The following is a 112,487-nucleotide window of genomic DNA, read 5'->3' as shown; positions in this document are numbered from 1 at the left end:
GCGCGTGCGCTGGTGAATCGCCCGGGCTGCGTGCTTGGTGACGAGCCGACCGGCAATCTCGACGAGAAGACCGCTGCGACCGTCTTCGACCTCATGCTCGCGCTCAATCGCGAGCAGCGCACGAGCCTGGTGCTGGTGACGCACGACCGCAGCCTGGCACGCCGACTCGATCGCGTGCTCGAACTGCACGAAGGTCGATTGCGAGAACTCGCGCCGGACGAGGTTTAGTCCGGCATGAACGCGGCAAGGACGCCGCTCCTCACTCCGATCACTGCAGTCGCACTCCTTGCGGGTGTCTGCGCGTGCCTGTCGTTGCCGGCGGTCCCGCACGTCGTGCTGTCGATCGTGTTGGCGCTGGGCGGGATTGGGCTGACGTGGTTCTACTCGCGTCGCCGGTGGATCGGCGTGTTCGTGCTGGGCTTCGCGATCGCAGGGCTGCACGCGGCCCACGCGCTGGCGGTGCAATTGCCCGCGGAGCCCGCCCAGCAGGAAGCATCGCTCACCGGTCGGATCAGCGACCTTCCGCACCGCGAACCTCGCCGCGAAGCCTTCGTTTTCGACGTCGAGTCCTCGACATTGCCGGCCCTAGCGGGACGGACGTTGCGCCTGTCGTGGTATGGCGACCGTAACGGTGATGCGCCGCTGCTACGCGCGGGCGAAGGCTGGCTATTCACGGTGCGGCTGCGCGCACCGCGTGGGCTGCGGAACCCGGGTGGTGCTGACGGCGAGATGCATGCATTCGCCGATCGTCTGGCCGCGACGGGCTACGTCCGCGCGGGCGAGCGTCTGACAGCCGCATCCGGCCTACAGGGCTGGCGCGACGGGACGTCGAACCGAATCGCGAGAGAAGTGACGCGGCCTTCCTCGCGCTTCGTCCGTGCACTCGCGCTGGGTGACGCGCGCGATCTCACCGATGCCGACTGGACGGTGCTGCGCGCCGACGGCCTGACGCACCTCATCGCCATCAGCGGCTTCCACGTCGGCATGGTCGGCAGCGTCTGCGCGCTGTTGATGCGCCTGCTGTGGTGGTTGGTGCCCGGGCTCGGACGACGGGTGCCGGCGCGCCACGCCGCTGCGATCGCGGGTCTTGTCGGGGCGATCGGCTACGCCGCAGCCTCAGGCTTCTCGCTGCCGACCGTACGCACCTTGCTGATGATCGCAGTGGTCGTCGCTGCGCAGCTGTCGCGTCGCGCGGTCGGCATGACGCAGGTACTCGCCATCGCGGCAATAGCGATGCTGCTCGTCGATCCGCTTTCGGTGCTGTCGGCCGGGTTCTGGCTCAGCTTCGCTGGCGTCGCGTGGCTGCTGTGGTGCATGCCGCGCAGTGGCACGTCCGCCGTTCGCGAACTCGCGAAGGCGCAGGCGGTGGCGACGATCGGCCTGCTCCCGCTCACCGTCGTTCTGTTCGGGCAGGCATCACTGGCCGGCCCGGTCGCAAACCTGCTCGCCGTGCCGTTGTGGAGCCTGGTCGTCGCGCCCCTGTCGGTCGCCGGCGTCGCGCTCGACGCCGTGCACCCCGCGCTCGGTGCAATGGCATGGCGACTCGCCGCGTGGGTGTTCGACCTCGCCTGGCCGCTGTTCGACCGCCTCGCGCACACGCCGCTCTCGCTCTGGTACGTGCCCGAGCCGTCATCGCTAGCGATCATCCCCGCGCTCATCGCCGCGGCCTGGTGGCTGATGCCACGCGGCACGCCCGGCAAGGCGCTGGCGATCCTGCTGTGGCTACCGCTGCTGTGGCCGAATCGACACATGCCAGCGCAGGGCGATGTCGAAGCCACCGCGATCGACGTGGGGCAGGGGTTGTCGGTCCTCGTTCGCACGCATTCGCACGTGCTGCTGTACGACATGGGCCCCGCGGTGCCCGACGGTTTCGACGCCGGCGAGCGTGCCGTGATTCCGGTACTGCATGCGCGCGGCGTGTCGCGGCTGGACCGGATGGTCGTCAGCCATGCCGACCTCGACCACGTCGGCGGCCTCGCCGCGGTGCGTCGCGAGATGCCGTCGTCCGACCTGCAAGCGCCATTCGGCGCCGGCGTGGACGGATCGCGGCCCTGCAGCGCCGGCCAGGAGTGGACGTGGGATGGCGTGCGCTTCGTCTTCCTCAATCCGGCGCCGCAGACGCCCTACGTCGCCAACGATTCGAGCTGCGTGCTGCGGATCGAAAGCCGCAGCGGTGTCGTGCTGCTCACCGGGGACATCAGCAGCCTCGTCGAGACGCGTCTGGCGGCCGAAGACCCGGCGGCGGTGCAGGCGGACGTCGTATTCGTCGCCCATCACGGCAGTCGCAACTCGTCGGCCGAAGGCTTCGTCCGCGCGACCGGCGCCCGCGACGCGGTGTTCTCGACCGGCCACGCGAACCGTTTCCACCATCCCGCACCCGACGTCGTCGACCGCTGGCAGGCGGCCGGCGCACGGACATGGAACACGGCCGAAGACGGCGCGGTGACGTTCCGTCTTGAACCGGAAGGCATCGTCACAACCGGCCAGCGCGACCTCCATCGCCGGTTGTGGGACGCGGCGCGGCGGGGCGGAACGGACGCTGGGCTATCCTATCGACGCGATTGAACGCCTGCGGAGGCGACGTGCTCGAACTCGTGAAGTCCGGCGGCTGGCCGATGATCCCGTTGCTGCTGCTGTCGGCGCTGGCGCTGGCGCTCATCGTTGAGCGTGGATGGACGCTCCGTCGCAGCCGGGTCATGCCCGCCAAGCTCGGCGACGAAGTACGCGTCTGGGCCGCCCGCGGCAATCTCGACCCCGCGCATATCGAATCATTGCGGCAGACCTCGCCGCTGGGTGCACTGCTCGCCGCAGTGCTCGACATGCGCAACCGCTCGCGCGAAGTGATGCGCGAACGCGTCGAGGACGTCGGCCGCCATCTCGTGCATCGCATGGAGCGCTACCTGAACACGCTCGGCACGATCGCCGCGGCCGGCCCGCTGATGGGCCTGTTCGGCACCGTCGTCGGCATGATCCAGATGTTCCTCGGCATCCTCGACTACGGCATCGGCGACGTGAACCAGCTCGCCGGCGGCATCGGCAAGGCGCTGGTGTGCACCGCGACCGGCATGATCGTAGCGATCCCGGCGCTGATCGCGCACCGCTGGTTCCGTGGCCGCATTGCCGAATACATCATCGACATGGAGCACGAGGCCATTGCGCTGATGGACGTCGTCGAGTCGCGCACGAGCCAGCCGGCACCGCAGGCGGCCTGACGTGCGCATCGGCGGTCATCGTCCGGTCGACGAACCGGAGATCAACCTGGTTCCGCTGATCGACGTCATCCTGACGCTGGTCATCTTCTTCGTCGTCACCGCGACCTTCGAAGGCCGCTCCGCGCTGAAGCTCGAGCTGCCGAAGGCGAGCGGCGAAAGTGCACAGGCACGCGACCCGCTGGTCGTGCTGGTAAACGCGCAGGGCCGCTATTTCGTCGCCGATCGTGAAGTGCTTCGCGACGACGCCGCATCGCTCAAGGCGTCGATCAGCGAACTCGGCGGCAGCGATCGCGAGCGGCCGGTGATGCTTCGCGCCGATGCGCGCACACCGTATCAAGCAGTAATCACCGCGCAGGAAGCGCTCGGCCAGCTCGGCTATCGCCACATCCTGCTCGCCGTCGCGACGCCCACCGAGAAGAAGGCGGCGTCGAAGTGAGCGAACACACGTCGGCGTGGCCGACCTACAGACGGCTTCAGCAGTTCGGCAAGCCGTATCGCGCGCTGATGGTCGTCGGCTTCATCGCAATGGCGCTTGAGGCCGCAGCGGGCGGCCAGTTCACGCGCCTGATGCAGCCGATCATCGACCGCAACTTCGTCCATCGCGCTGCGAGTTTCGACTGGACGCTGCCGTTGCTCATCGTCGGCCTGTTCGTGGGACGTGGCATCGCCGGCTACATCACCGACATGGCGATGGCGCGTGCGGGTCGAAGCATCGCGCGCGACCTGCGCGTTCGTGTTCTTTCGAAATACCTGCGACTGCCGGGCCTACGCTTCGACAGCGAGCCCGTGCCGTCGATGCTCACGCGTCTTGGCTCCGACAGCGACCAGGTCGCGCTCGCGGCCGTCGACGCGATGAAGGTGATGCTCCAGCAGTCGTTCCAGGTCATCGCGATGCTCGCGGTAATGCTGTGGGCGAGCTGGAAGGTGACGCTCGCGGTGCTCGTACTTGCGCCGCCGCTGGGCTGGGTGATGGACAAGGTCGGTCGTCGCTACCGGCGCATCGGCCACCGTATCCAGGAGAGCGGGGCGCAGCTGTTGCAGCTCGCCGACCAGTCGCTTGGCAACCATCAGGAAGTGAAGGTCTACGGCGCGCAGGGCGTCGAAACCGCGCGCTACCAGTCGCAGGCCGATAGCTACCTCAAGCTGTCGCTGAAGGTCGAATCCACGCGCAGCATCTCGTCGGCGATGGTGCAGCTGATGGGCGCGATTGGCTTGGCCGCGCTGCTCGTGCTCGCAGGCCACGAAGCTGCGGCCGGTCATCTCACCGCCGGCGGTTTCGTCGCGCTGATGATGTCGATGATGGCGATCATTCCGGCGATCAAGCAGCTCACCAACGTGCAGGGCATGCTCCAGCGCGGCGTCGCATCCGCCGATCGTCTGTTCGACGTGCTCGACATGCCGGACGAAGTCGACAGCGGCACGGTTCCGATCGAACGTGCGCGTGGCGAACTCGAGTTCCGTAGCGTCGTCGCGCGATATCCGGAACAGGCGGAGCCCGCGCTGTCCGATATCAGCTTCGTCGCGCGTCCCGGCACGGTCACCGCGATCGTGGGGCGTTCCGGCAGCGGCAAGTCCACGCTGATCAAGCTGATCCCGCGGTTCTACGACGTGGAATCGGGCGAGATCCTGCTCGACGGCCGACCGGTCGGCGACTACCGCCTTGCGGACCTGCGCCGACAGATCGCGCTGGTCGGGCAACAAGTGATGCTGTTCGACGGCTCGGTCGCTGCGAACGTTGCGTACGGCGAACTCGGCCAGACAACGCCTGATCGCCTTCGTGCAGCCATCGAAGGCGCGAACGCGGCGGAGTTCATCGATCGCATGCCGCAGAACGCGGACACGTCGATCGGCGTGCGCGGTGGGCGTCTCTCCGGCGGCCAGCGCCAGCGGCTCGCGATTGCGCGTGCCATGCTGAAGGATGCGCCCATCCTCATCCTCGACGAAGCGACGGCAGCACTCGACACCGAGTCCGAACGCCTCGTGCAGGACGCGCTGGAGCGATTGATGCCCGATCGCACCACGCTTGTCATCGCGCATCGCCTGTCGACGATCGAACACGCCGACCAGGTGCTGGTGCTCGACCAGGGCCGCATCGTCGAGCGCGGCACGCATGCCGAACTGCTCGCGCATGGCGGGCTATACGCACACCTGCACCGGATGCAATTCCGCGAGGCCAGCTGATGGCCGCTACGCCGCGCCACTGGTACGGCGGCGCGCGGGTGCCGCTCGCAGCGCGTTTCATCGAGCCGCTGTATGCCTTCGTGACCCGCACGCGCACGTCGCTGTACGCGCGTCGCGTCCTGCGATCGCGACATCCGGGCGTTCCGGTAATTGTCGTCGGCAACATCACGGCGGGCGGCACGGGCAAGACGCCGCTGACGATTGCACTGGCCGAACGCTTGCGCGACGCGGGCTGGAGGCCCGGCGTCGCCACGCGCGGCTACGGGCGCGAAGGCTCGACGCCGCTCTGGATCGAAAACACGACGCCCGCGCATCAGTCGGGCGACGAACCGCTGCTGATCGCGCAACGCACGGGCGCAAAGGTGCGTGTCGACCGCGATCGCGCGCGCGCCGCAAAAGCGCTTGCGGAAGCCGGTTGCGACATCGTGGTCTGCGACGATGGTCTGCAGCATTACCGCCTCGCGCGCGACATCGAGATCGAAGTGATCGACGGTTCGCGCCGCTACGGCAACGAACGCCTGCTCCCCGCAGGTCCGTTGCGTGAGCCCGCGCTGCGCGCGCAGCGCTGCGACTTCCGCGTCGTCAACCTCGGCGACGCCGGACAGCTCGACAGCGGATTCGGTGAGTGGCCAATGCGCCTCGCGATCCACGACGCCGCGCCGATGCACGGACGTCGCGCGCGTCCGCTCGCGACATTCGCCGGCCAGCGCGTGCATGCGGTTGCGGGCATCGGCGATCCCTCGCGCTTCTTCAACATGCTCAAGGGTCGCGGCATCGCGGTCGTGCCGCATGCATTCCCCGACCACCACGCATACCGCGCCACGGACCTCGCGTTCAACAGCCCGCTGCCGGTGCTGATGACCGAAAAGGACGCGGTGAAGTGCGCGTCATTCGCGCCCGAGGACAGCTACGCCGTACCGATCGCGGCCGAGTTGCCGGAAGCGTTCTGGACCGCGCTGCTCGACCGCGTCGACCGACTCCGCAGGACATCCACATGACCGATTTCGTCGTCGCCATTCCCGCGCGTTACGCCGCGTCGCGTCTGCCCGGCAAACCGCTGCGTCTGCTCGGTGGTGACCCGCTGGTGCTGCATGTCGCGCGTCGCGCATTGGAAGCCGGCGCACGCGGCGTCTGGGTGGCGACCGACGACGACCGCATCGCGCAGGCACTGGCATCGACGGGCGTGTCGGTCGCGATGACGTCCGCCGACCACGCGTCGGGCACCGATCGTCTGGCGGAATGCGCGCGCATCGCCGGCTGGAGCGACGACACGATCGTGGTGAACCTGCAGGGCGATGAGCCCTTCGCACCCGTCGCCGGCATTCGATCGGTAGCCGGCTTGCTCGAAACTTCGTCCGCACCGATGGCGACGCTCGCTGCCGTGATCGACGACGTGGACCAGTTGCTCGATCCGAACGCGGTGAAGGTCGTCGCGGACGCCACCGGCCATGCGCTGTACTTCAGCCGGGCGCCGATTCCGTGGCCGCGAGACGCGTTCGCGCGCTCCCGCGACGTACTGCCTTCGGTCGGCCCGTGGCTGCGGCATATCGGCATCTACGCCTACCGCGCGGGCTTCCTGCAGACGTTTGCATCGATGCCGCCGGGTGGCCTTGAAGCCATCGAATCGTTGGAACAGCTGCGCGTGATGGAGGCCGGGCACCGCATCGTCGTCGCGGTCACACCGGAGCCGTTCCCGCCGGGCGTCGACACGCCGGACGACCTCGAGCGCGCGGAACGCCACCTCGCGTCGCGCGCCGGCTGAACGCGTTACCGCGCGGTGCGGGCCCGCGTTCTCACCCGCTGCGCTTGCCTGCCGGATAATCAGCCCCATCTCGCGCTGATGGCGATTTCCCGCATGACCCGACGCAATGCGCGCAGGCCAGGGGCCGCAGGACGATGAAGCCGTCCGCTCCCGCCTTCGACGCCAAGGACTTCGTCCGCCATCTGAGCACCGCGCCGGGCGTGTACCGGATGATCGCGGCGGACGACGCCGTGCTCTACGTCGGGAAGGCGAGCGCGCTGAAGAATCGCGTGTCGAGCTACTTCAACAACACGCCGAAGTCGCCGCGCATCGCATCGATGGTGTCGCAGATCGCGCGCATCGAAGTCACCGCGACGCGAACCGAAGCGGAAGCGCTGATCCTCGAGAACGAGCTGATCAAGTCGCTGAAGCCTCGCTACAACGTGTTGCTGCGCGACGACAAGAGTTATCCGTACGTGCTGCTGACGGGTGAGGAATACCCGCGTATCGCCGTGCATCGCGGCCCGCGCGCGCTGCAGGGCAAGTATTTCGGCCCGTACGCGAGCGTCGGTGCGGTGCGCGAGACGCTGAACCTGATGCACAAGCTCTTCAAGCTGCGCAGCTGCGAGGACACCGTCTTCCGCAACCGCTCGCGACCATGCCTGCAGTTCCAGATCGGACGTTGCAGCGCGCCCTGCGTGCAATTGATTTCGAACGACGAGTACGCGCAGAGCGTGCGCCGTGCGTCGATGATGCTGGAAGGTCGCAGCGACGAGCTCACCAACGAACTCGCGCGCGGCATGGAGCAGGCGAGCGCGAACCTCGACTTCGAGGAAGCCGCGCGCCTGCGAGATCTCGTGTCGTCGATCCGCACGCTGCAGGCGCGCCAGTACGTCGACGGCCGCGCGGCGGATCTCGACGTGCTCGCCATTTCCATGCAGGGCGCGAACGCCTGCGTCGTGCTGATGGCCTTTCGCGATGGCCGCAACCTCGGAACGCGTGCGTTCTTCCCGAAGACGAACGGCAGCGACCAGTGCGACGAGGTGCTCGGTGCGTTCGTGTCGCAGCATTACGTGGACAAAACGCCGCCGCGCGAGATCGTGATCGACCGCGATATTCCCGACCGCGAATTGCTCGAGCAGGCGCTGTCGATGTCCGGCGAACGCAAGGTGCAGATCCGTTGCAGCGTTCGCGGCGAACGCGCCGGTTATGTCGACATCGCGCGTCGCAATGCGCAGATGGCGCTCGCGTCGGAAATGACGAGCGCCGCGGCGCAACGGGCACGCGTCGAGTCGCTGCGCGACCTGCTCGGCATGGCCGACGTCGCGCACCGCATCGAATGCTTCGACATCTCGCACACGATGGGCGAGGCGACGGTTGCGTCCTGCGTCGTATTCGACGCCGAAGGCGCAGTGCGTTCGCAGTACCGGCGCTACAACATCACCGGCATCACGCCGGGCGATGACTACGCCGCGATGCACCAGGCGATCCATCGTCGCTTCCGTCGCTCGATGGAAGCGCGCGACGTCGAAATCCAAACGACTGCGCAGGCCGCAGCTGCCGTACTGCCGGACGTCTTGCTGATCGACGGTGGCGCGGGGCAGGTCGCGCAGGCGAAAGCAGTGCTCGACGAACTTGGCGTCACCGGTGTTCAGATCGTCGGCGTCGCGAAGGGTCCGGAGCGTCGGCCCGGCGACGAAGACCTTCTGCTGCCCGACGGCCGTGCTGTTCATCCGGGCGCACAGTCGCCGGCGTTGCAGCTCGTTCAGCAGGTGCGTGACGAAGCGCACCGTTTTGCGATCACGGGGCACCGCGGAAAGCGGCAGAAAGCACGCACCACCAGCCGTCTGGAGGATATTCCGGGTATTGGTCCGCGCCGCCGCGCTGCACTTCTCAAGCACTTCGGCGGGTTGGGTGGACTGAAGGCGGCGGGCGTCGAGGAAATCGCGCGCGTCGAGGGCGTGAACGAGGCCCTCGCGCAGCGGATCTATGACACCCTGCACGGGCTGGCGCCGTCGGACGGCGCGGAGTAGGGCATGCGCATCACCGTTCCGACCATCCTCACCCTCATCCGGATCGTACTGATCCCGGTGCTCGTGGTGGTGTTCTACCTGCCGTATCCGTGGACGAATTTCGCCGCGGCCGCGGTGTTCGCGATCGCGTCGATCACCGACTGGCTCGATGGCTGGATCGCCCGCGCATACAACCAGTATTCCGCGTTCGGCGCGTTCCTCGATCCGGTGGCGGACAAGCTGATGGTCGCTGTCGCGTTGCTGCTGATCGTGCAGGTGCATCCGACGAAATGGATGGCGCTGTGGGCCGCGGTGATCATCGGCCGCGAGATTGCGGTGTCCGCGCTGCGCGAGTGGATGGCCGAGCTTGGCCAGCGCGCGAAGGTGAAGGTCGCGGCGATCGGCAAGCTGAAGACGATCGTGCAGATGGTCGCGCTCGAGTGCCTGCTGTATCAGGCGAAATTCCTCGGCCTGCCGATCTTCTCGATCGGCGAATGGCTGCTCGCCGCTGCGGCTCTTCTCACGCTGTGGTCAGGATGGGCGTACCTGCGCGCGGCGTGGCCCGTGCTGACCAAGGACGTGCATACGCGCGCGGCATAACCGCGTTCATGTCGTGCTTCAGGTGTTGACACGGCCGGCTGCACCCGTAAAATGCGCAGCCTGTTCCGCGGGAATAGCTCAGTTGGTAGAGCACGACCTTGCCAAGGTCGGGGTCGAGGGTTCGAGTCCCTTTTCCCGCTCCAGATTCATCGGAGCCAGAGCATCGGAACCGTTTGACAAGACCCCGCTCGCGGGGTCTTGTCTTTTCAGGGGCACGCTTCGATAGTGCGCCTGACGCCTCCCGGCCGGGTGGCAGAGTGGTTATGCAGCGGACTGCAAATCCGCGTACGCCGGTTCAATTCCGACCTCGGCCTCCAGATCAGAACCCCGCAGCGATGCGGGGTTTTGTTTTTTCCGACGAGGCTCGCGCCGGTCGTAAGCTATGCACGTGCCCGGATGGCGAAACCGGTAGACGCAGGGGACTTAAAATCCCCCGACCATGTCGTGCGGGTTCGAGTCCCGCTCCGGGCACCACAATTCACGCTGCATGCCGTGCATCGTCGCGGCATCGATGGATGTCTCCGCCTTTGCGATCAGGTCGACGTCTTCGTTGCGTCACGTAATGTCGCAACTGCCGTACGCCAGGCGGCAGGAAGTCCCGACTGCGAATGCTATCCGCGTGATGCAGCGCGACGACTGACGATCAGCGCGTCGACTCCAGCGGATGCAGTTCCGCTCCAGCCACGTCCGATACCATTCGCCACCACGGCGCGCCGGGATGCGGTGCCTCGAGTTGCACGCGCTCGCCGAACGCGGGTGTCGTCAGTGGGATGCCGCGCGCGTGCGCGAGCGCGGTGACGCGTTCGAACGGCTCGTACCAGGCGTGCATCGACAGGTCGAACGTGCCGTTGTGGATTGGCAGCAGCCACGCGCCGCGCAGATCCTCGTGTGCTTGCACGGTTTCCTCAGGCTGCATGTGCACGCCCGGCCAGTTCTCGTTGTAGGCGCCTGTTTCCATGCACGTCACGTCGAACGGACCAAAGCGTTCGCCGATGGTGCGGAAACCGCTGAAGTAGCCGCTGTCGCCGCTGAAGAACAGGCGGAAGTCGCCGTCCTCGACCACCCATGAACACCACAGCGTGGTGTTGCGGTCGCTCAATGAGCGTCCCGAAAAATGCTGCGCGGGCGTCGCGGTGATGCGCAGGCCGTCGATGTCCGCGCCTTGCCACCAGTCGAACTGCTGGATCTGCGCGGCGGGCACGCCCCAGCGCGCGAGTCGATCACCGACGCCGAGCGGCATGTAGAAACGTGCGCCGGCTTTCGCGAGCTTGCGAACCGCAGCGCGATCGAGATGATCGTAGTGATCGTGCGACAGCAGCACGCCATGGATCGGCGGAAGGTCGCCGATTGAAATCGGCGGCTCGTGGAAGCGTCGCGGGCCGGCCCATTGCACAGGGGAGGCGCGCTTCGCGAAGACCGGGTCGGTCAGCCACCAGCGTCCGCGAAGCTTGATCAGCAGCGTGGAATGACCGAGCCGATACAGGCTGCGATCGGGCGCGGCCTCGAGCTCGGCGCGGGACAGCGTTCGCACCGGAATCGGGGCTGCGGGGACGGTGTTCTTCGGCTTGTTGAAGAAGAAGTCCCACATGACGTTGCGATCGGTCGCCGGCGCGGGTCGCTCGGGGTCGATGTTGCGGAAGCGACCGTCGGCGCGTTGCGCGGCGGACGGGATGCGATTGGTGTTCGACATACGGGACATCCGTGCGAGTAAGCGGCTTTAGCCGTCGCGCTTATGCGCGTCGCGGCAAGCTCGACCTTTTCGACGTGGGGACGCACGGATCGAACGCAACGGCCCGTTCGTTTGCAGACGGAATCTAGTCAGCGACGGGCAACCGGGCAGGGCGCAGCGATTCTTCCGACGCGTCCGCTGATCGAAGACAGAACGTCGCCGCTAGACCCGACGCCGCGCCGACTCCGCACCCACCTGCGACAACACATCGAGCAGCCGCACGTTATCGAGCGGCTTGACGAGGTGGTAATCGAGACCGGCGTTGCGCGACGCGTCGTAATCCTGCGGCTGCCCGTAACCCGACAGCGCCGCCAGCACGCCCGTTTCATCGCCGAGGCGCGCACGGATTTGTCGCGCGAGGTCGTAGCCGGTGATATCGGGCAGACCGATGTCGAGGAAGGCCACGTCCGGCGGTTCGTCGACGATGCCGTCGAGCGCCTCGAGCGCACGATGGAAGACGCGCACGCGGTGGCCGAGCGCCTGCAGCAGCGTCTGCAGCGTCTGCGCCGCATCCACGTTGTCATCGACCACGACGACATCGAGTACCGGCGTGTAGTCATGCGTGGGCTCGACGTCCTGCACTTGGCCCGACGCGGGCGCGTCAACCAGCGGCAGGCTGACGGCGAAGGTCGCGCCCTGGTTGCGGCCCGCGCTTTCGGCCGTGATCACGCCGCCATGCAGCGACACCAGGCTTCGCACGAGCGCGAGGCCGATACCGAGGCCGCCCTGGGTGCGATCGGGCGAGCGCTCGGCCTGCGTGAACAATTCGAAGATCTGCGGCAGAAGGTCGGGGTCGATGCCTTGGCCGCTGTCGCGCACGCGTACCGTGACGCCGGTGCCGGCGACTTCCGCATCGAGATTGAGTTCGCCGCCTTCCGGCGTGTACTTCGCGGCGTTGTTGAGAAGGTTCGTCAGGATTTGCGTCAGCCGCGTGCGGTCGCCGTGTACCCACAACGCGCCGACCGGAAGCCGCGTGCGCAAGGCATGGCGTCGCGCGTCGATCAGGGGCCGAACCTGCTCGATCGCGCTGCCGATGACGTCTTTCAGGTTTACCGTCTCCATCTCGAGATGGACCAGGCCGCGCGTTACCCGCGACACGTCGAGCAGGTCGTCGACGAGTTCGGTCATGTGTCGAACCTGTCGCGTGATCACTTCGCCGGCTGCGCGCACGCGCGATGGGTCCGACGTAAGCATCAGCAATTGCGATGCGGTGCTGATCGGCGCGAGCGGATTGCGCAGTTCATGCGCGAGCATCGCGAGGAACTCATCCTTGCGGCGATCGGCCTGGCGCAGCGCGCGTTCGCTGCGTTCCAGCGCGTTCTGCGCGAGGCGCTGTTCGTGGATGTCGGTGCAGGTGCCCAGCCAGCGGATGATCGTGGCGCTCTCGTTGCGCACCGGAACGGCGCGGCCCAGCACCCAGCGGTATTCGCCGGAATGGTGGCGCAGCCGGTACTGGACCTCGTAGTCCTCGCCAGTGGCAAGGCTGTGCGTCCATCGTGCGAGCGCGTCCGGCTGGTCGTCGGGATGCAGCGCGCGCGCCCACTTGTCGCCGTCCGCATCGCCCTCGGTCGTGCCGGTGTACTCGTACCACTGGCGATTGAAATAGTCGGCGTGACCATCGGGCCGCGCCGACCACACCATCTGCGGCATCGCGTTGGTGATCGTGCGGAAACGCGCTTCGCTCGCACGCAGTTCGACCTCCGCGCGCACGTGGTCGCTGATGTCGGTCTGCGCGAGTACCGCGCCGTTGAGCTTGCCGTCGTCGAGATGGATCGGCATCGCCTGCAGCAGCAGGGTGCGACGCGGCAGGTCACCGAACGGCTGGATTTCGACGACGTCGCCACGCACCACTTCGCCGCGCAGTGCGCGGGCGAGCGCCCAATCCTCGGGCTGCAGCGGTTGGCCTTGCCGCTCCGAGCCGTCGGCCCACCAGCCTTGCCACACGCCGTATTCCTCGATGCCGGATGACATCGGGTGCATGCCCCAGATCTCGCGGTTCGCGGCGTTGACGCGCATCAGGGCGCCGTTCGGATCGGCAAGCACGACACCCGACGGCAGCGATTCGATGACCGCATCGAGGCGACGGCGCTCGGTCTGCGCATCACGCTCGGCCGCGGCCTGTTCGGTGATGTCGGTGCCCTGGATGAAGATGCCATCGATGCGGCCTGCATCGTCGACGATCGGCTGGAACACGAAGTCGACGATGCGTTCTTCGATCTCCCCGTTCGCGCGCCGGATCAGCCCGACCGGAATTCGACGGCCGATGTACGGCACGCCCGTATCGAAGACCTCATTGAGCTGGTCGACGAACTTCTGGTCGAGTTCGGGCAACGCTTGGCGTAGGGGCAGGCCAATGATGTTATCGCGCCCGACGAACTCGAAATACGCGGGGTTGGCGATCTCGTAGACGTGCTGCCGGCCACGCGTCAGCGCGAACAGGCCGGGCGCCTGCTCGAAGAGCGAACGAAGGCGCTGCATCTGCGCGTCGCGCGTCTTCTCGGCGGTGACGCTGTCGGTGGTCTCGGTGCACGCGCAGTACATGCCGGCGACATCGCCCTGTTCGTCGACCACGGGCGAATACGAGAAGGTGAACCATGTCAGCTCGTCGTAGCCGCGGCGTCGCATGACCAGCGGCAGGTTTTCCATGTAGACGGCTTCGCCGGCCATCGCGCGCTCGGCGAGCGGGCCGATGTCCTGCCAGATCTCGGACCAGATGTCCTGGAACGGGCGGCCGATCGCGTCCGGATGCTTGGTGCCGAGGATCTCCGCGTACGGATCGTTGTAGAGGAAGCCCAGCGACGGCCCCCACGCGACGAACATCGGAAACTTCGAATGCAGCATCAGGCTGACGACGCTGCGCAGCGACTGTGGCCACTGCTCCGGTGGCCCGAGCGGCGACTGACTCCAGTCGTGCGCGCGCAGTAATGCCGCGACTTCGCCGGGCGCGTCGAGAAAGCGCAGGTTCGAGCCTGGATGCATGGAATGGCCGTGCGGGTGGAACCCCGCCGGATTATGCCGAGCGGTCGTGATGCCGAATGTCACGACGGCGTGTACGCGAGGGTGGCGCCGGCTGTTGTCACGCGTGGGATGCGCGCGACTCGTCGGGTGTTTTCAGGCGCGTGCGACGGTCTCGGACGGCAGCCCGAACCCGAACGAATCCATGGACAGCGTTCCGTAGGTCATGCCGCCTTCGACGAGGTCGCGGCGGTCGCCGGCGTCGCTTGCACCGATCGCGACCAGCAGCGGCAGGTAGTGCTCCTCGGTCGGGTGCGCACGGGCGGCATGCGGTGCGCGTTCGCGGTAGTGCACGAGCGCGTCGGCATCGCCACGCGTGACCGCATCGGCCACCCAGTCGGCGAACTGCTGGGCGTATTCCGGGTCGTCGATGTGCTGGCGGAACTCGTAGAGATTGTGCGTGAGGCTGCCGGAGCCGACGACCAGCACGCCGTCGTTGCGCAATGGCGCGAGCGCCGCACCGAGCTTCAATGCACCCGCCGCGTCGATGTCCTGCGGCAGCGATACCTGCAGCACCGGCACGTCCGCCGTCGGCTTGAGGTAACGCAGCGGCACCCACGCGCCGTGGTCGAGCCCGCGACGCGCGTCGATCGCGGCGTCGAAGCCCGCGGCCTGCAGCATCTGCACGACGCGCGATGCGAGTTCAGGCGTGCCATGTGCCGGGTACTGCAGCGTGTACAGCTGAGGCGGGAAGCCGCCGAAGTCGTGGATGGTCTCCAGCGCAGGGGCACCGGTGACGCGCACGCCACGTGTCTGCCAGTGCGGCGACACGACGACGATCGCGCTCAGCGAGGGCAGGCCCGCGCCGATGCGCTGCAAATTGGGGCCGAGCAGGCCGGGCTCGACGGCGAACATCGGCGAGCCGTGGGAAATGAATAGCGACGGGGCGCGGGACATGGCGGCTCCAGTAGGCGTAAATCCTGCAATGGGCCTGATCGTTGGACGATTCGCGCCAACTCGGCCCGCGTCAACGCGGCGATGGCAGTCCGAGGCTACGCCACCTCCGGTTACGGAAAGTTCGCGACTGTCCCGGCCAACCAGGCGACCGCCGCATCGCGATCTTCGAAGCGCGCGAACTCCAGCTTCGCGACGGTGGCGGCAAGGGTCGCCGGCTCGGCCTGTGCCGGGGTGATGCCCAGCATCGCGATGCGACGTCCGACGAAGAACGGGTGCGTGATCATCGTCGCCATGTAGTCGGCGCGATGTTCGTTTTCGACATCCGCGGCGATGTTCGTATCGAGGAAGTTGATGAGCACGGGCGCGGCCGGCAACGTCGTGCTGTACGCGTCGGACATCGCGGTCAGGCCATCCAGGCGGTCGCGGTAGCCGACGCGCCCGAGGTACCGGATTTCGAGATACCCCGGCCTGCGACTGATTTCATGCGCCACGTGTTTCCTCCGCGCGAGTCGTTGAGATAGTAGGAGTGAAGCGGCGGCTGTCAAAGGCGGCTGCACGACCGACGCGGCAATCGACGCCGCCGCGAAAGGCAGGACGCGGTGCGACAGCCGTGCCGCCGTCGCGACACGTCAGATTGAACGCGAAAAACTCGGGCGGACGACGTCGGCTTTGGTGTCGAGGTAGGCGTCGAAGCACATGGCGATATTGCGCAGGAGGAGTCGGCCGCGCTGGGTGGCGACGATGCGCTCGCCGTCGCGCCGCACCAGCCCGTCGGACTCCAGCGGCGCGAGGCGTTCGAGGCAAGGGCCGAAGTAATCGTCGAAGTCGATGCCGTAGCGGCGCTCAAGCGCATCCGTCGGGATTTCACCGCTGCACATCAGCGCCTGGATGAGGTCGGCACGCAGGTGGTCGTCTTCCGACAGATGCAGGCCGCGGAACACGGGCAGGCGGCCTTCGTCGAGCGCGGCTTCCCAGCTCGGCAGGTCGCGCGGGTTCTGGCTGAATACGTCGCCGATATGGCTGATTGCGCTGACGCCGACGCCGACCAGATCACTGTCGGCATGCGTCGTGTAGCCCATGAAATTGCGATGCAGGCCGCCGCGTGCCTGCGCACGCGCGAGGTCGTCGTCGGGCAGCGCGAAGTGGTCCATTCCGATGTAGAGGTAGCCGGCCTGCGTGAGGCGCTGGATCGCCATCATCAGCAGCGAGAGCTTCGCGTCGGCCGATGGCAGGTCGGACTCGTGGATGCGTCGCTGTGCGCGGAACAGCTCGGGCAGATGCGCGTAGCTGTAGACGGCGAGCCGATCGGGGCGGATCGCGAGCACATCGTCGAGCGTCTGCGAGAAACCCTCGGGCGTCTGCTTCGGCAGGCCGTAGATCAGGTCGATGTTGACCGAGCGGAAGCCGTGCGCACGGCAGGCGTCGACCACCGCGCGCGTCTCGTCGACGCCCTGCACGCGGTTCACGGCCAGCTGCACGTCGGGGTCGAAATCCTGCACGCCGAGGCTGGCGCGATTGAAGCCGATGTGTGCGAGTTCGCGGATGTCGTCGGGCGTGACGAAGCGCGGGTCGAGTTCGATCGAGATGTCGCGATCGGCGGAGTGCGAAAAGCGGAAGGCGCGACGGATCGCGTCGACGCAGTCGCGCAGTTGCGACGGCGACAGGAAATTCGGCGTGCCGCCGCCGAAGTGCAGCTGGATCAGCTCGCGGTCGGTGTCGAACTGCGGCGCGATCATCGATATCTCGCGGTAGAGATGCGCGAGGTATGCGTCGCCACGCGCCTTGTCGCGCGTCACCACGCGATTGCAGCCGCAGTAGAAGCACGGGCTGCTGCAGAACGGCACGTGGACGTAGACCGACAGCCGCCGCGGGATCGGGTCGCCGTTGCTGGCGGCGATGGCGGCGCGCAGGTCGGCGTCACCGAAATGCTCGCGGAAATGCGGCGCGGTCGGGTACGAGGTGTAGCGCGGGCCCGGGCGGTTGTAGCGCTCAAGCAGGCCGCGGTCGATCGGGGCATCGTTCATCGCCATGCCGGAAACGATAGGGACGCGCGCTCGCGGCGACTTGATCCGGATCAACCGTGACTGGCTAAGCGGGTATGCGAAGTTTCCCCAAAGGGCAACGCCCGACCTCGTGGCCACCCGCTAAGCTGTGACTTGTTTGGATTGCGGATCGCCGCGACATGGCAGCACCGGCCATCGACGTCGTCACCCTTCGCCACGATTGCGCGCACTGCTCGCTGCAGCAGTTGTGCCTGCCGGCGGGCATCGGGCGCGAGGGTCTGGAAGAACTGGAGCAGATCGTGCGTCGCAAGCGCCCGGTCGAGGCCGGCGAACGCCTGTTCCGACAGGGTGATCGCATGGGCGCCGTGTTCGTGGCGCGCGACGGCGCATTCAAGACGGTGGTGGTGAGCGAGGACGGCGAGGAGCGCGTTCTCGGCTTCCATCTTCCCGGCGAGTTGATCGGGCTGGATGCGTTGGGTACCGGCCACCATCGCTGCGAAGCGGTGGCGCTGACGCTCGCCAACGTCTGCGAAGTGCCGTTCGAGGAACTGGGCGACGTCGCATCGCACGTGCCCGCGCTGCATCGCCAGTTGATGCGCATCATCGGCCAGAGCGTTGGGCGCGATCAGGACCATCTGGAAATCCTGTCGCGGCGCCAGGCGAACGAACGCATCGCGCTGTTCCTGCACGGGCTGATCGAGCGCCTGCGCACGATCGGCGAGCCCACCGAACGGGTGCGCCTGCCGATGAGCCGCGAAGACATCGCGCGCTTTCTCGGCCTCGCGCTGGAGACGGTGAGCCGCGGGTTCACGCGTTTGCAGGAGGACGGCGTGATCGCCGTGCACGGCCGCAAGGTCGAGATCCTCGACGCCGCCGAACTCGAACGCCTTGCACATGGCGACGGCGCGCCCGTCGACCCGCGCGCACGCCAGCGCGCCTGATCAGGCGCCGGAAACGCAGCCCAGCGCAGCGAGTGGGCCGTGCAGTCGCGGCATCGATGCGACCAGCCATGGCGCCGTGATCGTCAGGACGCCGGCAGTTGCAACGAGTAGACCCGCAACTTCGCGAAGCCGGCCGCGAAGCAGGCGTCGACCCAGCTGCTGACCGGACCACGTCAGCGGCAGCATCACCGGCAGCGTGCCGAGGCCGAACGCCGCCATCGTCGTCGCGCCGCCAACGGCGCTCGCCTGCATCCATGCCGCCGCCAGCAATGTCGTGCTGAGTCCGCAGGGCAGCCAGCCCCAGAGCGCGCCGAGCGCGAGGCGTCGACCGGTCGTCGTGGCTGGGAGCAGTCGTCGCTGCAGCGGCTTGAGCAGGCGCCATAGGCCGCTGCCGAGCGTGGAATAGGGCGACGTAGATCCGCTGCCGCGCCACAGGCGCAGGCCAACGATCAGCAGGACCAGGCCCGTGCCGACGCGCAGTGCGATGCGTAGCGTCGGCATCGACGCGACGCCGACGATCGCATGGCCGAGCCCGCCGGCGATCGCGCCCGCCATTGCATAGCCGAGTACGCGGCCGAGGTTCGGCTCGACGACATAACGCCAGCCCGCATGTGGTGCCATCGCCGGAAAACCCGTGGCGATGCCGCCGCACATCACCGCGCAGTGGCCGCTGCCGACGAGCCCCGTCAGCAGCGCGGATGCGAGCGTGAGCCAGGCGATCTCCACGTCAGTCCTGCCGCGGCGGCTCGTCGCGCAGGATGTCGATCGCGGGCGTGTCGAGGTCGTCGAACTGGCCGCGCTTCACCGCCCAGCAGAACGCGGCGATCGCAACACCCAGCAGCATCAGGCTCAGCGGGATGAGCAGCAACAGGATGGTCATGCGGGCCTCCGGGCAAGTCGCAATGCGTTGAGCGTGACCGCGAGCGACGACAGGCTCATGCCGAGCGCGGCGAGCCACGGCGCGACGTGCCCCGTCACCGCGGCGGGCAGCGCGAGCACGTTGTAGGCGAGCGCCCAGCCGAGGTTCTGCCGCACCACGCTGCGCGTGCGGCGCGCGAGAGCGACGGCCTGTGCGAGGCGCGACAGCGAGCGGCCGGTCAGCACGAAATCCGCGGCACGCTGCGCGAGTGCCGCGCCCGTGCCGATCGCGATGGAGACGTCCGCACCCGCGAGCACCGGTGCATCGTTGAGGCCATCGCCCACCATCGCGACGACGCGGCCTTCGCGTTGCAGCTCACGTGCGAAGGCGAGCTTGGCTTCGGGCGTTTGGCGTGCGCGTGCACTGTCGATCGACAGGCGCGCTGCGACGGCGTCCACACGTTCGTGTGCATCGCCGCTGGCGAGGTGTACGCGCAGGCCCTGGTCGCGCAACGCATTTACGGCGGGCGACGCGTCGTCGCGCAGCGATTCGTCGAGCTCGAAGCGCGCGATTGCGATGTGGCCATCGCCGAGCCACAGCGCGCCGTCGTCCGCGCGACCTGCAGCGAAGTCCGCGCGGCCGATGCGCCATGCGCGGCCGTCGACGAGGCCTTCAAGACCATTGGCGGCGACCACGCGCACGTCGGTCGCCGCGGGCGCGTCGATACCGGCGAAGGCCGCGGCGAGCGGATGCGTCGAGTCGCGTTCGAGCGCGGCGGCGATGCGAAGCGCGGTGGATTCGTCGAAGTCGAATGCCTCGACGCGAACGCGTTGCGCGCCACCGTCGGTGAGCGTGCCGGTCTTGTCAAACACGATGTCGTCGGCGCGCGCGAGGCGGTCGAGCGCGTCGGGTCGAGTCGCGAGCAGTCCGATGCGCGCCAGGCCGCCGTGCGCCGCAGCGAGCGCCGCCGGAATCGATAGAGACAACGCACACGGGCACGAGATCGCGAGCACCGCGAGCGTCACCTCGAGCGCGCGCGACGGGTCGTGCATGCGCCACGCGACGAAAGTCCCGGCCGCGACGACGAGCATCGCCACGACGAACACGCCCGCGATGCGATCGGCAACCTGCGCAAGCCGCGGGCGATGCGCCTGTGCCTGTTCCACCAGTCGCGTGAGTTCGGACAGCCGCGTGTCCGCGCCAACGCGCGTCACGAGAACCCGTGCCGTTCGATCGCGACACAGCGTGCCGGCGTAGATCGGGTCACCCGACCGATGCGCGACCGGGTGCGGTTCGCCGGTGAGTAGCGCTTCCTCGAAGCGCGCTTCGTCGTCGAGCAGGGTGCCGTCCGCCGGGGCCGGCTCGCCCGCGGCGACGCAGGCGACATTGCCGACCTGCAACGCGCTCACCGGAATCGTCTCGCGCGTGCCGTCGGCCAGCTCGCGCGTCGCGAGCACCGGGCGTGCGCGTGCGAGCGCATCGACCTGTGCGTTCGCCGCGGCGCGGGCGCGCTCTTCCAGCGTGCGTGCGACGAGCAGCAGGAAGACGAACATCACGGCAGCGTCGTACCAAACCTGCGGACCGCCGCGCAGGGTTTCGACCACGCTCGCGACGTACGCCAGCAACGTCGAGGTCGCGACCAGCACGTCCATGCCGAGTCGGCGATGACGGATCTCGCGCCATGCGCCTTCGAGGAATGGCCAACCCGCGTAGAACACGACCGGCGTCGACACGAGGAACGTGATCCAGCGGAGGAAGTCACGCGTCGCGATCGGCATGCTGCCCGACGTGTCGAGGTATAGCGCTTCGCCGAACATCATCGCCTGCATCGCGCCGAGACTCGCCAGGCCGATGCGCAGCAGCGAGCGGTTTCGCGCGCGTCGGCGTGCATCTTCGTCGACGATGCCACCGGCGAGGTAGGGACGGTAGCCCAGTAGCGCGAGGCGACGCAGCGGTGCGGACAGCGTCGTGAGCGCCGGGTCCCACGTCAGGCGGATGCGCCCGGTGACCGCGTTGGCGCCGACATCGCGAACGCCGGGTTCGTTCGACAGCGCGCGATCGATCAGCCATGCACATGCGGCGCAGCGCATGCCGTCGGTGACGACGGTGATCTCGCGCAGGCCGTCGACCTCGCGCACGTGGCCGGCGACCACGTCGTCGCGATCCCACACGGCGGAGTCCGCGGGCTCGGTGCCGACGCGCGATGGACGTTCGCTGCGCAGCCGGTAGTAGTCGTCGAGGTTGGCGTCGCGGATCCATTGCGCAGCGGCCGCGCAGCCGTCGCAGCAGAACGCGCGGGTCGCGTCGTCCAGCCGCACGTAGGCGGGCGTGTCGGGCAGCGGCTCACCACAGTGCCAGCAGCCGGTGGCCGCGGTCGGTTCGACCGGGGCGGCGCGCATGTCCACGTCAACCGTTGTCCGTCAGCGCGGGCGAAAGCAGCACGGCCTTCTGGCCTTTCGGCAGCCGCCCACCGATGCGCCAGCGACCATCGAGCGGCTCGAGTCGCACGTTCCATTCGCGCGATGCATCGACGTCGTGCGGCAACTCCCAGCCGTCGGGCGACGGCGCCAGCGTCAGCGTTTCGTCGGCGGACGAATGCGCGGGATGCAGCAGGCGCAGCGTGAGCGGCGCGCGCCGGTCGAAATCACCGTTGACCGGAATGACCTGCACGGCACCGGCGCCGACGCGCACCACGGCGCTCAAACGATGCTGCTGCGCGTACGCATCCGGCCCGAGATCGGCGACCTGCATTTGCGCGGTGCGGTCGACCTTGTCGACGATCGCGTCGTCCGAATCGCGGTTGGCAATGACCGCCAGCCCGATGCCGAACACCATCGACACCAGCGGCAGGCCGATCACCAGCCACATCACCGGGTTGGCCCACTTCGAGGGTTCGTGCTCGTCCATCACATGGGTCCGAAGAAGCTGCTGTCGACGGTGTCGCGCACGCTGCCGTCGGTCGACTCGACGATGAAGCGCAGGCTGCGGCGGCCCTTGGCGTCGCGCGGCCCGTGCACGAGCACTTCGACCGGCACGACGGTTTGCGCGGGGACCGCGACCGCAGCCGGAACGCCGCGGATTTCAAGGCCCGTCGGCGCACCATCGAGGCGAATGCGATAGAGCTGCGCGGCATCGGTCTTGTTCGCGAGCTTGAGCGTGTAGCCGTTGTCGACGCCGTCGGCGACCGGGCGATACAGCGCATTGCGATCGCGCATGGCTTCGACGGTAAGCGGTGCGCGGTGCGTGACACCCCAAGCCCAGCCGAGGCTCAATGCGAACAGCAATGCGCCGTAGACGAACACGCGCGGCCGCAGGACGCGGCTGCGGCGCCCGTCGATCGCGTTCTGCGTGGTGTAGCGGATCAGCCCTTTCGGATACCCGACCTTCGCCATCACGTCGTTGCAGGCGTCGATGCATGCGCCGCAGGCGATGCATTCGTATTGCAGGCCGTTGCGGATGTCGATGCCGGTGGGGCAGACCTGCACGCAGATCGTGCAGTCGATGCAATCGCCGAGGTCTTCGGCCGCGAACTTCGGCAGCGGCTCGGCGACGACGCCTGCGCCCGCGAAGGTGATCGTGCCGCCCGCGCCGGTCGCGGCGGCCGCCGCGGTCGGATGCTGCGCGGCGCGGAAGACGTAGTCGTAGGCGAGCGCCTTTTCGAGCAGTCCGCGTGCGCGTTCCAGCGCGCTCGGCAGGCCACGCCTGCGCGGGCCGCGTGGCTCGCCGCGCATCGGGTCGTAGGCGATCAGCAGCGTATTGCGGTCGAACATCGCGCTCTGGAAGCGCGCATACGGGCACATGTACTTGCAGACCTGCTCGCGCAGGAAGCCCGCGTTGCCCCATGTCGCGACGGCATAGAACAGCACCCAGAACGTTTCCCAACCGCCCCACGCGAACGGATGCAGGCGCGCTGTGAGATCGGTGATGGGAGTGAAGAAGCCGACGAAGGTGAGGCCGGTCCACAGCGCGAACGTCGCCCACAGCACGTGCTTGGCGGACTTGCGCAGGATCTTCTCGCGCGTCCACGGGCCGGCGTCGAGCTTCATGCGCTTGGCGCGGTCGCCTTCGGTCCAGCGCTCCATCCACAGGAACGTTTCGGTCCACACCGTCTGCGGGCACGCGTAACCGCACCAGAGGCGGCCGGCGAGGGCGGTGAAGAAGAACATTGCGAGCGCGGCGACGATCAGCAACAGCGCGAGGAACAGGAAGTCCTGCGGCCAGAAGGTCAGCGCGAACACATGGAACTTGCGCGCGGGCAGGTCGAACAGCACGGCTTGCCGGCCGTCCCAGCGCAGCCACGGGAACACGTAGAACATGCCGAGCAGCCATGCGACGGCGATGACGCGCAGCCTCGCCAGCGGCCCGGACACCGAGCGCGGATATACCTTGCGTTCGCTGACGTAGAGGCCTGACGGCTCGTCGAGCATTTCAAGCGGAATCGAACGGCTCATCACACGTCGTCGGGCAGCGGGCGGTTGAAGCGGCTCGCCGGCCTCAGCAGGATCCAGGTGAACAGGCTCGACGCCGACGTCGCCAGCCAGAAGGTGAAGAAGCCGAGCGTGTAGCCGAACTCGCGCGTCATCGGCATCTGCGGAAACGTCATGTCGCGCAGCGCGAGCGGGTCGACGTAGGCGAAGAACACCATCGTCGCGACGCCCGCGGCGAAGAAGCTCGGCCACAGGATGGCGCCGACGCGCTGCGCCATCGGACGGGGCGGGTGGTCGAATGCGGGCGAGATGCTCATGCGCGTTACTTCGCCGCGACCTGCACCGGCGGGTGCGAGAGCGACCACACGTACGCGGCGACCAGCCGCGCACGCGTGTCACCCAGCAGCTCGCGATGCGCGGGCATCACGCCGTGGCGGCCGTTGGTGATCGTCGCGACGATCTGCGCGGGCTCGCCACCGTAGAGCCAGTAGTCGTCGGTGAGGTCGGGCGCGCCCATCTCCTTGTTGCCCTTGCCATTCGGGCCGTGGCAGGCAACGCAGACGCCGTCGTACAGCGTCTTGCCTTGCGCGGCCATGTAGTTGTTCTGCAGGCCGTTCGGATCCGACAGCGACTGCACATAGCTCGCGACATAGTCGACCGCGTTCGGGCCGCCCATGCCGGTCAGCACCTTGCCCCATGGCGGCATGACGCCGTCGCGGCCGTTGAGCACGGTTTCGAGGACGCGATCCGGCGCGCCACCCCAGTGCCAGATGTCGTCGGTGAGATTCGGGTAACCGATCGCCCCACGCGCCGACGAGCCGTGGCAGCCCGAGCACGTGTTGGCGAATATCGAGTGGCCGATCGACACCGCATGCGGATCACGTGCGATGACGTCGATCGGCTTGCCGGCAAAGCCCGCGAACGCCTCGTTGAGCTTGGCGTCCTCCGACGACTTCTGCAGTTCGTGCTCGCGCTGCGACGACCAGCCGCTGTAACCCTTCAGCGCGCCGAGTCCGCCGTACCAGAAGACGTAGCCGATCGAGAACACGATCGTGATGTAGAAGAGGTTGATCCACCACCGCGGCAACGGCTTGTTGTATTCGGTGAGATCGTCGTCCCAGATGTGGCTGGTGTCGGTCGGCTTGGGGTCGCCGGGGCGGCGACGCGACGTCCACCACAGCAGCCACACGCAGCCGACGATATTCAGCGCGACCAGTGCGATCACGTACCACGACCAGCTGGCGCTCATCGCGGAGTCTCCTCGAAATCGATCAGCGGCAGACGCGCGGCGGCGTCGAACTCACGCTTGCGTGCGGGCCGCCAGGCCCAGATCCAGCCGCCGATGAACAACACCAGGAGGATGGCGGTAACGATGCCTGCGACCATGGCTCAACCTCCCCTCGGTGCGTTCTTGCCCAAGCCCTGCAGGTAGGCGACCACGGCGTCCATTTCGGTCTTACCGGACACTGCCTGTGCAGCGCTCGCGATGTCGGCATCGGTGTACGGATCACCGATCGAGCGCAGCGCTTTCATGTGCGCGGTGATGTCGTCGCCGTCGACATTGTTCGCCTCGAGCCACGGGAACGCCGGCATGTTCGATTCGGGCACGACGTCGCGCGGATTGTTGAGGTGCACGCGATGCCAGTCGTCGGAATAACGACCACCGACGCGCGCGAGGTCGGGCCCCGTGCGCTTCGAACCCCACTGGAACGGGTGGTCGTAGACCGATTCGCCTGCGAGCGAGTAGTGGCCGTAGCGCTCGGTCTCGAAGCGCAGCGTACGCACCATCTGCGAATGGCAGTTGTAGCAACCTTCGCGGATGTAGACGTCGCGGCCGGCGAGCTGCAATGCGGGGTAGGGTTTGACGCCGGGCAGCGGCTTGATCGCCTCGGCCTGGTGCATCAGCGGGACGATCTCGGCGAGTCCGCCGAACGAGACGACCACCGCGATCAGCATCGCCATCAGGCCGACGTTCTTCTCGACCTTCTCGTGTGCATGGTTGCTCATGGGAATCCTCAGGCGCTCGCCGGCTGCAGCAGTGGCAGGGCGGCAGCCTCACGGCCGACCGCGAGCGTCTTCAGCACGTTCCAGGCCATCAGGAACATGCCGCTGAGCACCAGCAGGCCGCCGCCGAGGCGGATCAGGTAGTAGGGATAGGTCGCGTTGAGTGCTTCGACGAAGCTGTAGGTGAGCGTTCCGTCGGGGTTGGTCGCGCGCCACATCAGGCCCTGCGTCAGGCCGGCGATCCACATCGCGACGATGTAGAACACGACACCGACGGTGTGCAGCCAGAAGTGCGTGTCGATCGCGCGCGTCGAATACATCTTCTCGGCGCCGACCAGCTTGGGCAGCATCGCGTAGATCGAACCGACGCTGATCATCGCCACCCAGCCGAGTGCGCCGGCATGCACGTGACCGATCGTCCAGTCGGTGTAATGCGAGAGCGAGTTGACCGTCTTGATCGACATCATCGGCCCCTCGAACGTGCTCATCATGTAGAAACTGAGCGAGACGATGAGGAACTTGAGGATCGGGTCGGTGCGCAACTTATGCCACACGCCCGACAACGTCATGATGCCGTTGATGGCGCCGCCCCATGACGGCGCGAGCAGGATCAGCGAGAACACCATGCCGAGGCTCTGCGCCCAGTCCGGCAGCGCGGTGTACTGCAGATGGTGCGGGCCGGCCCACATGTAGACGGCGATCAGCGCCCAGAAGTGCACGATCGAAAGTCGATACGAATAGATCGGGCGTTGTGCCTGCTTCGGAACGAAGTAGTACATCATCCCGAGGAAGCCGGCGGTCAGGAAGAAACCGACCGCGTTGTGGCCGTACCACCACTGCACCATCGCATCGACGGTACCGCTGTACACGCTGTACGACTTGAACGCGCCGGCCGGGATCGCGATGTTGTTGACGATGTGCAGCAGCGCGACGGCGATGATGAAGCTGCCGTAGAACCAGTTCGCGACGTAGATGTGCGGCGTCTTGCGCTTGGTGATCGTGCCGAAGAACAGCACGCCGTACGCGATCCACACGACGGCGATCAGGATGTCGATCGGCCATTCCAGCTCGGCGTATTCCTTGCCCTGCGTGAGTCCCATCGGCAGCGTGATTGCGGCCGACACGATGACGAGCTGCCAACCCCAGAACACGAACGCGGCGAGCCTGTCGGAAATAAGCCGTACGCCGCAGGTGCGCTGCACCACATGCAGGCTGGTCGCCATCAACGCTGACCCGCCGAACGCGAAGATCACCGCGTTCGTATGCAGCGGACGCAGGCGACCGTAGCTGAGCCACGGAATGCCGTGGCCGATGTCGGGCCAGTACAGCTGCGCCGCGATGAACGCACCGACGGCCATGCCGACGATGCCCCACAGCACGGTCGCCAGCGAAAACTGGACGACGACGCGGTCGTTGTAGCCCGACGCAGACGGCGGGCGGGGTGCGCGCGTCGCAGCCGACGCGGGCAGGGCAGCGGGATCAGCCATGGCGGGGCCTTCCGGGAAGGGAATCGCGAGTCATGGCGCGAATTCTCGGCATCGGCCGCTGGCCGGACTTGATCGGGATCAAGTCCGGTGGGTGACATGCGACGGACGCGGATCGGACCTGCGTCGGATGAGCCTGCTGCGGGCCCGACCGGACTTCGCAGTGGACGCCGCGCGGACGGGCCGCCCGTCATGACGCGCCGCGTCATTCCCTTTCGTACAGCAGGCGACGTCGCCGTGCATCGCTACGGTCGCGCTTGGAGTCGATACCCGGCGCAGTGCCGGCAGCTCCTCGGGAGTGGACATGCGTCTTGCCGGAAGAATGCTCGTCGTTGCGTTCGCGCTTCTCTTCGCCAGCGGCACGCAGGCGGCGTGTCGCGACTCCGTCGTGCTCGTGCACGGCAACACAGGTTCGCCATCGGACTTCAATGCGACGTACAACGAACTGATCGCGCGAGGCTACACGTCGTCGCAGATCTTCCGCCCGAGCTGGGGCAGCAAGACCTGCGCGGCCTGCAACGATCACGACGGCAGCGAGGAGACGCCGGTGGTCAATGCGCTGGTCGACGCTGCGGCCGCATCGTGCACCGGCAAGATCGACGTGATCGGCCATTCGATGGGCGCGACGCTCGCCGCGCGCGAGATCTATCGCAACGGCCTGGCGTCGCGCGTCGATGCATTCATCGGTATCGCGGGCGCATTCCGCGGGCTGTGGTCGTGTGGCACGTACCCGTACAACGTCGCGACGGCGACGTGCGGCTACTACGGGCTGTCGGTGTCCAGCCCGATGCTCAACGGCCTGTACGGCAAGCGCTTCGGCTCGCGCATGTACTCGATCAAGTCATATGCCGATGAGGTCGTGTGCTATGGCGGCATCTGCACGGTCAACGGCGTGCACTCGTCGTCGATCTGGAACGAGAACGCGAGCTACACGTACATCTACGGTCATTACGGGCTGCTCTGGTACACCGCGGCCAAGCAGGTCGACCTGATCCAGTAAACGCGTCGACGACCCGCGGCCATGCAGGCTGTCGCCATGGTCCAGCCTGCTTCGCCCGTTGCGGTCACGCCGGACGGCCGCTACATCGTCGTAAGGGGACGGCTGTGGCGTCGTCCCGATCCGGCCCTGACGGATGAGGAACGCGAACGCCTCACGCATGCGCTGATGGATGCGCGTCGCGATGTGCGGCGTGCGCTCGCCAGCGGTGACGGCGCGGCCGAAAAGCTCGCGCGCCAACAGGTGCACGCGGCGAAAGTGGCGCTGGGTGAGCGTGGCGACGTCTGGTGGGACGACGGCAGCCCCGACTTCAACCGCCGCCTTGCGCGAAACACGCCGTACGCCGGCTGGTATTCGTCGCTGGAATAGCCCGGAGCCGGCGAACACGGCCGTCCACCCGCCACCCGGTATGCTCCGCGCAACCAGGAGGCCGCATGCGCTACTCGCTCTACATCGCCGTCATGGCGGCGACGTTGTTCGCCATCGGTTGGTTCGTAGTCGTGCACGAGGGCGTTATTGCCGTCGCGATCCTGCTGCCGCTGGCCGTACTCGGCACGGTCGACATCCTGCAGACGCGCAGCGCGTTGCGGCACAACTATCCGTTGCTGGCGCACTTCCGCTACGGGCTGGAAGCGATCGGCCCGGAGATGCGGCAGTACTTCATCGAGGCCGATACCGCCGAGGTGCCGTTCTCGCGACAGGAGCGTGCGCTGGCCTACCAGCGATCGAAATCGGTGCTCGACACGCGCCCGTTCGGCACGCTGCAGGACATCTACGGCACGCAGTACGAATGGATCAACCATTCGCTGCAGCCGTCGGAATACATGGAGCACGACTTCCGCATCACCATCGGCGAAGGGCGTGCGCAGCCCTATTCGGCGAGCGTGTTCAACATCTCGGCGATGAGTTTCGGCTCGCTGTCGGCCAACGCCATCCGCGCGCTCAACAAGGGCGCGAAGCTCGGCGGCTTCTATCACGACACCGGCGAAGGCTCGATCTCGCCGTACCACCGCGAGTTCGGCGGTGATCTCGTGTGGGAAGTCGCGTCCGGTTATTTCGGCTGCCGCAACGACGACGGGACTTTCAGCGAGGAGAAATTCTCGGCGGCTGCGGCCGATCCGCAGGTGCGCATGATCGAGGTCAAGCTGTCGCAGGGCGCCAAGCCCGGCCACGGCGGCGTGCTGCCGGGCGCGAAGGTGACGCCGGAGATCGCGGTGACGCGCGGCGTGCCGGTGGGCGTCGACTGCGTGTCGCCGGCGCGCCATTCCACGTTCGACTCGCCGAAGGGCCTGCTGGAATTTGTTGACCGCCTGCGCACGCTGTCGGGCGGCAAGCCGTCGGGCTTCAAGCTGGCAATCGGCCACCCGTGGGAGTGGTTCGGCATAGCCAAGGCCATGCACGAGACCGGGCTGGTGCCGGATTTCATCGTCGTCGACGGTGCGGAAGGCGGTACCGGCGCGGCACCGGCGGAGTTCATCGACCACGTCGGCGTGCCGATGCACGAGGCCTTGATCCTCGTGCACAACACGCTGGTCGGCCTCGGCCTGCGCGACCGCATCCGCATTGGTGCAGCCGGTCGCGTCATCAGCGGCTTCGACATCGCGAAGACGATGGCGATGGGCGCCGACTGGTGCAATGCCGCGCGCGGCTACATGTTCGCGATCGGCTGCATCCAGTCGCAGAGCTGCCACACAGACCGCTGCCCAACAGGCGTTGCCACGCAGGACCCGAAACGCTGGAAGGGGCTGGACGTCGCCGACAAGTCCACGCGCGTCGCGCACTTCCACGACAACACGCTCAAAGCACTGCGCGACCTCATTTGCGCGGCCGGTCTGCGTCATCCCGGCGAGCTGGGGCCGGAGCACATCCTGCGCCGCATCTCGCCGACCGAAGTGCGTTCGCTCGCTGCGATCTACAACTTCCTCGAGCCCGGCGCGCTGCTGCAGGGCGTGCCGCCGCATGCCGTCTTCCAGCAGTACTGGGAGGACGCGCGCAGTGACTCATTCGCGCCGCCCTCGCGTGTGGCCGCGCTGCGGACCAGCAAGCTGATCTGAGCGTCAGCGTTCGTCGAACAGCTCGAGCACGCGTTCGGGCGGACGGCCGATGACTGCGCGGTCGCCGCGTACGAGGATCGGCCGTTCGATGAGTTCGGGATGCGCGGCCATCGCTGCGATGAGCGCGTCGTCGCTGCTGGTGTCGTCGAGCCCGGCCGTCGCATAGGCCGCTTCGCTGCTGCGCATGAGCGCGCGAACGTCACCGCCGGTCAGGCGGACAATCTCGCGAAGCTGCGCTGCGTCCAGCGGCTGTAGCGTCAGGTCGACGACGTCCGGCTCGATGCCGCGTGCACGCAGCAGTTCCAGCGCGCCCGCGCATTTCGAGCAACTGGACTTGTTGTGGAACAGCACGGGTCGGTCGGACATTCGCGTTTTCCTTCGATTAACGGCCGACGCCATTATCGCGCGGCCGCTTCACCCGATGCGGACGCCGGCTGCGCGACGTTTCCGTAAACCGCTGGAGACACGTCCCATGGCGAGGCCCATCTGGACCGGCTCGATTTCGTTCGGCCTGCTCAACATTCCGATCCAGTTGATGTCGGGCGAGCGCCGCACCGACATCCATTTCCGCATGCTCGATTCGCGCAACAACGCGCCGATCCGCTATGAGCGCGTCAACGCCGAAACCGGCGAGGAAGTGCCGTGGAAGGAGATCGTCAAGGCGTACGAGTTCTCCAAGGACAATTACGTCATCCTCAAGCCCGAGGATATCGAGCGCGCGGCGACTGAGAACCACGAAACGATCGCGATCGAGTCGTTCGTCGATGCCAAGTCAATCTCCATGTCCTACATCGAGAAGCCCTACATCCTCGTGCCCGGCAAGAAGGCGGAGAAGGGCTACGTGCTGCTGCGCGAAGTGCTGAAGAAGAACGGCCGCGTCGGTATCGGCCGCGTCGTCATCCGCACCCGCGAATACCTCTGCATGCTGGTACCGCAGGGTGATGCGTTGATGCTGATGTTGATGCGCTTCCCGCAGGAGCTGGTCGACGTGTCGGAGTACGAGCTGCCGTCCGGCAGTGCGCGCGCCTGGCACGTCACGCCGCGCGAGATGGAAATGGCCGAGATGCTGATGGAGTCGATGACCGACGAGTTCGCGCCGGCCGACTACAAAGACGAGTTCCGCGAGAAGCTGTCGCAGGTCATCAAGGAACGCATCAAGCAGAAGCACACGACCGAGATCGAGGACGACAAGGACGACGACGATGCGGAAACCGCGACCAACGTCGTCGACTTCATGTCGCTGCTGAAGAAGAGCCTGGACAAGAAGGGCGGCTCGGCGACCAAGGCCACCAAGAAGACCTCGCGCGCTGCGACCAAGACACCCGCAAAGCCCAAGAAGCGGGCGACGAAGAAGCGGGCCTGACGCATGGGCCTGCAGGAATACAACCGCAAGCGCGAGTTCTCCCGCACGCCGGAGCCCAAGGGCGAGGCGCCGCGGCGTCGCGGCGGGCCGCTGTCGTTCGTCGTGCAGCTGCACCACGCACGTGCGCGGCACTACGACTTCCGATTGGAGATCGACGGCGTCCTGCGCAGCTGGGCGGTGCCGCGCGGGCCGTCGTTCCGTCCCGGCGAGAAGCGCCTCGCCGTCGAGACCGAAGACCATCCGCTGACCTATTCGCACTTCCAGGGCCTGATTCCCGAAGGCGAGTACGGCGCCGGCCACATGGCCATCTTCGACCATGGCACGTGGATCCCGGATGGCGACCTGCATGAGGCGCTGCGCAAGGGGCGCATCGATTTCGCGATGGATGGCACGCGGCTCAAAGGCCGCTGGACGCTGATCCGCACGCACCAGAAGGGCAAGCGCGCGCAGTGGATGCTGCTCAAGCGCACCGACGAATACGCCGCCGACCTCGAGGCGGACGACCTCATCGGCGAGCTTCCGCCGCCGCCGCCCGATGCACCCGGCGCGTCGACACGCGAAGGCCTCGAAATCCGCGCCCGCAAGGGCTTCGACACGGAGCGCGCCATGCCTACGAAGAAGTCGGCGTCGACACGCGGTGCCACGGCGAAGCGCGCCGTAGCGAAGAAGGCGGCCGCTCGCAGTGTCGCAGCACCTGCCAAGCGGGCGAGCGCAACGCGCGATCTCGCCGGCGTCAAGCGCGTCGCGAAGAAGCTCGCGGACGGCAACAAGTTCCCGCTCGGCGAATTCGTCCAGCCCATGCTGACGGTGTCGTCGGAAAACGCACCCGCCGGCGACGAGTGGTTGCACGAATGGAAGTGGGACGGCTACCGGCTGATCGGGCAGAGCGGACGCTCGCCGATGCTGTGGTCGCGCAACGGGATTCCGTGGAACGAACGCGCGCCCGAGCTTCTTAAACTGCTGCGCGAGTTCGGCACGACGGCGGTGTTCGACGGTGAACTGATCGCGGTGGACAAGAACGGTTACAGCGACTTCAACGCGCTGCAGAAGGCGCTGTCCGAAAAAGACGCGAGCAACATGCGTTACGTGATCTTCGACCTTCTCGCGGTCGACGGGCAGGATTTGCGCGATGCACCGTTGATCGAACGCAAGGCGCTGCTCGAAGAGCTGCTCAAGGGCGCCGACCCGCGGCTGTTCTACAGCTCGCACATCGTCGGCCGCGGCCCTGAAGTGTTCGATGCGGCGCGCGAACGGGGCATGGAAGGCATCATCAGCAAGCGCATCAATTCGACGTATGTCGACGCGCGATCGGCCGAGTGGCTGAAGGTCAAGACGTCGGAGACCAAGGACTTCGTCGTCGTGGGTTACACGCCGCCCAAGGGCTCGCGGCAGGGCCTCGGTGCGCTGATGCTCGGCCAGTATCGCGACCGCACGCTGGTGTACGCCGGCCGCGTCGGTTCGGGCATGAACAACGATTTCCTGCTTGATCTGATCAAGCGACTCAAGACGCTCGAGATCGCGGAGCCGGTGGTCGAGATTCCCAAACACGTGCCTCTGCCGAAAGGCCGCATCCATTGGGTGAAACCGAAGACGGTGGTCGAAGTCTTCTTCCGCGGCTGGGGCAAGGAAGGACTGGTGCGGCAGGCATCGTTCCATCGCCTGCGCGACGACAAGCCGGCGACGCCGGAAGCATTGGAGCAGCCCGAGACCATGCCAACGACCAAACGCGCGACGTCGAAGTCGGCCGCTACGGCGAAGAAGGCCGCGGCGAAGAAGGTTGCTGCGACGCCCGCGGCCAGGAAGGCGGTCGCGAAGAAAACCGCAGCGCGGAAGACGGCGAAGCGCGCGACGGCGAAGATCGATCTCGACACATCGAACCTGCCGAACCTCAGCAGTCCCGATCGCGAGGTGTATCCGGCGCAGGGCTATACCAAGCAGGACGTGTGGGACTACTACCTCGCCGCGGCGCCGCAGCTGCTCGAGGACATCGGCGGTCGGCTGCTGTCGATCGTGCGCTGCCCGGATGGCATCCAGGGCCAGCACTTTTTCCAGAAGCACGTGAAGCATGGTTTCAGCGACGCGGTGAAGTCCTTCACGATCACCGAAAACGATGGCGACAAGGCCGACTACTTCTACGTCGACAGCGTCGAAGGCCTGATGTCGCTGGTGCAGATGAATGCGATCGAGCTGCATCCCTGGGGTTCGCGCATCGATTCGATCGAACAGCCGGATCGAATCGTGTTCGACCTCGATCCCGATCCGTCGATCGAATGGCCGCAGATACGCGCGGCTGCGAAGGAAGTGCGCGATCGCCTTCTCGACGCCGGGCTCGAGTCGTATCCGAAGTTGTCGGGCGGCAAGGGCGTGCACGTGGTCGTGCCGCTGCAGCCGCAGGCGGATTGGGAGGACGCGCGTCGCTTCTGCGAAGCGTTCGCCGATGCGATGGAGCGCCAGTCGCCCGATCGATATGTCGCGACGATGAGCAAGGCGAAGCGCAAGGGCCGCATCTTCATCGACTGGTTGCGCAACGGGCGCGGTGCCACCAGTGTCGCGGCCTGGTCGCTGCGTGCACGCGACGGCGCACCCGTTGCGGTGCCGGTGACGTGGGCGGAGTTGTCGCGTGCGAAGAGTCCGGCGCGCTACACGCTGGCCGATGCTGCGAAGCGTGAGCTTCCCGACGAAGCGCGGGATGTGATCGCGCGGGCGAAGCCTTTGCCGGTGTGATCGGAGGCGATGCGATCGCGCCCCGTCACGGGCGCGGTTGCATCGTCGTCTCCAAGCAAACATCGCAATAACGACGCGCAATAAAAAACGGCGGCCGAGGGCCGCCGTCGAGGTCGACTGCTGCGTAGCTGTTACGGGGTTGGCGGCGTGGTCGACGAGCTGCCGTTGTTCTGCTGGTTCGCGTCCGTGCCGGTCGTGCCGGTGCCGGTACCCGTGCCGGTCGTACCCGTCGTGCCGCTACCCGTACCCGTGCCGGTGCCCGTACCAGCGCCCGTGGTGTCGGTGCCCGTGCCGGTCATGCCGGTGCCGGTTCCAGTGCCGGTGCCCGTACCGGACATATCGGACGACGTACCCGTCGTGCCGGTCGCGGTGCCCGTGGTGTCGGTGCCGCTCATGGTGCCGCCGGTGGTGTCGGTCGCCGGCGCGGTCGCCGTCGTATCCGCACCTGCGGCCGTGGTGTTGGCGGACTGGTCGTCAGCGTCCTTGTGGCAAGCCGTCAGCATCAGCATGACGGCGGCGATGGCCAGAGTCTTCTTCATGGTCGTTTCTCGCTCGTGAGGGGGAGGGCCTCGCGGCCCCGTTGAACTCTCGCAAACCGTATGACAGCGCCGCGTCAAACGCGCGTGATCGCGATGTTTTTCGTCGCACGTCGCATGCAAGCGCACGCGCATGATTCAAAACGCGCAGTGCGAGCGAGTGCGGAAAAATATTCCCTCGGTCGAAACATGCGCAGAAACATCGCGTGAAAAAAGACGCGTCTACAGGCTCTGCAATTGGCATGGACCTTGCGCTCTTGGGTGCGTCGCTGTCAGGCGGCGAATTCCACGCGATCGAGATCCGAACACGGAGGACAGCTCAGTGCGTGATCAACAGTTGGGGCGCCAGATACGCGAAGTCGCGAACGATGTGATGCGACTCGGTGCGGAGGCGTTTAGCGCAAGTCGAAACTGGATCAACGAGAGGAAACAGGACATGCAGAACAACGAACACGGTCAACAGTCCAGCGGCCGCCAGGGCAGCCAGCAGGGCTACCAGTCCGAGAACTCGCAGGCGTCGCGCCAGGGCGCGGGCCGCGAGAGCGGGCAGTGGGAACCGGCGTACTCGAACCAGATGAATCAGGGTGAGATGTTCGGCCGCGGCAACCAGTACGGGCAGAGCAACTACGGCACATCCGACTACGGCCAGCAGAGTTCGCAGGGCCAGGGCTCGCGGCAGTTCGGACAGGGCCAGCAGTACGGCCAGCAGCATGGTTCGATGGGACAGGGTTACGGCTCGTCGCAGCAGTACGGGCAGGGCGGTTACGGCGGCTCGCAGCAGTCGCAGTACGGACAGGGTTCGCAGGGCTCGCAGGGCTACGGCTCGTCGCAGTACGGCTCGCAGGGTTCGTCGCAGCAGCGGCAGTCGCAGGGCTTCGGTGAGCAGCACGGCCGCACGCCGGGCTACGGCGCGTACGGCGGCGAAAGCCAGGGCTCCGGCGGCCGCTCATACGGACAGGGCTACGGTTCGGGCTCCGGTTCCGAATACGGTTCGCAGGGCAGCTACGCGCAGCAGTACGGCGGGCAGAACAGCAGCTACGGCCAGCAGGGCGGCGGCTTCGGCGGTGGCGATGCAAATCGCGACCGCGACTACCTCGTGGGCGGCTACGGCGCATCGCAGACGGGCGTGCACGGCGGTTACAGCAGCCCGTACATGCAGCACGAGTCCAGCTTCAACAGCTGGCGCGGGCAGGGCGACTACGGTTCGACGCAGATGTCGGGCCAGGGTTCGTCGCAGCAGTACGGCCAGGGCGGTTCGAGCGGATCGCAGCAGTACGGACAAGGCTCGTCGCAGCAGTACGGGCATAGCGGTTACGGCGGCTCGCAGCAGTCGCAGCACGGCTCGCAGGGTTCGCAGCAGGGCTATGGCTCGTCGCAGCAGTACGGGCAGGGTTCGCAGGGCTACGGCCAGCAGGGCAACGGCTTCGGTTCGTCGCAGTACGGCACGGGCCAGTCACAGTTCTCCGGCAGCCGCGGTTACGGCGACGGCGGTTACTCGAACCGTTCGCAGTCCACGTTCTCGGGCGACAGCCAGTCGCAGTACAACCAGGGCTCCGGCTCGTCGCAGTTCGCGCAGGGCAGCCAGGGCGGCATGTACGGCTACGGCCAGCAGTCGCAGGGCGGACAACAGCAGTCGCAGCGCGGCCGCGGCCCGAAGAACTACGTGCGTTCGGACGAACGCATCATCGATGACCTCAACGAGCGCCTGTCGAGCGCGCACGACATCGATGTGTCGGACGTTGAAGTGCGTTCGGAAGGCGGCAAGGTGGTACTGGAAGGCAACGTCGACCAGCGCTGGATGAAGCACCGCATCGAGGACATCGCCGAGTCGTGCGCCGGCGTGCGTGACATCGACAACCGCATCCGCGTGACGTCGGGCTCGCAGTCGCAGTCCCAGTCGCAGGGCCGTTCGCAGTCGTCCGCCCAATCGTCCGGCCAGTCCGCGGCGATCCAGGGCGGGCAGAGCAGCTCGCAGTCGTCGCTGACCGGTAGCTCGGGTTCGTCGTCGCTGTCGGGATCGCAGTCGTCGCAATCCAGCAGCGACCAGTCGAAGTCCGCAAGTGGTCAGTCCGGTTCGTCGGCAAGTGGCTCGCAGTCGTCTTCCTCGGAAGGCGACGAGGCGACACGTCAGGCCGGTGGTTCGAGCGCGGCAGGCGGATCGGGAGCAGCGGGTTCGTCCGGCTCGACCGCGTCGACGTCGTCCACGCAGAAGAAGGACGGCGGTGCATCGCGTTCTTCCCCGCACTGAAGCTGATGCGTGACGGAAAAGGCCCGCTTTCGCGGGCCTTTTTCTTTGCGTCGGCTCAACCCGGAAGCGGCATCTGTTGCAGCAACTCGATGCAGCGCTGCCCGGATTCTTCGGCGCGCGCCATGTTGAGCATCGCCGCGTGCAAGTCGCCGATCTCGATCATGCGACGCGCCGCGGCGGTCGCCATCGTCAGTGCATTCACTTCGTTCGAGATGTCGTGTCGCCAGCGCACGGCGGGATGGGGCGCTGGCGGTGGATACGGCGGAAACGGCTCAGACATGCGGCATGGCGGTCTCGCCCGACACGGCGAGTCGCGCAAGCTGGTTGTGGATGGTGCGCACGCTGACGCCGAGGATGCGCGCCGCTTCGGTCTTGTCGCCATCGACCTTCGCTAGCGTCTTCGTCAGCATTTCGCGCTCGACATCGGCGTAGCTCATGCCGACGTGGAAGACGATGCTGCTGTCGTCCTGATGCAATGGAATTGCACGACGGCCGAGCGTCGGAATGCGCACCAGCGGGCCATCGCTCAGCAGGTACGCGCGCTGCACGACGCTGCGGAGCTCGCGGATATTGCCCGGCCAACCATGGCGCATCAGCATGCGCTCGGCGTCGTGTGCGAGTTGCTTGACCTGACCGTGCTCCGCGTTGAGTCGTTCGACGAACACGTTGGCAAGCAACACCACGTCGTCGCCACGTGCACGCAACGGCGGAAGCGCCATCACGAAGTCGGCAAGGCGGTAATAGAGATCCTCGCGCAGCACGCCCTGCTCGATGCTCTGGATCGGGTCGCGATTCGTCGCCGCGACGATGCGCACGTCGACCGGAATCGTTTCGCTGCCACCGACGCGCGTGATCTCGCCGGTTTCCAGTACGCGCAGTAGGTAGACCTGCAACGCGGGCGGCATCTCGGTGATTTCGTCGAGGAACAACGTGCCGCGATTCGCCTGCTCGAAGTAACCGACGTGGCGCTGCTGCGCACCGGTGAAGCTGCCGCGCTCGTGGCCGAACAGATGGCTCGCGAGAAGATCGGGTGCGATCGCGCCGCAATTGACCGCGACGAACGCGCCGCGTCGATGGCTGCGCTCGTGCACGGCGCGCGCGACGAGCTCCTTGCCGGTGCCGCTCTCGCCGGTGATCAGCACCGACACGCGCGTCTGCGCCACGCGCTCGAGGTCGGCTGCGAGCTGACGGATCGCCTCGCACTCGCCGATGATGCCGTCGGGCCGCGCGCCGGCAATCTGCGCGAGCGCACGCGCCGACGCCTGGCTCAGCAGTGACTCGAACTGCTGCGGGCACAGCGGCTTGATCAGGTAGTCGAGGACCGGCAATCCCACCGCGCGGCGGGCGGTCTCGAGCGACGTTTCACCGGTCATCAGCGCGATGCGGCTGTGCTCGCGCGCGTCGAGCTCGGCAAGCAGGTCGAACGCGGTACCGTCCGGCAGGGTCACGTCGAGCATGGTGAGGTCGCTCATGCCGCGGCCCATGGCACGGCGCGATTCCTCGAGCGAATGCGCGATGGAGGTCTGGAAGCCGTGCGCACGCGCGAAATCGGCGGCAGCGGAAGCGAACGTGGCATCGTCATCGACGATGAGTACGGAGGGCTGCAGCTGCTGCGCGTCGGCCATGACAGGTCCCGTGAATCCAATCCGCGGGAGGCTAGACGCGATCCGGTTAACGTCACGTCAGAAGGTGAAGGCTTTGCTAAGCCGTGAAATATGTGCACAACCGGCCGTCGGCGCCCTGGAGACGTCTATTGGCCTACACCCGATTGCCTGGCTACCGCCGCAGTTTGCCGGTTCGCGCGGGCGCACGCGTCGTACGCCGCCCCAGTGCGCGCGGCTGTGCAAGGCTGAAGTAGCGGAAGCGCAACCGACCAGTCCATTGCGGAGTGGACTGGCGCCGCGTTCTGGTCAAGTGCTGCCGTAGAGGCACTACGGATCGAGCCAGCAGTCGTGGGCACGGAAGCGGGGGTAGCGGGCTCCTGAGGCTGGCACGCGCTACAACAGATGGCGACAGCGAGCAGAGTCGAAGCGCGCATTAGAAGTTGCGACCGGAAACCACATCCCAGTGTGAGGGCGGATAAGCCCCGATGGCCTCGGCGGCGAAGTCCGAGCCCCCTAGGCCGCGCCAAAGCCACAGTTCACTACGGTCGGTGCTGCGCCACACGACGTCCGCGAACGAATCGCCATCGAAATCCCCGGTCTCTACAACTTCATAGCGTGCGGCGACAGATTTAGACCCGACAGCGGTCCGGGTCCGCCCCGCCATCGTCCACCAATCGACGCGCTCGGCCGTTGCGCTTTGCCAGATTATGTCCGAACGTCCGTCGTTGTCGGCGTCTGCAATCCCGACGACTTCCCAATCGGACGCGGGATAAGAATCGACCCACTCGACCGCAAAGTCGGCTCCCGTGCTGGTCCACTCCCAAAGCTGCGATCGTCCGTCGTCCTTCCAAAGGATGTCGGCGCGCCCGTCGCCGTTGAAGTCGCCCAAGCCCGCGACCGAATAGATCGAAGACACGTACTTCGAGCGATACTCGACTGATCTGGGTTCCCTGCATTGTCCACCAGTCGACCTGCTCGAGCTGCTTGTTGCGCCACAGGATGTCAGCGCGCCCGTCACCGTTGAAGTCGGCGCAACCTGCGATCGTCCAGCCCGCAGGAGGGTACTCGCGTATCCACTTCACGTCGTAACCGCTTTGCGTACCTGCGTTACTGAGCCACGCCCATAATTCCGTGTTGTTGTCGTCGCGCCAGAGAATGTCCAAACGCCCGTCCCCGTTGAAATCTGCGGTTCCGGCGACGCGGTACTTCGGATTGACGGCCCACGAACCAACGCTCTTCAGCGACGATCCGCTCATGTGCCAGATGTCGACTTGGCCGGCCGTCGTGCTATGCCACACAATGTCCGACTTCCGGTCGCCGTTCCTGTCGGCCGCGCGTCGTGCGCTTGGGGCGATGCGGGTCAGGAAGTTGCTGAAAGCGCCGCGCGGCGTCTTCTGATAAGCCCGCGTCGTCATGAGGTCGACGGATCCCGTATCTCCTGCGAGCAACAGAGTTCCGTCGGGGGCGAGCGCAACGTCCTGCCCGTAGTCGTAAACGCTTCCACCGAAAAACGTGCTCCAGAGCAAGGCGCGTCCGTTTGACGAGATCTTGCTTACGAACGCGTCCCCGCCCCCGCCCAAGGCCGCCTGAATCGGCCCGATCAGCGGAAAACTTGTCGATGGTGACTCGGTGTTCCCGCTGACAATAGCGTTGCCTGAGCCGTCGACGACCAGTCCATGCACTTGCTCGATGCGTGTCCCGCCGAGGTAAGTGCTAAAGATGAGTTGCTTGCCATCGGCCGAAAAGCGCGAGATGAACGCGTCGGATTCGCCGCCGAACTTTGCCTGCAGCGCATTGACTATTGGGAAACTGCCGATGTTCGTGGGGAACGACCCGGCGGAGGATGTGTTTCCCGCCACGTAGATCGTCCCGTCGGGTCCGAGGGCGATGGTGCGGGCTTCGTCGGACGATCCCCCACCGAGGTAGCTCGCAAAAACTGTCGCCGTCCCACTTGCGTTTAGCTTGGCGACGAACGCGTCGGGGCAGATCCCACCCGTATACGGAACGCAAGCCGAAGGGGTCGTTTGATATCCGCCTTGTGCTGGCAGGTCCGCCGACACCGTGTGCCCGGCAATGTATGCCGCACCTTGGTTATCTAAGGTCAACGCGAATAGCGTGTCATCACCACTTCCACCGAATAGCGTGCTCGAAGCGATGGTCCGGCCATCAGCTTGGAAGCGCGTCACGAAAGCGTCCTTCCCGAACACTTGGGTTCGACTAGCGCCTGAAGTGACGGGGAAGTTGCTGGAGTACGTGCTACCGGCGACTACTACGCTACCACTTGCATCGATAGCAACTGCGCTTGCACCGTCGGCTGACGATCCACCGAGAAAACTGCTGTACACCAATGCGCCAGAGGGATCGAGCTTGGCAAAGAAGGCATCGTAATTATTGGCGCCGTTAACGATGTTGATCGTGTTCTGATAAGCGTTCTTCAACGGGAAATTTGGAGAATTGGTATCGCCCACGACGTATGCATTGCCGGCGCGGTCGACGGCAATGTCATACGCGTGGTCGATCCCGGTACCGCCGAGGTACGTGCTGTAGATGAGCCGCGTGCCTGTCGGATCGAACTTTGTTACCGTCACGTCGCACGCGCCGCCGCTGGTCGACTGTATCGGCGACACGGTCGGAAAGTCGGTCGACCGCGTGCAGCCCGCGATGTATATACTGCCCGCGGAATCTGTGGCCATTGCCTCCGTATAGTCGTCGTCGCTACCGTCAAAGTAGGTGCTCGACAGGACGACCGGGTCGATGACAAGAGGCCGTGACGCATCGAACGCGCCTACCTCGAAGCCGACGAGGTGTCCGACGAGCCTGAAACCTACCGATACCGGGATGCGCACGCCGTCAACCACCTGGAAGGCAAACGGTTTGGCATGTGTGAGCACGCGCGCTGGTGTCCCGAGGCCAAGGCGACCCTCCGCATCGATCCAGACGCGGCGTGCTTCAGGGAACCGCATCAGGATTTGGGACGCATTTCCACCCGGACGGACTTCAAAATCATACTCGAGCTGGCCTTGCGCCAATCGGTAGACCAAGTCGATGCCGGTGTAGGCGTCAGGTTGCCGCAGTTGGTCGAAGCGGGGCACGTTGGCTGCGTGAAGCTGCCTCGGCCCGCCCAGATAATAGTTTGAGGCCGAGACGGACGGTTCGTCGCCGACGATTTTTGTCGGCAAACGCGCGCCTGCCAGACGCAAGCTGACTGGCGCCGGCGACCCGCCCCTGGCCTTGATGAGAAAACCGTCCGAGACGATTTCGGCCACATAGCTAGGCGTGCGTGCGACGAATCGAACGTCGCTCGGCGTATCGGCAACCTGTCCGACGCTAGGTTCGAAAGCTGTAGGGGCGAGGGATCCGTGCGCGCGTGCCTTGGCCGCCAGTTCGGACGACGGCTTCAAACTGCAGCTAGCAAGGCAAGCGATGGCGACCGTTACTAAAATCGCCCGATGGCCCTTCGCGGCCAATAAGTTCATGTTCGTCCCCTAACAGCGCCCCCGCGCCGAGACGGAACTTTAACAGGCAGTGGGCGCAGGGTCACATTTCACGGCCGAACGCGGCGCGGTGGCTTCCGCTTACTCGCAAATGCTGCAAACGACGAAGCCGCCCGGAGGCGGCTTCGTGATCGATCTGGTGGGCGGTGCAGGGTTCGAACCTGCGACCCTTGCCGTGTGAAGGCAATGCTCTACCGCTGAGCTAACCGCCCGGGGCCGCGCAGTATAAGGGCCGCCCGCGGACTCGCCAAGCCTTCGCGCCGGTTTCACGTCGCCGCGCGGCCGTCGCGTGCAGGCTGCGCGGATCGCGTTCCACCTCCACCCTACGGCTGCGCACTGAGAAGATCACGCGGCAGCCGCTAGACTCGCCCGCTTTCCCCCGCGCCATACCGATGACCCGTCCTTCTTCCTTCGACCGCGACCAGCTGCTGGCCTGTGCGCGCGGCGAAATGTTCGGCCCCGGCAACGCCAAGCTGCCCGCGCCACCGATGCTCATGTTCGACCGCATCACCGAAATTTCGGAGACCGGCGGTCGCAACGGCAAGGGCGTGATCCGCGCCGAGCTCGACATCAATCCCGACCTCTGGTTCTTCGGCTGCCACTTCCTCGGCGACCCGGTCATGCCGGGCTGCCTCGGCGTCGACGCCATGTGGCAGCTCGCGGGCTTCTACCTGCCGTGGCTCGGCGAACCCGGCCGTGGCCGCGCACTCGGCGTTGGCGAGGTCAAGTTCAGCGGTCAGGTGCTGCCGGATGCGAAGGTCGTGTCGTACGAGATCGACATCCGACGCGTGATGCGCGGCAAGCTCGCGCTGGTGATCGCCGACGGCCGCACGTATGTCGACGGCCGCGAGATCTACGTCGCGAAGGATCTGCGCGTCGGCCTGTTCGGATCGACGGAGGGCTTCTGATGCATCGCGTCGTCGTTACCGGCATGGGCCTGACGTCGTGCCTCGGGCGCGAGCTCGACACGGTGTCCGAGTCGCTGCGCGAAGGACGCGCCGGCATCCGCTACATCCCCGAATACGAAACGCTTGGCATGCGCGCCCGCGTCGCAGGCGACCCCGCCATCGACCTCGACGCGATCATCGACCGCAAGCTGCGCCGCTTCATGGGCGACGCCGCGGGCCATGCGTACGTCGCGTCGATGGACGCGCTCGCGCACGCGGGTCTCGGCCCCGATGCGCTGCGCACGCCGCGTGCGGGTGCGATCGCGGGCTCCGGTGGCGGTTCCGCGCAGTGGCAGATCGAAACCGGCGACCTTCTCAAAACCAAGGGCGTGCGTCGCATCGGCCCGTACATGGTGCCGCGCACGATGTGCTCGACCGTGTCGGCCGCGCTCGCAACGGGCTTCGGCATCCAGGGCGTCAGCTATTCGATTTCCGCCGCCTGCGCCACGTCCGCGCATTGCATCGGCGTCGCGGCCGACATGATCCGCCACGGCATGCAGGACATCATGCTCGCGGGCGGTGGCGAAGAATTGCATTGGGGCATGACCTCGCAGTTCGACGCGATGGGTGCGCTGTCGACCTCGTTCAACGACACGCCCGAACGCGCGTCGCGTCCGTACGACGCCGATCGCGATGGCTTCGTCATTGCGGGCGGCGGCGGCATGTTCGTGCTCGAGTCGCTGGAGCATGCGCAGGCGCGCGGCGCTCCGATCGTCGCCGAGCTGATCGGTTATGGCGTGACGTCGGACGGCGTGGACATGGTCGCGCCGTCCGGCGAGGGCGCGGTGCGCTGCATGCGCATGGCGCTGACGGGCGTCGATCGCCCGATCGATTACCTCAATACGCACGGCACCTCGACGCCGGTCGGTGACATCACCGAGTTGCAGGCCGTGCGCGAAGTGTTCGGTGACGGGATTCCGCCGCTGTCGTCGACCAAGGCATTGAGCGGTCACTCGCTCGGTGCGGCGAGCGTGCACGAGGCGATCTATTCGCTGCTGATGATGCGCGACGGCTTCATGGCCGCGTCGTACAACATCTCGAACCTCGACGAGCGCGCGGCGGGCTATCCGATCCTGCGTGAAACCCAGTCGGCGCAGCTGCGTACCGTGATGTCGAACAGCTTCGGCTTCGGCGGCACCAACGCGTGCCTGGTGTTCTCGCGCTTCGAAGGCTGATGGCGTAGTCAGTAGACCGCGCACTGCATGAAACGCACCGGTCGGGCGCTGCCCGCCGGGCTCTGGATCTGCAGTCGCGACGAGCGCAGAAGCTCGTGGCGCTTCATGACGCCGCAGATCACGTCGTCCGTTGCCACGGCCGGATCGTTGAGGAAGACCTGCAGCGTCGAGCGCGTCGACCACAGCGTCTTGTCCACGCCGGGTAGCTTGCGGATCTCGTCGACGATCGCTTCGCGTTCCTCGTCCTCGGTCATCGGCGCAACAGGCGTCGGGACGGTGCTGAGCGCCGCGTGCGGCGTGGTGCGAGCAGTCGTCGTCGCCACGGAAGAGCCCGACGACTCTTCGTCGTCACCGACCACGCGGCTCAGGCCGAAACCCAGCGCGAAACCAACGACGACGGAGATCGCGAGCGCGGTGCCCGTCGAGCGCAACGCACGTGCACGGGCACGCGAAGCGACTTCGCTATGCACGCTGCCGGGAAGCAACGGGCCGACGAGCTTCCACAGCTCCGTGCCGTCGACCAGTTCGATGTTCGGTGCGACGAGGCGTGCGTCCGGCTCGACGCGACCCGGCGTCACGATCACGCCGCCGGCTGCATTGACGTTGCGGACGGAGCGCGCGAATTCCTCGGCGGCGGCGCGCGTCACGACATGGTTGACGCCCTGACGGCAGATCAGGATCCACGGGCGGCCATCGCGATAGATGTGCACTTCGCCCTGCGAGCCGCGCGCGGCCTGCTGTTCGGTGGTCTCGCGTTCGAAGCCCGAGCCGCCCAGCGCATCAACCACCAGGTTCGACAGCTCGCGCCAGCGCATGCCCGAGAGGATCGCGAGCCCTTCGGCGGCGTCGAAGCGGGCCAGCCCGACCTTCCAGATCCAGCCGATCCAGCCCGCCGCGACGATCAGGGCGAGCACGACTCCGGTGATCAGGGCAATGGCTGCAGACATGGGCGAGGGTGTGGTTCCGGGGCTGCGACTATAACCGTCGGGCTACACGCCCGGCAGCGGAAATCAGCGGAAGCGTTCAGCGAGCACGCGCCGGATTTCGTCTTCGATCGTGCCTTTCATCGCACCCAGCAGGAAGCCCAGCTCGGCGGTGACGCGTACCGCGCCGGGCTCGAGGTGCACCCTGCCGTCCACGCCGCTGCGCTTGAACATCAGCGAATCGCCTTGCCAGCTCTGGGTGACGCCGAAGCGCTGCGCGAGCGTGTCGGCGATGTGCTGCACGGCCTGGCGTGCCTGCGCGGGATCGAGGCTGTGCGTATGGCGAATATCGATGGTGGGCATGCGGCCTCCGGTGCGTGCGGTGGCGGGCATTGTGGCGCAGGGGCCGGCAACGCCGCGTCGGCATGCTAGATTCCGGCCGCGTGACAGCCCTCCGACTTCGACAGACCGATCCCGGCCGCGACCTGCTCGATCTCGAGCCGGGCGTGCATCCGATCGTGTCGTCGATGCTCGACGGACGGCATGCGGGCGACACCGAACCCGTCGCGCATATCTACGTCGATTCGCGCGGCGTCTGGCTGCAGGTACGCGACGGCGTGCGCGGCGTGTACGTCAACGGCCGACCGATCCGGCGCATGGCGATGCTTCGCGCGGGTGATTCGATCTTCCTCGCCGGCGTCGAATGCGTGCTCGTCGGACGACGCCCGGAGTCGGCCGACGTCGCGGCCTCGGCGCGCACGGAAGGGCGTGCGGTGTTGCGGGCGATCGCCGGCCGTCATCACGGGCGCTGCTTTCCGCTCGATCGCGACTGCGTGCTCGGACGCGCGACCGACAGCGATATCCCGGTCGACGACGAAGCCGTGGGCCAGCGCGAGCTCACCTTGCGCGCGACTGCGAAAGGCGTGCGCGCGACGACATCAACAACCGCCGCGCCCGTCTGGGTCAATGGTCATTCGCTGTCGAGCGCGCTGTTGCTGCCGGGCGATCAGCTCGTGATCGCCGGTCAGCATCGTTTCGTTGTCGAAGCCGCACGTCCGCCCGACGTCGAGCCGGAACGCGAGCGACGCCCCAGTGGTCGTGCACCCGCGCCGCCGCAATTGCGACGCGCCGCGCGACGCATGCCGTGGTTGATCGTCGCGGCCGTGCTGCTCGCCGGCGCGCTCAGCCTGTTGTTGCTGTACGGCGCGGGCTAGCCGGTTTCAGGCGCTTCCACAGGCGCCACCCGAACAGCAGCGCGGCGATAGCCGCGTACAACGCCGGCTCGCGGATGTCGGATTTCACCAGCCACCAGAAATGCAGCACTGCGAGGATCGCGATCACGTAGATCGCGCGATGCAGCTGGCCCCAACGTCGACCGAGTGCACGCATCGCACGCTGGAATGACGTCGCCGCGAGCGGCACCAGCAGCAGCCACGCAGCGAAGCCGACGGTAATGAAGGGCTTCTTCGCAATTGCCGCGCCGATCTGCGATGCGTCGAGTCGCAGGTCGAGGATCATCCACGCCGCGAAGTGCAGCGTCGCGTAGAAAAATGTGTACAGCCCGAGCATGCGACGAAAGCGCAGCAGCACGGCCTTGCCGGTGAGCTGGCGAAGCGGCGTCACCGCGAGCGTGATCATCAGGAAGCGGATCGCCCACAGGCCGAGGAAATGTTCGATCGCCGCGACGGGGTCTGCCCCAAGCGCGCCGGTGCCGAGCTGCACCTCGTTGCGGATCTGCCACGCCAGCCATGCCGCGGGCAGCAGCGCGAGCACATGCACGACAGCCTTCGCGATGACGACACCCGGTTCGGTGCGTCGACGCACCGGGCGCGCGACCGCCGCGCTCAGAACCACTTCCTCAGGTCGAGGCCGGCGTACATCGATCCCACCTGTTCCGCGTAGCCGTTGAACAGCTTGGTCGGGATGCGATCGGCGAACAGCTTGCTGCCGGTGCCCGCGATGCGGCGCTCGGTCTTCTGGCTCCAGCGCGGATGGTCGACGGCCGGATTGACGTTCGAAAAGAAGCCGTACTCGTCCGATGCCTGATCGTTCCAGCTGGTGAACGGCATCCGCTCCACGAACGTGATCGCGACGATCGACTTGATCGACTTGAAGCCGTACTTCCACGGCAACACGAGCCGCAGCGGCGCACCGTTCTGCTGCAGCAGCGGCTTGCCGTAGATGCCCGTCGCGAGCAGCGCCAGCGGGTTCATGGCTTCGTCGATGCGCAGGCCTTCGCGATACGGCCAGTCGAGCGCCGGATACGAAAGGCCCGGCATCTGTTTGCGGTCGGCCAGCGTAGTGAACGCGACGAACTTCGCCTTCGACGTCGGCTCGAAGCGCCTCAGCACGCTGCCGAGGGGCACACCGAGCCACGGAATCACCATCGACCAGCCTTCGACGCAGCGATGGCGGTACACGCGTTCTTCGGACGTCAGACCTTTCAGCAGGTCGTCGATGCCGATGCGTCCCGGCTTCGCGCATTGCCCGCCCACCGCCACGGTCCACGGGCGTGTGCGAAGGGTGCGCGGCGCGTTCGACGGGTCGGCCTTTCCGGTGCCGAATTCGTAGAAGTTGTTGTAGGTCGTAACGTCTTGGTATGTCGTGCGCGTTTCGTTCGTGGTGAACCCGGCGCGCATGCGCGCGGGGTCGATCTTCGCGGCCGCGGGTGCGGCCGGTGGGTCGGCCTTCGCACAGCCGGACAACGTGAGTGCACCCGATGCGGCGAGCGCGGCAACGACCCGGCGGCGGTCGCGGTAGACGGCTTCCTCAGTGATGTCGCGAGCGTGAATCCGCAGGGCGTCGTGCAGGGACATGGGGGCGTCTCCCGGGTTCGATAACCGATTAGACGAGCGTCATGATGAAAAAGATGCAGGGGCGGCCGCCCGCCGTGCTGCGCTGCGGCATACTCGGCCTTCACCCCGATCGCAGGTGCCCCATGTCGCGCGTCTTCAACTTCAGTGCCGGTCCCGCCACCCTCCCGGAAGCCGTGCTCGAGCAGGCACGCGACGAGTTGCTGGACTGGCGTGGCGTGGGCGCGTCCATCGTCGAGCTCAGCCATCGCGGCGCCGAGTTCATGGGCGTGGCGGCCGAGGCCGAGGCCGACCTGCGCCAGCTGATGTCGATCTCCGACGACTACGCGATCCTGTTCCTGGCCGGCGGCGCCACCACCGCGCAGGCGCTGGTGCCGCTCAACATTGCGACGCACGGACAGCGCGCCGACTACGTCGTGAGCGGCCATTGGGGCAAGACGGCGATCAAGCAGGCCAAGCCGTATGTAGACGCGCAGGTCGCGGCGACGAGTGAGGCCGGCGGTTTCCGCGACATTCCGCCGCGCGGCGACTGGCAGCTGTCGCCCGACGCGGCCTACGTGCACATCACTGCGAACGAGACCATCCACGGCGTCGAGTTCCGCGACGTGCCCGACGTCGGCAATGTCCCGCTGGTCGCGGACTTCAGCTCGAACATCGCATCGGAGCCGCTGGATGTGTCGAAGTTTGGCGTGATTTACGCCGGTGCGCAGAAGAACCTCGGGCCGGTCGGCGTCACCGTCGTGATCATCCGCCGCGACCTGCTCGACCGCGCCGGGCAGCCGCGCGCCGACATCTTCGACTACCGCTCGCACGTCAAGGGTGAGTCCATGCTCAACACGCCGCCGACGTGGAACTGGTATCTCGCCGGCCTCGTGTTCAAGTGGATGCTCAACGAAGGCGGCGTCGAGGAATTCGCGCGTCGCAATGCGCGCAAGTCCAAGGCGTTGTACGACGCGATCGACGGCTCGGGCGGCTTCTATCGAAACGAAGTCGCGACCGCCGTTCGTTCGCGAATGAACGTGCCGTTTTTCCTGCACGACGAAGCGCTCGACAAGCCGTTCCTCGCCGAATCAGTGAAGGCCGGGCTGATTGGGCTCAAAGGGCATCGCGCGCTCGGCGGCATGCGTGCATCGATCTACAACGCAATGCCGGAAACCGGCGTCGCTGCGCTGGTCGAGTTCATGGATGACTTCAGGAGGCGACACGGATGAGCGCGGGATCACCGGAGGAACTCGCGCGACTGCGCGAACGCATCGACGGCATCGACCGCGACATCCAGTCGCTGATCAGCGAGCGCGCGCAGTTCGCCGCGCAGGTGGGGCGCGCGAAAGGCGAGCTGGCGCGCGCGGTGGATTACTACCGGCCGGAGCGCGAATCGCAGGTGTTGCGCCGCGTGGTCGATCGAAACGAAGGCCCGCTTGATAACGCGGTGCTGGTGCGGGTGTTCCGCGAAATCATGTCGGCCTGCTTGGCTCAGCAGGAGCCGCTGAAGGTCGGTTATCTCGGCCCGGAAGGCACGCATACGCAGCAGGCCGCGCTGAAGCATTTCGGACATTCCGTGCGTTCGCTTCCGCTCGCGAGCATCGAGGAAGTGTTCCAGGAAGTCGCCGCCGGCAATGCCGATTTCGGCGTCGTTCCCGTCGAGAACTCCACGCAGGGCACGATCCAGTCGACGCTCGACATGTTCCTGTCGTCCGACGTGCGCATCTGCGGTGAAGTCGAACTGCGCGTGCATCAGCACCTGCTGTCGCGCACCGGGCGCATCGAGGACATCGAACGCGTGTACTCGCATCCGCAGTCGTTCGCGCAATGCCGCGCGTGGCTGCGTTCGCATCTGCCCGCCGTGGAAATGATTCCGGCGTCGAGCAACGCGGACGCGGCACGTCGCGCGCGCAACGCGGACGACGCGGCAGCGATTGCCGGCATCAGCGCGGCGTCGGTGTACGGCCTGAAGGTGGTGCAGGGCCCGATCGAGGACCGCGCCGACAACACCACGCGCTTCCTCGTGCTTGGACGCGAGCTGTTCACGCCGTCGGGCAATGACCGCACGTCGCTGCTGGTCTTCATCAAGGATCAGCCGGGCGCGCTCTACAGCGTGCTGGAGCCGTTCGCGCGCAACGGGCTGAGCATGACGCGCATCGAATCGCGCCCCGGCCATGCGCAGCCGTGGCAGTACGCGTTCTTCATCGATATCGACGGGCACGTCGACCAGCCGGCGATGACCCAGGCGCTGTCGGGCCTCGGTGAGTTCGCGCAGGAGGTTCGCGTACTCGGTTCGTACCCGGTAGCGATCGGATGACGCCGGCGTACGACGAAGCCTGGTTCGCGTCGCGCGCCACGGCGGGGATCCGAAGCCTGAAGGCCTACGACCCGGGGCACGACGTTGTGGGCATGCGTGCGCGCACGACGTGGTTGGTAGAGTTGGGCTCGAACGAGAATCCATACGGGCCGTCGCCGCAGGCACGTGCCGCGGTGCTCGACGCGTTGCATCTGATGCATCGCTATCCCGATCCGCGCGGTGCGTCGTTGAAGGCGGCGCTTGCAGAGCTGCACGGCGTTGACGCATCGCGCATCCTGCTGGGCAACGGCTCGCACGAATTGCTGATGCAGTTCGCACAAGTATTCGCTGGCGCGGGCGATGACGTCGTCTACCCGCAATACGGCTTCGCGGTGTTCGCGCTGGCGACGCGTGCATCCGTTGCGAATGCACGCGTCGCACCCGCGCTGGCGGACGATGCTGCGATGCCGCTCGGCCATGATGTCGATGCGCTGCTCGCTGCGATCACGCCTGCGACGAAGCTTCTTTATATCGCCAACCCCAACAACCCGACTGGCACCTGGCTCGACCGCTACACCCTGGCTCGCTTCCTCGATGCCGTCCCGCCGCACGTCATCGTCGTCGTCGACGAGGCGTACGCGGAAATGGCCGACGCACCGGACTACGCGAGTGCGCTGTCGATCGCGAAGGACCGCGGCAATGTCGTCGTCACGCGTACCTTCAGCAAGGCGTATGCGCTTGCGGGTCCGCGATGCGGTTACGCGATGGCAGCGGAAGGCCTGGTCGCGGTCATGGAGCGCGTACGCGAGAGTTTCAACGTCAATTCGCTCGCGCTGGCCGCGTGCGAGGCCGCACTGGCAGATCGCGAGCATCTCGACTGGTCGCGCGATCGCAACTCCAACGAGCGTGCGTCGCTATCGGCTGCGTTGCAGACCCGTGGCATTAGCGTGCTCCCGTCGCAGACGAATTTCGTGCTTGCGCATTTCGGCCAGCGCACCGCGTCTGTGGAAGCTGCGCTGCTCGAACGTGGCGTCGTGCTGCGACCGATGGGCGGCTACGGCCTGCCGGCATACAGCCGCATCACCGTCGGCACCACCGACGAGAACCGTCGCCTGCTGCAAGCGCTGGACGAGGTGCTGTCGTGAGTCTCGATTGGCTCGCATCGTCTGGCGCGCCGCTACGCGGCCGCATACGCGTGCCGGGCGACAAGTCGATTTCCCATCGCGCCGTAATGTTCGCGGCGATCGCCGAAGGCACGAGTCGCATTACGGGCTTCCTCGAGGGCGAGGACACGCGTGCGACCGCGCGCGTGTTCGCGCAGCTCGGCGTGCGTATTGATTCGCCGGCACCGAGCGAACGCATCGTCCACGGTGTCGGGCTGCGCGGCTTGCGCGCGACGAATACGCCGCTCGATTGCGGCAACGCAGGCACCGGCATGCGCCTGCTCGCCGGGTTGCTCGCCGGACAGCAGTTCGACAGCCTGCTGGTCGGCGACGAGTCGTTATCGAAGCGACCGATGCGTCGGGTCACCGAGCCGCTGTCGGAAATGGGTGCGCGCATCGACACGGTCGGCGGGCTGCCGCCGCTGCATATCCATGGCGGCTGCGCGCTTCGCGGCATCGATTACCCGTCACCGGTCGCCAGCGCGCAGGTAAAGTCGGCCGTGCTGCTTGCCGGCCTGTACGCCGAAGGGCAAACGCGCGTTGTCGAACCACACCCAACCCGCGATTACACGGAGCGGATGCTCCGAGCATTCGGTGCAGACATCGAATTCGCGCCAGGCGAAGCCACGCTGACCGGACGCCAGACACTACGCGCAACCGACGTCGATGTGCCCGCGGATTTCTCGTCGGCAGCATTCTTCCTTGTCGTCGCAACCATCGTGCCGGGCTCGGACCTGCTGATTGAAGCGGTCGGAATGAACGCGCGACGCACGGGCCTGCTCGAAGCGTTGCGACTCATGGGCGCCGACATCACCGTCGAATCGTCGCGCGAGCAGGGCGGCGAACCGGTGGCGGACCTTCGCGTGCGTGCGGCAGCGTTGCGGGGCATCGACGTCCCGACCGCGCTCGTGCCGGACATGATCGACGAGTTCCCCGCGCTGTTCGCAGCCGCCGCATGTGCCGAAGGACGCACGACGGTGAGCGGCGCGGCCGAATTGCGCGTCAAGGAATCGGACCGCCTTGCCGCAATGTCGGCGGGCTTGCGCGCGCTCGGAATCACGGTCGACGAACGTCCCGATGGCGCGGTCATAGAGGGCGGACAACCGCACGGCGGCGACGTCGACAGCCTGGGCGATCACCGCATCGCGATGAGCCTTGCGGTGCTCGCACAGCGCGCGAGCGGAGAGGTTCGGATCCGTGACGTCGCGAACGTCGCGACATCGTTTCCGGGTTTCGTCGAACTGGCTGGTGAAGCAGGCCTGCGGATCGAGTCGATCAGTCCGACAGCTTGAAGTCGATCGGCACGACGACGTCGCCCACGGTCGGGTGGCCGTCGCCGATCGCGGGCTCGAAGCGCCAGCGGCGAACGCCCTGCAGCGCGGCGCGATCCAGCTCACGCGAGCCGCTCGACTGGGCGAGTTCAGTCGCGGTCGGTACGCCGTCCGGGCCGATGTGCACCAGCACCAGCACCGTACCGGTTTCGCCGTCGCGTAGTGCGCGCATGGGGTAGTCGGGCGCGGGCGTCTGGCCGGGAATCGGGCGCGCCTTGCGGTCGGCGACCGCAGCGGGGCGTGGTTCGGGGGCGGGTCGCTCGATCGGCGCAGGTGCCGGGACCGGTCGCGCGACCGGCGCTTCGGAGGCCACCGGCGGCGGAGGCGGCTCCAGCGAGCCGATGCCCGATCCACTGTCGCCCGCCTGAGGTGCCGGCAGCGGCGTGTAGTCGGGTTCGGCGGTGGACGGCGGCACTTCGCCGGCGCGGTAGAAATCCGTGCGGTTCGAATGCCGGATCGCGACCGCGAACAGGATCAAACCGGCGACGAACGCCAGCGCGATCCACAGCGCGAGCTTGCGGTTGAAGCGGAAGGGCGGGCGTCCAGGGCGTTCACCGGACGGCGCGGGGGAAGTCGCCATGCGTGTCGTATCCATCGTGGGCATGCTGGCACAGGGCCGTTAACGCGCCGGGAAGAAGCGCACCGGCCGCGCGGTGCGGTGATAATGCCGTCTTTCCACGCTCGACGAACGCTCCCATGCTCGATCCGGTCCTGCTGCGCCAGCGCCCCGCCGAAGTCGCCGAACGCCTCGCCGCCACGCGCGGTTATGCGCTCGATGCATCCGCGTTCGAAGCGCTGGAGTCCGAGCGCAAGCAGATCCAGACGCGCACGCAGGAGCTGCAGAACCTGCGCAATACGCGCAGCAAGGCGATCGGCCAGGCCAAGGCGAAGGGCGAGGACGTCGCACCGCTGATGGCCGAAGTCGCGGGCATCGCCGATGAGCTCAAATCCAGCGAAGGCCGCCTCGAGGCGATTCGCGAGGACATGGAATCGATGGCGCTCGGCATCCCCAACCTGCCGCACGAAACCGTGCCGCTTGGCGGCGACGAAAGCGCAAACGTCGAGCAGGCCCGATGGGGTACGCCGCGCACGTTCGACTTCACGGTGCTCGACCACGTCGAACTCGGTGCGCGCAACGGCTGGCTCGACGGCGACGCCGCGGCGAAGCTTTCGGGCGCACGTTTCACCGTGCTTCGCGGCGGCCTGGCGCGGCTGCATCGCGCGCTCGCGCAGTTCATGCTCGACCTGCACACCGGCGAACACGGCTATCTCGAAGTGAACGTGCCGGTCATCGTCAATGCCGATTCCATGCGCGGCACCGGCCAGCTGCCGAAGTTCGAGGACGACCTGTTCACCACGGCGGTCGGCGAGTCGAAGCGCTACCTGATTCCGACGTCGGAAGTGCCGCTGACCAACATCGTGCGCGACGAGATCATCGAGGACGCACAGCTGCCGATGCGCATGACCGCGCATTCGATGTGCTTCCGCGCCGAAGCAGGCAGCCACGGCCGCGACACGCGCGGCATGATCCGCCAGCACCAGTTCGAAAAGGTGGAGCTGGTTTCGATCTCGCGTCCGTCCGAAAGCGAAGTCGAACACGAGCGCATGACGCGCGCGGCGGAAGTGGTACTCGAGCGCCTCGGCCTGCCGTACCGCCGCATGCTGCTGTGCACCGGCGACATGGGTTTTTCCGCGTCGAAGACCTACGACCTGGAGGTCTGGCTGCCGTCGCAGAACACGTATCGCGAGATTTCGTCGTGCTCGAACTGCGATGCGTTCCAGGCGCGGCGCATGCAGGCGCGTTGGCGTAATCCCGCGACGGGCAAGCCCGAATCGGTGCACACGCTCAACGGCTCCGGCGTCGCCGTGGGCCGCGCGATGATCGCGGTGATGGAGAACTACCAGCAGGCCGACGGCAGCATCGTCGTGCCGGACGCGCTGCGCCCGTACATGGGCGGGATCGACGTTCTGCGCTGATCGATCGCGTCGCGACATGGACGGGCCCGTCGCGTCATGCGGCGGGCCCGTTTCGTTCAGCGCGTTATGCCGCGCGAGGTAGCTCGACGTCGAGCGAGGCCACGGCCGCGTCAATTGCCGCGCGACGATATTCGGGCGACAGCGCAACACCGTCCGCACGCACGAAGCGGATGTCGCGCACGCCGAGGAACCCGAACAGCTGGCGCAGATACGGCTCGACGAAATCGGTCGGCTCGCCCGCGTGCGAACCGCCCGATGCGATTGCGACGATCACCGTCTTGCCGCGCACCAGGCCTTCCGGGCCGTTCGGGCCGTAGCGGAACGTCTTGCCCGCGACGCTGATGCGGTCGATCCAGGCCTTCAGCGTCGACGGGATCGAAAAGTTGTACATGGGCGCACCGATCACGACGGTGTCCGCCGCGAGGAACTCGTCGAGCACGGCTGCCGACTGCGCCGCGGCGTCGGCACTGGCGAACGTCGCAGCGGAGAGATGGGGCAGGGCGTCCGCATCGACATCGCGACGGACGACCTCGACCTTGGGATCGAGCCGCTGCTGCTGGCCGACGATGGCGGCCGTGAGCTCGCGGCTGACGGAATCGGCGCCGAGAGCGCTGGAATCGAGGTGAAGCAGCTTCATTTGCGTTGTCCTATCGACGGCGTCGCCGTGTTGGAAACAACGTAGGTTGTTGCGCCAATAGAATTAAGGTGGTCTAATGTCACGTACCGTTGCGGTCATGGAACTGTCGTCATGAACGATCTGAACGACCTGTACTACTTCGCGGCTGTCGTCGAGCACTCCGGTTTCGCCTCGGCGGAACGCGCGCTCGGCATCCCGAAGTCGCGCCTGAGCCGACGCATCAGCCAGCTTGAAACCGACCTCGGCGTGCGCCTGCTGCAGCGATCGACGCGCCGCTTCGCCGTCACCGACGTCGGCCAGAGCGTGTACCGCCACGCGCAGTCGATGCTGGAAGAAGCCAAGGCTGCACGCGAAGTCGTCGACCGGCTAAGCGCGGAGCCGCGCGGCGTGATCCGCGTCAGCGTGCCGGTCGGCATCGCGCAGCAGCACATGCCCAAGCTGCTGCCCGAATTCCTTGCGCTGTACCCGCAGGTGCGCGTGCAGATGCACATCAGCAACCGCCGCGTGGACGTGATCAACGAAGGCTTCGACGTCGCCCTGCGCGTGCGCACCAAGCTCGACGACGACGGCAGCCTGGTGATGCGCAGCTTCGGCCAGATCCAGGAGTTGCTGGTCGCGAGCCCGCAGTACCTCAAGCGCATGGGCCGCCCGAAGACGCCGGACGAGCTCACCGACCACGTCACCATGTCGATGAGCGAGGACGAAGCTCGCCAGCGCTGGGAGTTGCACGGCCCGAACGGCGAAGTGCGCCGCATGGAACTCAAGCCGCGCATCATGGGCTTCGATTTCCCGATGCTTATGCAGCTCGCGAAGCAGGGCATCGGCATCACGCTGCTGCCGGAAACGATCTGCGCCGAAGCCGTGCGCAGTGGCGAGCTCGAAGTCGTGCTGCCCGAATGGCGCCTGCCGCAGGGCATCTTCCATGCGGTGTTCGCGTCGCGGCGCGGCATGTTGCCGGCGGTGCGCGTGTTCATCGATTTCCTCGCCGATCGCGCCCCGGCGATGGTGGAGTCCGCACGACTGCAGTGCTCTGAAATCCACGGCCGCCCGTGCACCGAGCAGGAAAGCGCTGCTGGGCGTCGCAAGGAAATCGCGACGGCCTGACGCCGTGGCACAATTCCGCGCGGCGTCGCGACGGAATCAGCGATCACGACGCCGGCGCCGAACGCCGGCGTCTGCACATCGGAGAGATGGCCGAGTGGTTTAAGGCAGCGGTCTTGAAAACCGCCGAAGGGTTAAACCTTCCGTGGGTTCGAATCCCACTCTCTCCGCCAAATACGCAAAAAAACCCCACAAATCGTGGGGTTTTTAATCGCTCGTGACGTTCGCTCCCTACGCCACTCCCTACGGCTCCGCGCGTGCGAGACCGGCTTGCGCGCTGATTCAGGACGCGAGGGGCGCGATCAAGCGCGGCTCGTTGTTGCGGACGTTGCCAACGGCGCGGTCCACCTTATGCGCGACCAGCGGCGCCGATGGCACGCCTAGGGCGATCTCCATCGCCTGTTCTGCCGAACCGTGCAGCCACGCCTCAAATACCGTGGGCGGCAGGATCAGCGGCATGCGGTCGTGGATCGTTTCGACCGTCTGGTCGGCGTCGCGCGTGATCACCGAGTACGTCAGCAGCTCGTTGCCGGCGTCGTCGCGGCGGCTTTCCCATAGCCCGGCGTAGAACATCACCGGCTCGCCGTCGAGGTGGATGAAGTAGGGCTGTTTGGTCTTCGCGTCGATCTTCATCCACTCGAAGTAGCCCGACGCCGGAATCAGCGCGCGCCGCGACTTCCACGCGCCGCGGAACGACGGCGCTTTGGACACGGTTTCCAGACGCGCATTGATCGTTTTGTAAGCAAGTCGCGTGTCCTTCGCCCACGGCGGCAGCAGGCCCCATCGCATGGGGTACAAGGCACCGCCGTCGTCAGTCGCCGTGATGACTTCGCCAACCTGCGTTGGCGCGCGGTTGTACGTGGCTGCCGGGTCGGTCGCCGGCATGTCGACCATCATCATGCCGCGCAGAGCCCACGCGACTTCGGCTCGGCTGGGGTGGTAGGCGTCTCTTCCGCACATCCGCGCAAGGCTGCCACAGCGGCGTTGACGCGGCGCGAGGGCTGGACGACTTGTGCACGCCCCCCCCCAGCGCGTGAGACGGGCCACCGGACAATGCGCCCATGGACCCGCGGCCGCACAACCGTGGAAGACAGAAGCGGCACCACCGGCCAAGCTCCTCCCGCTGAGTGAGGCGACTAGCCGGGGGGCGGTGTATCGGTCGAGTAGGAACGATAGCGCGTGACGTGCGAACTAACGCGGAACGGGCATAATCTCGGCCACTGTCGCCCGGGCGCACCATGCAATTCAACATCTACGGCCGGCACGACGGCGCCATCTTGGCGGTCCCGACAGTGATCGCCCCAGCCGCCTTTCTAAGCCTGTCCCCGGCCCCCGAGCTCATCGGGCAGGTCCGATGTGAGCCCTCAAGCGTGCCCCATGACGTGCTGGTCGCAATTGGCCTGCATGGCTATGCCGAGCTGGCTGAAGGGGATCTGGACGCGTTGTGCGGACAACAACTCCCGCAAGCTATTTCCGACGCCGGAAAAATCCCACGCGCGGGCGCCGAAGCGTCGGACTGACGCGCCAACCTGGCAAGCGATTCCATTGATGCCCGGCGCGGCGCGCGGCGGCGCCGACGAAGTGCCTCCCGGTTGTCCACAGGGCTCCGCCAGCGCGTGAGACGGGCCACCGGACAATGCGCCCATGGACCCACATCCCGACCTCCGTTATCGCCGAACGGACACCATGCTGGAATGCCGCCTGCGCGGCGCGCGCATCGCGTACGCCAGCGCGATGACGGATGGGCGCTGGGAACTACGATGCAACGACGACGACTACCCGTCGTGGCATGACGACTACGACGCCGCGCTGCGGGAAATGGTCACGTGGGCGCGGCGCTACGCGTGGGCGCACACCGAACGCCGCTAGGGTCCTACCACGGGCGCGGCTTTTTCCGACAGACGCCGGGCTACCCAGCCGGCATCGTGGCGCCATGCACAACATGGAGCCGCACGTTATGGAAGCCGTCGAATTGTTGGACCGCCTGTGGCACGCCGCCATGCACGGTGATGCGAAAGCGCGCGCGTTTCTGCCATTGTTCTCGCACTGGGTTGCGCACCACTTAGACGACGCACGCCGAGCTGCCCAGTCGCAAACACTTACGCGCTGAAATCGAAGGATACGACCGCTTGCGCGCCTTTCGGCGTGGCCAGTCGGCATCGTTGCTTGTCTGATAGCCTCGACTGCTCTCGCCAGCACTCTAGTGAACATGCTCCCGACCGAAATGAGTGTCGAGCGGATCATCGTGGAGTTTCAGGACTTCGCCGCGCTGGTGGATCCGGGAATTTGGCGGCGCATGGCCGATCAGCTTCGGGCAGAGGTCAGGGGCAACGGCCTACTGGCAGGCCTTCACGACCGCCAGCACCGCTTGGTATTCGCACTTGCTCATCTGGAGCAGGAATATGCGGAAGGCCGACATGTAATTCCAAACACCCCCGACCTATACGAAGCCTGCACCATGGTGGCGCAGTTCCTCGCCGTCGTTCGAGCGCATCCCGACAGTGCAAAGGGGCTAATCGGCAGAATGCGCGGCGCGCTTAAAAATCCCGCGGACATGCACGCCATGCAGTTTGAGTTTCAAGTCGCGACGCATCTTGCCAAGGCAGGCATGGAAGTGGTGTTCCCCGAACTCCAAGGGGGCGGCACGTTCGATATTCTCGCCACGGACCCGAGGACTCGCGAAGAACTAGAATTCGAATGCAAATGCCTTGCAGAGGACAAAGGCCAAGCGGTCACACAGCGTGTCTCGGCAGACCTTTCGCACCGTTTGAAACCAGACCTGGATCGGTTCGGTGGCACTCACGCTCAAGCGGGGCGTCTGTTGCGCATACGCTTCGACGGAGAGGCGCCTGCCGATCAGGCTTCCCATAAGCGCATACGCGAAGTCGTAGATGATGTTCTCTACGCTTCATCAGGGTTTTTCATCCGAAGCGGCAACGTCATTGTGTCCGTGGATCATTTTGACGTGGCGGGCTCGCCATTTCTTGACCCGGCCGCGGAACCGACAGCAGCGGCCATACGCGAATTTGCTTCCTCGCTCGGAGTGGGGAATGCCGAATATCTATACAGCGTTTACCCCACGCAATGCGCCGTGCTCGTCGCATACGAGAGCGAAAAGCGGTCGACGCTTTTTGCCAATATGTTCGACACTATCGAGAAGGCGGCGCGTAACCAATTAACAGGCCGCCGCCCGGCTGCGGTATGCGTCAAGGTCAGCGGAATCAACGGAGATCAATTGCGCGGTCTCGCTGCCGATGAGGTCGACGCCCCTGTTCACCTCCGACTGCTCACAGGCCGGTTTTTCACCCAGACAGCCGCGTCCCGCATCAGCCTGCTCGCGTACTTCGCCGACGAAGCCGCGATTGAAGAAAGCGGTGCGGTGATGACGCGAGGGGGCGCAGTGTATTCATTCCGCAATCCCAACAACGCTTTCGCTGACACACAGATTCGAACGATCTTCAGTCTGGGCGCTCGTCCGCACCCGTGAATGCCAACTGCGCCGCTATGGATGGCTCGGCGGCCGGCAGCGACAACGGACGCGCTACGCGGTGTTACGCAAAAATCCGGTCCAGATCTTCGAAGTCGGCATCGGAGTAGGGGCGTCCCAAGTAGTCCCTTCCATAAAACATGGTCTCGCGAAGGAATCCGTGGACTACCGCGTTGCCGGCGGCCTTCTCCACGTCGACGCGCAATGCGAACAGCAGGCCGGCTTGGCTTGCGAGCGGCGCGATTTCCTCGATCAGCGCCCGTAACGCGGATTCATCGAGAAACGGACCGATGACCGCGTCGTGTCCGCGCGGGTGCAGCATGGCGAAGCCATCCGCCGTTGGATGGGCGGCCAAAGTGCAAAAGCGTTTGTATATTTCTTCGCGCCTGCTCTTGCCTTGGCCTGTGTCGGCGTCCAGCCTCGTGCGGATCGTGAACGGCGAAAATTCGGTCTTGAGTTCCTTCGGGGTGGCGCCAATCCACCGCTCAATTTCGCTGGGAAAGCGATAAAGATAGTCAACGAGATACGACGTCTCAACGACGTCCCGCAGCACCATTGCCGCCTTCTGGTAATAGCCAGAGCACGTGAGTCGCCAGCAGGCAGCAAACGCGTTGAACGTGCGCATCGCCAAAAGAGCCATCGTGCGTTCGTCGCGGGTGTCGTCGTGGTGCTGCCGATAGATGTCCATGACATCCATGGCGCTCGCCATAAGGCGCGTTCGATCCAGCAACTGCTTCTGGCTTGCCACCAGTGCTTCTGACCTTTTTGCGAGCTCCTGCTCCTGTCGGCGCAGAAAAATCAGGTTGGGCGGGATCGTCATATGAAGGCCTTTGGCTTAGTTTCGAAGGCGGCGGCGGATCACATGGTGCCTGCTATTTGCAACCTATATCTCCTTGATCACGCGGACGCCCTACGGGGCAAGGCGCTCGGCGTCTTGAATGATCGGTATTCAGGTGCCTATTCGGCGCAAACCGTCGGCGCCGAGCAACTCGGGGAAGTCGATAGCAATTTCGTCCACGGCCGCAACCACGCGGCGCGCAACTTCGCCGTACAGGACAAACGTTGTGATCAAGCTCAGGCGCTCGCCGGGGGATAACGGGCAGGCCCTCGTGATGGGCGGAGGGTCGTCAATCTCGCCGTCTTCGATCAGCGAGCGCAGGCAGTCCGCTTCGTCTTGCAACCCGTCCCACACCCAGCGTGTAAGCCGAGGGTGCGCGCCGGCGTCGAGTTCCGCGCGCAGGCGCGGCAGTTCGGCCAGAAGCCGCAACCACGCCTCGATTCCCTCGTTTGCCGTGTCGATGACGTGCCGATAGAGCCGCCCGCTGCGCTCGGTGGACAATTGCACGGTGGTTATCCTGTGCCGTTGGATTTAATTAATTGGGCGGGTAGACGGCCGGTATGCGTGCTAGTCGCCCGATTTGCCACGTCCCCCCCGCTGGGTCCGCCCGCCCCAACGCGCTCCATCACTGCACGCGTCTCTGCGTACGCGTATAGCGCAGCGGCTTCGCGTCCCAGCGCTTGACCGTGCCGCTTGACCAGGTCCCGCACCTCCCTGATGCGGTCCCATCGTGGTTCTTCGTCGGCGTCGAAGTACCGATCAAGCGTCAGGTCGTCGTCGAAGTAGCGGTCAACCGTTGGGTCGTGACGCAAAATCCACGCGGACTTGGCCAGCCATGCGAGGAGAAAGAGGTCACGATTCATTGTTTGGTTCCGCCGCTTGTTGACCCACGCGTGACAGGCGCGCGGCCTTCAGCGCATCCGAGAGTCGGAGCAGGTCAGTGCCTATGTCGCCGATTAGCCGCTCAACAGACTCCGGGGCGGCGGGTGTGGGTACGGGCGGTCCATAGACGGCATCCAAGGTCGCCCCTGCCGTCGCGCTTCGGCGCTGGCGCTCGTTGTAATCGGCCTGCACGCGCTGCATTTCAGCGTGCATGTCGGCCTGCTGGGTTGCATCGAGTCGGTTGAAGAAGTGCATATCACACGTGGCCCTGCCATCGCAGTCGATCCAGACGGCGGGCGCGTGCGGCAGCGTGGTGGTGTCCGTTCCAATAGAACCGATGAAAGCGGCAGGCATGGCTTCTACTCCTTAGCGGCGTGAGGTCCGCGGGCGCGGGCGGGGATGAAAAGGGATGACGGACCGCACGCGCGGGACGGGTGCGTCGGGGTCCATGCGGAGGTGCGCTTCCATTGCTTCCACGCGCTGCAGCAAGTCCGCAAGCACGTCGCGCTGGTCGCTCAGGTCGCGGCGCCACACATGGCGCAGCGCGCGGGCCAGCGCGCGCATCTCCCGCTCCAAGGGCGGCGGCAACGGCGTCGTGGCGGTCATGGCGTGGGTCCGGCGTTGGCGTCGTGGTGTGTACGGTCGTGCTCGAGTCGGCGAAGTTGCTGGCGTCGGTCCCCGAATCTCTTACGAAGCGGTGGGCGCAAATCGACGGGCAGTTGGTCGAGTGTCGGCACCAGCGCGGCGAGCGCCGCGTCGGTCGACGCAGCATCGATAGCGTCGGCAAGTTGTTCGGCAAGACCGCAGGCACCGTGCTGTGGTGTAGGTTTGCGGCGCGCGCCGTGCGCTTCGTCCGTGGAGCTGTCGGCGTCTTCGACGCCGGAGTAGGCGACGCACAGCGCCAACGTCATCGCGTGCTTGAACGCAGAGGTCATCGCCTTGTTCGCGCCCTTGTCCGCGCGGTCGGTCGCCTCACCGATGACTTCGATTTCGTGCCGGCTTCCATCGGTCGCCGCGATGAAGGCGAAGGCAACACGTAAAACGGTGTGCAGCAGCAATCCGCCGGACTTACTGGTGCGCTCCGTCACTTCGCGTGTGATGACGCGGGGCAACACCACCAAGCCGTGGCGCGCGAACGTCGGGGACAGCGCCGCGAGCATCGCGTCGATGCTGCGAAACTTGTAGTTGTCGTGGACGTTCGTCCCGTCCTTGCCGATGCCTGTGCGCGCCAGGTCCGCCATCACGGCGGTGATGGCGGCATAGACGAGTGGCGGCTTGGTGTCGGTCATTGCAACCTCCAGGTATCGCCGCCGACGACAGAAACGTTCAGACGACGGGCGGCGTGGTTGAGGTCGTGGTCGTCGAAGCCTGCAGCGATGCCGGCCTCCCACGTTGCGAGAATTGACGCAGGGCCAGCGCTCAGCCGGGCGCGCAGCCAGTCATGGCAGCTCGGCCGCGGCACCCGCAGCACGGCACAGCATTCGGCGATGGCGGCGATGGCTGTGGATGACGGCGCGCGGGTCATGGCGGGCCCTCCACGTGCCGGCCGCCTCCGGCAGGAGTGCCCGCCGTTGGGTCGGGGTGGCATGCGCCGTTCGCGCGAGCGAGTCCGGCCGCGGCGAGGTCCGCAGCATTAACGAGACCGTCCGTGCTCGCCGTACGCCTTTGCGGCGGCTGCGGCTTTGGCTGTTCTCGGAAACCTGTTTCCGGCCGTTGCAGTTGCGCGTTCGGCCTATCCGAAGCATTAAAAGCAACAGCGGGTGATATATCACCCGGAGGCGGAAGCTCGCTGGTTGGTGGCTTGTGGCTACTGGCTATACGGCTCGCATTGCGGGCGCATTGCGGCGGCATGTCGTCTGCAGCGCCCTCGCTATGCGTCTGCATACCGTCCGCATCGTCGACGTTGCCCCAACGCGCGTTCGCCGCGTCTCGCGCCTGCTCCGACTTCGCGTAGTAGCGCGCGATCTCTTTGTCACAACGGCGGTGGCGCCAGCCGTCCGGCTTTAACGTGAAGAACTCCACCAAGAGCGACTTCACCGCCTTGCGCTCACCGGTCGACGCGGCCCGGGCGACGCGACACACGTCGCCAACGTCGTTAGGTAGCGGCCGCTCCGTGCTGTAGTAGCGGTGGAGCATGCGCACGTACACACCGTGCTCCAGCGCCGACAGGTGGGCGGTCGAAGTTTGGTGGTCGTTGAGGTGGAACCGAACGAAGTGCACGTCGGCAGCCTTCACGCCGGGCGTCGCGCGGGCCGTGCGGCCGACGGTGGATCAACGCTGTCCGGCACGGCAATGCGGTTGAGGTCCGCGCCTCGCCATGCCGTCACTTTCACGCCGAGCTTTACGCCGCGCGGGAAGCGCCCGGTCGCAACGCCGTCGTACCAGGTCGATCGCGAGATGGGCAGCGGACCTGCGCCGCGGTGGCCGCGCACGATTTCCCGCACTCGGTACAGGCGCGCTTCGTCAAACAACATGGTGTCCATCTCCGCTTGTTTTGGCGCGCAGATGCGGCGCCGGTGCGGATAGGACTATCTAGCCCGGCCGTGCGGCCCGGCCAGCAAAACGCCGCTTTACCGGGGGGTTGTTCCGCTCGAACGGCGCGCAAGCTTGGCGCGCCTATCGCGGACGTATCGCTTGGTTGTGGTGATGTTTTTCGCGGCCAGCGCCCGATAGACAGTGTTGATGGCATCTGAACCGCCGCGTTCCTCCACCGGGATCAACTCCAGTTCCGCTGCAATTGCTGCCGCGATAGTCGTCTCGCCGCGCAGCGCCTTAACTCGCGTGCGTTTCGGCGTGCCGCGCTTACCGCGTACGGTGGCCGCATGTTTGAGCAAGTCGTGCAGGCGATTCGAGAACCGGTGCATGGCGTCCGCAAAAATCGGCATGGCATCCGCCGGGGATTCGATGCCCTTATCCACAATTTCGGACCAGACCGTTCGCAGTTCTTGGCCAATGGCGAAGGCAACAGGCCCAGGTTTGCCGGTTCGCGCGCGGTCAGCGACCTTGCGAAGGGCGCGGCCGAGTGGCGTGTCGGGATAGTCCAAAAGGTGCTCGGTGCTCGGGCTGACGTAGCCCACCGCGGCCAGAATGTCAGAATGCTTGGGCTTCTTAGCCACGCGCCTTCCCTTTTGTCGGCGTGTCCACGAACGTGGCCCACGCGGTCATGAGTTCGCGCCGCTTCTCCAGAGCGGTTTTGCGGCGATAGGCCGCGGCGACTTTGTCCTTGAGCTTGTGGGCAAGGGCTAACTCCGCGAGGTTCTCGTCGAAGTCCGTTTCATCGCCTACCCAGTCGCGAAATGTGCTGCGGAAGCCGTGCGTCGTGAGGCCCTCGTAGTCGGGGTCCAACTCCTGCAGTGCGTTCAACACCGCATCCGTGGACATGACCGGGTTTTTCCGCCCACCACCCGGGAACAGGTACACGTCGGAAACGCGAGGCAGTGCCTTCACCAAATCCAAAAGCGCTGGGAACAGGGGGACTGTGTGGTCCCGGCGCTGCGACTTTGGCCCCTTCATGCGTTGTGCCGGAATCGTCCAGACGCCAGCCTTGAAGTCGAATTCTTCCCAGCGCGCGCCTACAACCTCTCCCGCGCGAAGCGCGGTCAAGATCGTCATGCGAAGCGCACGCGCGGCCTGCGTCTCTTTCGCGCACACCTTGGCCATGCACGCTGGCATGTCGGGGTAAGGCAGCGCCGCCCGGTGTTGTACGGCTTTGACGGCGGAAGGCTTCGGCAGAAGGTTCTGCAAGTGGCCGCGCCAGCGCGCTGGGTTCTCCCCGTGCCGGTAATTCTTCGTCGTCGCCCAATCAATGACGGCTTCGACGCGTTGCCGCACGCGCGAAGCGGTTTCGGTCTTTGTGGCCCAGATGACTTGCAGCGCGGTCAATACGTCGTCGGTCGTAATTGCCGCCACGTCCATCGCGATCAAGCGCGCCGCGTGCGTGGTCACGCTGGTCGTCCACTGGGCTTTGTGCTTATCGTTCTTCCAGCCGTCGGCACGACTCGCTATGTACTGGTCGAGGCACCAGCCGAACGTGCGCCGGCTAGCGGCGGCTTCCACGGCGCGGAGCCGTGCTCGCTGTGCGCGGTCGATAGGATCAACGCCGCGAGCAAGCAACTTGCGGCATGCGTCAGCCTTACGGCGCGCGTCGGCGAGCGGCACAACCGCCAGCGAGCCCAGCCCTTTGTCCCGGTGCTTGCCGGTCGCACGCGACCGAAAACGAAAAACCCACGACCGCGCGCCTGCGCGACTCACGAGCAGGTACAACCCGCTGCCGTCGTTGAAACGCCCGGGTTGTGTCAAGGACCGAATGGCGCGGTCGGACAGTCGATTGGTCAACTGTGGCATAGCAGTAGCGGACCGCTCCCTACGTTGTTCCCTACGTGAGCGTCGGATTATGCCGGACATGCCCGACCATTCCGAACCACGTGGGGAGCGTAAGGCCTAAGACTTTCAAACGGTTACGCCGGCTGTCGGACCGCCACCAACTTCGGCGGAAGAAACATGGCGGTCACTCTCTCCGCCAAGTCCTGAAAGGCTCCCCGATGGGAGCCTTTTTTGTGCGTTCGGTGGCGCAGGCGTAATTCGTCGCTTGCTGCGATCGTTCGAGAGCCCGGCGCGTCAGCGCCGCACGTCCGCGGGCTCGCCTTCCACCACCGCCATTACGTCCGCTTCCGTCGCGATGAGGAAGTCACCGGGTACGGTGTGCTTGAGCACTGAGGCCGCGAGACCGAACGCGACGGCGCGCGCATCCGTCCAGCCCGAATCGATGCCGTGCAGAACGCCGGCCGCGAATGCATCGCCCCCACCGATACGATCGACGATGCCGTCGAGAGCCAAATCATCTGCGCGCACGATCGCGCCGTCCCGCCTCGCGTGCAGGGCACCGAGCGAATAGCGATCCGCGGTGTGCACCGTTCGCGTAGTGCAGACCAGGCGTTGCAGCGACGGAAATGCGTCGAACGCGCGCGACGCGGCACGCTCGAAGTCCGTGTATGGGTCAGCTGTCGTACTGGCTTGCGTTCCGAGCACCAGATCGATATCGCGTGCACCTGCGAACGCGGTCGTCGCAAGCGCGAACAATTCGCGCAGAACGGGCTGCGGGTCGGTATCTCGAACCGCCCACAGGCTGGGACGGAAATTGCCGTCGAACACGACGTCCATGCCGAGCTCGCGTGCGGCGCTGGCCGCAGCGATGGCCGCTTTGGCGGCATCAAGCGAGAGCGCCGGGGTTATTCCGGACAGGTGGAGGCGATGCGCGCCGGCAAGCAGAGCACGCCAGTCGTAGTGCTCGTCGCCGGTCCGGGAGAACGATGAGCCGGCGCGGTCGTAGACGACTTTCGACGCCCGCGCGCCCGCACCGATTTCGAGGAAGTAGAGCGCCATTCGCCCGGGCCGCTGCTGCACACGCGTCACGTCGACGCGCCGACCACGCAGCACGGCGAGTGCTGCATCTGCGAGCGCGTTGTCGGGAACGGCGCTGACGAAGGCCACGTCATGTCCCCACTGCGCGAGTGCGAGCGCGACGTTGGCTTCCGCGCCGCCGACATGGACGCACAGCTCCGGCGACTGTAGAAAACGCTCGCGGCCCGGGGCGCCGAGCCTCAGCAGCAACTCTCCGAAACATACGGTGCGATGCAACATGCGACCTCCGGCCCGCGGGCCTTTCCGCGCTGCAGCATGCCTTCGCAGTGCAGCCCTGCTAGGTTTTGACCATCGGTGTCATTTGGCGTTCGGGGACACCTTACCAAGCGGCGAACGCCAGTCAACGCTGGATGCCGCAATCCAACGGCCTTTGGAGGGGAGCTGACATGGCAAAACGCGGTTCGGTTAAAAAGACACCGGTTACCTTGCTCGCGCTGTCGATCGCGACCGCGCTGTGCGCCCCGGCTTACGCCCAGCAGGCGACGGGTACGACGCAACCCGCGACAGATGACGCACAGGACACCAAAGGCGCGACTCCGCAGGAGCTCGACACCGTTCGCGTGGTCGGTACCTTCCGCCAGAGCGTCGCGAAAGCGCTGGATGACAAGCGCTATTCGGTCGACCAGATCGACTCGATCGTCGCCGAGGACATCGGCAAATTCCCCGACCTCAACCTCGCGGAATCGCTGCAACGCATCCCCGGCGTGTCCATCGATCGCGACGCCGGCGAAGGCCGTTCGATCACGGTGCGCGGCCTCGGCCCGGACTTCACGCGCGTGCGCATCAACGGCATGGAAGCACTCGCTACGACGGGCGGCACCGACAGTTCCGGTGGCGCGAATCGTGGCCGCGGGTTCGACTTCAACGTGTTTGCGTCGGAACTGTTCAACAGCCTGACGGTACGCAAGACGCAGGCCGCGGAAATCGACGAAGGCTCGCTCGGTGCGACGGTCGATCTGCGCGCCGCGCGCCCGTTCGACTACAAAGGCTTCACTTCATCGATCAGCGGGCAGATCGGCTACAACGACCTGTCGGAATCGTGGGATCCGCGCGGCGTCGCGCTGATCAGCAACACATGGGCGGACGGGCGATTCGGCGCGCTGCTCTCCGTCGCGTACAGCGAGCGCGGGCTGATCGAGGAAGGCTTCAGCGCGGTGCGTTGGGAGCCCAGTTCCGCGTCCGGCGGCTATTGCAGCCCTGTGGGCGTGACGCCGGCTTCGGTGGCGCCGGGCTCGAACGCCGCGAACTGCGCAACCGGTGTGCCGCGCGGTTCCGGTGCGGCGTTCAACGACGCGTACGCCACCGCGAGTGCGGGCAACGTGTTCGGCCCGCGCCTGCCGCGCTACGGGCGGCTCACGCACGAACAGCAGCGCCTCGGCGTGACCGGCTCGATGCAATTCAAGATCGCCGACGACATGGTGGTGTCGGTCGATGGCCTGTACGCGAAACTGGATGCGACGCGGCAGGAAGACTTCCTTGAAACGATCTCCTTCAGCCGTACTGCGGCGCAAGGCGGCAAGCCGCAGACCGTCGTTCGCGAAGCCCAGGTGGATGACCGTGGCAATCTCGTCTACGGTGTATTCGACAACGTCGACGTGCGCTCCGAATCGCGTTACGACGAGTTGTCCACCACCTTCAGGCAACTCGGCATCGAGGTCGATCAGAAGCTCACCGACCGCCTGCATCTGAACGCGCGCGTCGGACATTCGGACTCGAAGTTCGACAACCCCGTGCAGACAACGGTGACGCTGGACGTGCAGAACGCGGACGGTTACGCCTGGGACTTCCGCGGCAACGACAAGACACCGCGGATTACGTATCCCTTCAACGTCAGCGACCCGGCGTCGTGGCAGTGGGTCAGCAATCCGGCAGCGAACTCCACGGGCTCGGAGATCCGCATCCGCCCGATCACAGCTGACAACACGTTCGATACCGGGAAGTTCGACCTCGCGTTCAAGATCGACGAACGCTTCACGCTGAAGGGCGGGCTGGGCTGGAAGGAATACGGCTTCGAGACGACCGAGTTCCGTCGCGCGAACGAAACGCGCGTGCCGAACCTGCCGGCGGGCACGACCGTCGCTGGCATCAGCGCAGCACTCACGGATTTTGGCCGCGGGCTCGGGCAGCCGTCCGGCAACGCCTCCGGCTGGGTCATTCCCAACCTCGGCGCGATCGCCGGGCTGTTCAACATCTACTGCAATTGCGACCCGACACCCGGAGTCGCAGGCGACGCCGACGATTTCCGACTCACCAGCACCACCAACGGCAACGCGCGCGGCAACAATTTCAGCGTCACCGAGGCCAACCAGGGCGGTTACCTGCAGTTGGACTTCAACGTCGACATGTTCGATCGCCCGTTGCGCGGCAACTTCGGCGCACGCTATGCGGCAACCGACGTCACGACGACGGGCTACCTCGCCACCGGCGGCGGCTCGCCCGTCACCGTGCACAACGAGTACAGCGACGTGCTGCCGTCGCTCAACCTTGCGTGGAACGCGGCGGACGACATCGTGCTGCGCTTCGGTGCTGCCAAGGTGATGGCGCGTCCGCAGCTGCCGAACCTGTCGCCGGGCGGCACGATCAACACCACGCTGCGCACCATCACGACCGGCAATCCCTTGCTCGAGCCGTTCCGCGCAACCACGTACGACTTCAGCGCGGAGTGGTATTTCGCTCAGGACGCGCTGCTGGGCGTCGCGCTGTTCTACAAGGACATCGACAGCTACATCCAGACCCTGCGCGAGACGCGCCCGTACAACACGACCGGCCTGCCGCTCGATCTGCTGACGCCGGTCGGGCTGCCTGCCGACACGCCGTTCGATATCACCTCGCCGGTCAACACGCCCGGCGGACCGCTCAAGGGCTTCGAGATCAACTACCAGCAGCCGTTCTCGTTCCTGTCAGGCGCGTGGAGCGGTTTCGGCGTCATCCTCAACTACACGCACGTCGAATCGCAGATCGACTACGCGGTGTCGCCGACGTCGACCCAGCTCGTTACAGCGGACCTCGTGAACCTGTCGCCGGACTCGTACAACGCGACGCTCTACTACGAAAACGATCATTTCAGCGCACGCGTGTCGGGTTCCTATCGCGACGAGTACCTGCAGGTCGTACCCGGCCGCAACAACAACGACGTCGAAGGCAAGCACGAGACCTTCAACCTCGACATGTCGGTGACCTGGAACGTCAACGATCGGCTCGCGTTGACGCTGGAAGGCATCAACCTGACGGACGAGTTCAACGACCAGTTCGTCGATTCGGTCGGCGACCGCACGTCGGTCTACCATCACACCGGGCGCCAGATCTACGCGGGTTTCCGCTACCAGTTCTGATCGGCCGATTCGCAAAAAGCCCCGGCAATGCCGGGGCTTTTTTGTTGGTCAGAACGTACCGCGCTGGATGAAGGGAACGCTGTCCCACAGTCGACGCTCATCGCCGCGCGGGTCGTTCGCCAAGCGAGGCGCCGCGTCGAACACCAGGGTTTCGCGTCGAGCCAGCGAATAGTGCGGCCATGCGGGCAGGCGGGCATGCTGCGGTGACCCCGTGCGGGCGAACGCGATCAGTGCGTCGCTCATGTCGTTCGATACGGCGCGTGCCTCGGCACCGGTGCCGGTCTTCGAGCCCATGGCATCGAGGGTGCCGAACACGAGTGGGATGTCGAGGGTGTGCATCGCGCCCCAGCGCCCGCCATCGAGCGGTGACGGCCAGTCGAGTTCGTACGCCCATGTCGGCGCTCCCTGGCGCGCGCGCGCTTCGGCCTCGATGATCGCGCCCCGCCATGAGCGCCCTGCGGTGGTGGCTCGGAAGAAGACCTGCGACGGCGACCAGTCGGGGTGCATGCGTCGATAGGCATCGATCACCATCTCTACCGGAACGTCGCTGTATTGCTGTCGTTCGAGCTGCGCAGGGAGCGTGTCCCACGTCAGCGCGAACATCGCGTCGTCCGCGCCGAGGAACGCGCGCGTTTCGTCCAGCGTGTTGCCGATCACCATGGGGATGGCGGCCGACTGCGATGGTGCGTCGGGATGGAACGGATGCCTCGGAAGGGCGTGGCCGTCGAGCACCGGTCCGAAATAGAGGCGCGTGTCTTCGATGCGCGAGGGGTCGGCGATCTGCGCGGCTTTCAGCAACGCATCGGCCGGGAGCGACAGCAGGCGGTCCAGTTGCGCGTGCGGCACGCCGAGCGCGTCAAGAAGAAGATCGCTGCGCTGCCGCGCCGCGCGCGGGCCGGCCGCGGTGACCTGCTGGCCGCTCATGGTCCACGCCTTTTGGAACAGACCAGAAGCCTCGGGCATCGCCATCAACGTCGCGATTTTCGCACCGCCGCCGGATTGACCGAACAAGGTGATGTTGTCGGGGTCGCCGCCGAATTCCGCGGCGTGCTCGCGAATCCATTTCAGCGCATCGATGAGGTCGAGCTGGCCGACGTTGCCCGAATCACGAAAGCGCGCATCGCCGTACCCACCGAGCGACAGGTAGCCGAACACGCCGAGGCGGTGCTGCACGCTTGCAACGACCACGTCGCCGCGACGGCAGAGTCGCACCGAGTCGTACAGCGGATCGCTCGCCCAGCCCTGCGTGTAGCCGCCGCCGTGGATGTAGACGAGCACGGGTCGACGCCTGCCATCGCGCAGCGCGGGAGTCGCGATGTTGAGCGCAAGGCAGTCTTCGGTGCCGGGGCCCAGAGCGCCGGTCTGCGGAGCGGGGCGCACTGGCTGCGTCGCATCGCGAACGCCAAGCCACGGTACTTCGGCCCGCGCGCGCTGGAAGCGCTCCGTCGAGGTGTCGGCGCCGTAACGCAGGCCGCGAAATACGTGGATGCCGTCGGCGACCATACCGCGCACCGAACCGCTGCGCGTACGAACGATCACGCCCGGCGCAGCCGATGCATTCAGCGGCGCCAGGGCGATCACGCCGGATGCCAGCGCGGCCTTCAGCAGGCGTCGGCGCGTGGGGCGGTCCGGCGTGTGCATGCGTCAGCGCAGCGGGGCGCGCTCGGGCAGCGGCTTGAGCGGCTGCATCGTGTCGAGGTTCCAGTCGGTGGGCACGAAAGGCTGGTGCGTTTCCGGGAACTCCGCGTAGCCGCCGACCTGCGACTGGCTGTTGATGATCCCGCCGCGGCCTTCGATCACGTCGGCGACGATGCGGCGGTCGACGTCATCGCGATCCCACGGGCGCGCACCGGAGTCGGCAATCACCGCGTCCTGCACGCGCGATGCGGGCATCGGCGTCACGCCGAACGGCAACGCGGGGTGGTTGCGCAGCATGCGCGGCTCGACCGGTGCGGTGCTGTAGCGTCCGAACATCTTGACCGGCTCGCCCGCGGCGTCGACCGCGATGTTGTCGCCGAGGTACAGATCGAGCGGGCCGGATCCGCCGAACATGAAGAACGTGGTGGTCGGCGGCGTGTCGGGCCCGCCGCGCATCACGTTGCCGAGCACGGTCAGTTCACCGGTCTGCGGTTCGTGGCCCTTCCACTCTTCCGCGATCAGGTTGTAATGCACCGCGCGACGCCCGGGGTTGTAGATCAGGTTGTTGATCACCCAGCCCTGGCTGCCGCCCTTGAACAAAGGATTGCGCTCCTTATTGTTCGAGTAGAGGTTGCCGACGATGAGGATGTCGCGCGTGTTGTCGTGGATGAGCGAGCCCTTCGAATGCTCGCCCTTGATGTGCGTCGACTCGGCGAGGCCTTCTGCAATGATGTTGTGACTGAAGGTGATTCGGCTCGACGTCGCCGCGCGCCACTGCTCGGGCGTGTCACCGGTAAAACGCGGCCCGGACGCCGAGAGATTCTCGTCGGTTGCCCACGTCAGCGAGCAATGATCGACGATGACGTCGCGTCCGCCGACCGTGGAAATGCCGTCGAAATCGACGCCCGCGTGTTTCGGAAGTCCTGCATCGCCCGGACGGACGCGCAGGTGCTGCACGACGACGTCGTGCGTCGCGATGTCGATGCCGCCGCGAATCAACGTGATGCCCGGCGACGGCGCGGTTTGCCCCGCGATCGTCAGGAAAGGCTCGGTGACTTTGATGGTCTTGACGCCGAGATCGATCGTGCCGCCAACCTCGAACACGACGATGCGTGGCCCTTTCGTCTTCAGGGCTTCGGCGATCGAGCCCGCGCCCTGCGCGGCGAGGGTGGTGACGCGGATGATCTGTCCACCGCGACCGCCGGGTGTTTGTGCTGCGGCGCCCATCGCGCCGGGGAATGCGATCGACGTTGCAGCGATCGCGGGGAACGTTGCCGGCAGGGCGGCGAGGGCGAGCATGTAAACGCTCGTACGGACGACGGTAAGCCAAGGGCGCATCGACGGTCTCCGGCGGGTTCGGGCCGATCCTAGCCCAAACTCGTTGCCTATGACACCGGTTTCCTATACAACGAGGCCGAACCTCGAGGGGACTCAATGGACCGCTGGGAACAGGGTGACGACTCCGAAACCTGGGAAATCGCTCGGCGATTCGTGCATGCACGCCAGCATGCGCATGCACTCCCGGATTTCCCCGGCACGCGTCCACCGTGGCTCGATGCAGGCTACGAAATCCAGGACGCCGCGATCGCGTTGTGGCCGTCCGCCATCGCAGGCTGGAAGGTCGGAAAAATCCCGGACGCATGGGTGGCGCAACTCGGTGAGGACCGTCTCGTCGGCCCGATTTTTTCTGCTGCAGTGCAGCGCGCTTCGAGTGCGCCTTCGACGTTCGACGTGATCCCGGGCGGATTCGCTGCGGTCGAAGCGGAATTCGTCTATCGCATCGGCGAGGACGCGCCGCCGAACAAGTTGCACTGGACCGAGGACGAAGCGCTGGCCGTCGTCGATGCCATGCATGTCGGCGTCGAGTTTGCCGGCAGCCCACTTGCGACCATCAACGATCTCGGCCCGACAGTGGTCGTTTCCGACTTCGGTAACAACACGGGCCTCGTCATCGGGCCTGAAATTCCCGAGTGGCGCGATCGCGACGAGCCGCGCCTGACGTGCGAGGTCCGTATCGACGGCATCGTAGTCGGGCAGGGTGCCGCGGCGTCCATCGCCGGCGGAACCGGCGAAGCGCTGCGTTTCGCGCTGGCACGTTGCGCGCGACGCGGCATGCCGTTGCGCGCGGGTCAGTGGATCTCGACGGGTGCCGCTACCGGCATCCACGATATCCGCGAAGGCCAGCACGCCGAGGTCGATTTCGGTCCGCTTGGTCGTATCGATTGCATCGCGATTCCCGCTTCCAAGCCGACGGCATGAATACACGACGCGTGTTCCTTGCGATGAGTCTGGGCGCTGCCGCATCCGCAGTGATCCCGCGGAGTTGGGCCGCGGCGCCGATGCTGTTGCGTGCCGCCGACGTGCACGTCGATCACTACCCGACCGTGGAGGCCGTGCGCTTCATCGGCCGCTATTTGCGTGAACGCACCGGCGGGCGTATCGACACGTTGGTCTATCACTCGGGCCAGCTCGGCAGCGAAGCGAACACCATCAGTCTGACGCGCTTCGACGCGCTTGCGATGAGCCGCGTCTACCTGGCGGCGATGAACGATTCCGTCCCCTCGACTCGCATCCTATCGCTGCCGTTCATCATCGACTCCACGGCGCACCTGCGTCGCGTTCTCGATGGGCCGGTGGGCACGCGCGTGCTTGCCGATTTCGATAAGCGCGACCTGGTCGGCCTGGCGTTCTACGACTCGGGGTCGCGCAGCTTCTACAACACGCAGCGGCCGATCCACGAACCGAGCGACCTGCACGGGTTGAAGATCCGCACGCCCGTGTCGGAGATCTTCGTTCGCCTGGTCCATGCACTCGGCGCGAACGCGACGCCACTACCTTTCGGCGAAATCTTCTCGGGGCTGCAGACCCGGCTGATCGACGGCGCGGAAAACAACATCAAGAGTTTCAGCTCCAGCCGCCACTTCGAAGTCGCGAAGTACTGGTCGCGTTCGGAACATACGTTCACGCCGGATGTCCTGATCATGTCGCGCAAGCTGATGAACAGTCTGCCGCCGCGCGATCGCGATCTCATCCGCGAAGCCGCTGCTGCGTCGGTGCCCTATATGCGCGGCCTGTGGGACAAGGCCGAGCGTGAAGCAGCGACCACCGTGACGGCCGGCGGCGTACGCATCAATGAAGTGGATCGTGAAGCGATGCGTCGCGCGACGCTGGGCGTCGCGCGCGATTACCTGCACGACCCTGTGCTCGCAAGGCTGCACGAAGCGGTGAGGGGCGCAGCATGAGCAGCACGTCGGAACCGCGCGCCGTGCACGCAGCTTCGATCGCGGACGTCGTGGCCACGACACCGCCGCCATCGACCCATTGGACCGATCGGTTGGGGCGCGTCGCGGGCGTCATTGCTGGCACGGCGCTGATCAGCATGGCGGGTGTGCAGGCCTGGCAGGTGTTTGCACGCTACGTGTTGAACGCATCACCGGACTGGACGGAACCGGTCGCGCTGCTGCTGCTCAACACCACGATGATGTTCGGCGCCGCGGTCGGCGTGCGCGACGAAGCGCACTTCGGGTTCTTCATCGCGCGTGAGGCAGCGCCGCCGCGGGTCGCGCGCGTCCTTCGTGCGTTCTCCCGATCGCTGATCGCGCTCATCGGCGTCGCGCTCGCGATGTGGGGCGTGTGGCTCGCGGGCGACAGCTGGACCGTACCGATGGCCGGCGCTGGCATTCCAGAAGGAACGTTCTACCTGCCGCTTTGCCTGGGCGGCATTCTCATCGCGATTTTCGCGACGCATCGTCTGCTGACGGACGCGCCGCCGGCCCGGAGTCACTGACGCATGGCCATCGCCATCCTGTTCGCGGTCTTCCTCCTGCTGTTGATCGTCGGCGTGCCGGTCGCGTTCTCGCTGTTCGCCGCATCCGCTGCAACGCTCGCCTATCTCGGGCTCCCGGTGATCGTCGCTGCACAGCAGACGGCAACGGGCGCGGCGTCGGCGTCGCTACTGGCAATCCCGCTCTTCATCTTCGCGGGTGAAATCATGCTGCGCGGCGGCATATCGGAGCGACTGATCGGTCTGGCGTCCGCACTCGTCGGCCATGTGCGCGGCGGGTTGGGGCAGGTCAGTGTGCTGTCGTCGCTGTTCTTCGGCGGCGTGTCGGGATCGGCCATTGCGGACGTCTCGGCGGTTGGCGGCGCGATGATTCCGCAGATGGTCAAGCGCGGCTTCGATCGCGACTTCTCGGTTAACGTCACGATGACGGCGGCGCTGGTCGCGTTGCTCGTACCGCCGTCGCACAACCTCATCCTGTATTCGGCGTCCGCGGGCGGCAGTATTTCAATCGCCGACCTGTTCGCCGCAGGCATCTTCCCCGCGCTGTTGATGACGCTGGCACTCATGGGCACCACGTGGTGGATGGCGCGCCGCCGCGGTTATGCGGTCGAGGCGTTCCCGGGCTTCCGTGTCGTCGGCCGGAGACTCGTCGCGGCGTTTCCAGGTCTGTTGCTCGTCGCGATCATCTTCATCGGCATTCGCGCCGGCATCTTCACCGCGGTGGAAAGCGGGGCAGTGGCGGTGGCCTATGCGCTCGCGGTGACCGGGCTCGCGTATCGCAGCCTGTCGTGGGGCGAGTTCATGGCCACGTGCGTGCATGCTTCGCGCACGACCGGGATGATCCTGCTGGTCATCGCGTCGGCCGCAACGTTCGGCTGGCTGCTCGCCTACCTGCAGGTGCCGTCAGCCGCAGTGCATGTGCTCACGGGTCTGACGACGGACAAGAACGTCATGTTGCTGCTGATGATTCTGGTGCTGCTGGTGCTCGGCACCTTCATGGATCTCGCGCCCATGATCATCATCTGCACGCCGATCTTCCTACCCGTGGCGAAGGCGATCGGCATCGATCCGGTCCACTTCGGCGTGATCCTGGTGCTCAAGGGCGGCCTGAGCCTGATCAGCCCGCCGCTCGGTTCGGTGCTGTTCGTCGGTACCGCGATCGGGCGCATCAGCATCGGCGAGTGCCTTCGCACGATCTGGCCGTTCTGGTTCGCGGCATTCGGCGTGCTGCTCGTCGTCGCATTCGTGCCGGAGCTTTCGCTCTGGTTGCCGGCGCAACTGAAGTAGTGATGTCCACCGGGGACATCCGCTCGTAGAATGCCTCGATGAGCGGACCGACCCCATGAGCCCGAAAAAGACCGTCGTCGATGCGGGCGGCATGCCGCTGACCGGAAAGCCGACGATCAACGACATTGCGCGGCTGGCCGGCGTGTCGAAGAAGACGGTATCGCGCGTGCTCAACGGGTCGCCGATGGTGCGTGCCGACACGCGTGACCGCGTCAACGCGCTGATGCAGGAATACGGCTATGTGCCCGATCCGCAAGCGCGCGGGCTCGCGTTCCGCCGCTCGTTTCTCATCGGGCTGGTGTTCGATAACCCGACCGCGCAGTACATCGTGCACATGCAGTACGGCGCGCTCGACGCGCTGCGCGACACCGGCTACGGGCTGGTCGTGCATCCCTGCGACAGCAAGAGCGAAGGCTATATCGACGGCATCCGCCACTTCGTGCAGCGGCAGAAACTGCATGGCGTGATCCTGATTCCGCGTGTCTCGGAAGACCAAGCGCTGGCGGACATGCTGCGCGAAGTGGGCTGCCGCTACGTTCGCGTCGCGTCGATTCCGTTCGACGAACCGGGTTGCATGGTCCGCACGCATGACCGCCTCGCGGGTGCAGAAGTAGCGAACTATCTCGAATCGCTCGGGCATCGCCGCATCGGCCTGATCACCGGGCCTGCGCGCTATCGGTCGTCCGTGGAGCGCGGCGGCGGCTTCATCGATGCGCTCGCCAAGCGCGGCGTTGACATGCCGCCCGACTGCGTCTACGAGGGCGGCTACACGTTCGAGTCGGGCCTTGCGGGCGCCGAACAACTGCTGGCGCGCGAGCCACGACCGACGGCCATCTTCGCCTGCAACGACGAAATGGCGGCCGGCGTGTACAAGGCGGCGCAACGCATGGGCATCTCCGTGCCCGGTGGTCTGTCCGTAGTGGGTTACGACGACAGCCCGCTCGCGGCGCAGCTGCTGCCGGCGCTGTCGACCATTCGGTTGCCGGTACGCGAGATCGGCCGCCAAGCGGCGTCGCTGCTGCTCGGTGAGACCTGGCCCGCGCCTGTGCAGTCGCCGGGTGGGCTGTCGGTCACGCCGCACCTCATCACCCGCGAATCCTGCCTTCCGCCCCAAGCCTGAGCCGCAAACGCGTCAGTGGCAGTGGTGCAGCGTAGGGGCGTGACACCGGTTACCTTCGAGGCTAGGATCGGGTTCTCACGCGCGCCGCCACGAGGGTTCCGATGTACCAGAAGGTTCTGCATGCCACCCATCCCGACATGATGGTCGGGGTCTCCAACGACCAGCTGCGCGCGCGCTACCTGATGGACGGGCTGTTCGGCGACGGCGAGGTCCGCCTCAACTACACGCATTACGAGCGCATCGTCGTCGGTGGCGTGCTGCCTGGCGCGACTGCGGTCGCGTTGCCCGCACAGGTCGAACCCGCATCGGCCGCCGGACAGCCTTTCCTGCAGCGCCGCGAGATGGGCGTGGTGAACGTGGGCGAGGGCGGCGGTCGCGTCACCGTCGACGGCGAAGTCTTCCAGCTCGCGCGCCTCGACGGCCTGTACATCCCGATGGGCAGCGCCGACGTCCGCTTCGAATCGGACGACGCGACGACGCCCGCACGCTTCTATCTCGTCTCCACGCCTGCGCATGCGCGCTACGCCGCTAAACACATCGCCATAGGCCAGGCCGTTCCGCTGGAACGCGGCGCGCTGGAGACCAGCAACGAACGCACGATCTACCAGTACATTGTTCCGGCGACCTGCCAGTCCTGCCAGCTGTTGCTCGGGCTGACTCTGCTGAAGGAAGGCAGCGTGTGGAACACGATGCCGCCGCATCTGCACGACCGCCGCTCCGAGGTCTATTTCTACTTCGGCCTTGGCGATGGTCAGCGCGTCATGCACTTCATGGGCGATCCGGCCGACATGCGCCACATCGTGGTCGCCGACCACGAGGCCGTGATCTCGCCGCCGTGGTCCATCCACATGGGTTCGGGCACGCGCAGCTACGGCTTCATCTGGGCCATGGGCGGCGAGAACCTCGACTACACCGACATGAACCAGCTCGACATCTGCCAGTTGAAGTGAGGTCGCGATGATCCTCGAGCAGTTCCGTCTCGACGGCCGCGTTGCGCTGGTCACCGGCGCCAACCGCGGCCTCGGTCAGGCGATCGCCGTCGCGCTCGCCGAAGCGGGCGCCGACATCGCCGCGGCGAGCAGCACGCACTCGCAGGAAACAGGCGATCTCGTCCGCGCGCTGGGTCGACGCTTCATCGACGCGCGTACCGATCTGTCCACACTCGACCCGATCCCGGGGCTCGTCGCACTGGTGCAGGACGCGCTAGGCCCGGTCGACATCCTTGTCAACAACGCGGGACTTATCCGCCGCACGGACGCGGTGGACTTTTCGGAAGCCGACTGGGACGCGGTGATGGACGTCAACCTCAAGGCGTCGTTCTTCCTCGCGCAGGCCATCGGGCGCGGGATGCTCGAGCGGGGCCACGGAAAGATCATCAACATCGCGTCGATGCTGTCGTTCCAGGGCGGCATCCGCGTGCCGTCGTATACGGCGAGCAAGGCCGGTATCGCCGGCATCACGCGACTACTCGCGAACGAATGGGCGTCGCGCGGCGTCAACGTCAATGCGATCGCACCGGGCTACATGCGCACCGACAACACTGCCGCGCTGCGCGCGGACGAGGCGCGCAACCGCTCGATCCTCGAGCGCATTCCCGCCAATCGCTGGGGCGAGCCGTCCGACCTGGGCGGTGCCGCGGTATTTCTGGCCAGTCGCGCATCGGACTACGTCAACGGCGCCATCCTGCCCGTGGACGGAGGCTGGCTCGCACGCTGAGGAGTTCACGATGGCCGTTCGATTCGCAGTGCTGCTGTTGCTTCCGATCTCGGCGTTCGCGCAGCAGCCCGCGCGCCGCGATTCGTACGTGCAGAGCGAACGCGATATCGCGGTTACGCAGCCGGGTCCGCACGAAGGCGGCGGCACCACGACGGCATTTCCGTTCTTCGACAACGCGACGGGCTTCGACACCGTGTTCCGCAAGCGCGTGCTGCATCCGGGTTCGACCATCGGAGAGCACGTCAACGACAAGGACGAGATCTACTACGTCGTTGAAGGGCGGGGCGTGCTGACGCTCAACGGACGCAAACAAACGATGTCGGCAGGCGATGCCGTGCTGACGCGCAATGGCGATTCGCATGCGCTCGCTCCGACGGGCGACGAAGACCTGACGATCATCGTGGTCTATCCGAAGAAGCCAGTCGTGCAGCGATAGTGTTCGTTGCGGCGCGGCTCCGCATCAATGCCGCAATGCCTCGCGTGCGATCACCGCCGCGTTCGTCTCGCATCGCCGCAACAGCCAGTTCGTCATCGTCTTCGGATCCAGCGGGCGACTGAAGAAGAAGCCTTGTTGCGCCTCGCAATGCGTGTCCTCCAGGAAGCGCGACTGCGCTTCGGTCTCCACGCCCTCGGCCACGATGCCGAGATCCAGCGTATGCGCGAGATTGACCACCGCCTGCGCCACCGTGCAGCTCAACGGGTCGTCAGGCACACGCTCGACGAACGAACGGTCGAGTTTGATGCGATCCACCGGCAGCTTCGCGAGATAGCCGAGCGACGAATAGCCCGTGCCGAAATCGTCGATCGCGAGCGAGGCACCCATCGCGCGCAGGTCGTCGAGCACGGTGAAACCGGGTCGGCTGTAGTCCACGAGTTGCTGCTCGGTGATCTCGATCTCGACGTCGCCCGACGTAAGCCCCGTGGTTTCCAGCACGTCCGCCACGCGCTCGAGCAGGTGCGGGTCATTGAGTTCGCCGGCGCAGAAATTGACGCACATCCGCAGCGGCGGAATGCCCGCTTCGCGCCATGCGCGCGCCTGCCTGCACGCCTCGCCCAGGCACCAGACGCCGAGGTCGCGGATCAACCCGGAACTCTCTGCGAGCGCGATCAGGTCCTGCACCGGATACCCGGCAAGCGCCGGATGCTCGCAGCGCAACAGCGCTTCCATGCCGACGACGCGACCGTCGCGCGTGTCGATCTGCGGCTGGTAGTGCAGCACGAAGGCTTTGCAGTCCAGCGCCTCGCGCAGCATCGCGCGATCGGTACCGAGCCGGTGCGCGATGCGGTCCATGTCCTCGGTGAAGTAGTGATAGCCGCCGCGCCCGTCCGACTTCACCTTGTAGAGCGCGACGTCCGCCATGCGCAGCAACTGCTTGGTGTCGACCGAGTCGCGCGGAAACACGCTGATGCCGATGCTTGCGCCGATGTGCAATATGGCGCGATCGATGCGGAACGGCTTCGCGAGCGCGTCGACGATCTGCGCGGCGACGCGTCCGCCAATCGTCGGGTCGTCGACCTCGGTCTGCAGCAGTACGAACTCGTCGCCACCGAGTCGCGCGGCGAAATCCGTTGCGCGAACGACGCGCGTGATGCGCTTGGCGACGCGACGCAGCAACTCGTCGCCCATCGCATGCCCGTATCGATCGTTGACGACCTTGAAATGGTCGAGATCGATCATGTGCACGACCATCATGCGTCGCGAGCGCGCAGCCGATTGCGCGGCGGCGACCAGTCTCTCGTCGAGCGCGGTGCGGTTCGCAAGCCCGGTTAGCGGATCCATCCGCGCCATGAGCATCATCTTTTCCTCGTCTCGCTTGCGCGCCGTGGCATCGCGCGCAACCTTGAGGAAGCCGATGAGCCGGCCATCGCTGTCGCGCAGTGGCGACACCAGGCATTCGGCCCAGAAGTGCGTGCCGTCCCGGCGCACCATGCAGCGGATGTCCCAGGCTCGGCCCTCCTGCAGAGCTGCGTGCACGGTCGCGTCGAGCGCGCCGGCATCGCGTTCGACCTCGGTGAACAGGCGCACGACCGGCTGGCCCAGCATCTCGTCCGTCGTGTACTGGAACTGGCGCTCGGCGCCGACGCTCCACAGGCGGACCACCCCGTCGGGGTCGATCAGGACGACTGCGTAGTCGGCCATGCTTTCCAGCAGGGCGGACAGCAGACCCGGGCTGTCGGGTTCGAGGCGCATGCCGTGGGCTCCAAGCTGGAACACGGGGCGCGGGTGATGCGCCGTGGGCCAAGCTGGCACCCGACGGATCGAAACACCGTGACGGTGGGCATTTAAACCGCGGGCCGTCCCGCCGCATCCGAAGGGTATGCTCACCGCCGTGCTCGACACGCCCCCGAACGCCGCCATATCCCCCGTGGACGAGGAGCGGGCGCTCATCGCGTCGGCCACGTCGGGGAGCACCGCGGCATTCGAATCGCTCTACCGCCGCCACGCGGGCCGCGTGCACGGCGTCATCTGCCGCCTCGTGGGCGGGCAGGGTACGCGCGCCGAGGACCTGACGCAGGAAACCTTCGTCCGCGCGTGGCAGGCGATGCACGACTTCCGTTTCGACGCTTCCTTCAGCACGTGGCTGCACCGGCTCGCGGTCAACACCACGCTGATGGAGATGCGCAGCCGCCGCGTTCGCGGACACGACCAGGGCGACGAAGACGGATTGGAGTTCGTCGGCCTGCAGGATTCCGCGGGTAGCGGCACCGCGCTGCGAATGGACCTTGAGAAAGCGGTGGCGAGCCTGCCACCGCGGGCGAGGGCGGTGCTCGTCCTCTACGACATCGAAGGCTGGCGCCACGAGGAAATCGCCGAAGAACTCGGCATGGCGGTTGGCAGTTCCAAGGCGCAATTACATCGCGCGCGCAGCCTGCTGCGCGAACGGTTGGGAGAAACGGCATGAACCACGACGACAACGATCGCATCCCGCTCGACGAAGACCGCGCGCTGCCCGATGCACTGCGCTGGCAGTTGCGCGCGCAACGTCGCGACATCGCACCGGCGACCGATCTCTGGCCCGTCATCTCGGCGCGTCTGTCGGCACCTGCGCCGCGTGCAACGCGACGTACGCCTTATTTCGCGATGGCTGCCACCGTGTTGCTCGCGATTGGCGCCGGCACGCTGGTGCAGCGCCTCTCGCCGCCCACCGTCGAACCCGTGCACCGCGAAGCGCAGAAGCTGACGAAGGAATACGACCGCGCGCTGCGTTCGATGCCGAACGCGACCGCGTCGTCGACCGAACTTGCGCCAGCCATTGGCGAACTCGACCGCAGTGCACGCCAGATCCGCAGCGCCCTCGAGCGCGATCCCGATTCGCGACTGCTGCTCGACCAGCTGCGTCGCACCTATGCGCTCCGCCTCTCGCTCTCGCAGCGCGCGGTCGTGGGCTGACCGGAGACACCATGAAGGCCGCCATGCACATCAGCTCACTCGCGCTTGCCACTGCGCTCGCGCTCGCCGTCGTTCCGGCCTACGCCGGCACGCCCATCAACCAGACTCGAGCACTGGATGCGCGCGGTCGCGTCGAGATCGAGAACGTCAAGGGCAGCATCGACGTGCGCGCCTGGGACCGTCCGGAAGTGAAGATCGAAGGCACGCTCGGCGCTGGCGTCGAGAAGCTCGAGATCGAAGGCGACGGCGATTCGCTGCGCATCTCGGTGAAGTATCCGGAGAGCCACGGCTTCGGTCGTCTGATGGGCGGACGCAGCGCCGAGCCGACGACATTGAAGGTCACCGTGCCCGTGCGCGCAGACCTCGACATCTCCGCGGTGTCCGCCAACGTCACCGCATGGGGCGTGGCGCCGTCCAAGCTCAGCATCGACAACGTGAGCGGCAATACGACCGTTGCTGCTGCGGCGGATCGCGTCGACGTCAACAGCGTCAGTGGCGATGTCGACCTCACCATCAATCGCGCCGACGTCGATGTTCAAAGCGTCAGTGGCAGCATCAAGCTGAGCGGTCGCCTGGGCCGCGGCGTCGGCGTGGAATCGGTGTCGGGCGGAATCGATGTCGACGTGGTCGATACGCAGGTCGAACGTTTCGAAGGCACCAGCGTCAGCGGCGATGTCGACATCCGTACTGCACTCGCGCCGCACGCGCGCATGAAGCTCGAAACGGTGAGCGGCGACGTGCGCCTGCGGCTGCCGAAGACGGTTTCGGCGGAGGTACGCGGCGAAAGCTTCAGCGGCACGCTGCGCGCACCGGGCGCGACCATCGAACGGCCCGAGCACGGCCCCGGCTCGAATTTCCGCCAGCGTTACGGCGGCGGCGATGCGGAAGTTTCGATCGAAACCTTCTCGGGCGACGCCGACCTCAAGCTCGACTGATCGACGGCTGGTTGCGTCGGCAACCACTCGCCAGTAGCCTTTTTCCCGGGGAAATTTCAAATCTACCGGGGGAAAGGATGTCCATCCGAGTTTTCATCATCGACGACCACGCGATCGTGCGCACCGGAATGCGCATGATCCTGTCGTCGCAGACCGATATCGAAGTCGTCGGCGAAGCCGACAGCGGCGACCAGGCGCTGCCGCAGATCCGCCAGCTCAAGCCCGACGTCGTGCTCTGCGACGTGCATCTGCCTGGGCTCAGCGGGCTGGAAGTCACCGAGCGCATCGTCCGCGGCGATTACGGCGCACGCGTCATCGCGGTGTCGGTCATGGAGGACGGCCCGCTGCCGAAACGCATGATCGAAGCGGGCGCGTCGGGTTACGTCGGCAAGGCCGGCGATGCGAACGAACTGCTGCGCGCGATTCGCGACGTGGCGCGCGGTCGCAAATACCTCGCGCCGTCGGTTGCGCAGAATCTCGCGCTTGCAGGCATCGGTGGCGGTTCGTCGCCATTCGACGACTGCTCGCCGCGCGAAGTCGAAATCGCGCTATTGCTCGTGCAGGGCCTGCCGCAGCAGGAGATCGCGCGTCGGCTCAGCCTGAGCCCGAAGACCGTCAATACGCACAAGAGCCGCATGTTCGAGAAGCTCGGACTGTCGATCAGCGACACCGTCGGGCTTGCGCGACTGGTTGCGCAATACGGGTTGGCGGATCCGTCTACGGTCGTGCAGTAGGCGGGTTGTTGTTGCGGCGATTGACGATCAGCCGCTGAGCCGCTGAGCCGCTGAGCCGCTGACCGGTTGAGCCATTGAGAGCGGCGGGTGTCGGCGATCGCGACCGCGCAGCTGTCGACACGTTCGCTTGGAGCGCGCGCTCGCGCGCTCTCGGTTTGCGTGCCTTGTCGTCGAAGGCTGCATCTTCGTGGTCACACTGAGCCTGCGCGCAGTACACGGCACGCATTGATTCGCGCAGCATGTCGCCCCGCCATTGCCGACTAGGACGCACCACAACGACGCGCAAACAAAAAGGGCCGCTTTCGCGGCCCTTTCCATGACGACGCACCGTAAGTCGCTGCGCGTCGTCAACTGTCGCGCGAGTCTCCGTTGCCGAGCAGGTCGCCCTGCGACGGCGCCGAACCGACGCCACCCGGCAGTGCATTGACGCTCGCGGCATCGCGCGAGTTCATCACGCCGACGGCGCCGTGCTCGACGTCCTCCGATGTGCCGCTCTCGACGACCGTTTCGTTCGTCGACGTCGCGTCGGTCAGGAACGGCGTCCCCACCATGTCGGCCGACTCATCAATCGATTCCGCACCCGGCTCGAGCGCGACGGGCGCAGAGGGCGTTGCCGTGGGCGCACTCATGGGCGCAAACGACGTGCTAGCGGACGTACCGACCGCGTTCGTACCGCCCGTCTCGGCGACACTGGTGTGAACCGGCATTGCAGCGGTCTCAATCGCGCTGGACGAAATCGGCGCGACGTCTCGAGACGTCCGGACGTCCTGTACCGATGCCGACACGGCTTCAGGCGCAGGCGCGCGCGGTGCCTCGTGCGCAGACGCCGTCGGTACCGACGCGTAACCCGTCGGCTCGGAACGGTCCGCAGGTTCCGCTGCCTTCGCGGCGATATCGCCGCGCATCGGTGCTTCGGAAGCTGCTTCCGGCCTATCCGCCAAACCCTTCGATTCGGCTTCTGGCGTGACATCGCTCAAGACCGTCTGGCGCACTACGGGCGACGCAACCGACGTTTCCGTCGACCGTTCCGACGCATTGGCGCTCGAACCAGTCGATGCGGAAGCGCCGATACCCGTATGCGATTCATCGCGTGCCGCAACGGCGGCGGGCGAAGTCGCCACTACCGTTTCGGTTGCATGCTGCGGAGCTTCAGCGCCGGCCGTCGAAACGACGTCCTGCGCCATAGCGATCGCGGTGACAGGCACGGCGGTCTGCGCCGCGACCTGCGCAAACGACTCACGCGGCTTGGCAGCCGGGCGCGGCGTCGCCGGGATATCGTCGAACTCGAATTCCGGCTGCGGACGACCGTCACCGGATGCGACTTCCGCGGAAGCCTCGCCCGGCTCGTCATCGAAACCGTCTTCGCTGTCCTGCGCATCCGCAGCGTCCAGCGCGTCCATCGACTCGTTGCCTTCGGCGCCGCCACGACGACGACGACGACCACCGCGACGGCCGCGACGACGACGTGCGCCCTCGGCCTTCGCTGCATCGCCGCCGTCGATCTGTTCGACCGCGACGGCAGCCGCGTCCATCGTCTCGACCGGCGCGGGTGCGGCAGTCAGTTCGTTGGTCGGCACCGACTCGGCGGCATCCACCGGGACAGCGACGACGGGCTTCGGCGCCACGTCGGCCTGCGGTTGCGGACGCTGCGGCTTCGGCTCGCGCGCGACGACGGGTGCTTCGACAGCCGCGACGTCACGCGGCTCACCACGCGGCGGCCGGTTGTGGTTCTGCTGCTGCGGCTGGTTCTGCTGCTGCGGTTGCTGCTGGGTCTGCTGCTTCGGCTGCAGCGCCTTGTCGGCGTTTTGCTGCTTCTCGCCGTTCTGCTGCGGGCGATTCTTGCCCTGCTGCTGCGGCTTGTTCTGCTGCGGCTGCGGGCCCTTGCCGTTCTGCGGCTGACCCTGCGGACGGCCACTCGGACGCTCGTCGCGACGAGCTTCGTTGCGGCGGCCATTACGATCGTTGCGGTCACGACGACCCTGGTCGCCACGACCTTCGCGCTGCGACGGCGCGGGTGCCGGCGGCGGTGCGGTCGGCGTCTGCCCACGGAAGAAGCGGAAGATGCGTTCGACCAGACCGACCGAATGTGTCGGAGCCGGCGTCGGCGCGGGCGCGGCGACTGGTGCAGCGGCGACGACCGCTTCCCGCGGCTCGCGTAGCGGCGCCGGAGTCGTCGGCTTGACGTTGGTCACGGCTGGCGGCGGCGGAATGTTGAGGTGCGCCTTGGTCAGCGCATGCGTCGCGACCTTGCGCGGCGTGCCGCGCTGGTAGCTGGGCTTGCTCGTCTCTTCGCCCATCTCGTTCTCGCGGATGCGCGTCACTTCGAAGTGCGGCGTCTCGAGCTGGTCGTCGGCGATGATCACGATCGGCGCTTCGTGGCGCGATTCGATCTCGGCCAGCGCGCGGCGCTTCTCGTTGAGCAGGTAGTTCGCGATCTCGGTCGGGGCCTGCACCAGCACCTGGCCGGTGTTGTCCTTCATCGCGTGTTCTTCGGCGAGGCGCAGCACCGACAGCGACAGCGATTCGACGCTGCGCATGCGGCCGTGGCCTTCGCAACGCGGGCAGACGATCTGGCTGGACTCGCCCAGCGACGGACGCAGGCGCTGGCGGCTCATTTCGAGCAGGCCGAAGCGGGAGATGCGGCCGATCTGCACGCGCGCGCGGTCGTGTCGCAACGCGCTCGACAGCCGGTTCTCGACTTCGCGCTGGTGCTTGGTCGACGACATATCGATGAAGTCGATCACCACCAGACCGCCGAGGTCGCGCAGGCGCATCTGGCGCGCGACCTCCTCGGCCGCTTCAAGGTTGGTGTTGAACGCGGTCTCTTCGATGTCGCCGCCCTTGGTGGCGCGCGCCGAGTTCACGTCGATCGCCGTCAGCGCTTCCGTCTGGTCGATGACCAGCGCGCCGCCCGACGGCAGCTTCACCGTGCGTTCGTACGCGTTCTCGATCTGCGACTCGATCTGGTAACGATTGAAGAGCGGAACGTCGTCCGTGTAGTGCTTGAGCTTGCGGACGTTGTGCGGCATCACCTGCTGCACGAACTCACGCGCTTCGGCATACATCTCGGGCGTGTCGACCAGCACTTCGCCGATGTCCGGGCGCATGTAGTCGCGCAGCGCGCGGATGATCAGTCGCGACTCCTGGTAGATCAGGAACGGCGCGGGCTTGGCCAGCGCGGCCTCGCAGACGGCGCGCCAGATCTGCAGCAGGTAATCGAGGTCCCACTGCAGCTCTTCGGCGTCGCGGCCGACGCCGGCGGTGCGAATGATGACGCCCATGTCGTCCGGGATCGTCAGCGCGTCCATCGCTTTCTTCAGCTCGGCGCGGTCGTCACCTTCGATGCGACGCGACACACCGCCCGCGGTGGGCGAGTTCGGCATCAGCACCATGTAGCGGCCGGCGAGCGAGATGAACGTCGTCAGCGCGGCGCCCTTGTTGCCGCGCTCTTCCTTGTCGACCTGCACGACGACTTCCTGGCCCTCCTTGAGGAGTTCCTTCAGGCTCGCCTTGTTCGGGTCGACGCCTGCCTGGAAGTAGTCGCGGGAGATTTCCTTCAGCGGAAGGAAACCGTGGCGCTCGGCGCCGTATTCGACGAAGGCCGCTTCGAGCGAAGGCTCGAGACGGGTAATGCGGCCCTTGTAGATGTTGGACTTCTTCTGTTCCTTCGACGGCTGTTCGATGTCGATGTCGTACAACGACTGGCCGTCGACGATCGCCACGCGCAGTTCTTCCGCCTGCGTCGCGTTGATGAGCATTCGCTTCATTGGTTGGCGTCCTCGCGCGCATCCGCGCGACGGCGCCGTGGCGTCCGTCTGGGTACGGGCCCGTCGCGCGATGCGCGGGTGGGCCTGACTTCCAGCGCTGCACACCACGGCGGGCCGCGGGAGCGCTTGTTCGTGAAACTTGTTGTGAAACGTGGGCCGGCGGCCGCGTCGGGGATTACCTTCGGCGTCGCACGGGTCGGATGTCATTGCGCGACGGCGAACCGTCGGGCGAGGGCGGGTGTTGCCAGCGCGCGCTGCTAACATGGCCGACCCCGCGGGTCGTGGTCAGGCGCGCGCCGCATCGCGGAAGAGGGCTTTCGGCCCGGGCCGCACCCGCCGTCCAGGCGGGGGTAAGCGACACATCTTCCAGCGAAATCAAAACCTTATCTCGCGACGCGAGTTTAACAGATAACGTGTTCATGACCCAGCCGGCCACGCCCGGCGCGAAGACCGTCCGCGTCCCCGAGGACCGTGACGGCCAGCGCCTCGACAACTTCCTGCTCGGGCAGCTGAAGGGCGCGCCGCGTTCGCTGGTCTACAAGCTGGTGCGGTCGGGCCAGGTGCGGGTGAACGGTGGCCGCGCCAAGGCGGACCGCAAGCTCGAGGCGGGGGACGAGGTGCGGATTCCGCCGGTCCGTGTCGCCGAGCCGGGCGAGACGGCACCGCCCGCGAAGGGCCTCATGGCCGCGCTCGACGCCGCGATCGTCTACGAAGATGCGCGCCTGCTCGCGCTGAACAAGCCGTCGGGCGTTGCCAGCCACGGCGGCAGCGGGATCAGCCATGGCGCCATCGAGACGCTCCGCGCGCTGCGCCCGGGACAGACGCTGGAACTGGTCCATCGTCTCGATCGCGACACCTCCGGACTGCTCGTCGTCGCCAAGAAGCGTTCGGCCCTGACCGAGCTGCAGGCCCTGATGCGCGAGGAAGGCGGCATCGCCAAGCGCTACCTCGCGCTGCTGGTCGGGCGCATGCCGGACGGGACGATGTCGGTCGACGCGCCGCTGCACATCGGCCTGCGACAGGGCGGCGAGCGACACGTGCAGGTCAATGCGATCGGCAAGGCGTCGCTGAGCCACTTTCGCGTGCTCGAACGCCGCGGCGGGCATTCGTATTGCGAGGTCCGCATCGAGACCGGTCGCACGCACCAGATCCGCGTGCACTCGGCGCACATCGGTCACCCGGTGGCGGGTGACGACAAGTACGGCGACGAGGACGTCAATCGTCGCCTGCGTGAACAGATCGGCCTGAAGCGGATGTTCCTGCACGCGTCGACGCTGGAGTTCGCGCTCGACGCCGGCCGCGCGCCGTACCTGCTCAACGCGCCGCTGGCGCCCGAGCTCGTCGACGTGCTCGACCGGCTGCGCTGAGCGCATTCGCGCCGGTTACTTCTTCTGCAGTGCCTCGGCGGCCGCCTGCTCCTGCGCGTCACAGGCTTCGGGGCGTTCGGTCGGCACGTGGTCGGTCGGCACGTGGAATGTCATCGGCACTGCGATCCATTGCGCGACCGGCTTACCGGCCTGCAGCGCGGGATTGAACGTCCACGTCCGCGCGGCAGCCTGCGCCGCAGCGTCGAGATCGCGATTGCCGCTGCCGGTGACGATCTCGGTCTGGCTGATGTGACCATCAGTGCCGATCAGCACGCGCATCTGCACCGTTCCCCCGACACCGGCGCAGGCCAGAGCCTCCGGATAACCCGGCGGCGGCGTGCTGACCGCCGATGGTGGTGCGCTCTTGCCGACCGGTGCGGCCGGTGGCGCTGCGCCCTGGCTGCACGCCGTCAGCGTCGCGACGAACAAACCCAGCGCCGCGACGCGCACGTCAGCCGACCAGCGCATCGGCCTTGGCGGCGCAGATGAAGTCGTTGTCGGACAGGCCGCCGACATCGTGCGTCGAATAGCGGACGACGCAGCGGTCGTAATGCACGCCGAGGTCGGGATGGTGATCCTGCTCATGGGCGATGTAAGCCAGCGCGTTGACGAAAGCCAGCGTCCGGTAATAGTCGGCGAAGCGGAACGTACGCGTGATGGCCTGGCCGTCCTCGACCACGCTCCAGTCCGGCAGCTCGCGGAGGAATTCAGCGGCGCGCGTTTCGTCGATGCGATGTTCGGCGCCGCGTCGCGGCGTGCAGCGTTGCTGGGCGAGGTTCGAAGGCATGGCGGACTCCTGTCGCGTTCGTCGCGCATGGCGCGTCGCATCGAAGAATGACTGAATCGGGACCGTCTGCCACCGGTCGAGTCGTGAAAGCGGCGCGAAGAAGCGGCAGGAAGCGTGTCTAGAATAGCGGGATGATCGATATTTCCGAATCCGCGCAGACCCATTTCCGTCGACTGATCGAACGCGAGGCCATGCCCGGCCTGGGCGTGCGGCTGTCGGCATCGGACGCGGGTACACCGCGCGCGGACGTCCGCCTCGAGTTCACCGAGCCGGCGGACCTGCACGGCGACGAGTGGGCGGTCGACTGCAACGGTTTCACCCTGTGGCTCGACGCCGCGAGCGTTCCGTTCCTCGAAGGCGCAACGATCGACTACGAAACCAAGGCGACCGGCGGCCAGTTGCAGATCCGCGCGCCGAAGATCAAGGGCCAGGCGCCGGGCGAAGGTGCGGGTCTCGTCGAGCGCGTGCGCTACGTGATCGACAACGAAGTGAATCCGCAGCTCGCGTCGCATCGCGGCCACGTGTCGCTGGAATCGATCGATGCAGACGGCGCCGTCTACCTGCGCTTCGGCGGCGGCTGCCATGGTTGCGGAATGGCCGATGTCACCTTGAAGCAGGGTATCGAACGCACGCTGATGGAAAAGGTGCCCGGCGTGACCGCGGTGCGCGACGCCACGGACCACGCGACCGGCGACGCACCGTACATCCCGCGCGACACGGCCGCCTGACTTTCGCGCGCCGGCAGTGACGACCGCCGCCGACATCATCGAAGCACTCAACTCGCGCGCCGGGCCGTCGAGCCGGTTGCGTGCGGCTGCGCGCGTCAGCTGGAACGCGTGGCTGGATCGCTGGGCGCAGAAGCCGGGACACGTGAGCGGTGCGCCGGTCGACTCGATCGTCGCGGTGCTCGCCGCGCGCGAACTCGCATCGCCACCTGCTCGCGCGATCGCACTCAATCGCTGGCAGGCCTTCAGCACGCTGTGGCGTCAGAACTGGCAGCCCGCGTCGAAGGACGAACGCAGTTGGCGCTGGATCGCGGGCGGCGTCGATTTCGTCTGGCACGTCCTGCTGATCGTGCTGTTGCTGATCATCACGGCGCTGCGGATCGAGCCGCCGGCGCCGGAGCTGGACCAGGTCGTGCAGGTCGAATACATCGGCCAGGGCACGCCGGCGGAGGAGGGCGGTGGTCCCGCGCCGTCGCCTGCCGCGTCGCAGGCTGAGGCATCGCCCTCGCGTGCGGCGTCCGGGGCTGCGTCGTCCGCGGCATCCGCCGCGCCTGCGCCGGCAGCGCCGTCGAGCACTGCGAATGCGCCGGCTGACACGACACCGACGTCGCCCGCGGCCACGCCGCCGCAACCGGTCGAAACATCGAAGGTGGTGTCGCAGGAACCGCCGACGTTTACGTTGCCGCCGACGTCGTTGCCGACGCCTGCAGTCGAAACGCAGCCGGCGCAGGTCCCGGAAGTGCGCGTCGTGCCGATTCCCGAACTCGCGCGTGCGCCCGAACTCAACGTGCCGACGCCGCGTGTCGACGTGGAACCGGTACGCGCCGCGACGCCGACGGTCGTGACGCGCGACATTCCCGAAGCCGTGCGCCTGCCATCGGTGAGCACGACGGTCACGCCGACCGTCGAAGTGCCGCGCGCGGCGGCGCAATCGGTCGACGTGCAGGCGCGTGACATTCCATCGAAGTCGACTGCGACGGCGAGCAGCACTGCGTCGACGGCGACTGCATCCAGCGCGGCGCAGTCGACCACCGGAACGCAGACCGCGGCCACGCCCGGCTCGGCAGCGAGTTCGAGTGCATCGGCTGCCACATCAAGCGCGCCCGGTGCAGCAGCGGCGGGACCGACGAGTTCGAGTCCGAGCGCAGGTGTTGGCACCGGGCCGAAAGCCACGCCGGCGCCCGGGTCATGGGCGACGCAGAAGCGTGGCGACGATTGGGGCGATTCGAACCGGAATCGTCCCGGTAACAGCCTTTACGACGGCGATGGCCGGCCGCGCCTCGCGGAAGGGCCGGGCTCGGCGTCCGCGGGGCATCCGCCGGGCATGATCACCGCCGAAATCAAGGATCTCGATCGCGCGGGCACGTGGCTCAAGCGCAAGCCGTCTCCGTACGAGCCGACGCGTTGGGATCGCGTGTGGCGACCGAACGCGACGCTCCTCGACGACTGGGTCGACAAGGGCGTGAAGCAGGTCGGCATCCCGATTCCCGGCACGAACAAGCGCATCGTCTGCATCATTTCGATCCTGCAGTTCGGTGGCGGGTGCGACATCTCCGATCCGAACCTCAACGAGCAACCCGCGGTCGCGCGTCCGCCGCCGGACGTGCCGTTCAAGCCCGCGCTGCAGGAAAACAATGGCGCGACCTGGGACAAGGACGGCAAGGCACCACCGCCGCCTCCGTTGCCCGGACTGTTCGCGCCGCCGAAGTCGGGCGTTCCGCCGGGTACGACGAAGAACGACGGCGGTTAGGTCGCGGCGATTCGCGGGGACGTAGTGCGCGTTGATGCTTTGGTGCGCGCGCCGCAGACGTCGCGCGCGACCCGCGTTGGTCGCTTGGCGCCGCTGCGCGTCATCGCTTGAGATTCGTCGCGCGTGTGCGCCCATGACTCGCGCCGTCGCGCCGACGATCGAGTAGTCGTGCTTTGCAGTCCGCGTAGCGCATTTCCCGGTTCGACAATCGCACTCGCGACGGCAGCGATCGTTCGTCTCGCAACGGCGTAACGTCGACGAAGGCACGCGACTTCCAACGCGATGGAACACGTGTCATCGGCGCGACTTGCACCTGTCTCGACGTCCATCCAACTACCGACGCCCAGAACGCAAACGGCCCGCATCAGCGGGCCGTCGGCTTGGTCGATCGTTGCGGCTTACTTGCCTTCGTGCTCGTGCAGGTCGTAGACCTTGCGATCGCGCGACGCGAAGTACGCGGCGAGGTTGGCGATGTCCTGATCCTTCAGCTCTTTCGCCTGCGCGGCCATCAGCGTGTTCTGGCGACGGCCGTCGCGGTACATCTCCAGCGCGTTGGCGATGTAGTCGGCGTACTGGCCGGCGAGGTATGGGTAGCTCGCGTCGATCGGCGCGGCGCCGTCCTTGCCGTGGCACTCGATGCACGCCTGGCCGGTGCCGGCCTGCTTGGTGTTCGCGAACTTGTCCCCAGCGGCGATATCGCCGTCCGGAAGGCCCGCCGAGGAATGCTCGGAAATCGGCGCTTCAGTTTCAGCGGCCTTGCCTTCCTCGGTCTTCTGCGGACCGCAGGCGGTGAGGAGCAGGGCGATGGCGAGGGCGAGGCTGCCCGGCAGCAGTCGGTTGATCGTCATGGTCGGGCTCACTTCAGGCTCGAGATGTAGGCGGCGATGTCGGCGATGTCCTGCTCGGAGAAGCTCTGCGCCTGCGCCTGCATGGTCGGGTGCTTGCGCGTGCCCTGGCGGTAGCCCGTCAGCGCGTTGATCAGGTACTGCTGGTTCTGACCGGCGATGCGCGGCACGTGGTAGTTCGGGTACGCGTTCTTGTAGCCGGTGACGCCGTGGCAGCCCTTGCAGGTGTAGACCAGCTCGCGGCCGCGGGCGGCGTCGCCCTTCACGGGCGCGGCAGCCGGGGCGGCGGTGGGAGCGGCCGGCGTCGCGGCCGGGGCGGGTTGCTGGGCATGCGCGCCGGCGGCGAGCAGCGTGGTGAGGGCAAGTGCGGCGATCGTCAGCGGTCGCATGGTGGGGTCCGCGGTTCTCGTACGGGCGGTGGGAAATGCGACGCCAAGGCGTGCGCACAAGCGGCCGAGTATAGCCTGCAGCCCCGATTTCGACGACGGTCGGCGTCGATCGGGCCCCTGCATGGTGCTATTGCATCCGTCGAGGCTCCGTTCTGGAAGCAGGTCGTCAGCACCCGTGACCTTCGGCGCATGGGCGGCGTGAACACTGGTGATATACCTATGTACAACACCGGCGTACCGCCCCGTATTCATCGTCATCGCCTCGAAGGACTCCACCCGATGCGCACCCTTTCCGCACCGAGCGCCCGTACGGCTCGCCTCGCCCTCGTCCTTCTGCCGTGCCTCGTGCTGGCGGCCTGCAAAGGGGGCGCCAAGACGGAAGGCGACGGCCCGGACGGCAAGAAGAAGGGGCCGGACGCGATTCCGGTCGAAGTCGCGCTGGTGACCACGCGCCCGATTGCCGCCAGCTACACCGGCACCGCGCCGCTGGAGCCGCGCAGCGAGGCGCAGGTCGTCGCCAAGACGTCGGGCGTCGCGCTGTCCGTGTTCGCCGAGGAAGGGCAGGCGGTGCGTGCCGGGCAGACGCTCGTGCGCCTCGACGCCTCGCGCGCTGCATTGCAGGCCGCGCAGACGGGCTCGCAGATGCGCAAGCTCGAAGCGAACTACGCGCGTTCGCAGCAGCTGTCGGCGCAGAAGCTGATCAGCGCGAACGAGATCGACCAGCTGCGTTACGACGTCGAGAACGCGCGCGCTGCGAATCGCCTTGCGAACCTCGAGCTCTCGTACGCGAACGTCGTCGCGCCGATTTCCGGCGTGATCGCGCAGCGCTCGATTAAGGCCGGCAATTTCGTGCAGATCAACACGCCGATCTTCCGCATCGTCGACACCTCGCGCCTTGAGGCCGTGCTCAATGTGCCGGAGCGCGAAATGGCGACGCTGAAGGCTGGGTTGCCGGTGCAGTTGCAGGTGGACGCGCTGCCGGGTCGCCCGTTCACAGGCAAGGTCGATCGCGTTGCGCCTGTCGTCGATTCCGGCAGCGGCACGTTCCGTGTGATCTGCGCCTTCGAAGGCGGCGGTTCGCTGCAGCCGGGCATGTTCGCCCGCATCCGGATCGATTACGACCAGCGCAAGGACGCGCTCGTCGTGCCGCGCGTCGCGCTGCTCGAAGATGATGCCGACCCGGCCGTCTACGTCGTGCGCGGCAAGAAAGCCGTGCGCGTGCCGGTGAAGCTCGGCTACACCGAAGGCGGCTGGATGGAAATCCGTTCGGGCCTGAAGAGCGGTGAGCAGGTGGTGGTCGCCGGCAAGACCGCGCTGCGCGAAGGCAGCGAGGTGCAGGTGTTGCCCGCGTCGACGCCCGCCGCCGGCGGCGCATCGCTCGCCGCACGCTGAGGAGACCGCCCATGTCCGAGCCTGTGCATTCGCCGCCGAACGACGCCCCGTCGAAGGGCGGCATCGTCGAGTTCGCGGTACGTCGTCGCGTCACCGTCTTCATGGCGATGATCACGTTCGTGCTGTTCGGCCTGATCGCGCTGCATGACCTCAAGGTCAACCTGCTGCCCGACCTCAGCTATCCGACGCTCACCGTCCGCACCGAATACGAAGGTGCGGCGCCGGCGGAAGTCGAGACGCTGATCTCCGAGCCGGTCGAGGAAGCGCTCGGCGTGGTCAAGAACCTGCGCAAGCTGCGCAGCGTGTCGCGCACCGGGCAGAGCGACATCGTGCTCGAGTTCGCGTGGGGCACGGACATGGACCAGGCCAGCCTGGAGGTGCGCGACAAGATCGAGACGCTGCAGCTTCCACTGGAAGCGAAGCCGCCCGTGCTGCTGCGCTTCAATCCGTCGACCGAGCCGGTGATGCGCCTCGCGCTGACGGCGAAGAATCCGGCTGAAGGCGATTCCGTGCGCAGGCTCACCGAGCTGCGCCGTTACGCCGACGAAGATCTCAAGAAGAAGCTCGAACCTGTCGACGGCGTGGCCGCAGTAAAGGTCGGCGGCGGTCTCGAGGACGAGATCCAGGTCGACATCGATCAGCAGAAGCTTGCGCAGCTCGGGTTGTCGATCGACACCGTGATCCAGCGCCTCGGCCAGGAAAACGTCAACGTCTCCGGCGGGCGTCTTGAAGAAGGCACGCAGCGTTACCTCGTGCGCACGGTCAACCAGTTCCAGACGGTCGACGAGATCCGCGACATGCTGGTCACCACGGCCTCCGCTGGCGGTGGCGCAGCGCAGTCCGCGGCCGAGCAGATGGCGCGCGTCGCGGCTGCGACCGGCGATGCGAACGCGATGGCGGCCGCGGCTTCGGTGCAGAACGCATCGTCGTCGTCCTCCGTTGCAGCAGGCGGCATGCCCGTGCGGCTGAAGGACATCGCGACCGTTCGCCAGGGCTACAAGGAACGCGAATCGGTGATCCGCCTCGGCGGACGCGAAGCCGTGGAACTCGCGGTCTACAAGGAAGGCGACGCGAACACTGTTTCGACGGCGGACGCCATCGAAAAGAAGCTGAAGGAAATCCGCGAACACATGCCGTCGGACGTCGAGCTGACGACGATCGACGACCAGTCGCAGTTCATCCGCAGCGCGATTTCGAGCGTCAAGGAAGATGCGGTGATCGGTGGCGTGCTCGCCGTGCTGATCATCTTCCTGTTCCTGCGCGACGGCTGGAGCACCTTCGTGGTGGCGCTGTCGTTGCCAGTGTCGATCATCACCACGTTCTTCTTCATGGGCCGCTTCGGGCTCAGCCTCAACGTGATGTCGCTGGGCGGTCTTGCGCTTGCGACGGGCCTCGTCGTCGACGACTCGATCGTCGTGCTCGAAAGCATCGCGAAGGCGCGCGAACGCGGGCTCAGCGTGTTGCAGTCGGCGATCGAAGGCACGCGCGAAGTGAGCATGGCGGTGGTCGCGTCGACGCTGACGACGATCTCCGTGTTCCTGCCGCTCGTGTTCGTGCAGGGCATCGCGGGCCAGCTGTTCCGCGACCAGGCGTTGACGGTGGCCGTCGCGATCGCGATCTCGCTGGTCGTCTCGATGACGCTGATCCCGATGCTCAGCGCGCTGAAGGCGCGTGCGAGCGAACTCGACGACGTCGAGCCGCCGCCGGAGCACACGGCCGACGTCGTGCTGTTCCGCGAAACGCTCACGACGCCGTGGCGTCGTACGTCGAACCGTTTCGTCGGCGCGCTGCTGACCGCGATCGCGCTTCCGGTGACCCTGATCCTCGGTACGTATCGCGTGATCCGCAGTCGTCCGAATCTCTATCGCTGGCCTTTGGGCTCGAAGATGCGCAGCGCCGCGGCGATCCCGCTGTGGGTGCTGTTGCTCCCGGTGCGTCTTGTCGCGCTGCCATTCTGGATGCTCGGCCTGATCATCCGGTCGCTCGCGGGTCCGCTGTTCTTCGGGACGTCGTTCGCAGGCATCCGCACCGCGCGACTCGTCGGCCGTGGTGTCGTCGGCCCGGTGATGTACACGGCGAGCGATGCGGCGATGTCGGTGTACGAACGCGCTGAGCGTCGCTACATCCGCATGCTGCCGGCGGCGTTGGAACGCCCGGTGCTCGTACTCGGCTTCGCGGCCGTCGCATTCGGGCTGACGCTCGCCGCGGTGCCGATGCTGGGTGCGGACCTCATCCCGCAGCTCGCGCAGGACCGCTTCGAGATGACGGTCAAAATGCCGCCCGGCACGCCGTTGCGCGAGACCGACGCCATCGTGCGCCGCCTGCAGCAGGAGCACGAGAAGGACTCGGGCATCCGTTCGCTGTTCGGCGTGAGCGGCAGCGGTACGCGCCTGGACGCGAACCCGACCGAGAGCGGCGAGAACATCGGCAAGATCACGGTCGTGATGGCCGATGGCGGCAGTCGCGAAGTCGAGAGCGCTGAGACCGAGAAGCTGCGTGCGTCGATCGCCGGTACTGCGCAGGCGCAGGTCGACTTCCGTCGTCCACAGCTCTTCAGCTTCTCCGCGCCGCTGGAAATCGAACTGCGCGGCAACGACTTGGACAGCTTGCGTGGCGCGGGCGATCGGCTCACCAAGCTGCTGCGCGCGAACCCACACTACGCCGACGTGAAGTCGACGGTGGAGCAGGGCTTCCCCGAAGTGCAGATCCGCTTTGACCAGGAACGGGCCGCCGCGCTAGGCCTGACCACGCGACAAATCGCCGATGCGGTGGTCAAGAAGGTGCGCGGTGACGTTGCGACCCGCTACAGCTTCCGCGATCGCAAGATCGACGTCCTGGTGCGCGCGAGCGAGAACGATCGTGCGTCGGTGGACAGCATCCGTCGCCTGATCGTGAACCCCGGCAACGGCCGCGCGCCGGTGACGCTGGAATCGGTCGCGGACGTGGTGTCGACCACCGGCCCGAGCGAGATCCATCGTGCGGACCAGGTGCGCGTCGCGATCGTGTCGTCGAACCTGCGCGGCATCGATCTCGGTGCGGCGATCAAGGAAGTCGACGATCTGGTCGCGGCGAACCCGCTGGGCACCGACATCTCGATGCACATCGGCGGGCAGGGCGAGGAACTCGGTGAGTCGGTGCGTTCGCTGCTGTTCGCGTTCGGCCTCGCGATCTTCCTCGTCTACCTCGTGATGGCGTCGCAGTTCGAATCGCTGCTGCACCCGTTCGTGATCCTTTTCACCATCCCGCTCGCGATGGTGGGCGCTGTCGGCGCATTGCTACTGACGCGTTCGCCGGTGTCGGTAGTCGTGTTCATCGGCCTGATCCTGCTGGTCGGCCTGGTGGTGAAGAACGCGATCATCCTGATCGACAAGGTCAACCAGTTGCGCGAAACCGGCGTGCCCAAGCGCGAGGCGCTGATCGAAGGCGCGCGTTCACGACTGCGCCCGATCGCGATGACCACGCTCTGCACGCTGTTCGGCTTCCTGCCGCTGGCGCTCGCATTCGGTGAAGGCGCGGAAGTGCGCTCGCCGATGGCGATCACGGTAATGGGCGGCTTGCTGGTGTCGACGCTGCTGACGTTGGTGGTGATTCCAGTGGTCTATGACCTCCTGGATCGTCGCGCTGACGAGCACTACGTACGCCGTGCACGCCGCGTCGCCGAGCGCGATGCAGGCATCGACGACGCCGAGGTGCAGCCGGCATGAGCAGCGTCGCCGAACTGAGCATCCGCCGGCCGGTCACGGCGATCATGTTCTTCGTTTCGCTGTTCGTGATCGGCCTGATCGCGGCGGTGCGCCTGCCGCTGGAAGCGTTTCCCGAGGTCACGTTCCCCGGCATCTTCATCGAGATGCCGTACGCGGGTTCGACGCCGGAAGAGGTCGAACGCACGGTGCTGCGCCCGACCGAAGAAGCGGTGTCGACGCTCACCGGCGTGAAGCGCATGGAGTCGAACGCACGCTCGGAAGGCGCGAGCGTGGCCGTGTTCTTCTCGGACTGGAGCCGCGATGTTTCGATCGCGGCATCCGAAGCGCGCGAACGCATCGACGCCATCCGCGATCAGCTGCCGGACGACCTCAAGCGCTACAGCGTCAACAAGTTCTCGACGTCCGACCAGGCGGTGCTGCAGATACGCCTCGCGGGCTCGCGGGACCTCACCGGCGCGTACGACCTTATCGAACGCGAGTTCAAGCGTCGACTCGAGCGTATTCCGGGCGTGGCACGTGTCGATGTCTCGGGCGCGGCACCGAACGAAGTCGAGATCGCCATCGATCCCGATGCGCTGACGGCGCGCGGCGTCGTGCTCAACGACCTGACCACGCGACTGCAGACGGCGAACTTCTCGGTCTCCGGCGGCGAGATCAACGACGAAGGTCGTCGTGTTCGCGTGCAGCCGGTCGGTGAGCTGCAGGATCTCGATCAGCTGCGCCAGCTGGTGATCGATCGAAACGGCACGCGCCTGGGCGACATCGCGGAAGTTCGACTGAAGCCGGCGCGCATGGATTACGGGCGTCGCCTGGATGGGCGTCCCGCGGTCGGTCTCGACATCTTCAAGGAGCGCAGCGCGAACCTCGTCGATGTGTCGAGCCGCGCGCTGAAGGAAGTCGAGGAGATCCGCAAGGATCCGATCCTGCGCGATGTGCAGGTCAAGATCATCAACAACCAGGGCGAGAACGTCACCAATTCGCTGACGGAACTCGCCGAAGCGGGCGCGATCGGTCTGCTGCTCTCGATCGCCGTGCTGTTCTTCTTCCTGCGGCACTGGGCGTCGACCGCGATGGTGACGCTGGCGATCCCGATCTGCTTCGTGATGACACTGGGCTTCATGTATTTCGCCGGCGTCACGCTCAACATCCTGTCGATGATGGGCTTGCTGCTCGCGATCGGCATGCTGGTCGATAACGCGGTCGTCGTCGTGGAAAGCATCTACCAGGAACGCGAAAAGATGCCGGGCAGCCCGGTGCGCGCGTCGATCGTCGGCACCAAGCATGTAGCGATCGCGCTGTCGGCCGGCACGCTCTGCCACTGCATCGTGTTCCTGCCGAACCTGTTCGGTGAGCGCAACTTCCTCAGCATCTACCTCTCGCAGATCGCGATCACGATCTCGGTGTCGCTGCTGGCGTCGTGGCTGGTTGCGGTCAGCCTGATCCCGATGCTGTCGGCGCGCATGAAGACGCCGCCGGCCGTTCGCAGCGAGAGCGGCATCATCCCGCGCCTGCAGCGTCGCTACGCGAAGGTGCTGCGTTGGACGCTCGATCATCGCGGCGCCAGCGTGACCGGCATCCTGCTCATCGTCGTGATCAGCATCGTTCCGATGATGCTGACCAAGAAGAACATGTTCGGCGGCGATGAAGGCAAGGAAGTCAACATCAACTACCAGTGGAAGGGCGCGTACACCAAGGAGCAGATGTCCGACGAGCTGACGCGCATCGAGCACTTCGTTGACGGGCATCGCAAGGATTACGGCGTCACCCAGATCTACTCGTATTACAGCGAGCAGGGCGGTGCGATGACGCGCCTGACGGTCGACACCAAGCAGGTGCCGAACCTCAAGCAGTTCATCGAGAAGCTGCGCAAGGAGTTGCCGAAGTCCGCGCGTGCCGAGCTCAACATCGGTAACAACGGTGGCAACAACGGCGGCGGGCCGGGCCAAAAGGTACAGGTGCAGCTGGTCGGCGATTCGACGCAGACGCTGGAGGATCTCGGCGCGGACATCGTGCCGATCCTCGCCAAGCGCCCGGAGCTGCGCGACGTGCACGTCGATACCGGCGACAAGAACAGCGAGCTTGCCGTTCGCGTCGATCGTGAGCGCGCCGCATCGTTCGGTTTCACCGCGCAGCAGGTCTCGCAGTTCGTCGGTCTTGCGCTCCGCGGTGCGCCGCTGCGCGAGTTCCGTCGCGGCGATACCGAAGTGCCGGTGTGGGTGCGATTCGCGGGTGCGGAGACATTCGGCGTCAACGACATCGCGGGCTTCACCGTTCGCTCGCCGGATGGTCGTGCGGTGCCGCTGCTCGCCATGGTCGATGTGAGCGTGCGTCCCTCCGCAAGCCAGATCCAGCGCACCAATCGCCAGACCACGATCACCATCCAGGCGAGTCTTGCGGACAAGGTCGAGCCCGACAAGGCGAAGAAGGCGATGGAGGACACGCTCAAGAGCGTGCAGTTCCCGCCGGGCTACACCTACAGCTTCGACGGCAGCGCGTTCGAGGACGACGACGAGGCCATGAGCGAGATGCTGGCGAAAACGGGGCTGGCGCTGATCATGATCTACGTCATCATGGCGGCGGTGTTCGAGTCGCTTCTGTTCCCGTCGGCCATCATGTCCGGTGTGCTGTTCTCCGTGTTCGGCGTGTTCTGGCTGTTCTGGCTGACCGGTACCGAATTCAACATCATGGCTTTCATCGGCATCCTGGTGCTGATGGGTGTGGTAGTGAACAACGGCATCGTGATGATCGAGCACATCAACAACCTGCGTCGTCGCGGTTTGTCGCGAGCGGATGCATTGGTGGAAGGCAGCCGCGAACGCCTGCGTCCCATCCTGATGACGATGGGCACGGCGATCCTCGCAATGGTGCCGATCGCGGTCGGACACACGCAGATGGCCGGCGACGGCCCACCGTATTACCCGATGGCGCGAGCCATCGCCGGTGGCCTCGCGTTCTCGACGATCGTCAGCCTGCTGTTCCTGCCGACGATCTACGCGATCCTCGACGACCTGCGCAATGCGACGGCGCGCCGTTGGCGCGAAGCACGCGGCAAGCCGGCCTTGCCAGTGGCAGGTGCGACGGTCGCCGCGATGCTGGTGGACTGATCACGAAAAAGGGGCCGCGAGGCCCCTTCTTCGTTCCAGCAGGTCGACGCCCTATCAGTGGCTGAGATGGCCGACGATCCGCGCGATCGCAATCCATTCGCCGGTCATCGTGCCGAAGTTGGTCAGGATGAAGACCAGCAACGTGCGTGCCACGCGGTTGCGGTACCAGCCGCCCAGCGTGCGCACGTCTTCGCGCAGCGAGATGAAGTCGGCGTACGTCGGCTTGCGCAGCCGTGCCTCGACCAGTGCGCTCACCGCGCCCGCAGGAATCGCCGGACGGAACGGCTTGAACGGCGCGACCAGCGCGCCCGCAAGAATGCTGAGCGGATGTCCGCCCGCGAGCAGCGCGCCGAGCCCGGCGAGCACTGTCGTCGCGACGAACCACTGCACGAGTACGCCGGACGCCTTGGCCATGCCGCCGCTATGGAAGCCCCATGCGACGCCGCCGATGAGCAGCGCGATGATGAGCAGCGTGAACCACGGAATCTTGCGCTTCTTGGTGGTGGTCTCGAGCGACGCGCGAACGTCGGACGGATCGGCCGTCTGCGACGCGAGTTCCTTCGACAGCCCCGCAAGATGCCCGGCACCGACGACCGCGAGCACGTTGGTCGGGCGAACGTCTGCGTCCACCGTGGCGCGCAGACCTGCGGCCATGTAGCGGTCGCGCTCGGCGATGACGGTTTCGTACAGCTGCGGGCTGTGGCTGGCGAACTCGGCGAAGCTCGATTCGAGCATGTCGCCTTCTTTCAGCTTCTCGATCTCGTCCTCGGGCACTTCATCGCTGGCGACCAGCGACATCGCCAGGCCGCTGCCGAGCTTGATTCGCTGCCACCAGCCGAGACTTGCCGCCGCACGACGAAACGTCAGGCCGACATCCCGATCGATCAGCGATACCGGCACGCCACGATCGCGTGCGTCGATCACCGCCTGCTTCAGCTCCGCGCCGGGTTCGATGCCGAGCTGCTCGGCAAGTCGGCGCTGGTAGGCGGCGAGTGCGAGGTTTGCGGCGAACATCGCCGTGCGACCGGTGCGGATCACTTCGACGAGGTCGAGCTTCGCCATCGCGTCGGGTTCGACCAGCGCTTGCATGCGTCCGCTGTCGAGTTCCACGGCGACATGGTCGTAGTCGCCGGTCGCGATCGCGTCGCGCACCGCGTCGACGCTCGCGCGCGAGACGTGTGCGGTGCCAAGCAACGTGTAGCGCACGCCGTCGCGTTCGACGATGGCGTGGGGTTGCGTGGCGAGCGCGTCGGGCAGGGCGTCGGTGGGATCCATGGGGCCTCTAAAACGTCGGCGCCCGATGGCGCCGTGCGAGCAGGGTAGGGAGTCAGCGACGGTCGGGCAACGGCGGCGACTCGGGGTCGCTGCGATCGCCAGCACCGAGCGCACGCAGCATCTGCACGCTTTCCAGCCAGCGCCCGTGCTTTCGGCCGATGCCGGCGAATCGTCCGGCTACGTGAAAGCCGAGCCGCTCATGCAATGCGATCGACGCCGTATTCGCGCCGTCGCCGATCACCGCGATCATCTGTCGATAGCCGAGCGCCGTGCAGTCGTCGATCAACGTCGTGAGCAGGGCGCGGCCGATACCCGCGCCACGCGCCGAGTCGTCGATATAGACGCTGTCTTCGACCGTCCAACGGTAGCCCTCGCGACCGCGATACGCGCTCGCGTATGCATAACCGACGATGCGGCCATCGATCTCCGCGACGCGATACGGATAGCCGGCGTCGACGATCGCGCGAACACGTGCCGCGAACTCGTCCATCGGCGGCATGACGTATTCGTACGTCGCCGTGCCGTGCTCGACTTCGTGCGCGTAGATGCGATGGATCGCTTCGAGATCCGTCTCGCGGACGCGACGGATCACGGGCGCCATGTCAGTCGCGATAGCGCTTGAGCAGGTCGCCGTAGGCGTCGATGCGGCGGTCGCGCAGGAACGGCCAGATGCGGCGCACGTCCTCGCTGCGACGCAGGTCGACTTCCGCCATCAGCACTTCCGGCGTGTCGATCGATCCTTCTGCGAGGAACTCGCCCTGTGGCCCGAGCACATGGCTCGATCCCCAGAAGTCGATGCCGCTACGACCGATCGGCGACGGCTCGTGGCCGACGCGATTGCACGACAGCACCGGCAATCCATTCGCTACTGCGTGCCCCCGATGCGACAGGATCCACGCGCCGCGCTGGCGATCCTTCTCGTCCTGCTCGTCGTTCGGATCCCAGCCGATCGCCGTCGGATACAGCAGCATTTCCGCACCAGCGAGCGCCATCAGTCGCGCGCCTTCCGGGTACCACTGATCCCAACAAACCATCACGCCAAGACGGCCGACCGACGTATCGATCGGATGGAAGCCGATGTCACCGGGCGTGAAGTAGAACTTCTCGTTGAAGCCCGGATCGTCCGGGATATGCATCTTGCGGTACTTGCCCGCGAGCGAGCCGTCGGCGTCGAGTACGACAGCGGTGTTGTGATACAGCCCGGGGCCGCGACGCTCAAACAGCGAACCCACGATGACGACGCCGTGCTTCTTCGCGAGCGTGGACAGCCGTTCGGTCGTCGGGCCGGGAATCGGCTCCGCCGTCTCGAACTCGTCGACGCACTGGTGCTGGCAGAAGTACGCGCCGTTGTGCAGTTCCTGCAGCAGCACGAGCTTCGCGCCGTTGCCGGCGGCTTCGCCGATGCGCCGCTCGATCGCGTCGAGATTCGCTTGCGCGTCGCCCTGATTTTTCTCCTGCACGAGCGCGACGGGCAGGACCTTCGTCTTCAACATCAGACCACTCCTTCCGGCAGCTGCATGGTGATGCAGTGCAGGCTGCCGTTCTGCCAGATCAGCGGACGGCACGGGACCATCACGATCTCGCGGCCCGGGAACGCTTCGCGCAACACGGCCTGCGCGCGCGCATCGGCGTCGTCGCCGTCGCCGTAAGACGGTGCGAGTACCGCGCCGTTGACGATCAGGAAATTCGCGTAGCTCGCCGCGAGGCGGCGCCCGTCGTCGACGATCGGCTTCGCCCACGGGAGTTCGAACAGTCGATACGGACGACCGTCCTTCGTGCGCAGCGCGGTGAGTTCGTCTGCCATCGCGCGCAAGTGCCGGTAATGCGAATCCGACGGGTCGTCGCAACCCTGGAACACGATCGAATCGACCGACGCAAAACGCGCAAGCGTGTCGATGTGCGCGTCGGTGTCGTCACCTTCGAGGTAGCCGTGGTCGAGCCACAGCACGCGATCCTGCGCGAGCCAATCCGCCAGCTTTGTCGACAGCTCCTCGCGCGATGCATCCGGGTGACGATGGTTGAGGCACTGCCACGTTGTCAGCAACGTGCCGTCGCCGTCGGTGTCGATCGCGCCCCCTTCCAGTGCGAATGGAATCGACGTGCGCTCGGCGCGCGCGAACAGGCCGCCGCGTTCGAGCGATTCGACCAGCGCATCATCGCGGCTGGCTTCGAACTTGCCGCCCCACCCGGTGAAACGGAAATCGAGCAGCCGGAACCCGTCGCGACCGCGCAGCGTGATCGGGCCCGAATCGCGCAGCCAGGTGTCGTCGTATTCGTTGCGCACGAAGCGCACGCGCGAAAGATCCACGCCCGCGCCTTGGAGCAGCGCGCGGGCATGCGATTGCAGCGCGTCGTCCGCGACGCAGACGATCGCGCGTTCGAAGCGAACGATCGCCGTGACGAGCGCGACGTAAGTCGTCTCGACGTCGGCGAGGCGGTCGGCCCAATCCGTTTCGGCGTGCGGCCACGCGATGAGGACGGCGGACTGCGGCTCCCATTCGGCCGGGAGCCGGAGATCGGTTTCGGTCATCGAAAATCCTGTCAGCGGATCGCTGGCTTCGGGCCGATTTCGTTCGGTGCGGCCTTGTTGGCGACGGCGTCGACCACGCGGCCGTGCTCGAAGTAGACGGTGAACCCGGGATACACCCAGCGCTGGATCGTCGGCCACTGGCGCTTCTGGCCGCCGGCGGGGTCGAGGCGCTGGCTCGGGGCGCCGTAATGCTTCTCGACATCCGCGACGCGCATGCCGCGCGCGGGCAGGGCGCCGCTTTCCTGCTTCACGCGATCGATGAGAAGGGTTTCGGCATGGACGCTGCCGGCGAACAGCAGAGCGAGGGCGGTGACGGCCAGAACGGTGCGAACCATGGTGTCTTCCTCGGGCGGCGCCCGGAACGGGATGAAGCGGCGATTGTATGCAGCGGCCGCATTGTCCGAAGCGCCGTTGACGCGACGGGTGAAGGCGGCACTCCGGAACGCACGTCCCAGAACGCGAAAAGCCGCCTTGCGGCGGCTTCTCGGCGAACCGGCAAGGTGCCGCGCGATTAGCGCTGACGAGCCTTGAAACGCGGGTTCGACTTGCAGATCACGAAGACCTTGCCGCGGCGGCGGACGACCTTGCAGTCACGGTGACGGGCCTTCGCCGACTTCAGGGAGGACAGGACCTTCATGAGAGAAACCTCGGCAAAAAGAAAAAGAAGACGGGCAAACGAAGCCGCGCATTATAGCGAGCTAACATTTTGAAAACAATGGGATGTTGCGATGGCGTGATCAGGCCGCGTCGACGCCTCGACGCCAGCTCGTCGGCAGCGCAGGCTGAGCCCTTGAACTTGTCGCCGATCGGGCCCGGCACCACATCGGTCATGGGCATTTTCGCGCTAAACGGCGAGAATGGCGACATGGATCCCACCGCTCCCGTGCTCACCATCGACGGCCCTTCCGGTTCCGGCAAGGGCACCATCAGCCGCCTCGTCGCCCAGAGCCTGGGCTGGCATTACCTCGACTCCGGCGCGCTGTACCGCGCCGTGGGCGTCTCGGCAGGCTGGAACGACCTCGACCTCAGCGACCCCGGTGCGCTGGTCCGCTGCTGCTTTGACAGCCACATCGAGTTCGTCGAGGTGCCCGAACAGGAGCTGCGCATCCTCGTGAACGGCCGCGACGCCACGGACGAGATCCGGACGGAGACCGCCGGCGCCGCCGCTTCGGCGATCGCCGCGATTCCGGAGGTCCGCACCGCGCTCAAGGAGCGCCAGCGCGTCTTCCGCCAGCAGCCGGGCTTGGTGGCCGACGGCCGCGACATGGGCACGGTCATCTTTCCCGACGCGGCGACCAAGGTCTTCCTGACGGCCAGCGCCGAGGAACGGGCCGAACGGCGCTATAAACAGTTGAAGGAAAAGGGAGTTTCCGTTAACTTGGGCGATCTGCTGCGGGAGATTCTTGCCCGTGACGCCCGCGATGCTTCACGCGCGGTGGCGCCGTTGCGGCCGGCCGACGACGCCGTCTGCATCGACACCACCGGCACCGGCATCGAGGCGGTGGTCGAACGCGTGCTGTCCCTGGTCCAGCGGTAACGCTCGCGATTCCGTCCGGAATCGTTCCGAACCAGAGCCCGTAAACGTCCGGCCTGCAGAGCCGGCCCGTCGCGCTGCGCGACGGATCTAAAACAGCACGGTGCGATTCCCGCACCCCCAACGGGTGGGCCTGTCATTACGCCAAAAGGCGCGTGCAGAGCCTGTGTGTCCAACTGAGCAATTTTCCAATGACCGAATCATTTGCCGAACTGTTTGAAGCCAGCCAGACCAATCTGGCGAAGCTGAAGCCGGGCTCCATCGTCACCGGTATCGTCGTGGAAGTCCGCGGCGACGTGGTGGTGATCAACGCCGGCCTGAAGTCCGAAGGCATCGTGCCGATCGAACAGTTCCGGAACGACGCCGGCGAGATCGACGTTGGCGTGGGCGACGAAGTCAAGGTCGCCCTCGACTCGATCGAGAACGGCTTCGGCGAAACCGTCCTTTCGCGCGAGAAGGCCAAGCGCGCGATGGTGTGGGACGAACTCGAGGAAGCCCTCGAGAAGAACGAGACCATCACCGGCCGCATCAGCGGCAAGGTCAAGGGCGGTTTCACCGTCGACATCAAGGACGTCCGCGGCTTCCTGCCCGGTTCGCTGGTCGACGTGCGCCCGGTGCGCGATTCGAGCTACCTCGAGGGCAAGGAACTCGAGTTCAAGCTCATCAAGCTCGATCGCAAGCGCAACAACATCGTCGTGTCGCGTCGCGCCGTCGTCGAGAGCGAGCACTCCGAAGAGCGCGAGCAGCTCATGGAGAAGCTGGTCGAAGGCGCCGTGCTCAAGGGCGTCGTCAAGAACCTCACCGATTACGGCGCGTTCGTCGACCTCGGCGGCATCGATGGCCTGCTGCACATCACCGACATGGCGTGGAAGCGCGTGCGTCACCCGTCGGAAGTGGTGGAAGTCGGCCAGGAACTCGACGTCCGCGTGCTCAAGTACGACCGCGAGCGCAACCGCGTTTCGCTCGGCCTGAAGCAGCTCGGCGAAGATCCGTGGGACAACATCGCGCGTCGTTACCCGGCCAACAGCCGCGTGTTCGGCAAGGTCTCGAACGTCACCGATTACGGCGCGTTCGTCGAGATCGAGCCGGGCGTCGAAGGCCTGGTCCACGTGTCCGAGATGGATTGGACCAACAAGAACGTCAACCCGTCCAAGATCGTGCAGGTCGGTGACGAAGTGCAGGTCATGGTGCTCGACGTCGATGAAGACCGTCGCCGCATCTCGCTCGGCATGAAGCAGGTCACGTCGAACCCGTGGGAGACGTTCTCCGTCCTCCACAAGAAGGGCGACAAGGTGGAAGGCCAGGTCAAGTCGATCACCGACTTCGGCATCTTCATCGGCCTGGACGGCGGCATCGACGGCCTCGTGCACCTGTCCGACATCTCGTGGAACACCACGGGCGAAGACGTGGTCCGCAACTACAAGAAGGGCGACACGGTGGAAGCCGTGGTCCTGGCGGTGGATCCGGAGCGCGAGCGCATTTCGCTGGGCATCAAGCAGATGGAGCAGGACCCGATGGGTTCGTTCGTCGCCACCAACTCGCGCGGCTCGATCGTGCGCGGCACGGTGACGAACGTCGACGCGAAGGGTGCGACCGTCGAACTGTCCGATGGCGTCGAGGGCTACATCCAGGCTCGCGATATCGCGCGTGAGCGCGTCGACGATGCGACGACCAAGCTGAAGGTCGGCGATCAGGTCGAAGCAAAGGTGATCGGCAACGATCGCAAGTCGCGCCAGATGCAGCTGTCGATCAAGGCGAAGGACTACGCGGAAGAGAGCGAGGCCGTGGCGGACTACAACCGTCAGGCGAGCGAAGCGTCTGCCGGCAACATGAGCCTCGGCGCGTTGCTCCGCGAGCAGCTCGGTAAGAAGGGCGAGTAATCGCCAGCGGTAAAACCGGGACGGCCCGGCCCTGTCGGGCCGTCCTTTTTTATGCGGGGACCGTGATTTCCACGTCCGTGCATCGCGAACACTTCGCGCTCCCGAACCCGGCCGTTCATGACCAAGTCCGAGCTCATCGAAATCCTCGCCCAGCGCCAGGCCCATCTGAAGGCCGAGGACGTCGAATTGGCGGTGAAATCGCTGCTGGACATGATGAGCGGCTCGCTGTCCGGCGGTGAGCGCATCGAGATCCGCGGCTTCGGCAGCTTCTGCCTGCATTACCGGCCGCCGCGCGTGGGCCGCAACCCGAAGACGGGCGAGTCCGTCGCGTTGCGTGGCAAGCACGTGCCGCACTTCAAGCCGGGCAAGGAACTGCGCGAACGCGTAAGCGGCGTGCAACCGATCGACGAGGACGTCTGACGTCCGCCGGCAGGGCGTGTGCCTTGCCATCCCGGCCTGTGCTGGGTGACTCTCCCGCCGACATCGACGGAGCCCACGATGGCGTTCATCAACGAATGGCTGTGGTTCTTCCTGCTGCTTCCGTTCGCCGCGCTTTCGGGCTGGGTGATCGGTCGTCGCGGCGGAAAGCTGCACAGCGAAAGCCAGGTCAGCCGGCTTTCCACGACTTATTTCCGCGGCCTCAACTACCTGCTCAACGAGCAGCCGGACAAGGCGATCGAGCTGTTCCTGCACATCGCGGAGCTCGACAAGGAAACCTTCGAGACGCAGGTCGCGTTGGGTCATCTGTTCCGGCGTCGCGGTGAAGTCGACCGCGCGATCCGTCTGCATCAGGCGCTCGTGCAGCGCAACGACCTCAACGATGCGCAGCGCGTACAGGCGTTGCTGGCGCTCGGCGAGGACTACATGAAGTCCGGTCTGCTCGATCGCGCCGAGACGGTGTTCGCCGAACTCGTCGCGCTGGATCTGTCCCCGCTCGCGCTTCGCCATCTCATCGGCATCTATCAGGCCGAGCGCGACTGGGCGAAGGCGATCGAGAACGCGCAGAGTTTCGAGTCCGCGACCGGTGAGCCAATGGGCAAGCTCATCGCGCATTTCGAATGCGAACTCGCCGATCGTTATCGCGCCGCGGGTGACGTCGAAGCCGCTGCGGCAGCGGTCGCACGCGCCTATCAGGCCGACGCGAACTCCGTGCGTGCCGGCATGCTCGAAGGTCGCATGGAGATGGACGCGGGCCGGCATACCGCTGCGATCCGTTCGTTCGAGCGCGTCGCGCGCAGCGATCCCGATTATCTGCCGGAAGTGATGCCGCAGTTGCTCGAGGCGTACGACGCCGTCGGCGACGTACCCGGTGCGCGCAAGTTCCTCGCAGAGATGTGCGAACACTATCGCGGTATCGCACCGGTGCTTGCGCTGACGCGGATGATCGAGCGGGAGGAGGGCGTTGGTGCGGCGCGTGCCTACCTCGCAAAGGAACTGAAGAATCGTCCGTCCGTGCGCGGCGAGGCGGCACTGATCGAGCTGTCGCTGGCGGAAGAGGCCGACTCGACGGCGACGCTCGTCGACCTTCGCAACATCACCGACCAGTTGCTCGTACGCAATCCGAGCTATCGCTGCACGCGATGCGGATTCGGCGCACGCAGTCATCACTGGCAGTGCCCCAGCTGCAAGGAATGGGGCTCGGTGAAGCCGCTCCTGAATTACGCCGTGGTGTGACCGGCGTGTTGCTGCTCCTCGTCGTGCTGGTGGTCTCGGCAGCCGGCACGTGGCTGGCGCGCGCGTATGCCCTGCGACGTCGACTTGTCGATGAGCCCGGCGCGCGGCGAAGTCATACGGTGGCGACGCCGCGTGGTGGTGGTGCCGGTCCGGTCGTCGCGATCGCGGTTGGCGCTGTGGTCATCGGTGCTCGTAGCTCGCGCCCCAGCGAGACATTGCTCGCGCTAGCGGGGTTCATAGCGGTCGCGGGGATCGGTGCCTGGGACGATCATCGGCCGCTTTCGGCATCATTGCGATTGGGCGTACACGCGATCGCTGCAGTGCTGCTCGGCTTCGCGGTGTTCGATCCGTCAGTCGAGCCCCTGCTGTTCGTCGCAACGGTCGGGCTTACGGTCGTGCTGGTGAACGTGTGGAATTTCATGGACGGCATCGACGGAATCGCCGCGTCGCAGGCGTTGCTCGTCGCGCTCGCGATCGTCGTTATCGGCGTCGCAGCACCGATGTCCTTCGCGCTGGTCGTCGCAGCCGCATGCGCCGGGTTCCTGCCGTTCAACCTGCCGCGGGCGAGAATATTCCTTGGCGATGTGGGAAGCGGCGCTCTGGGCTTCGCGCTCGCGTGGATCGTCGCCGGGGCCGCGCGTGAGTCGATCACGCAAGCGTTGTGGATGTTTCTCCCGATGTCGGCGTTCCTGGTCGATGCCGGCATGACGCTCGCTCGTCGCATGATCC

105 protein-coding genes, 5 tRNA genes and 2 pseudogenes (2 of these 112 running past the window's edge) are annotated in these 112,487 nt (G+C 66.3%); 56 read left to right on the top strand and 56 right to left on the bottom strand.

What is annotated here, in order from left to right; all coding sequences use genetic code 11:
- From lolD to ACVWWW_RS10425, 12 genes are all read left to right on the top strand, one after another.
- Positions 1-228 carry the 3' end of a lipoprotein-releasing ABC transporter ATP-binding protein LolD gene (gene lolD, locus ACVWWW_RS10480; RefSeq protein ID WP_027082091.1) on the top strand. Its footprint begins 480 nt before the window's first position, so the window shows 228 of its 708 coding nt (coding positions 481-708); its start codon lies beyond the left edge, outside the window; the stop codon is at positions 226-228.
- 6 nt (positions 229-234) lie between these two features.
- On the top strand, positions 235-2,565 hold the full coding sequence (locus ACVWWW_RS10475) for a DNA internalization-related competence protein ComEC/Rec2 (RefSeq protein ID WP_027082092.1): 2,331 nt from the start codon (positions 235-237) through the stop codon (positions 2,563-2,565).
- Between the two features lie 17 nt (positions 2,566-2,582).
- Complete coding sequence (locus tag ACVWWW_RS10470; RefSeq protein WP_027082093.1) at positions 2,583-3,212, top strand: MotA/TolQ/ExbB proton channel family protein; 630 nt, start codon at positions 2,583-2,585, stop codon at positions 3,210-3,212.
- Between the two features lies 1 nt (position 3,213).
- On the top strand, positions 3,214-3,648 hold the full coding sequence (locus tag ACVWWW_RS10465) for an ExbD/TolR family protein (protein WP_027082094.1): 435 nt from the start codon (positions 3,214-3,216) through the stop codon (positions 3,646-3,648).
- Entirely contained in the window at positions 3,645-5,393 is a 1,749-nt protein-coding gene (gene msbA / locus ACVWWW_RS10460; protein ID WP_027082095.1) for a lipid A export permease/ATP-binding protein MsbA, read from the top strand. The genes ACVWWW_RS10465 and msbA overlap by 4 nt, the downstream gene beginning before the upstream one ends.
- Positions 5,393-6,391 (top strand): tetraacyldisaccharide 4'-kinase, encoded by a 999-nt coding sequence (gene lpxK, locus ACVWWW_RS10455; RefSeq protein ID WP_027082096.1) that lies wholly within the window; start codon positions 5,393-5,395, stop codon positions 6,389-6,391. The genes msbA and lpxK overlap by 1 nt, the downstream gene beginning before the upstream one ends.
- Positions 6,388-7,155, top strand: coding sequence for a 3-deoxy-manno-octulosonate cytidylyltransferase (kdsB, locus tag ACVWWW_RS10450; RefSeq protein ID WP_027082097.1), 768 nt, complete (start codon positions 6,388-6,390; stop codon positions 7,153-7,155). The genes lpxK and kdsB overlap by 4 nt, the downstream gene beginning before the upstream one ends.
- 134 nt (positions 7,156-7,289) lie before the next feature.
- Positions 7,290-9,167, top strand: a complete 1,878-nt coding sequence (gene uvrC / locus ACVWWW_RS10445) for an excinuclease ABC subunit UvrC (RefSeq protein WP_027082098.1) — start codon at positions 7,290-7,292, stop codon at positions 9,165-9,167.
- A gap of 3 nt (positions 9,168-9,170) precedes the next feature.
- Positions 9,171-9,746, top strand: coding sequence for a CDP-diacylglycerol--glycerol-3-phosphate 3-phosphatidyltransferase (gene pgsA, locus ACVWWW_RS10440; RefSeq protein WP_027082099.1), 576 nt, complete (start codon positions 9,171-9,173; stop codon positions 9,744-9,746).
- Between the two features lie 67 nt (positions 9,747-9,813).
- A tRNA-Gly gene (locus tag ACVWWW_RS10435) sits at positions 9,814-9,889 on the top strand.
- Positions 9,890-9,989: 100 nt separating this feature from the next.
- Positions 9,990-10,063: transfer RNA gene (locus ACVWWW_RS10430), tRNA-Cys, on the top strand.
- A gap of 73 nt (positions 10,064-10,136) precedes the next feature.
- Positions 10,137-10,220, top strand: a tRNA-Leu gene (locus ACVWWW_RS10425).
- A gap of 169 nt (positions 10,221-10,389) precedes the next feature.
- Here ACVWWW_RS10425 and ACVWWW_RS10420 read toward each other — a convergent pair.
- The 5 genes from ACVWWW_RS10420 to hemN all read right to left on the bottom strand — a co-directional run bounded on the left by ACVWWW_RS10420 (position 10,390) and on the right by hemN (position 17,417).
- Complete coding sequence (locus ACVWWW_RS10420; RefSeq protein WP_456998689.1) at positions 10,390-11,436, bottom strand: MBL fold metallo-hydrolase; 1,047 nt, start codon at positions 11,434-11,436, stop codon at positions 10,390-10,392.
- Positions 11,437-11,637: 201 nt separating this feature from the next.
- Positions 11,638-14,454 (bottom strand): PAS domain-containing protein, encoded by a 2,817-nt coding sequence (locus tag ACVWWW_RS10415; RefSeq protein WP_051234781.1) that lies wholly within the window; start codon positions 14,452-14,454, stop codon positions 11,638-11,640.
- Positions 14,455-14,586: 132 nt separating this feature from the next.
- Positions 14,587-15,387: a DODA-type extradiol aromatic ring-opening family dioxygenase gene (locus ACVWWW_RS10410; RefSeq protein WP_027082101.1), complete on the bottom strand. Its 801-nt coding sequence runs from the start codon at positions 15,385-15,387 to the stop codon at positions 14,587-14,589.
- Positions 15,388-15,497: 110 nt separating this feature from the next.
- Positions 15,498-15,878, bottom strand: a complete 381-nt coding sequence (locus ACVWWW_RS10405) for a hypothetical protein (protein WP_027082102.1) — start codon at positions 15,876-15,878, stop codon at positions 15,498-15,500.
- 138 nt (positions 15,879-16,016) lie between these two features.
- The gene (hemN, locus tag ACVWWW_RS10400) at positions 16,017-17,417 is read right to left on the bottom strand and encodes an oxygen-independent coproporphyrinogen III oxidase (RefSeq protein ID WP_027082103.1); all 1,401 of its coding nucleotides are present in this window, start codon (positions 17,415-17,417) and stop codon (positions 16,017-16,019) included.
- A 152-nt stretch (positions 17,418-17,569) separates the two neighbouring features.
- On the opposite strand from hemN, the gene ACVWWW_RS10395 reads away from it, so the two are divergent.
- The gene (locus tag ACVWWW_RS10395; protein ID WP_036141363.1) at positions 17,570-18,331 is read left to right on the top strand and encodes a helix-turn-helix domain-containing protein; all 762 of its coding nucleotides are present in this window, start codon (positions 17,570-17,572) and stop codon (positions 18,329-18,331) included.
- On the opposite strand, the gene ACVWWW_RS10390 is transcribed toward ACVWWW_RS10395, so the two are convergent.
- From ACVWWW_RS10390 to ccoN, 10 genes are read right to left on the bottom strand one after another with little or no spacing between them, the layout of a single operon-like run.
- Positions 18,332-19,057, bottom strand: coding sequence for a sulfite exporter TauE/SafE family protein (locus ACVWWW_RS10390; RefSeq protein WP_027082104.1), 726 nt, complete (start codon positions 19,055-19,057; stop codon positions 18,332-18,334).
- A 1-nt stretch (position 19,058) separates the two neighbouring features.
- Complete coding sequence (ccoS, locus tag ACVWWW_RS10385; RefSeq protein ID WP_027082105.1) at positions 19,059-19,211, bottom strand: cbb3-type cytochrome oxidase assembly protein CcoS; 153 nt, start codon at positions 19,209-19,211, stop codon at positions 19,059-19,061.
- Entirely contained in the window at positions 19,208-21,589 is a 2,382-nt protein-coding gene (locus ACVWWW_RS10380; RefSeq protein ID WP_027082106.1) for a heavy metal translocating P-type ATPase, read from the bottom strand. Before ACVWWW_RS10380 ends, ccoS begins: the two co-directional genes overlap by 4 nt.
- Before the next feature lie 7 nt (positions 21,590-21,596).
- Positions 21,597-22,097: a FixH family protein gene (locus ACVWWW_RS10375; protein WP_027082107.1), complete on the bottom strand. Its 501-nt coding sequence runs from the start codon at positions 22,095-22,097 to the stop codon at positions 21,597-21,599.
- A complete protein-coding gene (locus ACVWWW_RS10370; RefSeq protein ID WP_027082108.1) occupies positions 22,097-23,641 on the bottom strand; it encodes a 4Fe-4S dicluster domain-containing protein in 1,545 nt (514 codons plus the stop codon). Before ACVWWW_RS10370 ends, ACVWWW_RS10375 begins: the two co-directional genes overlap by 1 nt.
- On the bottom strand, positions 23,641-23,934 hold the full coding sequence (locus ACVWWW_RS10365) for a hypothetical protein (RefSeq protein ID WP_036141367.1): 294 nt from the start codon (positions 23,932-23,934) through the stop codon (positions 23,641-23,643). Before ACVWWW_RS10365 ends, ACVWWW_RS10370 begins: the two co-directional genes overlap by 1 nt.
- A 5-nt stretch (positions 23,935-23,939) precedes the next feature.
- Positions 23,940-24,866, bottom strand: a complete 927-nt coding sequence (ccoP, locus tag ACVWWW_RS10360) for a cytochrome-c oxidase, cbb3-type subunit III (protein ID WP_027082110.1) — start codon at positions 24,864-24,866, stop codon at positions 23,940-23,942.
- Positions 24,863-25,003: a cbb3-type cytochrome c oxidase subunit 3 gene (locus ACVWWW_RS10355; RefSeq protein WP_081671952.1), complete on the bottom strand. Its 141-nt coding sequence runs from the start codon at positions 25,001-25,003 to the stop codon at positions 24,863-24,865. Before ACVWWW_RS10355 ends, ccoP begins: the two co-directional genes overlap by 4 nt.
- Before the next feature lie 3 nt (positions 25,004-25,006).
- Positions 25,007-25,624 carry a cytochrome-c oxidase, cbb3-type subunit II gene (ccoO, locus tag ACVWWW_RS10350; RefSeq protein WP_027082111.1) on the bottom strand — a complete coding sequence of 206 codons (618 nt, stop codon included), beginning with the start codon at positions 25,622-25,624 and terminating at the stop codon, positions 25,007-25,009.
- An 8-nt stretch (positions 25,625-25,632) separates the two neighbouring features.
- Positions 25,633-27,108 (bottom strand): cytochrome-c oxidase, cbb3-type subunit I, encoded by a 1,476-nt coding sequence (ccoN, locus tag ACVWWW_RS10345; RefSeq protein WP_081671953.1) that lies wholly within the window; start codon positions 27,106-27,108, stop codon positions 25,633-25,635.
- A 301-nt stretch (positions 27,109-27,409) separates the two neighbouring features.
- On the opposite strand from ccoN, the gene ACVWWW_RS10340 reads away from it, so the two are divergent.
- From ACVWWW_RS10340 to ACVWWW_RS10330, 3 genes are all read left to right on the top strand, one after another.
- A complete protein-coding gene (locus ACVWWW_RS10340; protein ID WP_027082112.1) occupies positions 27,410-28,105 on the top strand; it encodes an alpha/beta fold hydrolase in 696 nt (231 codons plus the stop codon).
- A 36-nt stretch (positions 28,106-28,141) separates the two neighbouring features.
- The gene (locus ACVWWW_RS10335; RefSeq protein ID WP_027082113.1) at positions 28,142-28,471 is read left to right on the top strand and encodes a hypothetical protein; all 330 of its coding nucleotides are present in this window, start codon (positions 28,142-28,144) and stop codon (positions 28,469-28,471) included.
- A 65-nt stretch (positions 28,472-28,536) separates the two neighbouring features.
- A complete protein-coding gene (locus ACVWWW_RS10330) occupies positions 28,537-30,156 on the top strand; it encodes an FMN-binding glutamate synthase family protein (protein ID WP_027082114.1) in 1,620 nt (539 codons plus the stop codon).
- 3 nt (positions 30,157-30,159) lie between these two features.
- Here ACVWWW_RS10330 and ACVWWW_RS10325 read toward each other — a convergent pair whose 3' ends face one another.
- Positions 30,160-30,522, bottom strand: a complete 363-nt coding sequence (locus tag ACVWWW_RS10325) for an arsenate reductase family protein (RefSeq protein ID WP_027082115.1) — start codon at positions 30,520-30,522, stop codon at positions 30,160-30,162.
- Between the two features lie 106 nt (positions 30,523-30,628).
- Between ACVWWW_RS10325 and ku the strand changes: the two genes are divergently transcribed.
- On the top strand, positions 30,629-31,519 hold the full coding sequence (ku, locus tag ACVWWW_RS10320) for a non-homologous end joining protein Ku (protein ID WP_027082116.1): 891 nt from the start codon (positions 30,629-30,631) through the stop codon (positions 31,517-31,519).
- 3 nt (positions 31,520-31,522) lie between these two features.
- The gene (ligD, locus tag ACVWWW_RS10315) at positions 31,523-34,243 is read left to right on the top strand and encodes a DNA ligase D (RefSeq protein ID WP_036141371.1); all 2,721 of its coding nucleotides are present in this window, start codon (positions 31,523-31,525) and stop codon (positions 34,241-34,243) included.
- A 131-nt stretch (positions 34,244-34,374) separates the two neighbouring features.
- On the opposite strand, the gene ACVWWW_RS10310 is transcribed toward ligD, so the two are convergent.
- Positions 34,375-34,782, bottom strand: a complete 408-nt coding sequence (locus tag ACVWWW_RS10310) for a hypothetical protein (RefSeq protein WP_155914151.1) — start codon at positions 34,780-34,782, stop codon at positions 34,375-34,377.
- Between the two features lie 433 nt (positions 34,783-35,215).
- On the opposite strand from ACVWWW_RS10310, the gene ACVWWW_RS10305 reads away from it, so the two are divergent.
- A complete protein-coding gene (locus tag ACVWWW_RS10305; protein ID WP_051234783.1) occupies positions 35,216-37,027 on the top strand; it encodes a BON domain-containing protein in 1,812 nt (603 codons plus the stop codon).
- A gap of 55 nt (positions 37,028-37,082) precedes the next feature.
- Here the strand turns inward: ACVWWW_RS10305 and ACVWWW_RS10300 are convergent, their stop codons facing one another.
- The 5 genes and pseudogenes from ACVWWW_RS10300 to ACVWWW_RS10280 all read right to left on the bottom strand — a co-directional run bounded on the left by ACVWWW_RS10300 (position 37,083) and on the right by ACVWWW_RS10280 (position 42,337).
- Positions 37,083-37,307 carry a hypothetical protein gene (locus ACVWWW_RS10300; RefSeq protein WP_155914153.1) on the bottom strand — a complete coding sequence of 75 codons (225 nt, stop codon included), beginning with the start codon at positions 37,305-37,307 and terminating at the stop codon, positions 37,083-37,085.
- The gene (locus ACVWWW_RS10295; protein ID WP_027082117.1) at positions 37,300-38,652 is read right to left on the bottom strand and encodes a sigma-54-dependent transcriptional regulator; all 1,353 of its coding nucleotides are present in this window, start codon (positions 38,650-38,652) and stop codon (positions 37,300-37,302) included. Before ACVWWW_RS10295 ends, ACVWWW_RS10300 begins: the two co-directional genes overlap by 8 nt.
- A gap of 412 nt (positions 38,653-39,064) precedes the next feature.
- Positions 39,065-39,547 carry an FG-GAP repeat domain-containing protein gene (locus ACVWWW_RS10290; RefSeq protein WP_456998688.1) on the bottom strand — a complete coding sequence of 161 codons (483 nt, stop codon included), beginning with the start codon at positions 39,545-39,547 and terminating at the stop codon, positions 39,065-39,067.
- A 73-nt stretch (positions 39,548-39,620) separates the two neighbouring features.
- A pseudogene (locus ACVWWW_RS10285) lies at positions 39,621-42,107 on the bottom strand (DUF7948 domain-containing protein); the annotation flags it as partial.
- 155 nt (positions 42,108-42,262) lie between these two features.
- A tRNA-Val gene (locus ACVWWW_RS10280) sits at positions 42,263-42,337 on the bottom strand.
- A 180-nt stretch (positions 42,338-42,517) separates the two neighbouring features.
- Between ACVWWW_RS10280 and fabA the strand changes: the two genes are divergently transcribed.
- Both fabA and ACVWWW_RS10270 read left to right on the top strand, forming a co-directional pair.
- The gene (gene fabA, locus ACVWWW_RS10275; RefSeq protein WP_027082119.1) at positions 42,518-43,033 is read left to right on the top strand and encodes a 3-hydroxyacyl-[acyl-carrier-protein] dehydratase FabA; all 516 of its coding nucleotides are present in this window, start codon (positions 42,518-42,520) and stop codon (positions 43,031-43,033) included.
- A complete protein-coding gene (locus tag ACVWWW_RS10270; protein ID WP_027082120.1) occupies positions 43,033-44,247 on the top strand; it encodes a beta-ketoacyl synthase N-terminal-like domain-containing protein in 1,215 nt (404 codons plus the stop codon). Before fabA ends, ACVWWW_RS10270 begins: the two co-directional genes overlap by 1 nt.
- Before the next feature lie 8 nt (positions 44,248-44,255).
- Here ACVWWW_RS10270 and ACVWWW_RS10265 read toward each other — a convergent pair whose 3' ends face one another.
- Positions 44,256-45,194, bottom strand: coding sequence for a restriction endonuclease (locus ACVWWW_RS10265; protein WP_027082121.1), 939 nt, complete (start codon positions 45,192-45,194; stop codon positions 44,256-44,258).
- 63 nt (positions 45,195-45,257) lie between these two features.
- Positions 45,258-45,533 (bottom strand): polyhydroxyalkanoic acid system family protein, encoded by a 276-nt coding sequence (locus tag ACVWWW_RS10260; protein WP_027082122.1) that lies wholly within the window; start codon positions 45,531-45,533, stop codon positions 45,258-45,260.
- An 80-nt stretch (positions 45,534-45,613) separates the two neighbouring features.
- On the opposite strand from ACVWWW_RS10260, the gene ACVWWW_RS10255 reads away from it, so the two are divergent.
- Positions 45,614-46,384, top strand: a complete 771-nt coding sequence (locus ACVWWW_RS10255) for an FHA domain-containing protein (protein WP_196804322.1) — start codon at positions 45,614-45,616, stop codon at positions 46,382-46,384.
- Here the strand turns inward: ACVWWW_RS10255 and ACVWWW_RS10250 are convergent.
- Both ACVWWW_RS10250 and msrP read right to left on the bottom strand, forming a co-directional pair.
- A complete protein-coding gene (locus ACVWWW_RS10250) occupies positions 46,353-46,994 on the bottom strand; it encodes a protein-methionine-sulfoxide reductase heme-binding subunit MsrQ (RefSeq protein ID WP_027082123.1) in 642 nt (213 codons plus the stop codon). The two genes, ACVWWW_RS10255 and ACVWWW_RS10250, sit on opposite strands and share 32 nt — an antisense overlap.
- A gap of 20 nt (positions 46,995-47,014) precedes the next feature.
- Positions 47,015-47,986 carry a protein-methionine-sulfoxide reductase catalytic subunit MsrP gene (msrP, locus tag ACVWWW_RS10245; RefSeq protein WP_027082124.1) on the bottom strand — a complete coding sequence of 324 codons (972 nt, stop codon included), beginning with the start codon at positions 47,984-47,986 and terminating at the stop codon, positions 47,015-47,017.
- 122 nt (positions 47,987-48,108) lie between these two features.
- On the opposite strand from msrP, the gene serC reads away from it, so the two are divergent.
- The 4 genes and pseudogenes from serC to aroA all read left to right on the top strand — a co-directional run bounded on the left by serC (position 48,109) and on the right by aroA (position 52,716).
- Positions 48,109-49,194, top strand: coding sequence for a 3-phosphoserine/phosphohydroxythreonine transaminase (gene serC / locus ACVWWW_RS10240; RefSeq protein ID WP_027082125.1), 1,086 nt, complete (start codon positions 48,109-48,111; stop codon positions 49,192-49,194).
- A 20-nt stretch (positions 49,195-49,214) separates the two neighbouring features.
- Positions 49,215-50,282 (top strand): annotated as a pseudogene (gene pheA, locus ACVWWW_RS10235) (prephenate dehydratase); the annotation flags it as partial.
- Entirely contained in the window at positions 50,279-51,406 is a 1,128-nt protein-coding gene (hisC, locus tag ACVWWW_RS10230; RefSeq protein ID WP_027082126.1) for a histidinol-phosphate transaminase, read from the top strand. The pseudogene pheA and the gene hisC, both read left to right, overlap by 4 nt.
- Entirely contained in the window at positions 51,403-52,716 is a 1,314-nt protein-coding gene (gene aroA, locus ACVWWW_RS10225) for a 3-phosphoshikimate 1-carboxyvinyltransferase (protein ID WP_027082127.1), read from the top strand. The genes hisC and aroA overlap by 4 nt, the downstream gene beginning before the upstream one ends.
- Here aroA and ACVWWW_RS10220 read toward each other — a convergent pair.
- The gene (locus ACVWWW_RS10220; RefSeq protein WP_196804323.1) at positions 52,700-53,335 is read right to left on the bottom strand and encodes a TonB family protein; all 636 of its coding nucleotides are present in this window, start codon (positions 53,333-53,335) and stop codon (positions 52,700-52,702) included. The genes aroA and ACVWWW_RS10220 overlap by 17 nt on opposite strands.
- A gap of 116 nt (positions 53,336-53,451) precedes the next feature.
- On the opposite strand from ACVWWW_RS10220, the gene serS reads away from it, so the two are divergent.
- Complete coding sequence (gene serS / locus ACVWWW_RS10215; protein WP_027082128.1) at positions 53,452-54,732, top strand: serine--tRNA ligase; 1,281 nt, start codon at positions 53,452-53,454, stop codon at positions 54,730-54,732.
- A 64-nt stretch (positions 54,733-54,796) separates the two neighbouring features.
- Here the strand turns inward: serS and ACVWWW_RS10210 are convergent, their stop codons facing one another.
- Positions 54,797-55,369, bottom strand: coding sequence for an NAD(P)H-dependent oxidoreductase (locus ACVWWW_RS10210; RefSeq protein ID WP_027082129.1), 573 nt, complete (start codon positions 55,367-55,369; stop codon positions 54,797-54,799).
- A 111-nt stretch (positions 55,370-55,480) separates the two neighbouring features.
- Between ACVWWW_RS10210 and ACVWWW_RS10205 the strand changes: the two genes are divergently transcribed.
- Positions 55,481-56,473 carry a LysR substrate-binding domain-containing protein gene (locus tag ACVWWW_RS10205; protein ID WP_027082130.1) on the top strand — a complete coding sequence of 331 codons (993 nt, stop codon included), beginning with the start codon at positions 55,481-55,483 and terminating at the stop codon, positions 56,471-56,473.
- Between the two features lie 80 nt (positions 56,474-56,553).
- Positions 56,554-56,643 (top strand) — tRNA-Ser (locus ACVWWW_RS10200).
- A gap of 109 nt (positions 56,644-56,752) precedes the next feature.
- Here the strand turns inward: ACVWWW_RS10200 and ACVWWW_RS10195 are convergent.
- Complete coding sequence (locus ACVWWW_RS10195) at positions 56,753-57,430, bottom strand: SOS response-associated peptidase (RefSeq protein WP_027082131.1); 678 nt, start codon at positions 57,428-57,430, stop codon at positions 56,753-56,755.
- 278 nt (positions 57,431-57,708) lie between these two features.
- Here ACVWWW_RS10195 and ACVWWW_RS10190 point away from each other — a divergent pair, with 278 nt between their 5' ends.
- The 3 genes from ACVWWW_RS10190 (at position 57,709) to ACVWWW_RS10180 (ending at position 59,957) form a co-directional block, all read left to right on the top strand.
- On the top strand, positions 57,709-57,990 hold the full coding sequence (locus ACVWWW_RS10190; protein ID WP_027082132.1) for a hypothetical protein: 282 nt from the start codon (positions 57,709-57,711) through the stop codon (positions 57,988-57,990).
- 124 nt (positions 57,991-58,114) lie between these two features.
- Complete coding sequence (locus tag ACVWWW_RS10185) at positions 58,115-58,339, top strand: hypothetical protein (RefSeq protein WP_027082133.1); 225 nt, start codon at positions 58,115-58,117, stop codon at positions 58,337-58,339.
- A gap of 340 nt (positions 58,340-58,679) precedes the next feature.
- Positions 58,680-59,957, top strand: coding sequence for a hypothetical protein (locus ACVWWW_RS10180; RefSeq protein ID WP_027082134.1), 1,278 nt, complete (start codon positions 58,680-58,682; stop codon positions 59,955-59,957).
- Positions 59,958-60,021: 64 nt separating this feature from the next.
- Here ACVWWW_RS10180 and ACVWWW_RS10175 read toward each other — a convergent pair whose 3' ends face one another.
- From ACVWWW_RS10175 to ACVWWW_RS10120, 12 genes are all read right to left on the bottom strand, one after another.
- Positions 60,022-60,777: a hypothetical protein gene (locus tag ACVWWW_RS10175; protein ID WP_051234792.1), complete on the bottom strand. Its 756-nt coding sequence runs from the start codon at positions 60,775-60,777 to the stop codon at positions 60,022-60,024.
- Positions 60,778-60,906: 129 nt separating this feature from the next.
- Positions 60,907-61,302, bottom strand: a complete 396-nt coding sequence (locus tag ACVWWW_RS10170; RefSeq protein ID WP_027082135.1) for a hypothetical protein — start codon at positions 61,300-61,302, stop codon at positions 60,907-60,909.
- Positions 61,303-61,307: 5 nt separating this feature from the next.
- Entirely contained in the window at positions 61,308-61,658 is a 351-nt protein-coding gene (locus ACVWWW_RS10165) for a hypothetical protein (RefSeq protein WP_027082136.1), read from the bottom strand.
- On the bottom strand, positions 61,648-62,031 hold the full coding sequence (locus ACVWWW_RS10160; protein ID WP_027082137.1) for a hypothetical protein: 384 nt from the start codon (positions 62,029-62,031) through the stop codon (positions 61,648-61,650). The genes ACVWWW_RS10165 and ACVWWW_RS10160 overlap by 11 nt, the downstream gene beginning before the upstream one ends.
- 12 nt (positions 62,032-62,043) lie before the next feature.
- Positions 62,044-62,283 carry a hypothetical protein gene (locus tag ACVWWW_RS10155; protein ID WP_027082138.1) on the bottom strand — a complete coding sequence of 80 codons (240 nt, stop codon included), beginning with the start codon at positions 62,281-62,283 and terminating at the stop codon, positions 62,044-62,046.
- On the bottom strand, positions 62,280-62,966 hold the full coding sequence (locus tag ACVWWW_RS10150) for an ERF family protein (protein ID WP_051234794.1): 687 nt from the start codon (positions 62,964-62,966) through the stop codon (positions 62,280-62,282). The genes ACVWWW_RS10155 and ACVWWW_RS10150 overlap by 4 nt, the downstream gene beginning before the upstream one ends.
- Positions 62,963-63,202, bottom strand: a complete 240-nt coding sequence (locus ACVWWW_RS10145) for a hypothetical protein (protein WP_155914157.1) — start codon at positions 63,200-63,202, stop codon at positions 62,963-62,965. Before ACVWWW_RS10145 ends, ACVWWW_RS10150 begins: the two co-directional genes overlap by 4 nt.
- A complete protein-coding gene (locus tag ACVWWW_RS10140; protein ID WP_051234800.1) occupies positions 63,199-63,912 on the bottom strand; it encodes a YdaU family protein in 714 nt (237 codons plus the stop codon). Before ACVWWW_RS10140 ends, ACVWWW_RS10145 begins: the two co-directional genes overlap by 4 nt.
- Positions 63,909-64,151 carry an AlpA family phage regulatory protein gene (locus ACVWWW_RS10135; RefSeq protein ID WP_081671973.1) on the bottom strand — a complete coding sequence of 81 codons (243 nt, stop codon included), beginning with the start codon at positions 64,149-64,151 and terminating at the stop codon, positions 63,909-63,911. The genes ACVWWW_RS10140 and ACVWWW_RS10135 overlap by 4 nt, the downstream gene beginning before the upstream one ends.
- Positions 64,152-64,247: 96 nt before the next feature.
- A complete protein-coding gene (locus ACVWWW_RS10130) occupies positions 64,248-64,793 on the bottom strand; it encodes a hypothetical protein (RefSeq protein ID WP_027082140.1) in 546 nt (181 codons plus the stop codon).
- Positions 64,786-66,021, bottom strand: a complete 1,236-nt coding sequence (locus ACVWWW_RS10125) for a site-specific integrase (RefSeq protein ID WP_027082141.1) — start codon at positions 66,019-66,021, stop codon at positions 64,786-64,788. The genes ACVWWW_RS10130 and ACVWWW_RS10125 overlap by 8 nt, the downstream gene beginning before the upstream one ends.
- Positions 66,022-66,294: 273 nt before the next feature.
- On the bottom strand, positions 66,295-67,317 hold the full coding sequence (locus ACVWWW_RS10120; RefSeq protein ID WP_051234802.1) for a sugar kinase: 1,023 nt from the start codon (positions 67,315-67,317) through the stop codon (positions 66,295-66,297).
- A 167-nt stretch (positions 67,318-67,484) separates the two neighbouring features.
- On the opposite strand from ACVWWW_RS10120, the gene ACVWWW_RS10115 reads away from it, so the two are divergent.
- Complete coding sequence (locus tag ACVWWW_RS10115; RefSeq protein ID WP_027082143.1) at positions 67,485-70,430, top strand: TonB-dependent receptor; 2,946 nt, start codon at positions 67,485-67,487, stop codon at positions 70,428-70,430.
- A gap of 48 nt (positions 70,431-70,478) precedes the next feature.
- On the opposite strand, the gene ACVWWW_RS10110 is transcribed toward ACVWWW_RS10115, so the two are convergent.
- Together ACVWWW_RS10110 and ACVWWW_RS10105 are read right to left on the bottom strand one after the other, a co-directional pair.
- A complete protein-coding gene (locus ACVWWW_RS10110; RefSeq protein WP_027082144.1) occupies positions 70,479-72,071 on the bottom strand; it encodes a carboxylesterase/lipase family protein in 1,593 nt (530 codons plus the stop codon).
- 3 nt (positions 72,072-72,074) lie between these two features.
- Positions 72,075-73,367, bottom strand: a complete 1,293-nt coding sequence (locus tag ACVWWW_RS10105; RefSeq protein WP_196804325.1) for a polysaccharide lyase domain-containing protein — start codon at positions 73,365-73,367, stop codon at positions 72,075-72,077.
- A gap of 135 nt (positions 73,368-73,502) precedes the next feature.
- Here ACVWWW_RS10105 and ACVWWW_RS10100 point away from each other — a divergent pair, with 135 nt between their 5' ends.
- From ACVWWW_RS10100 to ACVWWW_RS10065, 8 genes are all read left to right on the top strand, one after another.
- On the top strand, positions 73,503-74,327 hold the full coding sequence (locus ACVWWW_RS10100) for a fumarylacetoacetate hydrolase family protein (RefSeq protein WP_036141385.1): 825 nt from the start codon (positions 73,503-73,505) through the stop codon (positions 74,325-74,327).
- The gene (locus tag ACVWWW_RS10095; protein WP_027082146.1) at positions 74,324-75,310 is read left to right on the top strand and encodes a TRAP transporter substrate-binding protein; all 987 of its coding nucleotides are present in this window, start codon (positions 74,324-74,326) and stop codon (positions 75,308-75,310) included. Before ACVWWW_RS10100 ends, ACVWWW_RS10095 begins: the two co-directional genes overlap by 4 nt.
- The gene (locus tag ACVWWW_RS10090; RefSeq protein WP_196804326.1) at positions 75,307-75,855 is read left to right on the top strand and encodes a TRAP transporter small permease; all 549 of its coding nucleotides are present in this window, start codon (positions 75,307-75,309) and stop codon (positions 75,853-75,855) included. The genes ACVWWW_RS10095 and ACVWWW_RS10090 overlap by 4 nt, the downstream gene beginning before the upstream one ends.
- A gap of 3 nt (positions 75,856-75,858) precedes the next feature.
- Positions 75,859-77,139: a TRAP transporter large permease gene (locus ACVWWW_RS10085; protein ID WP_027082148.1), complete on the top strand. Its 1,281-nt coding sequence runs from the start codon at positions 75,859-75,861 to the stop codon at positions 77,137-77,139.
- A 55-nt stretch (positions 77,140-77,194) separates the two neighbouring features.
- A complete protein-coding gene (locus ACVWWW_RS10080) occupies positions 77,195-78,259 on the top strand; it encodes a LacI family DNA-binding transcriptional regulator (RefSeq protein WP_036141388.1) in 1,065 nt (354 codons plus the stop codon).
- A gap of 101 nt (positions 78,260-78,360) precedes the next feature.
- A complete protein-coding gene (kduI, locus tag ACVWWW_RS10075; protein WP_027082150.1) occupies positions 78,361-79,209 on the top strand; it encodes a 5-dehydro-4-deoxy-D-glucuronate isomerase in 849 nt (282 codons plus the stop codon).
- 7 nt (positions 79,210-79,216) lie between these two features.
- Entirely contained in the window at positions 79,217-79,975 is a 759-nt protein-coding gene (gene kduD / locus ACVWWW_RS10070) for a 2-dehydro-3-deoxy-D-gluconate 5-dehydrogenase KduD (protein ID WP_027082151.1), read from the top strand.
- 10 nt (positions 79,976-79,985) lie between these two features.
- Positions 79,986-80,411 carry a cupin domain-containing protein gene (locus ACVWWW_RS10065; RefSeq protein ID WP_051234808.1) on the top strand — a complete coding sequence of 142 codons (426 nt, stop codon included), beginning with the start codon at positions 79,986-79,988 and terminating at the stop codon, positions 80,409-80,411.
- A 24-nt stretch (positions 80,412-80,435) separates the two neighbouring features.
- On the opposite strand, the gene ACVWWW_RS10060 is transcribed toward ACVWWW_RS10065, so the two are convergent.
- Positions 80,436-82,166 carry an EAL domain-containing protein gene (locus ACVWWW_RS10060; protein ID WP_051234809.1) on the bottom strand — a complete coding sequence of 577 codons (1,731 nt, stop codon included), beginning with the start codon at positions 82,164-82,166 and terminating at the stop codon, positions 80,436-80,438.
- Positions 82,167-82,293: 127 nt separating this feature from the next.
- Between ACVWWW_RS10060 and ACVWWW_RS10055 the strand changes: the two genes are divergently transcribed.
- The 4 genes from ACVWWW_RS10055 to ACVWWW_RS10040 all read left to right on the top strand — a co-directional run bounded on the left by ACVWWW_RS10055 (position 82,294) and on the right by ACVWWW_RS10040 (position 85,035).
- Complete coding sequence (locus tag ACVWWW_RS10055; RefSeq protein WP_027082152.1) at positions 82,294-82,878, top strand: sigma-70 family RNA polymerase sigma factor; 585 nt, start codon at positions 82,294-82,296, stop codon at positions 82,876-82,878.
- Positions 82,875-83,366, top strand: coding sequence for a hypothetical protein (locus ACVWWW_RS10050; RefSeq protein WP_051234811.1), 492 nt, complete (start codon positions 82,875-82,877; stop codon positions 83,364-83,366). The genes ACVWWW_RS10055 and ACVWWW_RS10050 overlap by 4 nt, the downstream gene beginning before the upstream one ends.
- Before the next feature lie 11 nt (positions 83,367-83,377).
- A complete protein-coding gene (locus ACVWWW_RS10045; RefSeq protein WP_027082153.1) occupies positions 83,378-84,301 on the top strand; it encodes a DUF4097 family beta strand repeat-containing protein in 924 nt (307 codons plus the stop codon).
- Between the two features lie 77 nt (positions 84,302-84,378).
- Positions 84,379-85,035: a response regulator transcription factor gene (locus ACVWWW_RS10040; protein ID WP_027082154.1), complete on the top strand. Its 657-nt coding sequence runs from the start codon at positions 84,379-84,381 to the stop codon at positions 85,033-85,035.
- 347 nt (positions 85,036-85,382) lie between these two features.
- On the opposite strand, the gene ACVWWW_RS10035 is transcribed toward ACVWWW_RS10040, so the two are convergent.
- A complete protein-coding gene (locus ACVWWW_RS10035; protein WP_051234813.1) occupies positions 85,383-88,802 on the bottom strand; it encodes an Rne/Rng family ribonuclease in 3,420 nt (1,139 codons plus the stop codon).
- Between the two features lie 419 nt (positions 88,803-89,221).
- On the opposite strand from ACVWWW_RS10035, the gene ACVWWW_RS10030 reads away from it, so the two are divergent.
- On the top strand, positions 89,222-90,169 hold the full coding sequence (locus ACVWWW_RS10030; protein WP_027082155.1) for an RluA family pseudouridine synthase: 948 nt from the start codon (positions 89,222-89,224) through the stop codon (positions 90,167-90,169).
- A gap of 15 nt (positions 90,170-90,184) precedes the next feature.
- On the opposite strand, the gene ACVWWW_RS10025 is transcribed toward ACVWWW_RS10030, so the two are convergent.
- Both ACVWWW_RS10025 and ACVWWW_RS10020 read right to left on the bottom strand, forming a co-directional pair.
- On the bottom strand, positions 90,185-90,637 hold the full coding sequence (locus ACVWWW_RS10025; RefSeq protein ID WP_036141392.1) for an energy transducer TonB: 453 nt from the start codon (positions 90,635-90,637) through the stop codon (positions 90,185-90,187).
- Positions 90,621-90,956: a 4a-hydroxytetrahydrobiopterin dehydratase gene (locus ACVWWW_RS10020; RefSeq protein WP_027082157.1), complete on the bottom strand. Its 336-nt coding sequence runs from the start codon at positions 90,954-90,956 to the stop codon at positions 90,621-90,623. The genes ACVWWW_RS10025 and ACVWWW_RS10020 overlap by 17 nt, the downstream gene beginning before the upstream one ends.
- Positions 90,957-91,087: 131 nt before the next feature.
- Here ACVWWW_RS10020 and ACVWWW_RS10015 point away from each other — a divergent pair, with 131 nt between their 5' ends.
- Together ACVWWW_RS10015 and ACVWWW_RS10010 are read left to right on the top strand one after the other, a co-directional pair.
- Positions 91,088-91,684, top strand: coding sequence for an NfuA family Fe-S biogenesis protein (locus ACVWWW_RS10015; protein ID WP_027082158.1), 597 nt, complete (start codon positions 91,088-91,090; stop codon positions 91,682-91,684).
- A 16-nt stretch (positions 91,685-91,700) separates the two neighbouring features.
- Complete coding sequence (locus ACVWWW_RS10010) at positions 91,701-93,431, top strand: hypothetical protein (RefSeq protein WP_027082159.1); 1,731 nt, start codon at positions 91,701-91,703, stop codon at positions 93,429-93,431.
- 398 nt (positions 93,432-93,829) lie between these two features.
- Here ACVWWW_RS10010 and ACVWWW_RS10005 read toward each other — a convergent pair whose 3' ends face one another.
- Entirely contained in the window at positions 93,830-94,279 is a 450-nt protein-coding gene (locus tag ACVWWW_RS10005; protein ID WP_051234817.1) for a c-type cytochrome, read from the bottom strand.
- 8 nt (positions 94,280-94,287) lie between these two features.
- Positions 94,288-94,665: a c-type cytochrome gene (locus ACVWWW_RS10000; protein ID WP_027082161.1), complete on the bottom strand. Its 378-nt coding sequence runs from the start codon at positions 94,663-94,665 to the stop codon at positions 94,288-94,290.
- 279 nt (positions 94,666-94,944) lie between these two features.
- Between ACVWWW_RS10000 and ACVWWW_RS09995 the strand changes: the two genes are divergently transcribed.
- Genes ACVWWW_RS09995 through ACVWWW_RS09985 form a run of 3 tightly spaced genes read left to right on the top strand, consistent with a single transcriptional unit; the run spans position 94,945 to position 102,865 of the window.
- Complete coding sequence (locus ACVWWW_RS09995) at positions 94,945-96,057, top strand: efflux RND transporter periplasmic adaptor subunit (protein ID WP_051234853.1); 1,113 nt, start codon at positions 94,945-94,947, stop codon at positions 96,055-96,057.
- Between the two features lie 11 nt (positions 96,058-96,068).
- The gene (locus tag ACVWWW_RS09990; RefSeq protein WP_036141395.1) at positions 96,069-99,761 is read left to right on the top strand and encodes an efflux RND transporter permease subunit; all 3,693 of its coding nucleotides are present in this window, start codon (positions 96,069-96,071) and stop codon (positions 99,759-99,761) included.
- A complete protein-coding gene (locus ACVWWW_RS09985) occupies positions 99,758-102,865 on the top strand; it encodes an efflux RND transporter permease subunit (RefSeq protein ID WP_027082162.1) in 3,108 nt (1,035 codons plus the stop codon). Before ACVWWW_RS09990 ends, ACVWWW_RS09985 begins: the two co-directional genes overlap by 4 nt.
- A gap of 54 nt (positions 102,866-102,919) precedes the next feature.
- Here ACVWWW_RS09985 and ACVWWW_RS09980 read toward each other — a convergent pair whose 3' ends face one another.
- The 7 genes from ACVWWW_RS09980 to ACVWWW_RS09950 all read right to left on the bottom strand — a co-directional run bounded on the left by ACVWWW_RS09980 (position 102,920) and on the right by ACVWWW_RS09950 (position 107,537).
- Positions 102,920-104,140, bottom strand: a complete 1,221-nt coding sequence (locus ACVWWW_RS09980; RefSeq protein WP_027082163.1) for a TraB/GumN family protein — start codon at positions 104,138-104,140, stop codon at positions 102,920-102,922.
- Between the two features lie 52 nt (positions 104,141-104,192).
- Positions 104,193-104,741 carry a GNAT family N-acetyltransferase gene (locus ACVWWW_RS09975; RefSeq protein WP_027082164.1) on the bottom strand — a complete coding sequence of 183 codons (549 nt, stop codon included), beginning with the start codon at positions 104,739-104,741 and terminating at the stop codon, positions 104,193-104,195.
- 1 nt (position 104,742) lies between these two features.
- Positions 104,743-105,633: a carbon-nitrogen hydrolase gene (locus ACVWWW_RS09970; RefSeq protein WP_027082165.1), complete on the bottom strand. Its 891-nt coding sequence runs from the start codon at positions 105,631-105,633 to the stop codon at positions 104,743-104,745.
- Positions 105,633-106,670 (bottom strand): agmatine deiminase family protein, encoded by a 1,038-nt coding sequence (locus tag ACVWWW_RS09965; RefSeq protein WP_027082166.1) that lies wholly within the window; start codon positions 106,668-106,670, stop codon positions 105,633-105,635. The genes ACVWWW_RS09970 and ACVWWW_RS09965 overlap by 1 nt, the downstream gene beginning before the upstream one ends.
- 11 nt (positions 106,671-106,681) lie before the next feature.
- Positions 106,682-107,005, bottom strand: coding sequence for a hypothetical protein (locus ACVWWW_RS09960; RefSeq protein WP_027082167.1), 324 nt, complete (start codon positions 107,003-107,005; stop codon positions 106,682-106,684).
- 176 nt (positions 107,006-107,181) lie between these two features.
- Positions 107,182-107,307 (bottom strand): type B 50S ribosomal protein L36, encoded by a 126-nt coding sequence (ykgO, locus tag ACVWWW_RS09955; RefSeq protein WP_010342887.1) that lies wholly within the window; start codon positions 107,305-107,307, stop codon positions 107,182-107,184.
- Positions 107,304-107,537 carry a hypothetical protein gene (locus tag ACVWWW_RS09950; protein ID WP_155914159.1) on the bottom strand — a complete coding sequence of 78 codons (234 nt, stop codon included), beginning with the start codon at positions 107,535-107,537 and terminating at the stop codon, positions 107,304-107,306. The genes ykgO and ACVWWW_RS09950 overlap by 4 nt, the downstream gene beginning before the upstream one ends.
- Between ACVWWW_RS09950 and cmk the strand changes: the two genes are divergently transcribed.
- From cmk to ACVWWW_RS09925, 5 genes are all read left to right on the top strand, one after another.
- A complete protein-coding gene (cmk, locus tag ACVWWW_RS09945; protein ID WP_027082168.1) occupies positions 107,536-108,207 on the top strand; it encodes a (d)CMP kinase in 672 nt (223 codons plus the stop codon). The genes ACVWWW_RS09950 and cmk overlap by 2 nt on opposite strands.
- A 188-nt stretch (positions 108,208-108,395) precedes the next feature.
- Positions 108,396-110,084 (top strand): 30S ribosomal protein S1, encoded by a 1,689-nt coding sequence (gene rpsA, locus ACVWWW_RS09940; RefSeq protein WP_027082169.1) that lies wholly within the window; start codon positions 108,396-108,398, stop codon positions 110,082-110,084.
- Between the two features lie 117 nt (positions 110,085-110,201).
- A complete protein-coding gene (locus ACVWWW_RS09935; RefSeq protein WP_027082170.1) occupies positions 110,202-110,504 on the top strand; it encodes an integration host factor subunit beta in 303 nt (100 codons plus the stop codon).
- 78 nt (positions 110,505-110,582) lie between these two features.
- Entirely contained in the window at positions 110,583-111,758 is a 1,176-nt protein-coding gene (gene lapB / locus ACVWWW_RS09930; RefSeq protein ID WP_027082171.1) for a lipopolysaccharide assembly protein LapB, read from the top strand.
- Positions 111,716-112,487, top strand: the 5' portion of a protein-coding gene (locus ACVWWW_RS09925) for an MraY family glycosyltransferase (RefSeq protein ID WP_081671959.1). 245 nt of this gene lie beyond the right edge of the window; 772 of the gene's 1,017 nt are visible here — the first part of the coding sequence; its start codon is at positions 111,716-111,718; the stop codon falls past the right edge of the window. The genes lapB and ACVWWW_RS09925 overlap by 43 nt, the downstream gene beginning before the upstream one ends.

The sequence above is a fragment of the Lysobacter sp. HA18 genome (assembly GCF_054057595.1).
The sequence above is the reverse complement of the archived record's forward strand: the minus strand, read 5'-3'. Positions and strand labels throughout refer to the sequence as shown.

Coding starts and splice junctions, on each gene's coding strand:
- ACVWWW_RS10475 (WP_027082092.1), top strand. CDS start 235: ATGAACGCGGCAAGGACGCCGCTCCTCACTCCGATCACTGCAGTCGCA.
- lpxK (WP_027082096.1), top strand. CDS start 5,393: ATGGCCGCTACGCCGCGCCACTGGTACGGCGGCGCGCGGGTGCCGCTC.
- kdsB (WP_027082097.1), top strand. CDS start 6,388: ATGACCGATTTCGTCGTCGCCATTCCCGCGCGTTACGCCGCGTCGCGT.
- uvrC (WP_027082098.1), top strand. CDS start 7,290: ATGAAGCCGTCCGCTCCCGCCTTCGACGCCAAGGACTTCGTCCGCCAT.
- pgsA (WP_027082099.1), top strand. CDS start 9,171: ATGCGCATCACCGTTCCGACCATCCTCACCCTCATCCGGATCGTACTG.
- ACVWWW_RS10420 (WP_456998689.1), bottom strand. CDS start 11,436: ATGTCGAACACCAATCGCATCCCGTCCGCCGCGCAACGCGCCGACGGT.
- ACVWWW_RS10415 (WP_051234781.1), bottom strand. CDS start 14,454: ATGCATCCAGGCTCGAACCTGCGCTTTCTCGACGCGCCCGGCGAAGTC.
- ACVWWW_RS10410 (WP_027082101.1), bottom strand. CDS start 15,387: ATGTCCCGCGCCCCGTCGCTATTCATTTCCCACGGCTCGCCGATGTTC.
- hemN (WP_027082103.1), bottom strand. CDS start 17,417: ATGGCGATGAACGATGCCCCGATCGACCGCGGCCTGCTTGAGCGCTAC.
- ACVWWW_RS10395 (WP_036141363.1), top strand. CDS start 17,570: ATGGCAGCACCGGCCATCGACGTCGTCACCCTTCGCCACGATTGCGCG.
- ccoS (WP_027082105.1), bottom strand. CDS start 19,211: ATGACCATCCTGTTGCTGCTCATCCCGCTGAGCCTGATGCTGCTGGGT.
- ACVWWW_RS10380 (WP_027082106.1), bottom strand. CDS start 21,589: ATGCGCGCCGCCCCGGTCGAACCGACCGCGGCCACCGGCTGCTGGCAC.
- ACVWWW_RS10375 (WP_027082107.1), bottom strand. CDS start 22,097: ATGGACGAGCACGAACCCTCGAAGTGGGCCAACCCGGTGATGTGGCTG.
- ACVWWW_RS10370 (WP_027082108.1), bottom strand. CDS start 23,641: ATGAGCCGTTCGATTCCGCTTGAAATGCTCGACGAGCCGTCAGGCCTC.
- ACVWWW_RS10365 (WP_036141367.1), bottom strand. CDS start 23,934: ATGAGCATCTCGCCCGCATTCGACCACCCGCCCCGTCCGATGGCGCAG.
- ccoP (WP_027082110.1), bottom strand. CDS start 24,866: ATGAGCGCCAGCTGGTCGTGGTACGTGATCGCACTGGTCGCGCTGAAT.
- ACVWWW_RS10355 (WP_081671952.1), bottom strand. CDS start 25,003: ATGGTCGCAGGCATCGTTACCGCCATCCTCCTGGTGTTGTTCATCGGC.
- ccoO (WP_027082111.1), bottom strand. CDS start 25,624: ATGAGCAACCATGCACACGAGAAGGTCGAGAAGAACGTCGGCCTGATG.
- ccoN (WP_081671953.1), bottom strand. CDS start 27,108: ATGGCTGATCCCGCTGCCCTGCCCGCGTCGGCTGCGACGCGCGCACCC.
- ACVWWW_RS10340 (WP_027082112.1), top strand. CDS start 27,410: ATGCGTCTTGCCGGAAGAATGCTCGTCGTTGCGTTCGCGCTTCTCTTC.
- ACVWWW_RS10335 (WP_027082113.1), top strand. CDS start 28,142: ATGGTCCAGCCTGCTTCGCCCGTTGCGGTCACGCCGGACGGCCGCTAC.
- ACVWWW_RS10330 (WP_027082114.1), top strand. CDS start 28,537: ATGCGCTACTCGCTCTACATCGCCGTCATGGCGGCGACGTTGTTCGCC.
- ACVWWW_RS10325 (WP_027082115.1), bottom strand. CDS start 30,522: ATGTCCGACCGACCCGTGCTGTTCCACAACAAGTCCAGTTGCTCGAAA.
- ku (WP_027082116.1), top strand. CDS start 30,629: ATGGCGAGGCCCATCTGGACCGGCTCGATTTCGTTCGGCCTGCTCAAC.
- ligD (WP_036141371.1), top strand. CDS start 31,523: ATGGGCCTGCAGGAATACAACCGCAAGCGCGAGTTCTCCCGCACGCCG.
- ACVWWW_RS10310 (WP_155914151.1), bottom strand. CDS start 34,782: ATGAAGAAGACTCTGGCCATCGCCGCCGTCATGCTGATGCTGACGGCT.
- ACVWWW_RS10305 (WP_051234783.1), top strand. CDS start 35,216: ATGCAGAACAACGAACACGGTCAACAGTCCAGCGGCCGCCAGGGCAGC.
- ACVWWW_RS10300 (WP_155914153.1), bottom strand. CDS start 37,307: ATGTCTGAGCCGTTTCCGCCGTATCCACCGCCAGCGCCCCATCCCGCC.
- ACVWWW_RS10295 (WP_027082117.1), bottom strand. CDS start 38,652: ATGGCCGACGCGCAGCAGCTGCAGCCCTCCGTACTCATCGTCGATGAC.
- fabA (WP_027082119.1), top strand. CDS start 42,518: ATGACCCGTCCTTCTTCCTTCGACCGCGACCAGCTGCTGGCCTGTGCG.
- ACVWWW_RS10270 (WP_027082120.1), top strand. CDS start 43,033: ATGCATCGCGTCGTCGTTACCGGCATGGGCCTGACGTCGTGCCTCGGG.
- ACVWWW_RS10265 (WP_027082121.1), bottom strand. CDS start 45,194: ATGTCTGCAGCCATTGCCCTGATCACCGGAGTCGTGCTCGCCCTGATC.
- ACVWWW_RS10260 (WP_027082122.1), bottom strand. CDS start 45,533: ATGCCCACCATCGATATTCGCCATACGCACAGCCTCGATCCCGCGCAG.
- msrP (WP_027082124.1), bottom strand. CDS start 47,986: ATGTCCCTGCACGACGCCCTGCGGATTCACGCTCGCGACATCACTGAG.
- serC (WP_027082125.1), top strand. CDS start 48,109: ATGTCGCGCGTCTTCAACTTCAGTGCCGGTCCCGCCACCCTCCCGGAA.
- hisC (WP_027082126.1), top strand. CDS start 50,279: ATGACGCCGGCGTACGACGAAGCCTGGTTCGCGTCGCGCGCCACGGCG.
- ACVWWW_RS10220 (WP_196804323.1), bottom strand. CDS start 53,335: ATGGCGACTTCCCCCGCGCCGTCCGGTGAACGCCCTGGACGCCCGCCC.
- serS (WP_027082128.1), top strand. CDS start 53,452: ATGCTCGATCCGGTCCTGCTGCGCCAGCGCCCCGCCGAAGTCGCCGAA.
- ACVWWW_RS10210 (WP_027082129.1), bottom strand. CDS start 55,369: ATGAAGCTGCTTCACCTCGATTCCAGCGCTCTCGGCGCCGATTCCGTC.
- ACVWWW_RS10205 (WP_027082130.1), top strand. CDS start 55,481: ATGAACGATCTGAACGACCTGTACTACTTCGCGGCTGTCGTCGAGCAC.
- ACVWWW_RS10195 (WP_027082131.1), bottom strand. CDS start 57,430: ATGTGCGGAAGAGACGCCTACCACCCCAGCCGAGCCGAAGTCGCGTGG.
- ACVWWW_RS10190 (WP_027082132.1), top strand. CDS start 57,709: ATGCAATTCAACATCTACGGCCGGCACGACGGCGCCATCTTGGCGGTC.
- ACVWWW_RS10185 (WP_027082133.1), top strand. CDS start 58,115: ATGGACCCACATCCCGACCTCCGTTATCGCCGAACGGACACCATGCTG.
- ACVWWW_RS10180 (WP_027082134.1), top strand. CDS start 58,680: ATGCTCCCGACCGAAATGAGTGTCGAGCGGATCATCGTGGAGTTTCAG.
- ACVWWW_RS10175 (WP_051234792.1), bottom strand. CDS start 60,777: ATGACGATCCCGCCCAACCTGATTTTTCTGCGCCGACAGGAGCAGGAG.
- ACVWWW_RS10165 (WP_027082136.1), bottom strand. CDS start 61,658: ATGAATCGTGACCTCTTTCTCCTCGCATGGCTGGCCAAGTCCGCGTGG.
- ACVWWW_RS10160 (WP_027082137.1), bottom strand. CDS start 62,031: ATGCCTGCCGCTTTCATCGGTTCTATTGGAACGGACACCACCACGCTG.
- ACVWWW_RS10155 (WP_027082138.1), bottom strand. CDS start 62,283: ATGACCGCCACGACGCCGTTGCCGCCGCCCTTGGAGCGGGAGATGCGC.
- ACVWWW_RS10150 (WP_051234794.1), bottom strand. CDS start 62,966: ATGACCGACACCAAGCCGCCACTCGTCTATGCCGCCATCACCGCCGTG.
- ACVWWW_RS10145 (WP_155914157.1), bottom strand. CDS start 63,202: ATGACCCGCGCGCCGTCATCCACAGCCATCGCCGCCATCGCCGAATGC.
- ACVWWW_RS10135 (WP_081671973.1), bottom strand. CDS start 64,151: ATGTTGTTTGACGAAGCGCGCCTGTACCGAGTGCGGGAAATCGTGCGC.
- ACVWWW_RS10125 (WP_027082141.1), bottom strand. CDS start 66,021: ATGCCACAGTTGACCAATCGACTGTCCGACCGCGCCATTCGGTCCTTG.
- ACVWWW_RS10120 (WP_051234802.1), bottom strand. CDS start 67,317: ATGTTGCATCGCACCGTATGTTTCGGAGAGTTGCTGCTGAGGCTCGGC.
- ACVWWW_RS10115 (WP_027082143.1), top strand. CDS start 67,485: ATGGCAAAACGCGGTTCGGTTAAAAAGACACCGGTTACCTTGCTCGCG.
- ACVWWW_RS10110 (WP_027082144.1), bottom strand. CDS start 72,071: ATGCACACGCCGGACCGCCCCACGCGCCGACGCCTGCTGAAGGCCGCG.
- ACVWWW_RS10105 (WP_196804325.1), bottom strand. CDS start 73,367: ATGCTCGCCCTCGCCGCCCTGCCGGCAACGTTCCCCGCGATCGCTGCA.
- ACVWWW_RS10100 (WP_036141385.1), top strand. CDS start 73,503: ATGGACCGCTGGGAACAGGGTGACGACTCCGAAACCTGGGAAATCGCT.
- ACVWWW_RS10095 (WP_027082146.1), top strand. CDS start 74,324: ATGAATACACGACGCGTGTTCCTTGCGATGAGTCTGGGCGCTGCCGCA.
- ACVWWW_RS10090 (WP_196804326.1), top strand. CDS start 75,307: ATGAGCAGCACGTCGGAACCGCGCGCCGTGCACGCAGCTTCGATCGCG.
- ACVWWW_RS10085 (WP_027082148.1), top strand. CDS start 75,859: ATGGCCATCGCCATCCTGTTCGCGGTCTTCCTCCTGCTGTTGATCGTC.
- ACVWWW_RS10080 (WP_036141388.1), top strand. CDS start 77,195: ATGAGCCCGAAAAAGACCGTCGTCGATGCGGGCGGCATGCCGCTGACC.
- kduI (WP_027082150.1), top strand. CDS start 78,361: ATGTACCAGAAGGTTCTGCATGCCACCCATCCCGACATGATGGTCGGG.
- kduD (WP_027082151.1), top strand. CDS start 79,217: ATGATCCTCGAGCAGTTCCGTCTCGACGGCCGCGTTGCGCTGGTCACC.
- ACVWWW_RS10065 (WP_051234808.1), top strand. CDS start 79,986: ATGGCCGTTCGATTCGCAGTGCTGCTGTTGCTTCCGATCTCGGCGTTC.
- ACVWWW_RS10060 (WP_051234809.1), bottom strand. CDS start 82,166: ATGCGCCTCGAACCCGACAGCCCGGGTCTGCTGTCCGCCCTGCTGGAA.
- ACVWWW_RS10055 (WP_027082152.1), top strand. CDS start 82,294: ATGCTCACCGCCGTGCTCGACACGCCCCCGAACGCCGCCATATCCCCC.
- ACVWWW_RS10050 (WP_051234811.1), top strand. CDS start 82,875: ATGAACCACGACGACAACGATCGCATCCCGCTCGACGAAGACCGCGCG.
- ACVWWW_RS10045 (WP_027082153.1), top strand. CDS start 83,378: ATGAAGGCCGCCATGCACATCAGCTCACTCGCGCTTGCCACTGCGCTC.
- ACVWWW_RS10040 (WP_027082154.1), top strand. CDS start 84,379: ATGTCCATCCGAGTTTTCATCATCGACGACCACGCGATCGTGCGCACC.
- ACVWWW_RS10035 (WP_051234813.1), bottom strand. CDS start 88,802: ATGAAGCGAATGCTCATCAACGCGACGCAGGCGGAAGAACTGCGCGTG.
- ACVWWW_RS10030 (WP_027082155.1), top strand. CDS start 89,222: ATGACCCAGCCGGCCACGCCCGGCGCGAAGACCGTCCGCGTCCCCGAG.
- ACVWWW_RS10025 (WP_036141392.1), bottom strand. CDS start 90,637: ATGCGCTGGTCGGCTGACGTGCGCGTCGCGGCGCTGGGTTTGTTCGTC.
- ACVWWW_RS10020 (WP_027082157.1), bottom strand. CDS start 90,956: ATGCCTTCGAACCTCGCCCAGCAACGCTGCACGCCGCGACGCGGCGCC.
- ACVWWW_RS10015 (WP_027082158.1), top strand. CDS start 91,088: ATGATCGATATTTCCGAATCCGCGCAGACCCATTTCCGTCGACTGATC.
- ACVWWW_RS10005 (WP_051234817.1), bottom strand. CDS start 94,279: ATGACGATCAACCGACTGCTGCCGGGCAGCCTCGCCCTCGCCATCGCC.
- ACVWWW_RS10000 (WP_027082161.1), bottom strand. CDS start 94,665: ATGCGACCGCTGACGATCGCCGCACTTGCCCTCACCACGCTGCTCGCC.
- ACVWWW_RS09995 (WP_051234853.1), top strand. CDS start 94,945: ATGCGCACCCTTTCCGCACCGAGCGCCCGTACGGCTCGCCTCGCCCTC.
- ACVWWW_RS09990 (WP_036141395.1), top strand. CDS start 96,069: ATGTCCGAGCCTGTGCATTCGCCGCCGAACGACGCCCCGTCGAAGGGC.
- ACVWWW_RS09985 (WP_027082162.1), top strand. CDS start 99,758: ATGAGCAGCGTCGCCGAACTGAGCATCCGCCGGCCGGTCACGGCGATC.
- ACVWWW_RS09980 (WP_027082163.1), bottom strand. CDS start 104,140: ATGGATCCCACCGACGCCCTGCCCGACGCGCTCGCCACGCAACCCCAC.
- ACVWWW_RS09975 (WP_027082164.1), bottom strand. CDS start 104,741: ATGGCGCCCGTGATCCGTCGCGTCCGCGAGACGGATCTCGAAGCGATC.
- ACVWWW_RS09970 (WP_027082165.1), bottom strand. CDS start 105,633: ATGTTGAAGACGAAGGTCCTGCCCGTCGCGCTCGTGCAGGAGAAAAAT.
- ACVWWW_RS09965 (WP_027082166.1), bottom strand. CDS start 106,670: ATGACCGAAACCGATCTCCGGCTCCCGGCCGAATGGGAGCCGCAGTCC.
- ACVWWW_RS09960 (WP_027082167.1), bottom strand. CDS start 107,005: ATGGTTCGCACCGTTCTGGCCGTCACCGCCCTCGCTCTGCTGTTCGCC.
- ykgO (WP_010342887.1), bottom strand. CDS start 107,307: ATGAAGGTCCTGTCCTCCCTGAAGTCGGCGAAGGCCCGTCACCGTGAC.
- cmk (WP_027082168.1), top strand. CDS start 107,536: ATGGATCCCACCGCTCCCGTGCTCACCATCGACGGCCCTTCCGGTTCC.
- ACVWWW_RS09950 (WP_155914159.1), bottom strand. CDS start 107,537: ATGTCGCCATTCTCGCCGTTTAGCGCGAAAATGCCCATGACCGATGTG.
- rpsA (WP_027082169.1), top strand. CDS start 108,396: ATGACCGAATCATTTGCCGAACTGTTTGAAGCCAGCCAGACCAATCTG.
- ACVWWW_RS09935 (WP_027082170.1), top strand. CDS start 110,202: ATGACCAAGTCCGAGCTCATCGAAATCCTCGCCCAGCGCCAGGCCCAT.
- lapB (WP_027082171.1), top strand. CDS start 110,583: ATGGCGTTCATCAACGAATGGCTGTGGTTCTTCCTGCTGCTTCCGTTC.